Genomic DNA, 112728 nt, shown 5'->3' with positions numbered 1-112728 from the left:
CTTGGTGCCGCCGAAGGTCGTCTGCTTGACGAACTTCGAGGTGAGGTGGTCGCCCGAGGAGATGGGCGCGTACTTCGGCTGCTCGCCCGGCGCGAGGCAGCTCGGCAGGCACTCGACCATCGCGTCGTAGTTGGGCTGGTGGAAGAACACCAGCGACTGGCGGCGGTTGGTGCTCGCCACCTCGAAGGGCGGGTTGATCACGCGGTGCAGCGTGGACACCCACTGGTCGTTGGTCCACTGCATCATGAGGTCGGCGATGTTGACCACCAGGCCGCCCTCGACCTGCGGCACGTCCACCCACTGGCCGGCCTTGTTGAACACCTGCAGGCCCTTGTCGTCGGGCAGCACGATGGTGAGGCTGCCGTAGTCGCTGTGCGCACCCGCGCGCAGCTGGCCGGGCAGCGGCTGCTCGCGCTGGGGCGGGTAGCTCAGCACGCGGAACATGCTGATGTGCCTGTCGATCTTGTCGTCGAAGAAGGTCTCGGGCAGCGAGAGGCCGAGCGCGAAGACGCGCATCAGCGAGCGAGAGAGATCGCTCATAGCGTCGAAGTACTGCTCGTAGGCTTCCTTGAAGCCCTCGATGGGCGGCCAGCTGTTGGGTTCGAAGTGCGGGCCTGCGGCAGGGCCGCGGTGGTAGTCGTCGTCGGGCACGTTCGAGGGGCCGATGGAGAACGACTCCTTCAGATCGCCCGGTGCCGCTTCCTCGAGGCTATAGGAGAGCCCTTCCTCGCCCACCGCGCTGTAGCCGCGCACCGCGTCCTCGCGCGGACGATCGACCTTGCGCTTCTCGCCCAGTGGCATGTCGAAGAACTTGCGCGAGAGCGACGACACGCGCGCGATCAGCTCCGCAGAGATGCCGTGGTTGGTGATGACGAGGAAGCCGATGCTGCGGCAGGCCTCGTCGACTTTCTTCGCTACCTCCGCCTTGCCTTCGGCGCTTCCGGCGAAGTAGGGCGCGAGATCGATGATGGGGACGGAAAGCAGGGTCATGGCAGGTTCCTCGTGCTTGGCATGCCTTTCGCCATGCAACGTCTGTGCCAGTTGGACCAAATGGACAAAACCCATTCGTCGCGTCAGCATGGTGCGAATTGCCGCGCCGCGAAGGCGGTTGCGGCGCATGGGGATGCACCACGGCCTTACAGTGGTGCGCCGTAGCGCCTGCCGAGGCAGGACCGACCGATCGAGCGATTGAACGAACGAGGGAGGAACGAGGAAAGATGCCGAAGACCAAAGCACTGGCCGCGAGCGCCAGCAAGGAAAGCCCCGCGCGCAAGCGCGCGAAGCCGGCGGTGCGCAGCGCCTCCGCGGTGAACCGCCGGTTGCGCCAGATCGAGGACAAGCGCAGTGCGATCCTCGGTGCGGCGCTGGGGCTGTTCTCGCGCTTCGGCCTGCACGGCACCTCCATCGACCAGGTGGCCGCGCGCGCCGACGTGTCGAAGAGCAACCTGCTCTACTACTTCGCGAACAAGGAAGAGCTCTACGTCAACGTGCTGCGCGACCTGCTCGCGCTGTGGCTCGAACCGCTGCGCGGCTTCAGCGCCGAGCAGGACCCGGCCGAGGCCATCGGCGACTACATCCGCCGCAAGCTGGTGGTCTCGCGCGACCGGCCCGATGCGTCGCGGCTCTTCTGCCTGGAGATGATCCAGGGTGCACCGCTGCTGCGCGATGAACTCGATCGCGAACTGCGCACGCTGGTGGAGAAGAAATCGGAAGTGATCCGCGCATGGATCGATGCGGGCAAGCTGGCGCCGGTCGATCCGCACCACCTGATCTTCGCGCTGTGGGCAATGACGCAGCACTACGCGGACTTCGGCGTGCAGGTGCAGGCGCTGTCGGGGCATACGCTGGAGGACGAGGCCTTCTTCGAGCGTGCGGTGGAGAACGTTCAGCGCATCGTGCTGCAGGGCATCGTGCCGCGCTGAGGCCTTACTCCCTCTCCCCTCGGGGAGAGGGAGGGGGAAAAGAAGATCAGTGCTGCGGCGGCGCAGCGATCTCGTGATATCGCCGATCGAAGTAGATCAACCCCTGCGCCGCACCGCCGATGGCGATGGAGACTGCCTCGCAGAACAGAACATCGTGCGTGCCCGAACTCGTCGCATGCACCACGCGGCAGTCGAAGGACACGGCCGCATCGTCCAGCACCGGCGAGCCGGTGGTCTTGCTGCTCCAGCTTGCTGCGGCGAAGCGCTCGTCCATCGGCGTCTTGCCGCCGAAGAGGGCGGACAGCGACTGGTGCCCGGCCGCCAGCACGTTGACGCACAGCACGCCGTTGGCCTTGAACGCCGGGTACACCGAGGCCGAACGGTTCAGGCACACCAGCAGCGTCGGCGGCTCGTCGGTCACGCTGCACACGGCCGATGCGGTGAAGCCCGCGCGGCCTGCGGGGCCGTCGGTGGTGATGATGTTCACCGCCGCGCCCAGCCGCGCCATCGCGTTGCGGTAGTCGGCCTTCTGCAGGCCCTGCGGCAGCAGCGCGGGGTTGGGTGACGATGAAGCGGTGTTCGAGGCCATGGCGTTGTGCAGCATCTCGCGTGACTCCTTCAGGCCAGCAGGCAGGCCTCGTCGAAGGCCAGCCGCGGCAGGCGGCCGAACAGCTTCGACGTGTCGCCGTGGCCGAGGTTGATGAGGAAGTTGACGGTCCAGTCGGTGCCCTCGAAGAAGGCCGCGTCGACCTTCGCCTTGTCGAAGCCCGACATCGGGCCCGCGTCGAGCCCGACCGCGCGAGCCGCGAGCAGCAGGTAGCCCGCCTGCAGGCTGGCGTTGCGAAAGGCCGTCTCGTGCGCGGCCTCGGGGCTGCCGGTGAACCAGCTGCGCGCGTCGGCATGCGGGAACAGCGTGGGCAGCCTGTCGTAGAACTTGCGGTCCCACGCGGCGATGACGGTGACGGGTGCTGCCATGGTCTTGTCGAGGTTGCCCTTGGAGAGCGCGGGTGCGAGGCGCTGCTTGCCCTCGGGCGTGCGCACGAAGACGAAGCGCGCGGGCGAGCAGTTGGCCGAAGTGGGGCCGAGGCTCGCGAGCGCGTAGATCTGCTTCAGCTGCGCGTCGGTGACGGGCTCGTCGGTCCAGCCGTTGTGGGTGCGCGCGCCGGTGAAGAGCAGCGACAGCGCGGCGTCGTCGAGGGTGTTCTTGGAGGTCATGCTGGAATGGCGGGTGCACTGACCCGCGAGAGAAAGTCGAGCAGGCTGCGGTTGAAGGCTTGCGCATCGGTCACGCTGTGGGCATGGCCGCCGTGCGGCATGAAGTCGAGCGTGACGTCGCGCAGGCCATCGGCCAGGCGCTGGGAGCAGGTCCAGGGCACGAGCGTGTCGTCCCTGGCCGCGGCGATCAGGGCGGGCGCGAGGATGTCGGCGAGGCGGGCGTCGACGTCGAAGGCCCGCAGCGCGGCGATGCGCGCGCGCATGTTCGCTTCGCCCGGGAAGTGCGCGAAGGCGTGATCGACTTCGTCGGCCACGCGCTGTGCGTTTTCCGCGGCCCAGGCGGCGGGGTAGAGAAAGATCGGCTGCGCTTCGACATACGCGCGCGGGCCGCATGCGCCCAGCAGCGCGAGCCGCGCATCGAAGCAGCGCGCCGAATGCGGGTTGGGCTTCGACCACGCGTTCACGAGCGCGAGGCTCGCGATGCGCGAAGGCGCATCCAGCGCAAGCTGCAGGCCGACGAGGCCGCCGAGCGCATGGCCCGCGAAATGGCACCGCGCGGTGTTCGTCGCGTCGAGTATCTCGATCACGTCGCGGGCCATGTCCGCGATGGCATAGGCCTCGGGCAGCGCGGCGGGGCTGCGGCCGGTGCCGCGCTGGTCGTAGGCGATGACGCGGTAGCCGGCGGCCATCAGCGCGCCGAGCTGCGGCTGCCAGAAGCCGGCCGAACCGCCGAGGCCCGACGACAGCAGCACCGTGGCCGCCGCATCGGACGACCCGTGCACCTCGTAGTGCAGCGCGCTCATGAAGTTCAGGCCTTCTTGCCCACGTGCGCGATCGATGCGATCTCGACCAGCGCGTCGGGCTTCACCAGGCCGCACTGGATGCAGTAGCGCGCGGGCTTGGTGCCGGGGAAGAACTCGGCGTACACCGCGTTGATCTTCGCGTAGTCGGCCCAGTCCTTGAGCATGATCTGGTTGAAGGTCACGTCGTCCATGGTGCCGCCGGCGGCCTCGACCACGCCCTTGATGGTGGTGAGCACGTGCCTGGCCTGCGCGCTCGCGTCGCCCACGTGCACCACGTTGTTGTCCTTGTCGAAGGGCAGCGTGCCCGACACGTACAGCACGCCGTCGGCGAGCGTGCCGGGAACGAAGGGAGCGATGGGAACGCCGGTGCCGGGAGGAATGATGGCTTGCTTGGGCATGGTGGAGGGTCCTTGTCGAGGAGGGGGGAAAGGGAGGTCAGGCGACGGCCGCTTCGGCCTTGGCGGGCTGAGCGGCTTGCGTGGTGAGGGAGGGCGCGAAGGTGCTGCAGAAGTGCTCCGTCGTGGACACCCAGCCGAAGAAGGTCTCGACGTTGTAGACCGAGGCCTTCTGGATGGCGGGCCCGCCGAGCTCGTGCGTGGCGTCTTCCAGCATCACGGCGAAGTACTCGAGGTGGAAGGCGTCGCGCAGCGTCGATTCGACGCACACGTTGGTGGCGATGCCGGTGAACACCAGGTGGCGTATGCCGCGCGAGCGCAGCGTGCTGTCGAGGGTGCTGTTGAAGAAGCCGCTGTAGCGCGTCTTCGGCACGACGATGTCGCCGGGCTGCGGCTTCATCTCCTCGATGAGCTCGTAGTCCCAGCCGCCCTTGGCGAGGAACTTGCCCTGCAGCTCGGGCCTGGCGCGCATGGTCTTGAGCGCGTTCGACTTGTGCCAGTTGGGCGAGCCGGGGCCGCCGGCTTCCACGTAGTTCGCGTCCCAGCCGTTCTGCAGGAACACGACCAGCATGCCGGCCGCGCGCGCCGCCGCGATAGCGCGAACGATGCCGGCGATGGTGCCTTGCGCGCCGGAGATGTCGAAGCCGGCCGAGTCGACGTAGCCGCCGATGGAGGCATAGGCGTTCTGCATGTCGACGACGATCAGCGCCGAGTCGCTCGCGTGCAGCGCCAGCGGTTCGGGCCGCGCGGGCAGTATCAGCGGCGCGGGCGCACCGGGGGCGCGCGGCGCGCCGACGGGCGTGTTCGAGCTCAGGGTGGTGTTGCGTGCGGGAGTGGTCATGTGGCGCTCCTTCCGCTCAGGCCGCGAGGCGCTCGGGTTCGACCTGCGAGGGCACGGGGCTGTCCACGTGCGCGCGGCTCTTCATCAGCGGCTGGATGCGCTCGCCGAAGGCTTCCACGCCCTGCACGAAGTCGTCGAAGGTCAGAAGCACGCCTTCGGTGCCGGGCACCTCGGCCATTTCGTCGAGCATGCGCGCGACGTTCGCGTAGGAGCCGACCAGCGTGCCCATGTTGATGTTCACGGCCGAGGTCGGGTCGGCCATCTGGCGCACGTTGGTGTCGGCGCCCGACTTGGTGTCGGCCGCGCCCTGCTGGCCCAGCCACGCGATGGCCTCGTGATCGGCGCCGGCCTTGTAGTGCTCCCACTTGGCGCGCGCGGCCTCGTCGGTCTCGTCGGCGATCACCATCATCAGCACGTAGGTCGTGACCTTGCGGCCTGTCTTCGCGGCGGCCTCGATGAGCTTGTCGGCCGCGGGCGCGAAGGCCTTGGGCGTGTTCACCCCCTTGCCGAAGCAGAAGTTGTAGTCGGCATACTTGGCCGAGAACTCCATGCCCGCGTCGCTCTGGCCGGCGCAGATCACCTTCATGTCGGCCTGCGGGCGGGGGCTGAGGCGGCAGTCTTCCATCTTGAAATGGTCGCCCTTGAAGTCGGACGAGCCCTTGCCCCAGAGGTCGCGCAGCACCTGGATGTATTCGGACAGGTACTGGTAGCGCGTGCCGAAGAACTGGTCGCCGGGCCACATGCCCATCTGCGAGTACTCGGGCCGCTGCCAGCCGGTGACGAGGTTCAGGCCGAAGCGGCCGTTGGAGATCGAGTCGATGGTGGAGGCCATGCGCGCCACGATGGCCGGCGGCATCACCAGCGAGGCGGCGGTGGCGAAGAGCTTGATCCTGCTGGTGACCGCGGCGAGGCCGGCCATGAGCGTGAAGGACTCCAGGTTGTGGTCCCAGAACTCCGTCTTGCCGCCGAAGCCGCGCAGCTTGATCATGGACAGCGCGAAGTCGACGCCGTAGTGCTCGGCCTTCAGCGTGATCTGCTTGTTGAGTTCGAAGCTGGGCTTGTACTGCGGTGCGTTCTCGGAAAGCAGCCAGCCGTTGTTGCCGATGGGAATGAAGATGCCGACGTTCATTGGAAGGGCTCCTGTTGCGGGTTCGGAAGGCTCCTTGCATGTGCCGTGCCAGTTGTATAAATCCTTTCAAATCAACGGCTTATGAAAAATAGACGCCGTCGTTTTGACCATTTGGTCCAAAACGGAGCAGAAGCTTTGCCCCGGCTGCGGCACCGCGGTGCGGCCGGAGCCAAAGCGGTGCAGTGCCCGCGTCATGGAGCGCGCGGCAAAATCACGCCATGCCCAAGACCCCACTCCGTGCCGCTGCGGCCATCGGCGGCACCGCCGACGACGTCGAGGCGGCCTTCTATGAAGCACTGCAGCGCGGCGACATCGACGCGCTGATGGCCTGCTGGGCCGACGAGGACGAGGTGTTCTGCGTGCACCCCGGCGGCCCGCGGCTGGTGGGCGCCGTGGCGATCCGCGCGGCCTTCGAGCAGATGTTCGGCAACGGCGCGATCCATGCGATGCCCGCGCGGGTGCGCAAGATCGAGTCGCTCGCGAGCGCGGTGCACAACGTGCTTGAGCGCATCGAAGTGCTCACCGCCGAGGGCCCGCGCCATGCCTTCGTGCTGGCCACCAACGTCTATCACAAGACCGCGCAGGGCTGGCGCATGGTGGCGCACCACGCGAGCCCCGGCACCGCGCGCGAGCCGGACGACGCGAACGACCCGCCCCAGGTCCTGCATTGATGCTTTCTCCCGCCGCTTCCTTTTCTCCGGCTGCCGTTGCCGGAACTTCTCTTCAGTCGATGGACTACGCCGCGCCGCCCTGGCTGCCCGGCGGCAACCTGCAGACCATCTGGGCTGCGCTCTATGCCCGGCGCTTCGACGGGCCGGCCCCGGTCTACCGGCGCGAACGCTGGTCGACGCCGGACGGTGCCGACTTCATCGACGTCGATTTCGTCGATGCCCCGATGCCCGGCGCGAGGCCGCTGCTGGTGCTGTTCCACGGGCTCGAAGGCTCCTCGCGCAGCCACTACGCCGAAGCCTTCGCCACCTTCGCGGCCTCGCGCGGCATGGCTTTCGCGGTACCTCATTTCCGCGGCTGCAGCGGCGAGATGAACCTCGCGCCGCGCGCCTACCACTCGGGCGACTTCGAGGAGATCGGCTGGATCCTCGCGCGCATGCGCGAGCAGCATGCCCAGAAGGGCGGAGGTCCGGTGCTGGCCGCGGGCGTGTCGCTGGGCGGCAATGCGCTGATGCGATGGGCTTGCGAAGCGGGCGAAACCGCCTCGGGCGTGGTGAGTGCCGTTGCCTCGGTCTGCGCGCCGCTCGACCTCGCGGCGGGCGGCGAGGCCATCGGCAAAGGCTTCAACAAGCTGGTCTACACGCGCATGTTCCTCTCGACGATGAAGCCCAAGGCGCTGGCCAAGCTGGCGCAGTTTCCGGGCCTGTTCGACCGCGAGCGGCTGGTGTCGTCGCGCAATCTCTACGAGTTCGACAACGTCTTCACCGCGCCGCTGCACGGCTTTCGCGATGCCGACGACTACTGGGCGCGGGGCTCGGCGAAGCCGCACCTCGCCTCGATCCGCGTGCCGGCCCTCGTGGTGAACGCGCGCAACGATCCGTTCATTCCGGCATACAGCCTGCCGAAGCCCGCCGAGGTCGGTTCGCACGTCACGCTGTGGCAGCCCGAGCACGGCGGGCACGTCGGCTTTCCGATGGGGCTGCCGCCGGGGCATGTACGGGGCATGCCGGAACAGGTCGGCGGCTGGCTGCAACTGCACGGCGGCGCTTCCGCTGACGGTGGGGGCTTGTCGCCGGGAAGAGAATGACGCGATGGACGACATAGTCAAACAGGCGCTCGCCAAGTGGCCCAACGTGCCGCACTGCTACGGCTGGCTCGGCTTGGACGCGCGCGGCAACTGGTACATGCGCGACGATCGCACCCAGGCGCAGGGCCCGTTCCGTACGGCCAAGGGCTCGATGCTGCGGCACGACAAGCTGATCGAATTCATCCACCGCAACTACGAGCACGACGACGAGGGCCAGTGGTTCTTCCAGAACGGGCCGCAGCGTGTGTATGTGGAACTGGAGGCCTCGCCGCTGGTGTGGCGCGTTGCCGAAGATGCGAGCGGCGGCTTCACCGTCACCGCCCATACGGGAGCGGCAGCCACGGTGTCGGGTTGCCTGCTCGACGAGGACGGACGGCTCTATCTGGCCTCGCCGCTGGGGCTCGGGCTGGTGCACACGCAGGACGTGGGCATCGCCGCGGAAGCCGTGGAGCGGGGGCTGTGGACGCCCGAGAACGTGCAGGCCAGCACCTTGCCCGTGCGCTTCGGCCACGTGCTGAGCCCCGCCGAACGCCACGCCGAAGCCGTTTCGAGCGGCTGAATGCAAAAAAGCCGGCGCTGGGCCGGCTTTCTTTTTCTGCTGGTCAGGGAAAACGCTTACTTGGCCGGCGCGCTGGCCGCTGCTGCGGCAGGAGCCGCGCCGGAAGCGCCTTCGGCGGGCGCCGCGGCTGCTGCAGCGGGGCGATCCGGCACCGAGAACTTGGCGCCGCCGGCGTTGGCCATGTAGACCACTGCACGGCCCACTTCGAGGTCTTCGAAGTCGCCGCCGCCCTGTGGAGGCATGGCGCCCTTGCCCTTCAGGGCATGTTCGAGCAGCGTGGCATAGCCCTGGCCGATGCGCGGGCCCCAGGCTGCGGCGTCGTTCAGGTGAGGGGCGCCGGGGATGCCGGGCGCTCCGTGGCAGGCGACGCACTGGGCCTTGAACACGGCCTCGCCGGCTGCGAGCGGACGGTTGGCGTCGCGGATCTCGATGCTGCCGACCCTCTTGAGGCGCTCGGCCACGTCACGGTCGCGCGCTTCCTTGGTCACGCCGTACAGCGCCATGTTGTCGCCCTCGGCGGTGCCGGCGGGCTTGTTGCCCGAGACCACGTAGGAGACAAGACCCACGATGATCAGGATCGGGACAATGAAGGAAAAAAATACCGCGAGCAGCAGTTGCTTCGGGTTCTTGATCGGCCCGGTGTGGGCTTCTTCTGTGGCCTGGTAATGCGGGTCTGCGCTCATTCGCGTCCTCAATTATCGGGGGCTCGTCGGGGGGCTTTTCCTAACCAACCGGCGATTATAGAGAGAGCCCTTGCCGGCCGGGGCAAGGGACCTCCCTTATGGGACGCCTTGGTGTCTCAGCCCTTGCCGCCCGCAGCCTCGCCGCCGTCGCGCGTGGCCCAGCCGCCGCCCAGCGTCTTGTAGAGCGTGACCTGGTTCTGCAGCTGCAGCAGGCGCGTCGTCACCGCCGATTGCTGCGCCGTGAACAGCGAACGCTGCGCGTCGAGCAGGTCGAGCGCGCTGGCGATGCCGTTGCGGTAGCGCAGGTCGGAGAGCTTGAAGCGCACGGCTTCCGCATCGGCCTGCGCACGCTGCGCGCGCACCTGCTCGCCCAGCGTGGCGCGGCCCGCGAGCGCATCGGCCACTTCGCGGAACGCGGTCTGGATCGACTTCTCGTACTGCGCCACCGCGATCTCGCGCCCGGCCTTGGCCGAGTCGAGCGTGGCGATGTTGCGGCCGGCGTCGAAGATCGGCAGCGTCACCGTGGGCGCGAACGACCACGCCTTGGAGCCGCGGTCGAACAGGCCCGAGAACTCGCTGCTCGCGGTGCCGATGGAGCTCGTCAGCGACACGCGCGGGAAGAAGTTCGCGCGCGCCGCGCCGATGTTGGCGTTGGCCGCTATCAGCTGCTGCTCCGCCGATCGGATGTCGGGCCGCTCTGCCAGCAGGTCGGAGGGCAGGCCGGCCGGCACGTCGGGCATCGGCTTGATGCCCTCCAGGCCCTTGGCGCCACCGGCCGTTGCGTCGGCAGGCACGGGCGCGCCCAGCAGCAGGGCGAGGGCGTTCTCGTCCTGCGCGCGGGTGCGCTGCTGCTGCGCATAGGAGGCGCGCGCCGTTTCCAGCAGCGAGTTCGCGGCCTGGAAGTCGAGCTCCGACGACACGCCGTTGTCGAAGCGCATCTTGGTCAGGCGCACCGACTCCTCGCGCGTGACCATCGTCTGGCGCGTGATCTCCAGCAGCTCGTCGTCGGCCAGCAGCGTGAGCCAGCCGTTGGCCACCGACGCGATCAGGCTGATCTGCACCGCCTTGCGGGTCTCGTCCGTGGCGAGGTACTGCGCCAGCGCCTGGTCCTTCAGCGCGCGGATGCGGCCGAAGAAGTCCAGCTCCCAGGCCGTGAAGCCGAAGTTGACGCTGTACGAAGAGGCCACGCTGCCCTGGCTCGGGTCGATCGCCTGGTAGGCGTTGGGGCTCGAGCGCGAGCCCGTGCCTGTCAGGCCGAGCGCGGGGAACAGGTTCGAGCGCTCGATCTGGAACTGCGCGCGCGCCTGCTCGATGTTGAGCACCGACACGCGCAGGTCGCGGTTGTTCGCGAGCGCCGTGCGGATCAGGCCCGCCAGGCGCGGGTCGGTGAAGAAGTCCTGCCAGGGCAGGTTGGCGGCCGCCTGGCCCGGTGGCTGCGACGGATCGCCCGGGTAGGTGGTGGGCACCGGCGCGGCGGGGCGCTCGTAGGTCGGGATCAGCGAGCAGCCGGCCAGCAGCATCGCCGCGGCCAGTGCGGTGGGAATGAATTTCTTAATCATGTTTCGTTTCCTCGGCGGAGATGCCGGCGGCTTCGGCATGCCGCTTGTCGGCTTCATGCTGGCGCTTGCTGCCCTTGAACAGGCTGCGCACCACCACGAAGAACACCGGCACGAAGATCACGGCCAGCGCGGTGCCAGTCACCATGCCGCCGAGCACGCCGGTGCCGATGGCGCGCTGGCTTGCGGAGCCGGCGCCCGAGGCGATCACGAGCGGCACCACGCCCAGGCCGAAGGCCAGCGAGGTCATGACGATCGGGCGGAACCGCAGGTGGGCGGCTTCCAGCGCCGACTCGATGACGCCCTTGCCCTGCGCCTGCAGGTCCTTCGCGAACTCGATGATCAGAATGGCGTTCTTCGCCGAGAGGCCGATGATGGTGATCAGCCCCACCTGGAAGTACACGTCGTTCGAATACGCGCGCAGCATCGTCGCCACCAGCACGCCCAGCACGCCCAGCGGCACCACCAGGATCACCGACAGCGGGATCGACCAGCTCTCGTACAGCGCGGCCAGGCAGAGGAACACCGCCAGGATCGCGAAGCCGTACAGGATGATGGCCTGCGAACCGGCGAGCTTTTCCTCGCGCGACTGGCCGGTCCATTCGTAGCCGAAGCCGGCGGGCAGCTGCGATGCGAGCTTCTCCATCTCGGCCATCGCCGCGCCCGTGCTGTGGCCCGGAGCGGCGTCGCCGCTGATGCGGATCGCCGGATAGCCGTTGTAGCGCACCGTCTGCGTGGCGCCCGTCACCCACTTGGTGGACGCGAAGGACGCCAGCGGCACCGGCTGGCCCTGCGTGTTGCTGGCGTTCAGCTTGAGCAGGTCGTCGGGCTGCATCCGCGCCGGGGCGTCGGCCTGCACCACCACGCGCTGCAGTCGGCCGCGGTTCGGGAAGTCGTTGATGTAGCTCGAACCCAGCGCGGTCGACAGCGTCGCATTGATCGCGTCGAAGCTCACGCCCAGCGCGTTGGCCTTGTCGCGGTCGATGTCGATCTGCAGCTGCGGCGCGTCTTCCAGGCCGTCGGGGCGGACCTGCGCCAGCACCTTGCTCTGCGAAGCCATGCCCAGCAGCTGGTTGCGCGCGGCGATCAGCGCGTCGTGGCCCGCGCCCGAGCGGTCCTGCAGCCGGAAGCTGAAGCCGCTGGCGTTGCCCAGTTCGGGAATGGGCGGCGGGCTCAGCGGGTAGATGAAGGCGTCGCGGATGCCCGAGAGCGCGCCGAAGGCACGGCCGGCCAGCGCGCTGGCCGAGTGGGCCGGGTCCTTGCGCTCTTCCCAGTCCTTCAGCGTCACGAAGGCGAGGCCCGCGTTCTGGCCCTGGCCCGAGAAGCTGAAGCCCATCACGCCCACCATGCTCTGCACTTCGGGCTGCTTCAGGATGAAGCCCTCGACCTGCTGCATGACCGACAGCGCACGCTCCTGCGTGGCGCCCGGCGGCAGCTGCACGTTCACGATGATGTTGCCCTGGTCTTCCTGCGGCAGGAAGGAGCTCGGCAGGCGGGTGTAGGTGAACACCACCGCGCCGATGATCGCGACGTAGATCACGAGGTAGCGCGCGGCGCGGCGCAGGATGCGCGCGACCACGCCTTCATAGCCCTTGGCCGTGCGGGAGAAGCCGCGGTTGAACCAGCCGAAGAAGCCGGTCTTCTCGTGATGATGGCCCGCTTCCACCGGCTTGAGCAGCGTGGCGCACAGCGCCGGCGTGAGCGACAGCGCCATGAAGGCCGAGAAGGCGATCGAGGCCACCATCACCGCCGAGAACTGGCGGTAGATGTTGCCGGTGGAGCCCGCGAAGAAGGCCAGCGGCACGAACACCGAGATCAGCACCACCGTCACGCCGATGATGGCGCCGGAGATCTGCCTCATGGCCTTGCGCGTGGCTTCGAGCGGCGAGAGCCCCTCTTCGCTCATGATGCGCTCGACGTTCTCCACCACCACGATGGCGTCGTCCACCACGATACCGATCACCAGCACCATGCCGAACATGGTCAGCACGTTGATCGAGAAGCCCAGCGCCAGCAGCGAGGCGAAGGTGCCCAGCAGCGCGATCGGCACCACAATGGTGGGGATGATCGTGTAGCGCCAGTTCTGCAGGAACAGGAACATCACCACGAACACCAGTGCCACGGCTTCCAGCAGCGTCTTGACCACTTCGGTGATCGAGATCTGCACGAAGCGCGAGCTGTCGTACGGAATGGCCCACTTCACGCCCTGCGGGAAGTAGCGCTCGAGCTCGGCCATCTTGGCGCGGATCGCCTTGGCCGACTGCAGCGCGTTGCCGTTGGGCGTGGGCTGCACGCCGACGCCGACCGCGGGCACGCCGTTCAGGCGCGCCGAGGTGGCGTACGACTGGCCGCCGAGCTCCACGCGCGCCACGTCCTTCAGCCGCACGGTCGAGCCGTCGGTGTTGGCGCGCAGCACGATGTTCTTGAACTGCTCGACGTTGGCCAGCTGGCCGTTCACCGTCACCGTGGCCGCGATGGCCTGGCCGGGAATGTTGGGCAGGTCGCCCAGCGTGCCCGAGGACACCTGCGCGTTCTGCGCGCGGATGGCGTTGTTGACGTCGGTCACCGACAGGTTGAAGCCCTGCAGCTTGGCCGGGTCGACCCACACGCGCATCGCGTTCTCGGAGCCGAAGAGCTGCGCCTGGCCCACGCCGACCACGCGCTGCAACTCGGGCACGACGTTGCGCGCGGCGTAGTCGCCGAGCGCCACCGGGTCGAAGTTCGGGTTGTCCGAGGACAGCATCACGAACATCAGGAAGTTGTTGCGCGACTTGTCCACGCGCACGCCCTGCTGCGTCACGGCGGAGGGCAGGCGCGGCGTCGCGCGCGACAGCCGGTTCTGCACGTCCACCTGCGCGAGGTCGTCGTTGGTGCCGGGCTCGAAGCTGATCGTGATGGAGCCGGTGCCGTCGGCCTGGGCCACCGATTCCATGTAGATCAGGCCCGGCGAGCCGTTCATCTCGCGCTCGATGACGGACAGCACGCTGTCCTCGAGCGTCTGCGCCGAGGCGCCGGGGTAGGCGACGTTGATCACGATGGCGGGCGGCGCCACCGGCGGGTACTGCGAGATCGGCAGCTGGGTGATTGACACGCCGCCCACCACCAGGATGAACAGTGCGATCACCCAGGCGAAGATCGGTCGGTCGATAAAGAATTTGGCCATTTGCGGGCGCGCTCCTGATTACTTCTTCTCGGCCGGGGCCTTGTCGGCCGGAGCCTTCTCGGCGGAGGCGGCTGCCGCGGGCGCGGCTGCCTCGGCGGCGGGCTTGGGCGCGCCGCCGTTGGGGTTCGGCTTGGTCCACGGGACGGCCTTCACCGGCGTGCCGGGCGGCATCATCTGCAGCTTCTGGAAGCCGTCGACCATCACCTGTTCGCCGGCCTTCAGGCCGTCGAGCACCACCCACTGGTTGTCCTTGGCGGCGCTGATCTTGACGGTGCGCTTGCTGATCTTGCCGTCCTTGTCGACCACCGACACCGTGTCGCCCTGCTGCGTGCGCGTGACGGCCTGCTGCGGCACCGTGATCGCGTTGGTGGCCTGGGCCTGCTCGAGCTTCACGCGCACGTACAGGCCGGGCAGCAGCTCGCCCTTGGGGTTGGGCACCTCGGCGCGCAGCGTCACCTGGCCGGTGGTGGAGTCGACCGTGAGGTCGGAGAAGAGCAGCTTGCCTTCGAGCGGATAGTCGGTGCCGTCTTCGAGCACCACGCGGATGGTCGCGGCCTCCTCGCCGCTCGCGCGCTTGTACTGGCCGGCGGCCACGGCGCGGCGCAGCTTCATGGCGTCGGAGGCCGACTGCGTGAAGTTCACGTACAGCGGGTTGATCTGCTGCACCACGGCGAGCTCGGTGGCGTCGCCCTGGCCCACCAGCGCGCCTTCGGTCACGAGGGCGCGGCCGATGCGGCCCGCGATGGGCGAGGTCACGTCGGCATAGCTCTGGTTGATCTTGGCGGTCTGCAGCGCCGCACGGCCCGAGGCCACGTCGGCCTCGGCCTGCTTGGCGGAGGCCACGGCGGTCGCGTATTCCTGCTTGCTCACGGCATTGGCCTCGACCAGCGGCTTGTAGCGCTCGGCCAGGGCCTTGGCCTGCACGGCGTTGGCTTCGGCGCGCGCCAGCGTGGCCTGCGCGTTCTGGGTGGCGGCCACCAGCGGCGCCGGGTCGATGCGGAACAGCAGCTGGCCGGCCTTCACGTCGCTGCCTTCGCGGAATTCGCGCTTCAGCAGGATGCCCGATGCGCGGGCGCGGACCTGGGCGATGCGGGAGGCTTCGAGGCGGCCGGGCAGTTCGGTAACAAGTCCGACGTCCGTCGGCGTGGCCACGACCACGCCGACTTCGGGCGCGGGATGGCCGCCGCCACCGCCTCCGCCGCCCGGACCTCCGGGCGCATCGCTCTTGCCGCAGCCCGCGAGGACCAGCAGGACGATGGCGGCCACGGTCGCGAGGCGCGGCGAAAAGGACGATTGGCGCGAGACATGCAGGAGAGGCATGCGATTCCTTTGATGCGAAGACGGGAGATGGCGGGCTCGCGGCGCGAACCGGAAACCTGTACAGCCAGGTCGGCCATCGGGGAAGCCGGCTAGTTTACATACATTCATGGATGTATAGTGACAGCCAGGCAATGGCCCCACGATACATAGAGGGCGTTGCCTTTACAAATCAGGAGACTTGGTGGCACGTCGTACGAAGGAAGAAGCATTGGCCACGCGGCATCGGTTGCTCGATGCCGCGGAGCTGCTGTTTCAGGCGCAAGGCGTCTCGCAGACCACGCTGCAGCAGATCGCGCAGCAGGCCGGCGCGACGCGCGGCGCCATCTACTGGCACTTCAAGGACAAGGCCGATCTCTTCAACGCGATGATGGAGCGCGTCATCCTGCCGCTGGAGACCACGCCGAGGGCGGCCGCGACCGCTCCCAACGTCGAGGACCCGCTGGCCGAGATCGAGGAGGGCATGGTGCACGCGCTCACCCTCATGACCACCGACCCGCAGGTGCGCCGCGTGTTCGACATCGCCACCCACAAGGTCGAGTACACGCACGACATGGCCTCGGTGCAGCAGCGCCACCTGGACGCACGCAACGCCTGCGTGACCGATTTCGAGAAAGCCCTGCGCATGGCCGCGCGCCGCGGCCGCATCAAGCTGCCGGTGCCGGGCCATGTGGCCGCGCAGGGGCTGCACGCGCTGATCAGCGGGCTCATCCAGAACTGGCTGCTCGACCCCCAGGCCTTCGACCTGGTGCCCACCGGCAGGCGCACCTTCAGGGTCTACCTGGCGGGCCTGGGCTTCGTCCGGCCGTCGCCGGGCGCACCCGTCGAGGACGAAGCCGAAACCGTCGTCGCCTGATAGGCGATAATGCGTGGCTCCGGTGCATGCCGGACCCAGATTCCTCGCTGTATTTCAACGGATAGAATTCGGCCCTCCGAAGGCTGAGATCCAGGTTCGATTCCTGGCGGCGGGACCAATTGAGAAGCCGGACACTTGCAAAGGTGTCCGGCTTTTTGTTTTTTCCCCGCCCTCGGGTATCGACCGGCGTGGCGGCGCGAGCGCTTGGCTCGACCCTTCTGGAGGAAATCACCCCGCTTCCCGGGCGGGGATCGTGATGAGACGGGCGCGCCGTCAGAACTTCGCCTGCAGGCCCGCCACCACCTGCCGGCCCATGCCGGGCAGCACCGTGAGGTTGTTCCAAGAGGCGACGTAGAAGGTCTTGTCGAACAGGTTGTTCACGTCCAGGGTCAGCCGGACGCGCGGGTTGATCTGCCAGTAGGCGGTCAGTCGCACGGTCGTGTAGGCCGGCAGGCGGTAGGTGTCGGTGGCGTTGCCGGTGCGCTCGCCCACATGCACCAGGCCGCCGCCGATGCCGTAGCGGCCGTCGAGCAGCCTGTCCTCGCGGATGGCGAACAGGCCGCCGCTGACGCGCGGAATGTTGGCCAGCCTGCGCCCGAGCATGGCGGGGTTGTTGTCGCGGGTGACTTCGGTGTCGGTATAGGCCAGGTTGCCCGTCAGGCGCCAGTGGGCATCGAGCTGCCCCGCCACGTCGGCCTCGAAGCCGCGGCTTCGCGCCTGCCCGGCGGCGACGTTGAAGTTGGCGTTGGTCGGGCTGCGGGTGAGCACGTTGCTCTTGCGGATGTCGAACACCGCCATCGTGGCGCTCAGGCGCTCGTCGGCCGAAAGCCATTTGGCGCCCGCTTCCAGCGCGCGCCCGGACTGCGGCGCGAACGCGTTGCCGTTCTCGTCGCCGCCCGAATTGGGCCGGAACGATTTGCCCGCGCTCGCGTAGAAGGACAGCCGGTCGTCGACCAGGTAGGTGATGCCCACGCGCGGCGACGTGGCCGAATGGCTCTGGACGGTGGTCTTGCGCGCCAGCAGGTCCTCGTAGTCCTGGTGGAAGCGGTCGAAGCGCACGCCGGCCAGCAGCTTCCAGTGCGGCGACAGGTCGATCTGGTCCTGCACGAAGACGCCGGTGGCGCGCTGGCTGTCGCGCGTGTTGAACAGGGGCGAGAGCGGCGCGGTCCGGGCCCGGCCGTAGACCGGGTTGTAGATGTCGATCGCGTAGGGCGCCGTGGCCACGCTCGAGTAGTCGCCGTACTGGCCCATGAAGAGCCTCCAGGATTCCACGCCCGCCAGCAGCGTGTGGCCGATGCCGCCGGTGGCGAACTTGCCCTCGACCTCGGCCTGCACCGCCGTGTCGCGCGACGGCAGGCTGCGCCAGCTGTCCCGTCGATTGAGGGTGCGGTTGTCTGCCCGCAGCGTGCTGTTGAGGTCGACTGCGTCGCCGAAGTAGCGGGTCTCGCGGTAGGAGGTGCCGACCCGGGCGCGCCAGCCCTGGCCCAATTCGCGGTCCACGGTCAGCTGATGGGTGTCGCCCTCGATGTGCATGTTGCCCCGGTCGGGCTCGCCCAGGAAGCGGTCGCGCGGAAGCACGCCGACGTTACCGTTGATCTGGATCACGCCGCGATCGAGCGGCGCGCGGATGCGCACCAGCTCGGCCTCGTACTGCACCACCGTGCGGCTGTCGGGCGTCCAGGTGAATGCCGGCGCAAGCACCTGCTTGCGGCTGTCGATCAGGCTGCTGCGGCTCGCGCCGTCCTCGGCCACCGCGTTGAGCCGGTAGGCGAAGCTGGTGCCGATCGGGCCGGTGGTGTCCAGCGTCGTGCGCTTGAAGCCCAGCGTGCCGACCTCCACGCCGACGGTGTGCGCGGCGGTGAACTGGGGCTTCTTCGTGACCACGTTGATGGTGCCGCCGGGCTCGCTGCTGCCGTAGAGCGCGGCGGCCGGGCCTTTCAGGAACTCGACGCGCTCGACGCTCGCCACGTCGCGCTGCGGTCCGTAGCCGCGGCCCGATGGAAAGCCGTTGAGCAGCGAGCCGCCTTCCGTGTTGCTGAAGCCGCGGATCGCGAAGTTGTCCCAGGTGCCGCCGAAGTCGTTGAGACGCGCGATGCCGCTGACGTAGTCGATGGTGTCGCCCAGCCGCGTCGCGCCCAGGTCCTCGATCAGCTGGCGCGGCACCACCCGCACTGCCTGCGGTACTTCGATCAGCGGGGTCTCGGTGCGCGTGGCGGCGGTGCCGGCGCGAGGGCCCGCATAGCCCGAAGCCGAGCCTTCGGAGCGTTCCTGGATTTCGATCGTCCTGAGCGTGCCGGAGGTGTCGGCGTCGGCCGCCTCCTGCGCGAACAGGTCGGAGCCGGGCGTGAGCGCCAGCATGGCGGCGAGGGCGGATGCGGCGCGGGGAAAACGGGAGGGAGAGCTTGGAGAAGAAAGCACGGAGAGGATGTCGCGAGGAGGGGAGAGAAGAAGCTTCGCCAGGCGCTGGAAGCCTGGCGGGAGGCTCGAAGCCGGGGCGCGAATCCTAGCACCCAATGAAAACAACTCTCATTTACACGATGGTCACATTTGAGCCGGCTTTGACGAAGCTACGGCCGGGGCGCAGGCTCGACAGCCATCCAGACAATGCCGTTTCTCCCGCTGGCCTTGGCGCGGTAGAGCGCGACGTCCGCTGCCTTCGTCAGCGCCTCGAGCGACGTGTGATTCGACCGGCGAACCGTGGTGCACCCGATGCTCACGGTCACGGGCGGCAGGTCCTGGGTGCCGCTGCGAAGACGGGTGCCCTCGGCTTCGGCGCGTATGGCCTCGGCGACCTGCATGGCCCCCGATTCGTCCGTGTCGGGCAGGACCACCACGAACTCTTCCCCGCCATACCTCGCCGCGAGATCGCCGCGCCGGCGGACGTGACTTGCGATGCAGGCCGCGAGATGCTGCAGCGCGACGTCGCCCTGGGCATGGCCGTACTCGTCGTTGTATCGCTTGAAGTTGTCCGCATCCACGAAGAGCACCGAGAGACAACTGCCGCTGCGCTGCAGCCGGTCCCACTCGTTCTCCAGCGCCGCGTCGAGTGCGCGCCGGTTCTTCAGGCCCGTGAGCGAGTCGGTCTGGGTCAGCTCCCTCAGGTGCTCCTCGGCCATCACCCGGCCTCGCAGTGCGAATGCGAGGAGCCACACGCCCCCGCAGAAGGCGCTGCCCACCAGCAGCGAGGAGAGGCCCACCATCCACGAGAGCTTCTTCCACGGGGCCAGCGCGTCGTCCATGGCGGGTGCGACCACCGCGATGAACGGCGTCCCGGGTACGCGCTGGAAGGTGTACAGGCGAAGCGTTCCGTCGATGGCCGACGGCGCCGCGTAGAAGCCGGACTCCCGATCCAGCATGCGAGGAAAGGTCGGCGACTCCTTGAAGCTGTAGTCGACCATGGCCGGCGTCCGCGCGACCAGCGTTCCGTCCGTTCGCACTATCGATGCCACGCCGTGCGGGCCGATATCGAGCTTGTCGAGCAGTTGGCTGAAGTACTCGAGGTCGATGGCCACGAGCGCCGTCCCGGCGAAGGCGCCGTCCGCCCGATTGATCCTGCGGCTCAGCGCGATGGCCTCGACGCCCCCGCGCGAGCGTGCGCGATAGGCCTTCGAGACATAGAGGCCGACCTCGGGAGAGTCGCGATGCACGGTGAAGTAGTCCCGGTCGCCGAAATCCCACTGGTGCGTGCTGGAGCAGCAGCCGTCCATGAGCCGGCCCTTGTCGTCGGTGACGCCCATGCCGGTGACATAGCGGGCGGACAGCGTCGAGCCGAACAGCAGTTCGTGCCGGACCTCCGGGTCCAGGTTGCGGATGGCAGGCTTGTCCAGCGCGGCGATCAGCATGAGCAGCGATTGGTCCGCCGACTCGATGGTGCGCGAGATGTTGCCGGACAGGACGGCCGCGACGTTCCTCGACATGCCGTGCGCATGCTCGACGGCCGTTTCCCGGTCCTTCCAGAGCGTGAGGGCGCTGATGAACAGCACGATCAGGGTCAACACTGTCCCCAGTGCGCCGACGATCATTGGATGGTGGCCCGCCAGTGTGGCGAGCCTCTGGGCGCGAGGACGAGGGGGCATGGCGTATTGCTTGACCGATGGATGTCGCAGGCTGCTCGATGCGTGCTTGCAGGGCTCGAGGTCGCCCGGGAGCTGGGACGCGAATTCGGGACGTGCCCACCCCTCGTTCGCGCGCGAGCCACGTCCCCGCTTGCCGCTTTCGCGCGGAATTTCCCGCGGCCAGCAGGCCGAGTCACGCAGTCGTTCGTTTATATGCGTGACGGGGTTTGTTGAACTAATCCACTACCTGCCTGCCTGCGCGGCGGCAACGAGCCAGCGAGCCCCTGGCCCTCGGCGTCGCCGGCGGCGTTCAGCGAACCCAATCCTGGAAGCGGTAGTAGGCGCCCACGATGGGAAGAAACCACGGCTTGCCGAAATGGCCGGGGATCGCCGGCCAGTCGAAGTCGCGCCATGGATTGAGGTCGGCGCGGCCGTCCAGCACCTCCGCCATGATCGCGCCCATGTAGGTCGACATGTGGGTTCCGTGGCCGCTGTAGCCCATGGAATAGAAGAGCCCGTCGCGCTCTCCGGCGCGTGGCAGGCGGTCGCTCGTCATGTCAACCATGCCGCCCCAGCAGTAGTCGATGCGGGTGTCCCTGAGTTCGGGGAAGAGCTCCACGAGCGATCGCTGCAGGATGGCGCCGCTCTTTTCATCCGACGCGGGGTTGCTCGCCGCAAAGCGCGCGCGGCCGCCGAACAGGAGGCGGTTGTCGGGCGTGACGCGGAAGTAGTTGACGAAGTTCTTGGTGTCCGTCGTCATGCGCCGACGCGGCGTGAGGCGGTCGAGCACCTCGACCGGCAGCGGCTCGGTCACGATGATGAATGCCCCGACGGGAACGATGCGGCGGCGGATCCAGCCCAGCGGCCCCACGGCCGAGGTGCCGGTCGCCAGCAGCACCTGCCGGGCGTGGAGGCTGCCGCGGGGCGTGTCGACCCGATGCGCCGAGCCGCCCTGGCGTTCGAGGCCGGTGACGGGCGTGTTCTCATGGATGCGCACGCCGCGCCTGGCCGCCGCCACGGCCAGGCCGTGGCCATAGCGGCCCACGTGCATGCCTGCGCTCTTGCGCAAGACCAGGCCGCCGAAATATCGATCGGAGCCGATCTCGCTGCGCAGTTCCGCCCGCGTGAGCATGTGGGTGTCGGGGTCACATTCCTTCTCCATCAGCGCCTGCGAACGCGCCAGCTTGTCGTAGTGCTCCGGCTTGGCGGCCAGCTTGAGCTTGCCGACGCGCTTGAAGTCGCAGTCGATGCCTTCCTCGGCGATCAGCGACTCCACCTTGCACACGCCCGCATCGAAGGCGCGATAGAGCATGTTGGCGCGCTCTCGCCCCAGCCTGCCCGCCAGCGCGCAGTAGTCCTGCGCGAAGCCGTTGTTGCACATCCCGCCGTTGCGGCCGGAGGCGGCGCTGGCCACTGTCGCGGCCTCGAACACCGCGACGCTCGCCCCCTTCTTCGCCAGTGCGATGGCGGCCGACAGCCCGGTGAAGCCTGCGCCCACCACGGCGACATCGACGCTGCCGGCGGGTGCATCGGTCTGCCCTCCGGTGAACCTGGGGGCGGTATCGAGCCAATAGGGCATCAGTTTCATGAACGAACTTCCAGCGCCCGCGAAGACGCATGCAGGTGGAGATGAAGGTCAGCCGAACGACTGGTTGGAAAGGGCGAACAGGCGTGCGGTTGCGCCGGCATCGACCGGGTGCGCCCGGGCTTCGCGCACCATGGCCACCGCGCTGCCGACGCAGGGCAGGCCCGATTTCTCCAGCCATGGAGACAGGCCGGCGGCATCCGTCACGTCGATGCGAAGGAACCGGCCGCGGGCCTGGCGGGCCAGCGCGGCGATGAGGCCCGTTGCGTCCGCCGCGGCATCTGCGCCGGACGCGACCACCGGACCGATCACCAGGCCGCGCCCGAACTCCCGCATGCAGGCGTAGGCCGACGCGCCGGTCCCACGGTCGAGGACCATCGTCGTTCCCGCGCCGAACAGCGCATCCAGCAACGCGGTCCGGTCCATGCCCGTGGCGGCGAGATCCAGTTGCCGCACCTTGCCGGCGTCCGCCGCGTGCATCGGGCGCACGCCCGCCGGCACGGGTGCGGCGGCCAGGGCGACCGTGCCGTCCATCGCGGCCTGGTGCTGGAACACCCGGCCGCGGGCGACGAACCCGAACCGCGCATAGAGCGGGAGCCCTTCCTTCGTGGAGTTCAGCAGCACCGTGCGGTCGCGCGCCGCGTCGAGCAGGCTGCTCACCAGGGCGCGCCCCAGGCCCTGCCCCTGCATGCGCGCGTCGACGATGATCATGCCCACCGAGGCATGCGTCCGGCCGTAGGGCCACCACAGCGCCGTGGCGACCAGGCGGCCGTCGGCCTGCGCCGCAAAGCCCTGGCCGAGATCGAAAGCGAAGCGCCAGTCGGCCTCGCGATACGGCCAGTCCAATGCGGCGGACAGCCTGACCGCATCCGCCAGATGCGCCTCGCGCAGCGCGATCAATTGCGGCGGCGGCATCCTGCGCGCCGGTGCGTTCAGGCCGCGGGAGGGCTCGGACATCGTGGCGATTCCTAGAAGTCGGCCACCTTCCCGCGCGCCGAGGCGAGGAATCTGTCCGGGTGGTAGGGGCGGGGATCGACCAGAGGGGACGTGCCGCCGACGATGTCGGCAATCAGGTGCCCGGCGCCCGGGCCGATGCCGAAGCCGTGGCCGCTGAAGCCTGCCGCCAGCACGAGCCCAGGCAGGCCCGGCATCTCGCCGATGCCGGGGACGCCGTCGGGCGTGCTGTCCACATAGCCGGCCCAGGCGGCGGTCACCGAACTGCCCGCCAGCGCCGGCACCAGTTCGACCGCGCGCCTGTACGTCAGGTCGACAACCGGGGCGTCGGCCTTCGGGTCGAGGATGCGCATGCGCTCCATCGGCGTGATCTCGTCGAGCCGCCATCGGGCGCAGCCTTCATGGCCCGAGCGGATGCCTTCGAGTCCACCGGGCGCCAGATTGCGCCATCTCCGCTGGAACATCGGCAGGAACTGCGGCGCAAAACGCAGCAGCTGCGGCGTCGGGTCCACGCGCCCCCGGCCGCTGATGGCCAGCGTGTAGCCGCCGTCGGCGCGGCGCGTCATGGACACGCCGGTCGTGTGGAGCGCGGCGGGAATGTCCTTGCCCGCGGTGGTCACCGACAGCGCCGTCTGCCGGATCGCGGCCTGGGGAAAACGGATGCCGTATTGGCGGCAGAACGAGGACGCCCACGCGCCTCCGGCGAGCACCGCGACCCTGGTGCGGATCGTTCCGCTCTCGGTGACCACCGCGCAGACCTGGCCGCCTTCGGTTTCGAGGCCTCGCGCCGCGCAGCCCTGGTGCACGGTGCCGCCTAGCTTCATGATGGCGCGCGCCACCGCTGGAGCGGCACGGGAAGGGTCCGCGGTGCCGTCGGTCGGCGCGAAGACGCCGCCCTTCCACGGCTTGCCGGTCGCGCGGCCGCGTTCCGCCGCTTCGCCCGCGGTCAGCATGCGCGTCTGCACATTCACGGAGCGCGCGAATTCGCCCCAGCGCGCCCAGCCGTCGAGTTCCTTCTCGCTGTTGCTGAGGTAGAGCAGCCCGCATCGGCTGAACCCGGTGACCTCGCCGGTGTCCTCGGTGAATCGCTCCCACAGGTCCAGGCTCTTCGTGGCCATCGGCAGTTCGCGCGCGTCCCGGTTCTGCTGCCGGCACCAGCCCCAGTTGCGGCTCGATTGCTCGGCGCCCACGCGCCCCTTCTCGACCAGCGCGACCTTCATGCCGCGCCTGGCCATGTAGTACGCGGCAAAGACGCCGACGATGCCGCCGCCGATCACGACGACGTCGGCATGCGTCGGCAGTTCAGGGCTGGACTCGACGGCGGATAGAGGCGCAGGCATTCTCGGTATGTCCCTTGAGCGTCAGTGAAAACTTGAAGGCATGCGCGGCGGCGATGGCGGTCGATTCCCGCAGGCGGCGTCAGTAGCCGACGATCGCCTTGGTCTCGAGGTACTCCTCGAGCCCGTGCACGCCGTACTCGCGGCCGTTGCCGGAGCGCTTGTAGCCGCCGAACGGCGCGTGGCTGTTCCATGCCGAATAGTTGATGTGCACCTGGCCCGCGCGCAGCTGCGACGCCACGCGCCGCGCCCGCTCGCGATCGGCGGACTGCACGGCCGCGCCGAGTCCATAGACCGTGTCGTTGGCGATGGCGATGGCCTCTGCTTCATCGCGGTAGGGCATCAGCACCAGCACGGGGCCGAATATCTCTTCCCGCGCCACGCGCATGCCGGGCGTCACGTCCGAAAAGACCGTCGGGCGCGCAAAGTAGCCGTGGGCCAGGCCCTCGGGCCTGCCCGGGCCGCCGCAGACCAGCCTGGCGCCTTCGTCGATTCCGCAGGCGATCATCGACTGCACCCTTGCGTACTGCGCGGCGTTGGCGATGGGGCCCATCGATGTCTTCTCGTCGCGCGGGTCGCCGACCACGATGCCGGAGACCGCCTCCGCGGCCAGCGATTCCACCTCGGCCAGCCGCGACGCAGGCACCAGCATGCGCGTCGGCGCGCTGCACGACTGGCCCGCGTTGCGCATGCCCGCGAGCACGCCCTTCGCAACGCCCTGCCTGAAGTCGGCGTCGTCGAGGAACAGGTTCGGCGACTTGCCGCCCAGTTCCTGCACGACGCGCTTGACGCTCACGGCGCCCGCCTGGGCCACGAGAACGCCGGCGCGCGTCGAGCCGGTGATGGAGATCATGTCGACGTCGGGGTGCGCGGCCAATGCCGCACCGACCACCTCCCCCGTGCCGCCCACCAGGTTGAAGACGCCGGCGGGCGTGCCGGCGTCGTGCATCACCTGCGCGAAGAGCCGCGCGCTGAACGGCGACAGCTCGCTGGGCTTCAGGACGACCGTGCAGCCGGCGGCGATCGCCGGCGCGACCTTGGCGGTGATCTGGTACAGGGGCCAGTTCCAGGGCGTGATCAGCGCGCACACGCCGATCGGCTCCTTGGCGATCGCGAAGGAGTCCTTCTGGGAGAGGAACTCGTATCGCTCCAGCACTTCGATCTGTGCGCGCACGTGGGCGATCCCGAACGGCACATGGGCAGTTCGCGCGAAGCCGATGGGTGCTCCCATCTCCGTCGTGATGGCCTGTGCGAACTGTTCCGCCCGCTCTTCCAGCAGTGCGAGGATCCGGCCCAGCAGCGCCACGCGCTCGCCGACCGTGCTCCTGGAGAACGAACCGAAGGCGCGGCGCGCCGCGGCGACCGCCAGGTCCACGTCCGCCGCGGAGCCGGCCGCGACATGCCCCGCGACCGCTTCGGAAAACGGATCGACGACCGCGATGCTCGGGGTTTCGGCGCGGGCCTGCCAGCGTCCGTCGATATAGAAGGAGCGCGCGCCGTCGCCGTCGCCGTCGCTGCTGTTGTTGCTGTTGCCGTTGTCAGGTGCCGTCATCGGGCTTCACCCCACGTGTGGTTCGGCTGTGAAGGGGCAACGCGGCTCAAGCGGTCACCCATACCTTGCGCACGGTCTCGATGGTGCGCCATGTGCCGACGTAGCCCGGCTTCATGATGAAGCAGTCGCCGGCCCGGTAGGTGATGGGCGCGTGGCCCTGCTCGGTGATCTCCACCACGCCGGAGAGGATCAGGCAGAACTCCCACGTCTGCCCCTTGATGGAGTGATTGACGCCCACCGTCGACTCGAACACGCCGGCGCGCACCGTTCCGTCCTTCGCGCTGTCGACGTCCCAGTTGCGGCACACGATGTCGCCTTCGATGACGCGTTCCGCCGGCGGACGGTATTCACGGGGCTCGCCGAGTTTGTCGAGTTCGAAGGGGATGAGAAGCCTGGACATCGAAAGCCTTTCTTGCGGGTTCAATGCCGATCAATGCTAAGGAAAACGCTGCCGCATTGATGCTGAACGATGCAGGGAGAAAAGCGTGAAATGTGCGTTTGCGGGGGGCCCTCGGTGGATCGTGCCGCGGCGCCGGGTTCCATCGAAACCTGCACGCCCGGTGCCTCGGGCCGGCAGCGGGGTCACTTGCCGATGGCCGCCGATTCGCCTTCTTCCCACGGCGGATCTCGCAGGGCCTCCACCAGAAAGTCGACCATCACCCGCACCTTCGCACTGAGGTGGCGCCGGCTTGCGTAGATCGCCAGGATGTCGATGGGAGGCATGCGAAAGCCGGGCATGACCTCGACCAATCGACCGGCCCGCAAGTCCTCTCCGATCACGAAGCTCGGCTGCCAGATCACGCCGACGCCGGCGAGCGCCGCGGCACGGGCGGTTTCGCCGTTGTTCGCCCGCAGCGCCCAGCGCACGCGCACGGACTCCAGCGTCCCGTCGGGGCCGGCGAACTGCCACTCGTCGGATGTGGCGCCGTACGTGTAGCCCAGGCACTGGTGCCGCCAAAGGTCCGCCGGGACCTCGGGCATGCCATGAGTCGCCAGGTATTCGGGTGAGGCGCACACCAGGTTCTGCGAGCGGCCCAGGCGGCGCGCGATGTGGTTGCCCGACGTGGTCCGCGAGATGCGGATGGCCAGGTCGTAGCCTTCTTCGACGATGTCGACCACGCGGTCGATGAGCGCGATGTCCAGCTCGACGTCGGGATACTTCGCCATGAACCTCGGCCACAAAGGCGCCAGCACGATGCTGCCGAAACTCAGCGGCGCGTTGATGCGCAGGCGCCCGCGCGGCTGGAGCGAGGCGGTGGTGGCCAGCGCCTCCGTCTCCGCCACTTCCTCGAGGATCGACTTCGCCCGATCGAACAGCGCTTCACCGCCCTCGGTGAGCGACAGGCGCCGCGACGTGCGGTTGATCAGCCGCGTGCGCAGGTGGGCTTCCAGCTCGTTGACATAGCGCGTCACGTTGGCCGGAGAAGTGTCCAACGCGTCGGCCGCCTTGGTGAAGCTGCCCCGCGCGACCACCGTGACGAACACCTCGTAAGCACGCAGTCGGTCCATGGCAGTTGGCTCCAATCATTCAGGAAAGCTGAATGAGTAAACCATCTTTGGGCTCTTTCTGGAAGTGAAGCTGAATCATAAATTTGCGTCACCTCGAAACACAGAAAGGAAGTTCAGCATGACACCGACCCAGCCCACCTCCCTTCCCAGCCCTGCCCGCCGGACGCTGATCGCTGGCGCGGCCGCGGTCGGCGCCGCACTTGCCATGGGTGCCCCGGCGCATGCCGCACCGGCCATCGACGCGGTCCCGGGCTTCCGCGCAGGCAGCGCGCAGGTGAACGGCACCCGCATCGCCTACCGCATCGGCGGCTCCGGCCCGGCCGTCGTGCTGCTGCACGGCTACGCCGAGACGGGGCATATGTGGAATCCGCTGATGCCGCTGCTCGCGAAGACGCACACGGTGGTCGTGCCCGATCTTCGCGGGGCCGGCAATTCGTCGAAGCCGGAGACGGGCTACGGAAAGAAGAACATGGCCGTCGACATCCATGAGCTGGTCCGCTCGCTGGGCATTCGCAGCGCCAGCATCGTGGGCCATGACATCGGCTTGATGGTGGCCTACGCGTACGCTGCCCAGTTTCCTTCGGAGACGGACAAGGTGGTGCTCATGGACGCCTTCCTGCCCGGCATCGGCGCATGGCAGAACGTCTGGCTCCTTCGCGACCTCTGGCATTTCCACTTCCACGGCCCGACGCCGCTGGCGCTCGTGAGCGGGCGCGAGCGCATCTATTTCGAGCATTTCTGGAATGACTTCGCGGCGGACCCCAAGCATTCCGTGCCCGAGGCCGATCGCCGGTTCTATGCAAAGGCCTACGCGCAACCTGGCGGCATGCGTGCGGGATTTGAATATTTCAAGGCCTTCGAGCAGGATGCGGCAGAGTTCGCGGAATTGGGCAAGACGCCGCTGCCCATGCCGATGCTGGTTCTCTCCGGCGAAAAGGCGGGCGGGACGTTCCTGATCGAGCAGGGCAGGATGGTGGCGACCAACGTGCAGGGCGTGATCGTCAAGGGGTCCGGGCACTGGCTGATGGAAGAGGCGCCGGGCCAGGTCATCCCGGCGCTGATCGACTTCCTGGGCCAGGGCTGACGGGCCCGACTCGCCTCCCGACGGCACGGGTGGCAAATCTTCACGGACACGGACTTCGAACCGACAAGGAGAACGGACATGGACCTTCGACTCAATGGCAAGCTGGCGCTGGTCAGCGGCAGCACGGCCGGCATCGGCTACGCCATCGCGCACACCCTGGCCCAGGAGGGCGCGAGCGTCATCGTCAACGGCAGGTCGCAGGCGGCGGTCGACGAGGCGGTGGAGCGCATCCGCCAGGAGACGCATGGCACGGTGACCGGCCACGCCGCGGACCTGAGCCGGGCCGACGCCGCCGAGGAGGTCGTGCGCCGCAACCCCGGCATCGGCATCCTCGTGAACAACCTGGGCATCTTCGAAGCCAAGGCTTTCGAAGACATTCCCGATGAAGACTGGCAGCGCTTCTTCGACGTCAACGTGCTGAGCGGCGTGCGCCTCGCGCGCCTGGTGCTGCCCGAAATGAAGCGCACGAACTGGGGAAGGATCATCTTCATCTCGAGCGAAAGCGCGGTGCAGATTCCGACCGAGATGATCCACTACGGCATGACGAAGACCGCGCAGCTCGCGGTTTCGCGCGGCCTCGCGGAAGCGGTCGCCGGCACGAACATCACGGTGAACAGCGTGCTGCCAGGCCCGACGAAATCGCGCGGCGTCGGCGACTTCGTGGAAGGCATGGCGCGATCGAGCGACAAGAGCTTCGAACAGGTCGAGGCGGAGTTCTTCGACCACGTCCGCCCCACGTCGCTGATCAAGCGCTTCGCCTCGCCGCAGGAGGTGGCCTCGCTCGTGGCCTACGTGGCAAGTCCGCTCGCGTCGGCGACCACGGGAGCGGCACTGCGCGTCGACGGCGGTGTCGTCAAGAGCGCCTTCTGACGCGGAGCCCCGAGGCCGCCTGCCAGGAAGTGGGACCGCCATGACCAACAAGCCCAAGCCCGCTATCGCCCGCATTTGGCGAGGCCGAACCCGGCCCGAAGTTGCCGACGAGTACGAAGCCTACAACCGCGCCGAGGGCGTGCCGCCGTTGGAAAGGACCGCGCTCGGCGTCCAGCTCCTGCGAGAGGACCGCGAGGACGAAACCTGGTTCACGACCATCTCTTACTGGCCCGACATGGAATCGATGACCGCCTTCACGAAGGGCGATCCGCTGACCGTCCACCACCTTCCGCGGGACAAGGAGCTGCTGATCGAATTGCCCGAGAGGATCCAGATCCATCGCATCGTCGTGGACCGGTAGAGCCTTCTGCGCCCGCGCCGGTCGATTGCGGACCGGCGGAACGGGGAGCATCGGAAGCGGCATACAAACCCCGCCAGCTTTGTCCGACGTGCGGGCCGGCGCGAAAAACACACACTGCGTGCTTCTTCGGTTTTGGCGGTAGGAATTCGGAGGAACACATATGAGCAGTCGCAATCGACGAGGCCATCAGCATCCACAGCCGCCGGGAGGGGAGTTCTGGCTCCTGCTCGCCATGGCGGTGTTGATCGCGACCATCGCCCTGCTGCATCTCGCCGTCGAACGGGAGCGTGCGGCCGGGACCGTCCAGTTCGAATTTCAGAATGCCGTCCGCGACATCGAGCGTCCCGCGGGGACAGGCACAGGCCTGCGCTGACCGCTCCCTGCATTCCGAATGCTTCGCCGAGACAACTCTGGGGACAGTTCCGGAACAAGTGGGGCCTTATCCACAGCCGGAGCGACCTCCAGGATGTTGTTCCATTTCCGATTGCAGGCCGGAAGCAGGCACACGCACAGTGGTACGGGGACCGCAAGTCCTTGTCGCGCAAGGAAAAAACGCTGCTGTCCACAGCGCGGGTTTACCCTTATCTACTACTACTATCTTTAAATAACAGAGTAAGTAGATAAGAAGCGGAAGCTGGCCGACCGCGGCCACGCGCGCCATCCGGCTGCCGGAAATCGCGAACGACCGGCTCGTCGGGCATCGACCTGTGAACATTCGACACCCCGGCGGTCGAGGGCGGGTGTGTGGCTCGGCCGGTACGCGCAATCGTTCACGAATCCGCGTGCCATCTCGCCGCTGCCGGATGGAAGGCCGTGCGCGCCCGGATACTCCGACGAAACATGCCGCCGATCAGAGCGGCGATTTCAGGGAGGATCCATGTCCATCTTCGATGGCACGTGCCGGCATGTTCGCCCGGCGCCGTGCGCCGTTGCGTTTGCGTCCGCGGTGGTGCGATGACGCGCCGGGTTTCCATTCAGACCCCCTTGGGGGAGGCGCTGCAGTTCCACCGGCTGACCGGCCGCGAGGCGCTGAGCCAACTCCACGACTTCGACGTGGAACTGCTGGGCAGCAGCAACAACGTCGATCCGAAAGCGCTGCTCGGCAAGACCGCCACCGTGGCGATGCAGACCGAGAGCGGCGGCACGCGCTACCTCGGCGGTGTCGTCGCGTCCTTCGGCCTGGCCGGGGAGGACGCACGGCACAGCTTCTACCGCATGAGGCTGCGCCCGTGGCTGTGGCTCGCGACGCGGCGCAGCGACTTCCGAATCTTCCAGGGCAGGACCGTTGCGGACATCGTCGCCGACGTGCTCGAAGCCTACGGCTACCCCATGGAGAAGCGGCTGGCCCGCGAGTACCGCGTGTGGGAGTACTGCGTGCAGTACGGCGAGAGCGACTTCTCCTTTGTCTCGCGGCTGTGCGAGCTGGAAGGCATCTACTACTACTTCCGGCATGAGGCGCAGCGGCAGGTGCTGGTGTTTGCGGATGACGTGCCGGGCTCGCACGATCCGTTGCCTGGAGGGGAGACGGTGCGGTTTCATCCGCTGGAGAAGGCGGGAATGACCGGGGGTGGCGATGGTTTGAACGAACGCATCCATGAATGGCGCACGAGCGAAGAAGTCCGCTCCGGCCTGCACTTCACAACGACTACGACCCGCTCAAGCCAAAGGCGGATCTCTCCAGCCGACGGGAGCTGCGCACCGGCCACGCGCACGACGGCCTCGAACTCTACGAATGGCCCGGCGGCTACAGGCACTACGACGACGGCGAGGCCTGTGCACGCACCCGCATCGAAGAGCAACTCAGCGGCGGCAGCGTTGCCAGCGGTCGCTCCAACAGGCGAGAGCTCGCGCCGGGCTGCATCTTCGAGCTGGCGGGCCACCCGAGGGACGATCAGAACCGCAAGCACCTTCTGATTGCCGTCGACTACGAGTTGAGGGAGAACCTCCGAGCCACCGAAGGCGCCGATGCCGGCGAAGGCTCCGTCCAGCGCTTCGGCTTCGAGGCGCAGCCCGTGAGCCATGCGTGGCGGCCGCCGCGCATCACGCCCAAGCCCCGCACCCGCGGACCCCAGACCGCCATCGTTGTCGGACCGAAGAACGAAGAGATCTGGGTCGACCAGTACGGCCGCGTGAAGGTGCAGTTCCACTGGGACCGTATCGGGCAGCGCAACGACAACTCCAGCTGCTGGATCCGCGTGTCCATGGCCTGGGCCGGAGAGACTTTCGGGGCGGCTGCCCTGCCGCGCGTAGGCCAGGAGGTGGTCGTCGATTTCCTGGGCGGCGACCCGGACTGTCCCATCATCACCGGCCGTGTGTTCAACGCCGAGAACATGCCCGCGTGGCGGCTGCCCGACCAGCAGAACCTATCGGGCCTTCGCAGCCGCGAATTGAATACCGGTGCAGCAGGCGGATCGCGCGGCAACCACCTGGTGCTTGACGATCAGCCCGGAAAAATCCAGGCACAACTCAAGAGCGACCATCTCAGCAGCAGCCTGAGCCTCGGCCACATCGGGCGCATCGACGACACGGCAGGCCGCAAGGACGACCGGGGCGAGGGCGCCGAGCTGCGTACCGATGGGCATGCCGCGGTGCGCGCCGCAAGGGGCTTGCTGCTCAGCACCGAGCCGAGGCCCGGTGCCGAAGCGCACATCACCGATCTTGGAGAAACAGTCGCGCGCCTGACGGCCGCGCGCGACCTGCATGAACGCCAGAGCCAGACTGCCCAGGAAGCGAAGGCGCACGAAGCGGGCGACCAGGACGCGGTCACGCAGGCCCTCAAGGAACAGAACGACGCGATCAAGGGCCACCCTTCGCGGCAGGGAGATTTCCCTGAACTCTGCGAACCGCACCTCGTGCTCGCCAGCGCGGCCGGCATCCACAGTACGGCGGCAGGTGCCACCCACATCGCCAGCATCACGCACAACGCGCTGAGCAGCGGCGGGCACACCAGCATCAGCGCCGGCAGGAGCTTTCTGGTGAGCGTGAAAGAGGCTGTACGTCTTTTCGCACACAAAGCCATCCGCCTGACCGCAGCCACGGCCGGCATCGACATCGTCGCACTGCAGAACAGCATCAACCTGCTGGCCAGGCTCGACATCAAGCTGGAGTCCGACAGGATCAGCATCACCGCCAAGGAAGAAATCGTCGTCAACGGCGGGGGTAGTTTTTCCAGGTGGAGCGCCTCGGGCATCGTTCACGGCACCCAGGGCCTTTGGCGCGAGCACGCAGCCACCCACAGCTATGCAGGGCCGATGGACATGGCCAAGCGCCGGCGCATGGAAGGCGTGAGCCACGACGACAAGTACAGCGTGCGCTTCGCGCCCCTCGGCAGCGACGAGATCTTCAAGCACGTGGGCATGTCGGGGCTGCCTTACCGGATCCTCGGCGAGAAGCGCCAGACGCTGGCAGAAGGCGTCATTCCCGACAGCGGGCGATTGCCCCGCGTCGCGTTCGAAACGCCGGACGAGGCAGTGCTGGTGGTGGGAGAAGAAGCCTGGGACTGGACGCCCGTTCCAACGATTCGCACCGAGCCAGACAGCGCGGAAGACGATGCCCGGGCCGATGACGACGGCGAGACCGAGTCGCCGGGAGCGGAGGACTCCATGTATGCATCGGCTGTCGAAGTCCATCTGAACGGCTTGGTTTGAGCAATGGAAACACCAGCATGCCCAGACTGATATCCGCCACCTACCACCCCAACATCGAAGTCGCCGAATTCATCTGCGAAGACGGCCGTCACCTGCTGCGCTCGGGCGGAACGCTGCCATGGCGTATCAATAACCCCGGCGACCTGACTGCCAGGAAGGTCGACGGCGTGCCTGCACCCAGGAAAGCAAAGGGCTACATCGGAGTCGCCACCACCAGATCGGGCAGGACCTTCCTGATCTTTCCCGATGAAGGCGCCGGCCGGGAGGAACTGAAGGCAAACCTGAAGCGCCTGCATGGCGACAGGACGATCTCCGAAGCCATTCCCGTCTATGCCCCGAAGAAGGAAAACGACACGGAGAAATACATACGCGATCTGCTCAAGACCAGCGGTATTCCAGCCGGCAGAAAGATCGGCGAGTGCAGCGACGCCGAACTCGAAAAGATCGTGAACAGCATCGCGGAGATCGAGGGGTTTCACGCCAACGCCGGGACCAGGAAGGAAACCTGGATTGCCGTGAGCAGGATCAACGCGACCGACGGCAGCCAGCCATTGCCCGGCGCAGAGATCGTTCTGCAAAGAGGAGACAGGGAGGAAACGGTCAAGTCCGATGCCGCAGGGCGATTCCCTCCCGTGATTCACCCGGCCGACAACTCAGCCGTGCACGTCAAGGTGGCGGATCCGAAGAGCAGGAAGGCCGTGACGGTCGGAACCATCCAGGGCGACGTCGGAAAGGATTTCAACCTTCTTGCGAAATTCAAGAGGTGGAAGGGCGTCGCCGGCTCGGAAAAGATCAACAGCTCGACCCATGGGCAGAGAAAGCCCATGAGCTATGTCGTACAGCCGGGCGACAGTCTCTGGAAGATCGCGCAGCTGTATCGCACCAGCGTGGAAGCCATCAGGGAGGGCAACGGACGGGGGCACGACAGGATCTATCCGGGTGAGGTGCTGTTGATTGTGGGAAGCGGCAAGACCAAGCCGGACCCCAGGCCTTCGACTGCTCCTCCCGCCATGGCCACTGCCAAGCCACTGGCTGCGAGTGCACCGGCAAGCCCGGCAGTGCCATCGAGGCCAAAAGCAGTTTCTCCTCCACCGCCTCCCGTGCCGACCGGAATCAGGTCATCGGACTCGGAGCGGTCGAAGGAAGGCGAAGGGAAGGTGCTGGCGCTGATCAATCCTGTGCCGGGAAGGGCTCCGTGGATGTCTATCGCCATCGCTGAAGCGAAGATCAGACATGGCAAGACAGAAGAAGTGTTAGAGGCGGAAATCGACTATCACGTCGAGATAGGGGATGGATCGAAATTTCTTTCCCAAAGAGCGTGGTGCGCTGCCTTTGCCAATTGGTGCTTGTTGAAAGCTGGCTATCCGGTAGACAACATGGGATTTTGGGATCGGCGTGCCACGCTCGGCAGAGCTCATGGCTTTTATGAAATGGATGAGGGAAGGAAGATGCGGAATCCGATTTTCGTGGAGTTGGAGAAACCGATATACGGCGCGATCGCGCTTGCAACGCGCAGGAACGGGCACGGCTATCACGTTGGCTTTGCGTACGGGAAGGCGGGTGAAAAAAATCTGATCCTGCTCGGTGGAAATCAAGACGATCGAATCAAGTTTTCACCATTCAACATGGACGCCGAGAGAGTGGTTCAGGTAATCGAAAAAAGCGGAAAGAGAAGTCAGAAAATAGTCAAAAGCAAAAGCTATCTGAAGTACTTCGTTCCTGTTTCCTATTACGAGCAAGCCAAAAGGGATCTTGCGAGTCCTGGCTTGGAATCAATGGACGTGGATGCGTTGAATAAAACAATCGGTGTTCCTCCCGAGAAGAAAGGGAAAAAGCCGGAGCCGAGAACCAACTGAAAGGAAATGAGATGAAGATAGCTATTTTTTGGAGACGAATTGAAATTGTCGTTGCCTTGGCATTTTGTATTCTGTTCTCGATGGATTCTTTCGCCGGGGCGCGAAGTGATCATTTTGTTGCATGGAGTAGTATTGGATCTGATCCTGACAATCGAGCGTTAGCCGAAAAAATCAAGGAGTTTGCGAATGGCGATCGCATTGATTCGATTTGTGGAATTCAGTGGAAAAACAATGATTCAATCCTGTACTTCAATAATCGCGTATTGAAAATTCCAGATGATTTGCTTCGAAAGGTTTTTATCGAGCGCAACACGGAATCCTTCCCTGCGTTAAGCCGGGCATTGCGCTCCTTCAGGCATCCAGAGAGAAATGTGCGCGATGGATTGGATGGAATCGTTTTCTATGACGGAGAAAGATCCTTCCGCATGATGAGCTTCACGGTTGGGGCGAGAAGCGTCAAAACTTACCCTCAAGCTTTTAAGGCGTCTGCCAAAACGAAAGAAATCGAGCGTGCCTTCTGCTCGCTTCTTCCTCCAATCACTCGAGCTCCTTGAGCGTGGGGATCTGAACTTCTACCTTGATCACGGAACGCCCGGGGTGCTGATGGCTAGGTCTGTTCCCGCACTGCGAAGCCCGTGATTGCCCCCATTCCCCTCCCATGCCACCATCTCCCGCATGCCCTACCAACTCCATTACTGGCCCACCATCCAGGGCCGAGGTGAATTCGTCCGGCTCGCGCTCGAAGCTGCCGGCGCGGACTATGTCGACGTGGCGCGCTTGCCCGAGGGCGAGGGCGGTGGCGGATCCGCTCTCGGTGAGCGGCTGGACGACCCGGAAGCCGCGCGCCCTGCCTTTGCGCCGCCGTTCCTCGTCGATGGCGATATCGTGGTCGGCCAGACCGCCGCGATCCTGCTGTACCTGGGCCCCAGGCTGGGCCTGTCGGGCGTAGGCGAATCGGACGGCCTGTGGACGCACCAGCTGCAGCTCACCATCGCCGATGCGGTGGCAGAGGCGCACGATACGCACCATCCGATCTCGGTTGGCGCTTATTACGAAGACCAGCGCGACGCGGCCGTGCAGCGCGCGAAGGCTTTTCGCGAGGAGCGCATCCCGAAGTTCCTCGGCTGGTTCGAGCGTGTGCTGCAGCGCAATCCCGCGGGCAGCCAGCATCTGGTGGGCGACACGCTGACCTACGCCGACCTGTCGCTCTTCCAGCTGGTGGACGGTTTGCACTACGCGTTTCCGAAGGCTTCGGCGCGGGCGCTGGCCGCGACGCCCGCGGTCGTGAAGCTGCATGCCAACGTCAAGCGCCGCCAGCGCGTGCGCGACTACCTTCAGAGTCCGCGCCGGATTGCGTTCAACGAAGACGGCATCTTCAGGCGCTACGCCGAGCTGGACGGCTAGCTGGCTTTCCAGCTGGCCGGTCAGTCGACGAGGGCGGCCGCGTCCTTCCACGCGGGCAGCAACACCAATCCTCCGACCGTCACCGGCTTGCGCTGCGGGCCGAAGAGGTACCGGTGAGGCACGAGGCCTTCGAGGTGGTGCAGCACGTCGCTGCGGTCGTCGATGAAGTGGGTGATGCGCAGTTCGCGGCAGTGGTCAGCTTTTTGCGGCCGCTGGAGGCAGAAGCGCAGGTTCGCGGGCGGCACGCCCGTGCGCTCGAAGAAGCGGTGATGCTGCAGCCACGCACGGCTCTTGGCCTGCACGCTCTGCCCGCATTTCGACACCAGCCACACGCGGCCCTCGAACTTCTCGACCAGTGGGCCGACAGCCTCGAACATGCCTTCGTAGGGTGGTGTGTCCAGCGCGTCCTGCAGCGAGCCGCCGATGAAGGAGGTGTCCGCGCCGCCGGCGCCTTCGGCCGCGATCAGCACGCGACCGATGTCGATGCCGAGACGGGGGAGTAGGGATGCGGGTGCAGATGTGTGTTTCATTTCTTGTTCCTTTTGTCTTGAAGCAGGCGGATCGTAGAAATGAAGCTCATCACCAGGAACTACTGTTATTGAATGGACTATCCATAAAATGGATAGCCAGATGGACATCCCCCGCACCAACCTCGACGCGCTGCAGTCGTTCGCCGTGTTCGCCGACACGCTGAACTTCAGTGAATCGGCGCGCTTGCTGCACATCAGCCAGCCGGCGTTGCATGCCAAGGTGCGCAAGCTGTCGGAGCAGCTCGACGCGAAGCTGTACGTGCGCACGGGCGGTGCGCTCGAGCTCACTGCCACGGGCGAGCAGGTTGCACGGCATGCGCGGGAACTGCTCGCGTTCAACCAGCGCTTCGTGAAGGGGCTGGCCCAAGGGCAGGACGCCCCGGTTGTCACGCTGTCGGCCGGCGAGGGCGCGTACCTCTATTTGCTCGGCAAGGCGCTGTCTCTGTTCTCGGGTGCCGCGGCATCGCCGCACCTGCAGCTGCTGACGCGCGATCGCGACGAATCGATCCAGGCGGTGCGCTCGGGGCAGGCGCATCTGGGCATCGCGCCGCTGGGCACGGTGCCAGCCGACCTGCATGCCGCGCGGTTGACCGCCGTGGGGCAGGTGCTGGTCGTGCCGCGCTCGCATGCGTTGGCCTCGCGAAAGTCGGTGCGCCTGCGCGACCTGAAGGGCGCGCAGCTGATCGTGCCTTCGGCGGGGCGGCCGCATCGCGAGCTGCTCGGCCGCCTGCTGCAGGCCGAGTCGGTGCAGTGGCAGCCATCGCTCGAAGCCAACGGCTGGGAACTGATGCTGCGCTTCGCCCAGCTGGGCTTCGGCCTCGCGGTGGTGAATGCCTGCTGCCACATTCCCAGCGGCCTGGTGGCGATTCCCCTGCAGGGCTATCCGTCGCTCGATTACCACGTGTTCCATGCAGCCGACAGGCCGCCCACCGCACACGTGCAGCGGCTGATGGATGCACTGCTTGCACACGGCGACCACTGGAAGACCCGATGACGCCGGAAGACGCCAGCAAGTTCATCGCCTACGTCCTGCGGCACGCGCCGGAGTCCGTCGGCCTGCAGCTCGATGCGCAGGGTTGGGCCGACGTCGCGGCGCTGGTGGCCGGGGCGGCGGCCGCGGGACGCGATCTGATGACGGCGGATGTACTGCAGGCAGTCGATTCGGGTGCGAAGAAGCGTTTCGAATTGTCGGCCGACCGGCTGCGAATCCGTGCGCTGCAGGGCCACTCCACACCGCAGGTCAGTCGCAGCTTCGAGGCGATCGTTCCGCCGCCGCAGCTTTTTCACGGCACGGCCACGCGTTTCCTGACTTCCATTCGGGTCCAGGGCTTGCTGCCGGGGGCGCGGCAACATGTGCATCTGTCAGTCGACGAAGCCACGGCGGTGCTGGTGGGGCGGCGTCATGGCAAGGCGCATGTGCTCAGGGTCGATGCGGGCCGCATGCACGCGCTGGGCCATGTTTTCCATCGCGCGGAAAACGGGGTTTGGCTGACGGTGGCTGTACCGCCGGAGTTTCTTTTTCCGCCGGCCTAGCTAGTCCTGCTCCGCCTCGCCGCGGATGCGCAGCGCGGCGTCATACAGCGTATTGCGCGGGGCTCCGCTGATCTCCGCCGCGAGCTTCACGGCCGTCTTCACGGGCAGTTCGGCCAGCAGCAGGCGCAGCACGCGCTCGCCTTCCGCGCCGCCGTCGCCGCTCACGGCCACGGGGTGCAGCACCAGAGCGAATTCGCCGCGCGTGCGGTCGCGGTCGGCGCCGAACCAGTCGGGCAACGCGCTTGCGGCGACAGTGGCGATTTCCTCGAACTGCTTGGTGAGCTCGCGGCCCACGGTGACGCGGCGCTCGCCCAGCGTGGACAGCGCGCGCGCGAGGTTCTCGATGCGGTGCGGGGCCTCCAGCAGCACCACTGCGCGCGGCTCCTGCGACAGCGCCTGCACGGCCGTGTCGCGCTCGCCGGACTTGCTCGGCAGGAATCCCGCGAAGACGAAGGCGCTGCTGCTGGCATTGCCGTCACCGCCGCCTTCGGCCACCAGCCCCGCGGCGCCGATCAGCGTGGTCACGCTGCTGGCGCCCGGCAGCGGCAGCACGCGCTGCCCCGCGGCGCGCACGGCGACTGCAAGGCGCGCCCCCGGGTCGCTCACGCCGGGCGTGCCCGCGTCGCTGACGTAGGCGATGCGCTCGCCCTGCGCGAGCCGCGCGACAACCGCCTGCGCGGCCTCGGCCTCGTTGTGCTGGTGCACCGCCAGCAGCCGGGAGCCGGGGCGGTCGATGCCGTAGGCGCGCAGCAGGGCCTGCGTGTGGCGCGTGTCCTCGCAGGCGATGGCGTCCACCAGTTGCAGCACGTGCAGCGCGCGCAGCGTGATGTCGGCCAGGTTGCCGATGGGCGTGGCGACGACGTAGAGCGTGCCTTGCGGATAATGCTGCGCACCCGCGGCGTCGTGCGCGGCCGCGAGGGCGGCGCCGAAAGAAGCAGGGGCGAGTGAAGCCAAGGGGTTTCTCCGTCGGAACGAAAAAGAAGTCAGAAAAATAGAACGCAAGCAGGCCGCGGACAGGGAGGGCCATGAAGACCGACACCACTACGAAGCATCGGGGCGATGCGGCGGAAGACGCCGCGCTCGACCACCTGCGGGACGCCGGCCTCGTGCTGCTCGCCCGCAATTATCGGACGCCCGGGCGCGGCGGCGGCGAGATCGACCTGATCATGCGCGATCCGCGCCCGTCGCCCGCGGGCACGCTGGTGTTCGTGGAGGTGCGCCATCGCAGCACCGGCACGCACGGCGGCGCGGGCGGGAGCATCACCGCAGCGAAGCGGCGGCGCATCGTGTTCGCCGCGCAGAACTACCTGAGCCGGCTGCGCACGGTGCCGCCGTGCCGCTTCGACGTGGTGCTGGTCGAAGAGAAAATCACGTGGCTGCAGGCAGCCTTCGACGCCGGTTGACGACGAGCTCGAGGGAACTGAAGCCTCGATGAAGGCTCCACAACTCGAACGTCTTGTTTCACAGCCCCCAGTTATCATCCCGCCCCATGCTCGAGCAACGGATTCAGCAGCACTTCATCGACAGTGCCGACCTCAAGTACCAGACCGGGCCGGTCCTCAGCAAACCCATCTCTCAAGCGATGCAGGCCATCCTGGCGTGCGTGACCAGCGGCGGCAAGGTGCTCGCCTGCGGAGCCGGCGTGTCGGGCCTGCTGGCGGCCCAGTTCGCCGCGCAGTTCGTGGGCCGCTTCGAGCGCGAGAGGCCCGAGCTCGGCGCCATCGCGCTGCCCGGCGATGCCACCGACCCCGCCGCCGACGGCGCCGAAGCCGCGGATGCCGACCGCTTCGCCCGCCAGGTGCGCGCGCTCGGCCAGGCCGGCGACGTGCTGCTGGCCTTGAGCATCAGCGGCCAGTCGGCGTCGGTGCTGGCTGCCGTGACCGCGGCGCACGAGCGCGACATGACCGTCGTCGCGCTGCTCGGCAACGCCGCGCCGGGCGCAGGCGGCTCCATCGGCCGCGCACTGCGCGAGACCGACGTCCAGATCAGCGTGCCGCACGAGCGTGCGGCGCGCATCCACGAGATCCACCAGATCGCACTGCATTGCCTGTGCGACGGGGTGGACGCCCAGTTACTCGGAGAACAGGAAGTTTCCTCATGACCTTGACGACCATGACGACGACATCGACCCAACGTTTCGCCCTTGCCCTGACCCTGGGCGCCGCACTGGTCACGGGTCTTTCCGCCTGCGTGCCGCTCGTTGTCGGCGGCGCGGCCGTGGTGGGCGTGGGCATGGTGGCCACCGACCGCCGCAGCTCGGGCGCGCAACTCGACGACCAGGGCATCGAGCTGCGTGCCGCGGCCCGCGTGCGCGACATCGCCAACGACCAGATGTACGTGAGCGTCACCAGCTTCAACCGCCAGGTGCTGCTGACCGGCGCCGTGGGCAGCGATGCCGACCGCCGCCGCGTCGAAGATGAGGTAAGCCGCATCGTGAACGTGCGCTCGGTGGTCAACGAGCTGACTGTGGGCTCGTCCAGCACCTTCCAGGATCGCTCGAACGACCTCTACATCACCGGCAAGGTGAAGGCCTCGCTGCTCGACGCCAAGGACATCTTCGCCAACTCCTTCAAGGTGGTGACCGAGCGCGGCGTGGTCTACCTGATGGGCATCGCCACGCGCCGCGAGACCGATCGCGCCACCGAGATCACGCGCGGCGTGTCGGGCGTGGTGAAGGTTGTGCGCGTGGTCGAGGTCGTGAGCGAGGCCGATCTGGCAGCCAGCCAGGCGGCGAACCAGGCTGCGGCGCAGCGCGGCGGCACGGGGCCGGCGCCTGTGACTTCGGCAACGCCGTCCGCGCCCTCCTCGTCTTCCACCTCGCGCGTGCCGCTGCCGCCGATGGAGCCGCTGCCCGCTTCGGGCTCGTCCACGCCAGCGCCTTCCCCGAGCGGCGTGACGACCTCGCCGGTGCGCTGAAGAAGCTGCGTGCCAAGACAGGAAAGCCCGCTGATGCGGGCTTTCTTCATTGCGTCACTTGAGCCGCGTGATGAGGCTCGAGGTATCCCAGCGCCGGCCGCCGGCCTGCTGCACGTCGGCATAGAACTGGTCGACCAGCGCCGTCACCGGCACGCGCGCGCCGTTGCGCTTGGCTTCGTCGAGCACCAGGCCCAGGTCCTTGCGCATCCAGTCGACCGCGAAGCCGTAGTCGAACTTGCCTTCGATCATGGTCTTGCCGCGGTTCTCCATCTGCCAGCTCTGGGCCGCGCCCTTGCTGATGACGCCGAGCACGGCTTCCATGTCCAGGCCCGCGCGCTGGCCGAAGGCGATGGCTTCCGACAGGCCCTGCACCAGCCCCGCGATGGCGATCTGGTTCACCATCTTCGCGAGCTGGCCGGCACCGCTCTCGCCCAGCAGCGTGACCGCGCGCGAGAAGGCCATGGCCACCGGCTTGATGCGTTCGAACACCGCCGCGTCGCCGCCGCACATCACCGTGAGCGCGCCGTTCTGCGCGCCGGCCTGGCCGCCCGAGACGGGCGCGTCGATGAAATGCAGGCCCAGCGCCTGCGCGGCCTTGGAAAGCTCACGCGCCACGTCGGCAGAGGCGGTGGTGTGGTCGACCAGCACCGCGCCCTTCTTCATGCCGGCGAAGGCGCCGTCGTCGCCCAGGACCACCGAGCGCAGGTCGTCGTCGTTGCCGACGCAGCAGAACACGATGTCGGCGCCGGCCGCCGCTTCGCGCGGGGTGGTGGCATGGCGTCCGGGCGGGCCGAATTCGTCGGCCCAGGCCTGCGCCTTGGCGGCGGTGCGGTTGTAGACCGTGACGCTGTGGCCGGCCTTGGCGAGGTGGCCGGCCATCGGGCCGCCCATGACGCCGAGGCCCAGGAAGGCCACTGTCTGCGCGGGAATGGATTCGTAGGTGCGGGGGTTGATGCTGCTCATGGGGCCACAGCTTAAGGCCATTCCGCCGCAGGTGCCGTCCGGCGGACACCGGCCTCCCGCAGCCCCCGCGGCCTCAGACGATCGCGAAGTGCTCCGTGCCCGCAGCCAGGTCGGTGCTGCGTGCACGCTGGCTGTTGAGCTTGATCTGCAGGCGAAGGTCGTTGGCCGAGTCGGCGTTGCGGATGGCGTCCTCGAAGCTGATCGAGTGGCTCTCGAAGAGGTCGAACAGCGCCTGGTCGAATGTCTGCATGCCCAGGTTGCGGCTCTTCTTCATGATCTCCTTGATCTCGCCCACCTCGCCCTTGAAGATCAGGTCGGAAATCAGCGGCGTGTTCAGCAGCACTTCGACCGCGGCCACGCGGCCCAGGCCGTCTTCGGTCGGCACCAGCCGCTGGGAGACCAGCGAACGCAGGTTCAGCGACAGGTCCATCAGCAGCTGGGCGCGGCGCTCCTCGGGGAAGAAGTTGATGATCCGGTCGAGTGCCTGGTTGGCGCTGTTGGCGTGCAGCGTGGCCATGCACAGGTGGCCGGTCTCGGCGAAGGCCACGGCGTGCTCCATGGTCTCGCGGTCGCGGATTTCGCCCATCAGGATCACATCGGGCGCCTGGCGCAGCGTGTTCTTCAGCGCGGCTTCCCAGCTGTCGGTGTCGATGCCCACTTCGCGCTGCGTCACCACGCAGTTCTTGTGCGGATGCACGAATTCGACCGGGTCCTCCACCGTCACGATGTGGCCGAAGGAGTTCTCGTTGCGCCAGTCGATCATGGCCGCCAGCGTGGTCGACTTGCCCGAGCCCGTGGCGCCCACCAGGATGCACAGGCCGCGCTTGGTCATCGACACCTCCTTCAGCACCTGCGGCATGCCCAGGCCGTCGATGGTCGGCAGCTTGGCGGGAATGGTCCGCAGCACCATGCCGACCTTGCCCTGCTGCACGAACGCGTTCACGCGGAAGCGGCCGATGCCGGTGGGCGAGATCGCGAAGTTGCATTCCTTGGTGCGCTCGAACTCGGCCGTCTGGCGGTCGTTCATGATCGAGCGCGTCAGCGCCAGCGTGTGCGGCGCGCCCAGCGCCTGCTGCGAGACCTTGGTGACCTTGCCGTCGACCTTGATGGCCGGCGGAAAGTCGGCCGTGATGAACAGGTCGCTGCCGTTGCGGCTCACCATGAGCTTGAGCAGGTCGTTGATGAACTGGCTGGCTTGATCGCGTTCCATGATGTCGGTGCTCCGAAGGGCTGTGGATCAGCCGGGGAAGTTCTCGGGAATTTTGGCCTTGCCGCGGGCTTCTGCTGCCGAGATGGTATTGCGGCGCACCAGTTCCGTCAGGTTCTGGTCCAGCGTCTGCATGCCAGAGCCCTGGCCGGTCTGGATGGTGGAGTACATCTGCGCCACCTTGGCCTCGCGGATCAGGTTGCGGATGGCCGGCGTGCCCAGCATGATCTCGTGCGCCGCCACGCGGCCCTGGCCGTCCTTGGTCTTGCACAGAGTCTGCGAGATCACGGCCTGCAGCGACTCCGAGAGCATGGCGCGGATCATTTCCTTCTCTTCGCCCGGGAACACGTCGATGATCCGGTCGATGGTCTTGGCGGCCGACGAGGTGTGCAGCGTGCCGAACACCAGGTGGCCCGTCTCCGCCGCGGTCATCGCCAGGCGGATGGTCTCCAGGTCGCGCAGCTCGCCCACCAGGATGGCGTCGGGGTCTTCGCGCAGGGCGGAGCGCAGGGCGTTGGAGAACGACAGCGTCATCGGCCCCACCTCGCGCTGGTTGATCAGGCACTTCTTCGACTCGTGCACGAATTCGATCGGGTCTTCCACCGTGAGGATGTGGCCGTACTCGTTCTCGTTGAGGTAGTTGATCATCGCCGCCAGCGTGGTCGACTTGCCCGAACCCGTGGGGCCCGTCACCAGCACCAGCCCGCGTGGCTTGAGCGCCAGTTCGCCGAAAATCTTGGGCGCGTTGAGCTGCTCGAGCGTGAGGATCTTCGAGGGAATGGTCCGGAACACGGCGGCCGCGCCGCGCGCCTGGTTGAAGGCGTTCACGCGGAAGCGCGCGAGGCCGTCGATCTCGAAGGAGAAGTCGACCTCCAGGAACTCTTCGTAGTGCTTGCGGTGCGTGTCGCTCATGATGTCGTACACCATGGCGTGCACGCCCTTGTGGTCGAGCGCGTCCACGTTGATGCGGCGCACGTCGCCGTTGACGCGGATCATGGGCGGCAGGCCCGCGGAAAGGTGCAGGTCGGAGGCTTTGTTCTTGACGCTGAACGCCAGCAGTTGGGTGATGTCCACGGGGCTCCTCGGCTCGGGTTTCGTGACGTTTTGATACGATTTTGGACGATTATGACGATGATTGGCGACGACCTCCAGCAAGTAAACGACCGGATCGCGAAGGCATGTGTAACGGCCGGCCGCGACCCGGCCAGCGTGCGCTTGCTGGCGGTGTCCAAGACCTTCGGACCGGAGGCGGTGCGCGAGGCGCACGCGGCGGGCCAGTCGGCCTTCGGCGAGAACTACGTGCAGGAGGGGCTGGACAAGATCGAAGCGCTGGCCGACCGGCGTTCCTCCCTCGAATGGCACTGCATCGGGCCCCTTCAGAGCAACAAGACGCGGCCTGTGGCCGAGCACTTCGACTGGGTCCACAGCATCGACAGATTGAAGATCGCCGAGCGTCTTTCGGCCCAGCGGCCGGCGCATCTGCCGCCGCTGAATGTATGCCTTCAGGTTAATGTGGACGGCGGCGCCAACAAGTCGGGCGTGCCTCCGGAAGAGGCGCTCGCGCTGGCGCGTGCTGTGGCGGCTTTGCCACAACTTCGGCTGCGCGGGCTGATGGCGATTCCCGAGCCGGCCACCGGCTTCGAAGCGCAGCGCGAACTGTGCCTGCGCGCGCATGCGGTGTACCAGTCGATCCGCGACGCGGGCATCGCGCTCGATACCTTGTCGCTCGGCATGAGCGCGGACCTCGAAGCCGCCATCAGCGCAGGCAGCACGATGGTGCGCGTGGGAACGGCGATCTTCGGCGCGAGATAGGCACACCCCCAGTCTTCGCGCACTTCGTGTCGCTTCGCCAACCCCCTTGCAGGGGGCAATACCTGCGGCCCGGCAAAGCCGGTTCCGCGGTATTCCTGGCGTCAATGATCTTCACACCCCCAGCGGCAGGCGCGCACTGTTCTTCACTTCTTCCATCACCGCATAGGTCCGCGTCTCGCGCACGCCGGGCAGCTGCCACAGCACGGTGCCGGCGAACTCGCGGTAGGCGGCCATGTCGGCCATGCGGGTCTTGAGCAGGTAGTCGAAGCCGCCGGCGACCATGTGGCATTCCATGATCTCGTCGCGCACCTGCACGGCGGCCTTGAACTGGTCGAACACGTTGGGCGTGGTGCGGTCGAGCAGCACCTCGACGAAGACGGTGAAGCCGCGGCCCAGTTTGTGCGGATCGAGCCGCGCCTCGTAGCCCTGGATGAAGCCGTCGCGCGTGAGCCGCTGCACCCGCGCCAGCACCGCCGTCGGCGAAAGCGCCACCGCCTCGGCCAGCTTGAGGTTGGTGATGCGGCCGTCTTCCTGAAGGATCTTCAGAAGGCGCAGATCGATGCGGTCCAGGTCGAGCATCGGAGGATTATCCGGCTCGGGCATCGAATCGTGGCAAAAGATGCGGCCTATGACGTCCGGTCGTAGGAGATAGAACCAAGGAACTGCCGGCGGCCTACCCTCGGATGGCCAAGGGGGCCGCCGTGCGTCCCGTTTGCCGTCAGCGAAGCTGCGTCTGGTCGACCAGCGCGCCGTAGGCCGGGCTCGCGCGCAGCCTCGCGTACTCGGCGGCCGCTTCGCGGTAGCCGGGCTTCATCGAATCGGCGCCGGCTTCGCCGGCCTGCCGGGCGGCCAGGCCCGACTGGATCCACAGGCGCGTGTCGGCCTCCACGGCGGCACGGCTGTTGGCCGAGACCACGGCGGGCTCCTGCCGGTAGCCGCTGGTGTAGCCCTGCGTGGGGGCGGTCTTCAGCCACTGCACCGCGTCGGCGGTCACCGCGGCGCGCGTCGTCGAAGAGGCCAGCGGCGCGGGGCGCGGATCGCCCTCGGCGTAGTTGCCGGCGAAGCTCGGCGCGGCGACCGTGCCCAGCAGGGCAGCGAGGGCGGCGGTGCCGATCAGGCGGGTGGCGGATGCTTGCTTGCTCATTCGTTGCTACTCCTTGATGTGTGACGTTGGTTGCTAAGTTCGTCCTGGTTGGTGAGGCCAACTCTAAGAAGCGGATCCGCGGGGTCGATGACCCGTCGATGACGTTTCTGTCATCTGGCGATTCACGCCTCTATCGATCGCTCGATTGCATCGGCGCGATGCCGGCATCGCAGGCCTACCAACCTCTCTTGCATAACCGCCTCCGCGGCGCGCATAAGCCATGGCGCAACGCGCGGCGGAGGTCTATCGTTGCGGCCACCCTCACAAACCAACAAGGGAACGCATATGAGCGAAAAACTCTCCTTCGTCAGTCCTACAGCCAACAGCCCGTGGGGCACCTATCTCTCGCAGGTCGATCGCGTCGTGCCGTACCTCGGCCCGCTGGCCCGCTGGGTCGAAACCCTCAAGCGCCCCAAGCGCGCGCTCATCGTCGACGTGCCCATCGAAATGGACGACGGCAGCATCGCCCACTTCGAGGGCTACCGCGTGCAGCACAACATGAGCCGCGGCCCGGGCAAGGGCGGCATCCGCTTCCACCCCGACGTCACGCTCGAAGAAGTGATGGCCCTGTCGGCCTGGATGACCATCAAGACGGCCGCCGTGAACCTGCCGTACGGCGGCGCCAAGGGCGGCATCCGTGTCGACCCGAAGAAGCTCTCGCCGCAGGAGCTCGAGAAGGTCACCCGTCGCTACACCAGCGAGATCGGCATCATCATCGGCCCGCACACCGACATCCCCGCGCCCGACGTCAACACCAACGCGCAGATCATGGCGTGGATGATGGACACCTACTCGATGAACGTCGGCGGCACCGCCACCGGCGTCGTCACCGGCAAGCCCCTGCACCTGGGCGGCTCGCTGGGCCGCGTGAAGGCCACCGGCCGCGGCGTGTTCGTCACCGGCCGCGAGGCGGCTCGCCGACTGGGCATGGACCTGCGCGGTGCGCGCATCGCGGTGCAGGGCTTCGGCAACGTGGGCTCCGTCGCGGCAGAACTCTTCGCCGAAGCCGGCGCCAAGATCGTCGCCGTGCAGGACCACACCGGCACCATCGTCAACAGCAACGGCCTCGACCTCGCCAAGCTCGTGCCCATCTCGCGCACCGACGGCGTGGTCGGCTTCAAGGCCGGCGGCGACATCGTGCCGAACGAGGACTTCTGGAACACGCCCTGCGACATCCTCATTCCGGCCGCCCTCGAAGGCCAGCTCACCGCCGAGCGCGCGCAGAAGACCACCGCCAAGCTGGTGCTCGAAGGCGCCAACGGCCCCACCGTGCCGCAGGCCGACGACATCCTCGCCGAGCGCGGCGTGCTGGTGGTGCCCGACGTGATCTGCAACGCCGGCGGCGTGACCGTGAGCTACTTCGAATGGGTGCAGGACTTCTCGTCCTTCTTCTGGGACGAGGACGAGATCAACGTGCGCCTCGACCGCATCATGATGAACGCGCTCAACCAGATCTGGGACACGGCCGACAAGCACAAGATCACCCTGCGCACGGCGACGTACGCGGTGGCATGCGAGCGCATCCTGATGGCTCGCCAGGAACGCGGTCTGTATCCCTGATCTTTTTTTGACGGCCGGGGAGGCTACGCTCGGGGGATGACCACCACCCCCGCGCAGACCTCTCCTCCGCTTCCTCCACTCCCCCCCGAAAGCGCCGCGCGCCTGCAGGCCCTGATGGCCAGCGGGCAGCGCCGGCTGCTGGGGCTCGTCGGTGCGCCCGGCGCGGGCAAGTCGACGCTCGCGGCGGCGCTGCTGCAGGCGGTGGGGGCGGAGCGTGCCCAGGTGGTTCCGATGGACGGCTTCCACCTTGCCAACGTCGAGCTGCAACGGCTCGGCCGCGCCGGACGCAAGGGCGCTCCCGACACCTTCGACAGCGCCGGCTACGTCGCGCTGCTGCAGCGGCTGCGCGAGCAGCGGCCCGACGGCGGCATCGTCTACGCGCCCGAGTTCCGCCGCGAGATCGAGGAGCCGATCGCCGGCGCGATCGCGGTGCTGCCGACGACGCAGCTCGTCATCACCGAGGGCAACTACCTGCTGCACGACGCCGGCCCGTGGGCCGGCGCGGCGGCGATGCTCGACGAGGTCTGGTACGTGGACATCGACGACGCGGTGCGCGAGGAGCGGCTGGTGCGCCGCCACCAGCAGTTCGGCCGCAGCGCCGAGGAGGCGCGCGCGTGGGTGGAGAGCACCGACGCGCCGAACGCGCGGCTGATCGCGGCGACACGGGTGCGCGCGCACCACGTGCTGCCCTGGTCCTGAAAATTTCGGCATCGCGGCGGGAACGCCGCTGCACGGGCGCGCTCGAAGGCTTGCCGGCAAGGCCGCCGGTTAGCATTCGCCGCTTCATGCCGTCCATGCACTCCAATTCCCTGTTTGCCATCCCTGTTCCGGGCCGTACGCCGGTCCGTACATCGGTTCTCGCCGCGGGCCTGTTGTCCGCCGCTGTCCTGCTCGCCGGCTGCGGCAGCGCCTCCCGCCAGGCCAGCTACGAGCCCGAGGCCTTCAGTTCCACCAACACCCACACCCGCGACTACGAGGCCACCGAGGCCGAGACCTGCGAGGCCGCGCGCCGTGCGCTGCTGAGCCAGGGCTACATGATCACGGCCGCCAACTCCGACCTCGTGACGGGGCGCAAGAGCTTCCAGCCGGCCGCCGAGGTGCATGTGGAGGTGGAGTTCCGCGTGGTCTGCGCGCGCGAAAGCACCCGCAGCGGCAAGGCGGGCAGGAGCACCGTGGCCTTCGCCACCGCGCTGCAGGACCGCTACGGGCTCAAGAAGGTGAACAACTCGGCGAGCCTGGGCGTGGGCGCGATCGGCTCGCTCTCGCTGCCGTTCACCAGCAGCGACGACGCGATGGTGAAGGTGGCCAGCGAGACGCTCACCGACGAGCGCTTCTACGACCGCTTCTTCGCGCTGCTCGATCGCTTCCTCGAAGGCCCGGGCCCTGAAGCGCAGGACGAGGCCGCGGCGAAGCCCGAGCAGACGCCGGTCGCCTCGCCGGCCTCGGCGACCGGGCCGTCGCCCGCGCCGTTGCCCGCACCGGCGCCTGCCCCCGATCCGGCACCGGCCGTCACCTATCCCGTGACTTCGTCTCCCAACCGGGGCTGAAGCTCCCAGATACCAAGACATGTCTTACAATCCGGGCATGGCTTCCACCATCCCGGATCCGGCGCAATGCGCCTCTCGCCTTCGCAGCTCGGTGTCGCTGCTCGCCCGCCAGTTGCGAAACGGCAGTGCCGCGGCGGACAGCCCCAGCGTGGCCAAGCTCAGCGTGCTGGGCCAGCTCCATCAGCATGGGCCTTGCACGCCCACGACGCTGGCGGGGCTGGAGCGCGTCAAGCTCCAGTCGCTGACGCGGCTGCTCGCCGAACTGGAAGCCGAGGGCTGGATCGGCCGCGCGCCGCATCCGGGCGACGGGCGCCAGTGGCTGCTCTCGCTCACCGCGGAGGGCACGCGCCGGCTGAAGGCGATCATGCGCACGCGCGAGGCGGCGCTGGCCGAGGCGATCGGTGCCACGCTCGATGCCGACCAGCGCGCCCTGCTGCAGCAGGCCTGCGCCTTGATCGACGGCATCTCGGCCGCGCTCGGCGGCAACGCGAAGACTACGGGGTCATGATGGGCACGAGCGCACTGCAGCGCCTCGCCGCTCCCTGGCGGCATGGCCGCTGGCGCTCCGGCGCGCAGCTTGTGGCCGCCGTCGCCATCGCTTGGGGCGTGGCGACGGCATTGCATCTGCCCGAGAGCTTCTGGGCCGTGATGAGCGTGCTGATCGTCATGCGCCCGAGCGCCGGTTCCACGCTCGACGCAGGGTGGGACCGCGTGCGCGGCACCGCCGCCGGCGCGCTCGTCGGGCTTGCCGGCGTCTATCTGCATCACCATGGCGCGCCGGTGCTCGCGACCACGCTCGGCCTGGTCATGCTGCTGTCCTTCGCCAGCGTGTCCGTGCCGGGCATGCGCAGCGCGCCGGTGGCGGCGCTGATCATCCTGTCGGCGGGCGGCATTCCGGGCCATTCGGCGCTGCAGGTGGCGCTGCTTCGCCTGGCGCAGATCGGCATCGGCGTGGGCGTGGCGCTGGTGGTTTCGACGGTGATGTCGGAGTACCACGCGGGCATGCGCTTCGACGAGGGCTGCGCGGCGCTGCTGCGCGGCATCGGCAGACGGATGTCGGCGTCGCGGCGGACGAGCGATGCGGCGGAGATCGAGCGCATCCAGGCAGGCACGCGCGCGTCGCTGGGCCGCCTGGCCGCGCTGGCCGCGCTGGCCGGCAGCGCCGACCTGGAGGCCCGGTGGTGGCGCCGCGGCGGCACCGGCGGCAGCTATCGCGACAAGGCCAGGCTGGCGGCGCGCATCTTCCAGGACGCCACGGTGCTCGACCGCGTGTTGCGGCTGGCACCTGGGGCGCAGGCCGAGGTGTCGCAAGCGGCAGGCGCGGCGGGTGCGGCCATCGCCGGCATGGCCGACGCGCTCGCGGGCCAGTCCGCCCCTCACGACCTGGGCGAACTGGCCCGCTGCGCCGCGCAGGCTTCGTCGCGACACGAGGCATCGAACGCGCTGCTGGCCGCGCCGCTGAACCTGCTGCTCGACGACCTGCGGCGCTTGCAGGCGGTCATCGCCGCCCGTCCGCCGGCGTAGTCCTCCGGCCGCCGCCGACATCGAACGTCCTAGAATCTTCCGAAAATTCATTCGTTTCGGAGAGGGACGGGCATGGAAGACAAGTCGCAGGACGCGCGCTACGCGCCTCCGCAATCCCATGTGGAAGACGTGGTGCCGCCTGGCGGCGCGCAGCCGGGTGAGCTCGCATCGCGCGGCACGCGCTTCCTCTCTGCGATGCTCGACGCGGGCATTTCCATCGCGGCGATCTGGCTCCTTGCGACATTCACGCCCATCAATCTCTGGGAAGACGACGGCCTCGGCATGTGGGAGCCGCGCATCTCCAGCGCGGCTTCCGGCGTCGTCCTCTACCTCGTGCTGCACGGCTACCTGCTGGCCACCCGCGGCCAGACCATCGGCAAGGCGCTGTTCAAGATCCGCATCGCGCGGCCCGACGGTTCGCGCGCGCAGATCGGCCGCATCCTCGCGCTGCGCGACGGCCCGTTGTTCTTCACCAGCATCTGGCCGCTGCTCGGGCCCATCTACGTGCTGATCGACTGCCTCTTCATCTTCCGCGCGTCGCGCCGCTGCCTGCACGACCAGATCGCCGACACCGTCGTGCTGCAAGCCTGAGCCGGGCGCGACCGCAGTGCGCCTCGACACGCTCTACACCGCCGAGACCCCCGAAGGCATCGCGCTCTCGCTGCGCCCGGCCGGGCTGGTCGCGCGCGGGCTGGCCTACCTGATCGACTTCGCGATCCGGCTCGGCATCTTCGTCGCGATCTCCATCACCGTCGGCATGCTCGGCAAGATGGGCTTCGGCATTCTGCTGATCGCCTACTTCTGCCTGGAGTGGTTCTACCCGGTGATCTTCGAGCTCACGCGAGCGGCGGCCACGCCCGGCAAGCGGGTGATGGGCCTGCGCGTGGTGATGGACTCGGGCCTGCCGGTCACGCCCGCCGCCGCGCTCACGCGCAACCTGCTGCGCGCGGCCGACTTCGTGCCTTCCTTCTATGGGGCGGGCATCGTGTCGATGCTGTGGCGCCACGACAGCAAGCGCCTGGGCGACCTGGCCGCCGGCACGCTGGTGGTGTTCAGCGACCAGGTGAGCCTGCACGGCAGCCTGCCGCCGGCCGAACCTCAGGCGCCCGCGCGGCCGCTGTCGGCGCGCGAGCAGATGGCCATCGTCTCGTGGGCCGGGCGCGCCACGCGCCTCACGCCGGAGCGCTTCGACGAACTCGCCCGCGTCGCCGAGCCGGTGCTGGGCCCCGACACCACCGGCGCCTCCGCGTCGCAGCGCCTGCTCGGCGTGGCGCAGTGGGTGCTGGGCCGGCGCGCCGGTGCAGGTGCCGGCGCCAATGCCGATGCGCAGGGAAGGGCGGCGCGATGACACCGCTCGATTTCGAGGCTGCCTACGCGCCCCTGTGGGCCGAGCTCGAAGCCGTCATCCGCACGGCCGAGACCAAGCGCAAGTTCGACGGCGCCCGGCTCGCCACGCTGTACCGCCGCGTGTGCGAGCACCTCGCGCTGGCGCAGGCGCGCGCCTATCCGATCCACCTCACGCAGCGGCTCGAGGGCCTCACGCAGAGCGCGCACCGGCTGATCTACCGCCGGCATGACTACGGCCTCGCGCGCTTCGCGCGGCTGGCGCTGGTCGATTTTCCCGAGGCGGTGCGGGCGCATCGCGCCTACCTGCTGGTCTCCGCGCTGATGTTCGTGCTGCCGCTGCTGATGGCGGGCTGGGCGGCCTGGCGCGACCCGGGCTTCATCCTGCACCTGCTGGACGCCAACTCGGTGCAGGAGTTCGACTCGATGTACAGCGACAGCGCCGAGTCGTTGGGCCGCACGCGCAGCGCGGGCGACGACTGGCAGATGTTCGGCTTCTACATCATGCACAACATCGGCATCGGCTTCCGCTGCTTCGCGGCGGGCATCTTCGCCGGCGTGGGCAGCGCGGCGGTGGTGGTGTTCAACGGGGTGCAGATCGGTGCCGTGGGCGGCTACCTGATCGGGGCGGGGCATGCCCGGAACTTCCTCTCCTTCGTGGTCACGCACTCGGCCTTCGAGCTCACCGCCATCGTGCTGGCCGGCGCGGCGGGCCTGCGGCTCGGCTATTCGTGGGTGGCGCCGGGGCGGCACACGCGGCTCGAGGCGCTGCGGCTGGCGGCGCGCCATGCGGTGGTGATCGTCTACGGCGTCATCGGGCTGCTGCTGGCCGCCGCGGCGGTCGAGGCCTTCTGGTCCTCGGCGCGCTGGATCGCGCCGGCGGTGAAGTACGGCGTGGGCGGCGCCTGCTGGGTGCTGGTGCTGGCCTACCTGGGCTGGCAGGGCCGGCCGCGCGCCAGTGCGAAGCGGGGAGACGACGATGCAGGTTGACGGCCTCGCCATCGCGCTGCGGCCGCGGCCCATGGCCGAGGCTGCCGACCTGGGCGCGCAGCTGGTGCGCAGCCATGCGCGCTCGGTGTGGCGCACCTTCCTGCCGGTGCATGTCGTGATGCTGCTGCTGGCCCTCAGCACGGTGGAGATCGCCGGCTGGCTGCCCAGCCTGCTGATCTTCTGGCTCAAGCCCTGGCTCGACCGCAGCCTGCTCTTCGTGCATTCGCGCGCCGTGTTCGGACAGGAGACGCGCTGGTCCGACCTGTGGGCCAACCGCCGCACCGTGTGGGGCGGGCAGCTGCTGCGCACGCTGCTGTGGCGGCGCTTCTCGCCCTGGCGTTCGTTCACCCAGGCCATCGAGCAGCTCGAAGGACAACGCGGCAGCGCCCGGCGCAAGCGGCGCGCGCAGCTGCTGCGCGGACGCCGCGGCGCGGCCACGGGGATGCAGCTGGTCTTCGCGAATGCCGAGATGGCGCTCGACATCTGCCTGCTGTCGCTGCTGTTCTGGTTCGCGCCCGAGGGCGGCACGCGCGACCTGTTCGGCTGGCTCACGCAGTCGGACACGCTGCTGCAGAGCCTCCTGACTGCCGGCGCATATGCGCTCGTCGTCGGCGTGCTGGAGCCGTTCTACGTGGCGGCGGGTTTCGCGATGTACCTCAACCGCCGGGTGGAACTCGAGGCCTGGGACATCGAGCAGGAGTTCCGTCGTGGGTTCAGGTAGCACCCCCAGGCTTCGCGCACTTCGTGTCGCTTCGCCAACCCCCTTGCAGGGGGCGATACCGGCGGCCCGGCAAAGCCGGTTCCGCGGTATCCCTGGAAGGGGCGTGATCGTTGCTCTGCTCGTGTTGTTGTGCGTGGGGGGGATGGCGCCTTCGGCGGCCATGGCTGCGGATGGTGCTGCATCGACGCGCGAGCAGGTGCAGGCTGCGATCGACAAGGTGCGTGCCGACCCGAACATGCCCGGCACCAAGACCGAGAAGCAGCTGCGCTTCAAGGACCGCGACGAAGAGGAAGAGGAGCCCGAGAAGAAGACGGGCGGCCTCGACTGGCTGCGCGATTTCGTGCGGGCGGTGGCCGAGGGGGCGCGGTGGCTGATCTGGGGGCTGGCGGCGCTGGCGGTGGCATGGCTGGTGGTCCGGCTGCATCGCTGGGTGCGGGTGCGCGCCGGCGGTGCGCGGCCGGGCAAGGCGCTGCTGCCCAGCCATGTCGGCAGCCTCGACATCCGGCCCGAGAGCCTGCCGGACGACGTCGGCAATGCCGCGGCCGGGCTCTGGCAGCGCGGGCAGCAGCGCCCGGCGCTGTCGCTGCTGTATCGCGGGGCGTTGTCGCGCCTGGCACATGCGCACGGTGTGCCGGTGCGTGCCGCGAGCACGGAGGGCGAGTGCGTGGCGCTCGCCGCGACGCGGCTCGCGCCCGAGGCGCAGGCCTTCTTCGTGCGGCTGGTTGATGCCTGGCAACTGGCCGCGTACGGCGGCCGGCTGCCCGGCACGGCGCAGGTGCTGGCGATCTGCGGCGAGTTCGACCTGCACCTGCCCGACACGGCTGCCGCTGCCAGCGCGCCTGCCGACGGACTGAAGGGCGCGGCCGCATGAGCAGCACCAGCAGCAGCAACAACAACAGCGCCTGGGTGGTCCGCATCCTCGCGGTGCTGGTGGTGGCGCTGGTCGGCTTCTGGCTGGTCTCCGCCACCGAATGGGCGGACACCGAGGTGCCCACGCCCGCGAGCGGCGAAGCCAGGAAGAACCGGTTCTACGGCGCGCAGGCCATGCTGCGCGAACTCGGCATGAAGGTGGTCAGGCGCGAGAGCCTCGACGCCATGCCGCCCGCGCAGGCGCGGCTGGTGCTCGCCTCCAGCTACTGGGACATGTTCCCCGAGCGCGGCCGGCGCCTGCGCGAATGGGTGGAGCAGGGCGGGCACCTGGTGATCCCCAACTACCTGGTCAGCGGCGAGCAGCTGGAAGACTGGCTTCCGCTGGTCCGCGAGAAGCAGCCGGCGTCGGACGAGAAGAAGGTCGCTCCCGATCCGAAGAAGAAAAAACCCGCCTCGCGCCGCTTCGAGCCGCCGCCCAAGGACTCGGACTGCCACGCCGTCACGGAGCCCGGCACCGTGCCCGCGAGCTATGCCGGCGGACGCAGCTTCCGCATCTGCGCATGGTGGACGTCGTCGCACTACCGCGCTGCAGACAGGCAGCCGCCGCCGCTGTGGGCCGTGCTCGGCGCGCGCGGCACCACGGAGGCGATCCGCGTGCGGGTCGGCCGGGGCACCGTCACCGTGATGCCCTGGGGCCTGTGGCACAACGAGAACCTGCTGCGCGCCGACAACGCGTTGTTCGCCGCCGCGGCCGTGCAGGCGCGCAGCGGGGCGGAGGTGTGGTTCGTCGTCGAGGAGACACGCGAGCCCTTCATGCTCTGGATCTGGAACCGGGGCTGGGTGGCGCTGGTCGTCGGCATGCTGGCGCTGGCATTCGCGCTGTGGCGCGCGGCCGTGCGCTTCGGGCCACTGGCGCCTTCCGCCGGCACGCACCGGCGCTCCATGGCAGAGCAGGTGCGCGGCACCGCCGGCTTCCTGCACATGCACGGCGCACAGGCACTGCACGCGGCGCAGCTGCGCGCGCTCGACGAATCCGCCCGCCGCCAGCTGCGCGGCCATGCCCATCGCGATGCCGCGGCGCGCGCGGCCGCCATCGCCCAGGCGACTGGCCTGGACGCGGCCATGCTCGCGCGCGCGATGGACGGCGCGCGAGCCCGGCATGCCGGCGGCATGGCGGTGGACCTGGAGGTGCTCGAAACCGCGCGCAGGCGGCTCGACGCCAACGGGCCGTTCACGCCCCGGCCTTCCTCCTCTTCATCACCTTCTTCTTCCTCTTCATCCTGAACCGAGAGACGCCCATGCAAGCCATCCAACCCGAAGAACTGACGCGCGCGGCCCAGTGGCTGCAGACGCTGCGCGCCGAGGTCGGCCAGGCCGTGGTCGGCCAGCTCGAGGCGGTCGACCAGACGCTGGTGGCGCTGGTGGCCTCGGGCCACGTTCTGATCGAAGGCGTGCCGGGGCTCGGCAAGACCCTGCTCGCACGCGCGCTGGCGCAGGCCATGACGCTGCGCTACTCGCGCGTGCAGTTCACGCCCGACCTGATGCCCTCGGACGTCACCGGCCATGCGGTGCTCGACATCGCCTCGCGCGGCGACGGCAGCCTCGGCACCCTGCGCGTGCACCAGGGCCCGGTGTTCACCAACCTGCTGCTGGCCGACGAGATCAACCGCGCGCCGGCCAAGACCCAGAGCGCGCTGCTCGAAGTCATGCAGGAGTACCAGGTCACGCTCGAAGGCAAGGCCATGGCGCTGCCGCGGCCCTTCATGGTGATGGCCACGCAGAACCCGATCGACACCGAGGGCACCTATCCGCTGCCCGAGGCGCAGCTCGACCGCTTCCTGCTGAAGATCGACATCGGCTTTCCGAGCCATAGCGAAGAGAACGCCATCGTTCAGCTCACCACGCGGCAGCGTGCGGGCAACCAGTTCCCGCTGGAGGCGGTGCGCCCCTGCCTCGACGAGGCGCAGGTGCTCGAATTGCAGCGCCTGGCCTGCCTGGTGCAGGCCGACGAGCGCGTGATCGACTACGCGGTGCGCATCGCGCGCGCCACGCGCGACTGGCCGGGGCTGTCGTCGGGCGCAGGGCCGCGCGGCACCATGGCGCTGGTGCGTGCCGCCCGCGCCGCCGCGCTGATGGCCGGGCGCGACTTCATCACGCCCGACGACGTGGCGCGCCAGGCGCTGCCCGCGCTGCGGCATCGCGTGATGATCTCGCCCGATGCGCAGCTCGAAGGCATGGGCGTCGACACCCTGCTGCGCGCCGCGCGCGACAGCGTGGAAGCCCCGCGGCTCTAGGCACCGCGCGGATGCGAGCTGCCATTCCGATTCCCGCGCGCGCGCCCGTGCTGGCGCTGGCCGGCCTGAGCGCGGCCGCCGCGGTGGCGCTGCTGCTGGGCGCGCCGCTGGACTACGTCGCCGTCGCGGCGGGCGTGCTGCTGGCGCTGGGTTTCGTGCTCGCCGGCTTCGACCTGTGGAGCAGCCTGCGCGCATGGCGCGCGGCGCCGCTGCGCATCGAACGCAACCTGCCGGGCGCGTTCTCGCTCGGCGTGCCCACCGTGCTGACGCTCACGCTGGTCAATGAAGGCCCCCAGGCCTGGCGGGTGTCGGTGTTCGACGAGCTCGACATGCACTTCGCCTTCGAGGGCCTGCCGCAGGAGCACACGGTGCCGGCGCTCTCGCGCGTCGCGCTGCGCTACACGGCCACCGCCACGCAGCGCGGCGTCGCGCAGTTCGGCGCCACGCAGCTGCGCTGGCGCACCCGTCTCGGCTGCTTCGAGATGCGGCAGACGCTCGGCGAGCCGCGCCGGCTGCGCGTGTATCCCAACTTCGCGGCGCTCGCGCGCTATGCATGGCTCTCGGGGGACCGGCGGCTCGCGCAGATCGGCATCAAGACCTATGCGCAGCGCGGGCTGGGCACCGACTTCCGGCAGCTGGCCGACTACAAGACCGGCGACTCGCTGCGCCACATCGACTGGAAGGCCACGCAGCGCCAGCGCAGGCCCATCGTGCGCGAGTTCCAGGACGACCGCGACCAGTGCGTGCTGTTCCTGCTCGACTGCGGCCGCCGCATGCGCGCCGACGAAGGCGCGCTGGCGCTGAAGGCCAGCAGCCACTTCGACGAGGCGCTCAACGCGCTGATGCTGCTGAGCTACGTCGCGCTGAAGGAGGGCGACGAAGTCGGCGCCATGACCTTCGGCTGTCCGCCCGAAGAGCGCCGCGACTTCGCCCCGCGCAAGGGCAGCGCCACGCTCAATGCGCTGATGAACCGGCTGCACGACATCCAGCCCGGCGCCACCCATTCCGACTACCTGCTGGCCGCGCAGGAACTGCTGCGGGTGCAGAAGCGGCGCGCGCTGGTCATCGTGCTGACCAACTTCCGCGACGAGGACGCCGCCGAGCTGCGCCCCGCCATCAAGCTGCTGCGCCGCAAGCACCTGGTGCTGGTGGCGAGCCTGCGCGAGCGCGTGCTGGGCCACATCGCCAGCCAGCCGCTGGTGCATGCGCGCGACGCGGTCGACGTGGCGGGGGCGCACCTCTTCGAGCAGTCGCGCCGCGACGCCTTCGCGCGCGTGGTCGGCAACGACCCGCTGTCGGTCGACGTGGAGCCTGCCGACCTCGCCGTGGCGCTGGTGAATCGCTACCACGCAGTCAAAAGGGCTGGCCTTTTGTAAAGGTCTTTGCCCACAATGGGTGCTTCACAAATCAAAGCAGAGGAGAGAGAAAACATGACGACCGATTTCACCAATCCCAATCCGTACGCGGCGCCCCGCTCCACGGTGGCCGACGTCTACGAAGGCGGAACCGACGCCGTGCAGCCGGTGAAGCTGTGGTCCGCCAAGGGACGCATCGGACGCGCCCGCTTCCTGGCATACACGCTTTTTTCTTACCTCATCTTCATCGTCGCGGCCGTCTTGCTGGGCGTGATCCTCGGCGTCACCGGACTCGCTCGGTCGGAAGGCGCGATCGGAGGGCTGACCTTCCTGCTCGCCATTCCCTACCTGGTCTTCTACGTGCTGACCGGCATCCAGCGTTCGCACGACATGGACTGGTCTGGCTGGATGCTGTTCCTGGCGCTGATTCCGTTCGTTGCGCTGATCTGGATCTTCAAGCCGGGCACCAAGGGCCGCAACCGCTTCGGCGCGCCGCCGCCGCCCAACGGCATCGGCGTGCTGATCGGCGCGTGGCTGATGCCCGTGATCTTCGGGCTGGGCATCCTGGCGGCCGTTGCCATCCCGGCCTACCAGGGCTACCTGACGCGCGCCAAGGCCGCGCAGGTCGAGCGGCCCTGAGCTTTTCTACCTCACCAGCGTCGACTTGCCGAACAGGCTCTCGATGAGCTCGACGGCCACCTCGGCCGTCTGGTTGCGCACGTCGAGGGCCGGGTTCAGCTCCACCACGTCGAGCGAACCGAGCCGGCCGGTGTCGGCGATCATTTCCATGCACAGCTGCATCTCGCGGTAGGTGGGCCCGCCGCGCACGCCGGTGCCCACGCCGGGCGCATCGGCGGGGTCGAGGCAGTCGAGGTCGAAGCTCACGTGCAGGTGCGTGTCTTCATCGACGTCCTGCAGCGCCTCGGTCATGGTGGTGCGCATGCCGTGCTCGTCGATGTGGCGCATGTCGAACACGTTCAGGCCCAGCGTGCGGATGGCTTCCTTCTCGTCGCCGTCCACGCTGCGGATGCCGATGAAGCGGATCGCGTCGTGCTGCAGCGCCGCGCGCTCGCCGCTCCAGCCCGTGAGCACCGCCGGCCCGTGGCCCAGCAGGCACGACACCGGCATGCCGTGCAGGTTGCCGCTGGGGCTGGTGGTCTCGGTGTTGACGTCGGAGTGCGCATCCAGCCACAGCACGCGCAGCTTCTTGCCCCGCTTGCGCGCATGCCACGCCACCGCGCTGATCGAGCCGATGGCCAGGCAGTGGTCGCCGCCCATCATCAGCGGCACGTGGCCGGCGCCCAGCGTGGCGTCGATGGCCGCGTAGACGGCGCGGTTCCACGCGATCACCTCGTCCAGATGCCGCAGCCCGTTGGCCGGCGGAGCCCACGGCGTGGCCGGCCCCGCGAGGTTGCCCCGGTCGACGACCGCATAGCCCTGCCGCGCGAGCGCCTCCGGCAGGCCCGCCACGCGCAGCGCGTCGGGCCCCATGCCGGCGCCGCGCACGCTGGCGCCGACGTCGGTGGGCGCGCCGATCAGTTCGAGGGTGACGTTCGCGTTGCTCATCTCAACTCCTCAGGTGTTGCCACAGGTACGCGTAGCCCAGCGCGTCCATGAAGGCGGACTCCTTGTTGTCCGTGGCCGCGCTGTGGCCGCCTTCCAGGTTCTCGTAGAAGCTGCTGTCGTAGCCCAGCGCCTTCATCCTCGCGTGCATCTTGCGCGCATGCACCGGGCCCACGCGGTCGTCGCGGGTGGAGGTGGTGAAGAGCACAGGCGGACAGGCCAGCCCCGGCTTCGCGTTCTCGTAGGGCGAGAAGGTGCGGATGAACTCCCACTCCTCGGGCTGGTCGGGGTCGCCGTACTCCGCGATCCACGAGGCGCCGGCCGACAGGTGCGTATAGCGGAGCATGTCCAGCAGCGCCACCTCGCTCACGATGGCGCCGTACAGGTGCGGGTACAGCGTGAGCATGTTGCCCATCAGCAGGCCGCCGTTGCTGCCGCCCATGGCGCCCAGGTGCGCGGGCGAGGTGACCTTGCGCGCGATCAGGTCTTCGGAGACGGCCGCGAAGTCCTCGCAGGTGCGAAGCCGGTTCTCCTGCAACGCGGCCTGGTGCCAGCGCGGGCCGTACTCGCCGCCGCCGCGGATGTTGGCGACGACGTACACGCCGCCCTGGTCCAGCCAGGCGCGGCCGATGCTGCCGCTGTAGGCGGGCTGCAAGGGCACCTCGAAGCCGCCGTAGGCGTACTGCAGCGTGGGGTTGGTGCCGTCGGCCTTCAGGTCCTTCGGCGCGATCTCGAAGTAGGGCACGCGCGTGCCGTCCTTCGAGGTGGCGAAGTGCTGGCTCACGCGGTGGCGCGAGGCGTCGAAGAAGGCGGGACTGTGCTTGAGCGCCTGGGGCTCACCCTGCCCGATGGTGCCGATGTAGAGCGTGGTGGGCTGCAGGAAGCCGCTCACGGTGAGGAAGTAGTCGTCGTTCTCGTCCTCGTCGATGCCGCCCGCCGCGATGGTCGAGAGTTCGGGCGCGCCGCCCAGGCCCTCGCGCTTCCACGGGCCCTTGCCGTCGGCCGGGGGCGTGAGCACCTCCAGGCGGTTCACCACGTCGTGCATCACGTTGACGATCAGGTGGTTGCGCGTCCACGAGTAGTCGTCGAGCGCCGTGGTGTCGTCGGGCTCGAACAGCACCGTGAGCGCGCGGCTGCCGGCCATGTAGTCGTCGAACTTCGCGGCCAGCAGCGAGCCCGCCCTGTACGTAGTGCCGCCCACGGTCCAGTCCTCGCGCGGTTCGACGAGCAGCCATTCGCGCGTGATGTCGGTGTCGCAATCGTCGGGCACGTCGATCTTCACGAGCTTGCCGTCGGCGCCGCGCTGCCAAGTCTCGCTCTCGTAGAAGTCCATCTGGCGCGAGACGAAGTCGCGCTCGAAGCCGGGCGTGTTGTCGCGCCAGGCGCTCACGGACATGTCCTCGTGCAGGCCCTCGTAGACCGTCACCGCGCTCTCCAGCGGCGTGCCGCGCCGCCACTCTTTCACGATGCGCGGGTAGCTGGAGCTGGTCATGGAGCCGGGGCCGAAGTCGGTGGCTACGTAGAGGTGGTCGATGTCCTTCCAGCCCACGTGGTTCTTCGCCTCGGGCAGCGAGAAGCCGCCGGGCACGAACTGCTTCGTCTCCAGGTCGAACTCGCGCACCACGTCTGCGTCGGCGCCGCCGCGCGACAGCGAGATCAGGCAGCGCCTGTATTCGGGCTCCAGGCAGTCGGCGCCGTGCCAGACCCAGTTCTCGCCCTCGGCCGCGGCCAGCGCGTCGAGGTCGAGCACCATCTCCCATTCGGGCCGGGGCTTGCGGTACTCGTCGAGCGTGGTGCGGCGCCAGACACCCTTCGGATGCGACTTGTCGCGCCAGAAGTTGTAGAAGAAGCGCGGGCCGATCTTGTAGACCATCGGAATGCGCTCGTCGGAGTCGAGCACCTCGAGGATGCCCTGCTGGAGCGCCTCGAACGCGGGCGACTGCGCGTACGCCTGCACGGTGACGGCGTTCTCGGCGCGCGCCCAGGCCAGTTGTTTCTCTCCGTCGATGTCCTCTAGCCAGAGGTAGTCGTCGTCCTGTTGCGGGGGGAGGCTGGATGTCATGGCCCCAGTGTACGGAGGCCTTGCGGAGGCCCCATGAAAGACATGGCGCCATGCGAGCGGTTGTCCAGAGGCCTTTGCGGATGCCGCACTTTCGGATTACTGGGGCAAACCCCTGTCGCGCCGGTGCCTGCCCTCGGTGGAAACACTGAAGAAGCGAAGACCCTGGAACGCAATGCCCACGGTATCCTGCCAGACGGCTCATGCCCCACCAAGGAGACACCACACATGAAACACCTGAGCGGTCTTGATGCCACCTTCCTGCACCTGGAAACGCCGGAAATGCCCATGCACGTGGGCTCGCTGAACGTGCTGGACCTGCCCAAGGGCTACAAGGGCGAGTTCTACGAGGACGCCAAGAAGTTCATGGCCAGCCGCATCCACCTGGCCGACGTGTTCACGCGCAAGCTCGCGCTGATGCCCTTCGACATGACCAACCCGGTCTGGGTGGAAGACAACGACATCGACCTCGACTACCACGTGCGCCACATCACGCTGCCCAAGCCCGGAACCAACCGGCAGTTGCAGCAGTACGTGGCGAGGCTGCATTCGTCTCTCATCGACCGCAGCCGCCCGATGTGGGAGTTCTACATCATCGACGGCCTCAAGAGCGGCCAGGTGGCGCTCTACACCAAGGTGCACCATGCGGGCATCGACGGGCAGGCCGGCGTGGAAGTGGGCAAGGCCATCTTCGACCTCGAGCCCACCGGCCGCGTGGTGAAGCCGCCGCGCAGCCGCCCGCGCGCCAGCAACTACCAGCTGGGCATGGCCGAACTCGCGACCGCCGCGCTGCGCAACACCGCGCAGCAGTACGTGAAGCTCTTCAAGATGGCGCCGGCCATCGCGCGCGCCATCAGCGGCCTCGCCAAGCCCGACGAGAAGGCGGCCGAGAAGGACACCGCCGCCGCGCCGAAGAAGTTCAACCTCTTCGCGCCGCGCACCTCGCTCAACGTGTCGATCACCAACCAGCGCACCTTCGCGGGCCGCACCATCTCGCTGGCCGAGACCAAGTACATCGCCAAGCACTTCGGCGTGTCGCTCAACGACGTGGTGCTGGCCACCGTGTCGGGCGCGCTGCGCCACTACCTGGCCGACAACAACGAGCTGCCTGCCAAGCCGCTGGTGGCCGGCGTGCCGGTGAGCCTGCGCGAGGCGGGCGACGACACGGCGAACAACCAGGCCAGCATGATCCTCGTGAGCCTGGCCAGCGACATCACCGACCCGATACAGCGGCTGAAGGCCATCAACGCCTCCTCGACCAGCTCCAAGTCGACCATGAACCGCTTCAAGGCAGTGGTCCTCGACGACTTCCCGACCTTCGCCGCGCCCTGGCTGGTGTCGGGCATCGCGTCGATGGTGGGTCGCTCGGGCATCGTCAACCTGCTGCCGCCGGCGGCCAACGTGGCCATCTCCAACGTGGCGGGCGCGCCGTTCCCGATGTACTTCGCGGGTGCGCTGGTCACCTGCTACTACCCGGTGTCGATCGCCAGCCACGGCACGGCCCTCAACGTGACGGTGCAGAGCTACAACGGCCGCATGGACTACGGCCTTATCGCCTGCCGCCGCGCCGTGCCCGACATCACCGAGATCGGCGACTACATGCTGGCCGAGCACAAGCTGCTGATGGAGCTGACGCAGAAGCACCCGGCCGCGGCCGGCGCCGCGCCCGCTCCGGTGCCGCCGAAGACGGTGGCGGAGCCCTCGGACGACGAGACCGAAGCCAGGCCCGTTGCCGCCGCAAAGAAGAAGCCGGCAGCGCGCAAGAAGGCCCCGGTCAAGGTCGCGGCGAAGAAGGCACTCGTGAAAGCGGCTGCGAAGGTGGCCGCCAAGGCACCGGTCAAGGCCCCCGCCAAGAAGGCCGCGCCCAAGGCGCCGGCCCGCAAGGCCGCACCGGCCAAGCGCTCCTCGGGCGCCGCGCCCAGGGCCGCGGCGGCCTGACCGGCACAAGGGGCAGGCCCGGAAAGAAAATTGGGGCAGTTGGACTAGTTTTCCGACCGTTCTAGTTTTCCAGGCCTAGGCCCCGCGGAAGAAGATAGGCCCATCGCGACTGATTCATCTCTCGTTTCCTTCGCGAAGCCCATCAACTTCAAGGAAATCTTCATCATGTCCACGCAAACCTCCATCGCTTCCGCAGCCGTTCACGTCGTCGGCCAATACAACGACGCGGGCAAGACCCTGGTCGGCGCCTACCGCGCCGGCGTGCACCGCCTGCTGGGCGGCGCCGCTTCGCGCTACAGCGACTTCCTCGGCAGCCGCCAGCTTCCGCTGGTGAGCGAGCAGGTCAAGGCCAACCTGATCGGCGCGCAGGAGAAGATCAACGGCTTCCTGGCCAACCGCGTGGATATCGACACCGGCCGCATCGTCTCGGTGATGGACCGCGTCGCCGCAGGCACCACCAGCGGCATCGAAGCCGTCGCCGGCCGCGTGGCCCGCGTCGAATCGCCGGTCGCCACCTCGGTGATCAACGCCCTCGGCGCGCTGAACCAGCCGCTGGCCACCGTCTCGGTGCAGATCGCCGACCGCATCGCCGCCGGCACCAAGCAGATCGAAGCCCGCGTGAACGGCACCGAAGAAGCCGCCAAGCCGGTTCGCACGGTGAAGGCCAAGGCCGCCGCCGCGAAGAAGCCGGTTCGCCGCGCCGCCGCTCGCAAGGCGGCCTGACCCCCGGGGCGCCTTCTGGCGCCCTTTTCCCTTTTTCCGGCATCTGGAGCACTGCATGGCGACCCGTCCTGACGAAACTGCAAAGTTGAAGAAGAGGGCAGCGCCTGCGAAGAAGGCTCCGGCAGCCGCCAGGAAGACGGCACCCCGTAAGGCGGCGCCCGCGGCGAGCAAGAAGCCCGCCGAGCCCGGCAAGGCCGAAGTCCTGCTGCGCGCCGGCCTCAAGGCGCTGGACAACGTGCGCAACGACGTCGCCAAGCGCCAGGCCAACGTGATCGAAGGCCTGCTCGGCATCGGCCAGGGCAAGGTGCCGAGCCTGGGCCTCGACAGCTTCGGCATCCGCAAGTTCGAGGACGTGTTCGACCAGCGCGTCGCCACCGCCATGCAGCGCCTGGGCATGCCCGACGCCGCCGAGGTGCAGGCCCTGCGCGACGAAATGGCGCAGCTGCGCGAACGCGTGGCGCAGCTCGAAGCCGGCACCGGTGCCGGCGCAGGCGCAGGCACAACCCGCGGGCGCGGCAAGCGCTGAACGGCAGGCAAAGCAGCAAGCCGCTTGTGGCCAGCTCCAACACCACGCGCGACCGCATCCTGCAGGCCAGCCTCGCGCTGTTCAACGCGCAAGGCCTCGCGGCCGTGTCGACCCACAAGATCGCCGCGGAGCTGGGCATCAGCCCGGGCAACCTGCACTACCACTTCAAGGCCAAGCAGCTCATCGTCGAATGGCTGTTCAGGCGCTTCGAGCAGCGGCTGGAGGCTTTGAACGGCTCGTCGGCCTCCATCGCGGCCATCGACGACCTCTGGCTGGCGCTGCACCTGCGCTTCGAGGCCATCGACGAATACCGCTTCATCTACCGCGACATGGCCTTCCTGGCCAGCGAATACCCGGCGCTGGGCCAGCGCGCGCAGGCCCTCACCGCGCAGAACCTGCTGGCCGCGCAGACGCTGTGCGAAGGCCTCGTGGCCTCGGGCGTGATCGAGACCAGCGCGGAGCAGGCCCGCATCCTGGCGCTGCAGATGGTCTTCACCACCACCTGCTGGCTCTCGTTCGAGCGGCTGGTGCCGGGGCGCGAGGCGCTGGCGCAGGCCGACCCGGGCCTTGCGGCTTTCTACACGCTCACGCTGGTTTCCCCGTATGTTTCCGGCGAATCGAGGGCTTACCTCGATTACCTGAGGGCCAAATACCTCGGATAAATGCCGCTGTCGTCCCACAGGGCATTGGGTCCGCGGGCCTCATGTTCGTCCTGAAGCAGATAAAAACCACAAAGGAGCCAACCATCATGACCACCACCACCTACGCCAAGGAACACATCACGCCGCCCTCGCGCCTGCTGCTGCTGGCCGAAGCCCGCGCGCTCTGGGAAACCGGCGCCGGCATCGCCATGTGGCCCCTGCTGCAGCTCACGCCGCGCGGCGACGGGCACCCGGTGCTGGTGCTGCCGGGCCTGGTGGCGGGCGACGGCTCCACGCTGCTGCTGCGCCGATACCTCTGCAGCCGCGGCTACGACGCCCACGGCTGGGGCCAGGGCCGCAACTTCGGCCCGCGCGAGGGCGTGGAGCAGGGCATGGTCGAACTGCTGAAGATGCTGCACGACGACAGCGGCCAGAAGGTCAGCGTCATCGGCTGGAGCCTGGGCGGCGTGTACGCGCGGATGTTGGCTTCTTCGTACTCGCACATGATCCGCAACGTCATCACACTGGGCAGCCCCTTCTCGGGCAGCCCGCGCGCCACCAACGCATGGCGCGTGTACGAAGGCGTGAGCGGCCAGAGTTCGCACGACCCGCGCCGCATGAAGTTCGTGCAGCCCACGCCGCCCGTGCCCACCACCTCGATCTTCAGCCGCACCGACGGCGTCGTCGCGTGGCGCTGCAGCATCGAAAAGACCGGCCCGCAGTCGGAGAACATCGAGGTCGTCGCCAGCCACCTGGGCCTGGGCGCGCACCCGGCGGTGCTCTATGCGGTGGCGGACCGGCTGGCGCAGCCGGAGGGCGAGTGGAAGCCGTTCAATCGCGGGGTGCTGGGGCCGCTGGTCTATCCGGATCCGGACAGGGGAGCCTGAGCTGCGAGGGCTCGAATCGAAAAAGCCGGCGGTTGCCGGCTTTTCGCTTTCTGGCGCACCGGGCGGTGATTTCCGGGCCTTCGGCTGGCCGGATATATGCCTTCAGGCATGACTTCCGTCACTTGCGGCGCCTCCGTCCCGCCCCGAACAATGGCGACACCATGCACAGCCTCCCGCCCGTCTACCCTCGCATCAGGCATGCCGGCCTGCTCGAGGAAGCGATGCGGCCAATGCTTGGCCTGATCGAGGCGCTCGGCGGCAGCCGCGAGGCGCATGAGGCCGTGGCATTTCCGCTCGCCGCCGACTCCGACCTGGTGGTGAGCTTCGTGGTCGACACGTCGGTGCAGTTCGTCACGCTCACGCGCGAGGGCCTGCAGGAGACGGGGCTCGATACCCAGTCGATGTACGAACTGGCCATCGACAACATGCTGCGGCTGGTGGCGCCCAACGTCCGCACGCGGGATCTCGGCTGCTACAGGGCGCTCGTCGCGGGCGACGGCTTCGAGGCCTGCATGCTGCTGCTGCCTGATCTGTGGGCGCAGCTCGCGCAGGACTTCGAGGGCGAGCTGGTCGCGGTGGTGCCGAGCCGCGACGTCGTCTACTTCGCCGACAGCCGGGGCAGCGCCGAGGGGCTCGGCCGCATGTGCGCCGCCGCCGAAAAGGTCAGGGCAGCTGCCGGGTTCGAGCGACTCTCCGACAGCGTGATGGCGCTGACCGCCGACGGCTGGTGCGTGCGCGGCACGCTCGACGCCTTTGCACCGGCGCTGGAAGCCTGACCCCTCAGTTCCCGGCCCACACGTCCAGCACGTAGCGCTGGTCGGCGATCATCCTGTCCATCCACGCGGTGCTGTCGTGCCCATGCTCGCGCGCGAGGTCGCTCAACGTGCGCCGCACGTCGGGCTCCATGCGCGAGCCGTCGCCGCAGACGTAGACCACCGCGCCGGCTTCCAGCAGCTTCCACACCTGGGCGGCCTGTTCGCGGATCAGGTCCTGCACGTAGACCTTGCGCTCGCCTGCGCGCGAGAAGGCGGTGTGCAGCTTCATCAGGCCGCGATGCGCCCAGGCCTTGAGTTCGTCGGCGTAGATGAAGTCCTGCTCGGGATGGCGGCAGCCGAAGAAGAGCAGCGCCTCGCCGAGCGCGGTGCCTGCCTCGGCCTGCGCCGCGCGCTCCTGCAGGAAGCCGCGGAACGGCGCGAGCCCTGTGCCGGGGCCGACCATGATGAGTGGCCGGTTCGCATCTTCCGGCAGCCTGAAGCCTTCGGCCGTGGTCTCGCGCACCACGCCGTGCACCGTGTCGCCGGCCTCGGCGCGCGCCAGGAAGTTGGAGCACACGCCCTCGAAGGTGCCGATGCCCGACTTGGCCGGCCCGCTCACCACGCCCACCGTCACGCTGCAGCGGCCCGGCGTCATCGTCGGCGACGACGAGATCGAGTAGTAGCGTGGCGAGAGCGGCGACAGCATCTCCAGGAACACCGCGAAGGGCACCTGGCAGGCGCGGTGCTCTTCCAGCAGGTCGAGCAGCGACTTGCGCTTGTGCAGCACCTCGGCCTTGTACGCGGCCTGCGAGGCCTCGTCGCTGCCCGAGAGGGCCTCCAGCTTCGGTTTCGTGAACGGGCACTCGGTGTACGCCGCGAGCGTGGCGATCTGCTTGCGCGTGGCCACGTCCTGCAGCTCGACGTAGTCACCCAGCAGGCGGTCGACCGCGATCACCTGCTCCACCGGCAGCGCCGCCTTGCGGCCCGCGACGGCATGCAGGCGCACGTGGGCCGTGCGGTCGAAGCCGAAGCGCGCCATCGCGCGTTCGACCTGCGCGGGGCTGTTGCGCGGCACCACGCTCAGGTGGTCGCCGGCGCGGTAGACGAGGCCCTCGGGCAGCATCAGTTCGACGTGCCGCGTGGATCGGCCGGCTTCTCCGTTGCCGCCGCTTTGCAGCTCGCGGTTCTCGATGACGCGCAGCGCCACCGCGCCCAGCGCATCGACGATCGCGTTCTTCTGCGGCGGCGGCAGTTCTTCCAGCGTGTAGAGCGGCTCGCTCTGCGCGGGCGTGTCGGCGCCTGTCTTGATGCCGAAGGCCTTCGCCAGTTCGGGCCACAGGGCGTCGCTCCAGTCCTGGAAGGCGCCGTCCATGTCCTCGCGCGCATCGCCTTCGCCGCGCGGGTGGACGCGCGTGGCGCCCAGCGCTTCGAGCCGCTCGTCGATGCGGCGCGGCACGGCCTGGTAGGTGGAGGCCCAGTCTGTGTTGCCGCAGCCGAAGACGCTGAAGCGCACGCCGTTGAGCGAGTCGTCGGCCTTGTCGAGCCAGCGGTGGAACTCGGCCGCGTTGTCGGGCGCCGCGCCGTTGTACGAGGCGCAGACGATGGCGACCGCGCCGCTGGCCGGCAGCCGCTCGGCGTAGTCGTCGAGCGAGGCCAGCTGCGTGGAGAAGCCGCGCATCTCGCCGGCCTCCGCGAGCTGTCGCGCGAGGTCTTCGGCGGTGCCGAGGTTCGAGCCCTGCAGCACCAGCAGCGAGGTGCCGTGGCGCGCCGCCTGCGGCTTGCGTTCGGCGGCCTTGGCGGGCTGCACCGGCGCGGCGGCCGCATCGCTCATGTTGCCGCGCGGGCGCGTGGCCGGGTCGCGCAGCAGCGCCTTGATCCTGAAGTTCTCCGGCTTGATCGTCAGCGCTTCCTTGATCTTCAGCTTGTAGCCCGTGTGGTCCACCAGGTTGAAGCGCTGCAGGATCATGCCCAGCGTGAGCACGGCCTCCTGCAGGGCGAACTGTCGCCCGATGCAGGCGCGCTGGCCGTTGCCGAAGGGCTTGAAGGCGTTCACCGGACGCTCGCGCTCGGCCTCGCGGCTGAAGTGGTCGGGGTTGAACCGGTCGGCGTCCTCGCCCCAGATGCCCTTGTCGCGATGCAGCGCCAGCGCATGCATGATGACCATGTTGTTCTTCTTGATCGTGTACTGGCCGCCGATCTTCGTGTCTTCCTTGGCACGCATCGAGATGGCGGGCGCCGTCGGGTACAGCCGCAGCGACTCCTTCAGCACCTGCATCACGTACTGCAGGCGGTTGACCTGCGCGTAGGTGGGCTTCTGCGTGGTGTCGGGGCCGAACACGTTGTCGACCTCGGCCTGCGCCTTGGCCATGGCCTCGGGGTTGTTCAGCAGGAAGTAGATGGCGAATGACAGCAGCCCGCTGGTGGTCTCATGCCCCGCGATGAGGAATTCGATGCACTCGTCGCGGATCATCTTGTCGGTGAGCTTCTCGCCGCTCTTCTTGTCCACGCCCGCGATCATGTAGCTCAGCAGGTCGGGCTTGGTGGCGATGTCGGCCCCGCTCGTGCGCCGCTCCTCGATGATGTCTTCCACCATCTTGTGCATGTAGCGGATGTCCTTGCGCTGCTGGGCGAGCTCCTTCTTCAGCATCAGCTCTTCGAGCGGCAGGCCGCGGCGGTTCTGCACCGTCTCCAGCGTGCGCACCATCGCATCGACGAACGGGTGGAAGCCCTCGCGGTAGAAGGAGTTGAAGCGGTAGCCGAAGCCGCACAGGCCGATGGTGTCGAGCGTGAGCGCGGTCATGTCGCGCACCACGTCCACCTCCTCGTCGAAGTTCAGCCGCTCCCACTTGGTGACCAGCTGGCCTGCGATGTCCAGCATCATCGGGTGGTAGGCCTGCATCGCACGCTGGCTGAAGTTGGCCAGGAGGATGTTGTGCGGCTTCGACCAGGTCTCCTCGTGCGTGTCGGAAGTGAAGAGGCCGTGCGACGCGGCGCGCAGCCGGCGCAGCGCGCCGCGCGTGCTCTTGTCGAAGCGCTCTTCCTCGCAGAGCTCGTCCACCAGCGCGGGCGACGACACCACGATCACCGGCATGCCCGGCATGTCCAGCCAGTAGATGCCGCCGAGGTCCTGCGCGATCTTCCACATGTCGAGCACGGGCGAGTCGGAGCCGATCGACAGCAGGTTGCCGACGAAGGGCTTCTTCGCCGGATGCGGGATCGGGTGGAGCGAGTTTTTGCCTGCCATGGTCTTGTTGTGCCTTTGGAATGGACCCGCCTCTGATATCCGGGCTTCGCAAGCCGGAGTATCCCGACGGCACAGGCGACAGGCAGGACGGGGTTTCCCTTACAAGACCCCGCCCTCTTCAGCAGTCGTGAAGAAATAGCTCAGGGCCGGACCATCTTGCACTCCGTGCCCTGTGCCAGTTCGTTCCCGGTATAGACCGCGTCGGTGCGAAAACCATAGTTCGTGCCTTCCCAGCCGGTCTTCACCGTCTTGCCGTCCACCGGCACGATGGTGTTGACCACCTGCGGCAGCAGCAGCTGGTGGTCTTCGGCGCGCATGCGCACCGGGCCCACCACGGAGTCGAAGCTCAGGTCTTCGAGCGCATGCGCGACCTTCACCGTGTCGGTGGAGCCGGCCTTGTTGATGGCCGCGGCCAGCAGGCGCGGCGTCATGTCGATGCGCGGCGCGAGGAAGTCCTTGCCGGTCTTGGCCTTGTAGGCCTTGGCGAGCGCGTCCACCTTGGGCGTGTCGGCCTCGCCCGGGTGCCATTCGGCCACCCAGGTCAGCTGGCCCAGCTTGGCCTGCGACACGGCCGTGACCGTGCCCGGCACCGAGCCCGCGCTGTGGTTGAAGTAGCGCAGGTTGTAGCCCGCGTCTCCCGCGGCCTTCAGCAGCAGCGTCATGTCCTGGCCCCAGTTGCCGGTGATGACCGAGTCGGCGCCGCTTTGCTTCACGTTGGCGATGTAGGGCGCGAAGTCTTTCACGCGGCCGATGGGGTGCAGCGTCTCGCCCACGAACTGGATGTCGGGCCGTGCCAGGCCCACCAGCTGCCTGCCGTAGCTCGCCCACTGCTTGCCGTGCGCGTAGTCCTGGTTCAGCAAGTACACCTTCTTCACGTCGGGCGTCTTCTTGATGTAGTTGGCCAGCGCCTTCATCTTCATCGCGGTGTTGGCCTCGGTCTGGAAGTGCCAGAAGCTGCAGCCTTTGCCCGTCATCTCGGGGTCGATGGAGGAGTGGTTCAGCACGATCAGCTCCTTGCCCGGGTTGCGCTGGTTCCAGCGCGCCACCGACTGCACCAGCGCCGTGACCACCGAGGAGCCCGAGCCGCCGGTCACGATGGCCTTCGCGCCCTGGTCGATGGCCGCCTGCAGCGCGCTCTGGCTCTCCTGGGCCGAGAGCTTGCTGTCGAACTGCAGCAGCTGCAGCTTCGTACCGCCGAGCACGCCGCCCTTCGCGTTGATGTCCTCGATGGCGTACTGCGTGTGCATCAGCATCAGCTCGCCCACGTTGGCGAAGGGGCCCGAGAGCGGGTCGATGTAGGCGATCTTGTAGGTCGCCTGCTGGGCGTGTGCCGCGCCGGCGGCGGCAATCAGGCAGGCAAGGGCGATCCGCGCCAGTGGCGCTTTCCTGAACTTCATGGTGCTTTGTCTCCGGAGGTGTTGTCTTCAGTTCTTCGTTCGCAGCCCGATCACGCGGCTTGCCAGCCTGGTGAGCTCGGCCACGACCTCGTCGGGCGAGAGGCGCCCTCCCGGGCGATACCAGCTGTAGAGGAAGCCCGGCAGGCTGCAGGCCGCGAGCGCGGTGATCTTGGTTTCGGTGAAGTCGAGGTCGCCGTCGGCGCGCGCTTCCTCGAGCAGCGGGCACAGCAGCTCGTAGAAGTGATGCGCGAGCTTCTTCTGCGCTGCGATGTATTCGGGGCGGTACACCTGCGGCTCGCGGTACGGGAAGAAGGCCACCGGGTGGTGCGAGATGGTCGCGCGGATCAGCCGCTCCAGGCCTTCGAGCACCTTCTCGCTCGCGCGGCGCGGATCGGTGGCGGCGAAGTCGAGTGCGGTGAAGCAGTCGACCGCGGGACGCCACGACAGCGTCTCGAAGATCTCCTGCTTGTCGCGGAAGTAGTAGTACACGAAGGGCTTGGTCACGCCCAGTTCGCGCACGATCTGCGCCATGGTGGTGTTGGCGTAGCCCTGCGCCGCGAAGAGCTGCGCGGCCGCCTGCAGGATGCGCTCGCGCTGCAGGTCGGTGCCCTGCGTGGCCGCGCGCTGGCGGCCAGTGCCTTGCGGCAGGTGAGGCTGTGCCGTGGTGTCGCTCTGGTCTCCAGAGGGTTTTTGCCGTGTCGCGGAAGTTATACCCATGGGTAGGATTGTTCGTGCACCATGCACCATTGGCAAGCGCCAGCCCCTTGCGGGCTGCTATCGATAACCCTGAGAAAGTGACGCCATGGAGACATTGCCCGAACGCCCGCAGCAGCCCCTGCACGAGTACCTGCGCGCCCACGCGCGAGAACGCGGCGCCAGCCCCGCCTGCATCTGGTACGGCCACGCGATGAGCTGGGACGAGCTCGACCGTGCGAGCGACGCCTTCGCCGCGCGCCTGCAGGCGCTGGGCGTGAAGAAGGGCGAGCCGGTGGTGCTCTTCCTCAACAACTGTCCGCAGTACCTTGTCGCGCACTTCGGCATCCAGAAGATCGGCGCCGTCGTCTGCCCGAGCGGGCCGCTCAACAAGGAGCACGAGCTGGCCTACCAGGTCAACGACCTGAAGGCGCGCGTGATCGTCGCGGCTGCGCCGCTGTTGCCGGTGGTGCGCAAGGTGCAGCCGCAGAGCGCGCTCGAACACGTGTTCGTGGTGCACTACGCCGACCTGCTGCCGCCCGAGCCCGAGCTCGACCTGCCGCCGGAGCTGGCGGCAGAGCGCAGGGCTGGCCGCGCCACGGCCGAAGGCTGCGAAGACTTCCTCGCCGTGATGCGCGCCGACGCCAGGCCGCAGCCGGTGGCCATCGACATGGACGACGTCGCGCTCATGACCTACACCTCGGGCACCACCGGCCTGCCCAAGGGGGCGATGCTGAGCTACGGCAACGCGCTCTTCAAGACGCGCGCGGCGGCCGACTGCAACGGCGTGGGGCCCGACGACGTGCTGCTGTCCATCGCGCCGCTCTATCACATCGCCGGCATGCTGATGGGCGTCAACGTGCCGGTGCTCACCGGTGCCGCCTCGGTGTTGCTGCATCGCTTCGATCCGCGCGCGGCGCTGCAGGCCATTGCCGCCTACAAGGTGAGCTGGTGGTACAGCATCGCGCCGATGAACGTGGCCTGCATGCAGGTGCCGGACATCGCGTCCTTCGACCTGCGCAGCCTGAAGATGAACCCGGTGACCAGCTTCGGCATCGCCTTCACCGAACCGCTGGCGCTGCAGTGGCGCTCGCATGCGCCCAACTGCACTTCCTTCGAGGCCGCCTACGGCCTGAGCGAGACCCACACCTGCGACACCTACACGCCGCACCATGCGCCGCGCTGGGGCACGCAGGGCGTGGCGGTGCCGGGCGTGAAGATCCGCATCGTCGATGCCGACACGCAGGCCGACCTGCCCGCGGGCGAGGTCGGCGAGATCGTGCTCACCAGCCCCGGTACCTTCAAGGGCTACTGGAACAAGCCCGAGGCCACGGCCGCCACGCTGCGCAACGGCTGGGTGCACACGGGCGACATGGGCAAGATCGACGCCGACGGCTACCTCACCTTCATCGGCCGCTTCAAGGAAATGATCAAGGTCTCGGGCTACAGCGTGTTCCCCGAGGAGGTCGAGACCATCCTCATCAAGCATCCGGCGGTGGCGCAGGCGGCCGTCATCGCGCAGCCCGACGCGGAAAAAGGCGAGGTGGTGAAGGCCTTCATCGTGCGCAAGTCCGGCGCCGAGCTCGATGCCGATGCGCTCATCGCCTGGGCGCGCGACAACATGGCGAGCTACAAGGCGCCGCGCGCGGTGAGCTTCATCGACGCGCTGCCCACCACCGGTGCGGGCAAGGTGCTGCGCCGCCTGCTCAAAGACAAAAGCTGAGAGGTTCCGTTTGCTGTTCTCCAAAGTTCTGATTGCCAACCGCGGCGAGATCGCGGTGCGCCTGGTGCGCGCGCTGCGCGACCTGGGCATTGCCAGCGTGGCCGTGCATGCGCGCGACGATGGCGCCGCACTACATGCGCAGCTGGCCGACACGGCGGTGGCGCTCGATGCCACCGGCCCCTCCGCATATCTCGATGCCGCCGCGCTGATCGCGGTAGCGAAGGCGCAGGGCTGCGACGCTGTGCATCCCGGCTACGGCTTCCTCAGCGAGCGCGCCGATTTCGCGCAGGCCTGTGCGGATGCGGGCCTGGTCTTCATCGGCCCTACGCCCGAACAGCTCGACCTGTTCGGCGACAAGGCACGTGCACGCGAACTCGCAACGCAGTGCGACGTGCCGGTGATGCCCGGCAGCGCCGGCGCCGTGACGCTCGCGCAGGCGCAGGCCTTCTTCGCCGAGCACCAGGCGCAGGGCGCTGGCGTGATGGTCAAGGCCATCGGCGGCGGCGGCGGGCGTGGCATGCGCGCGGTGCTGGATGCGCAGGAGTTGCCCGAGGCGCATGCGCGCTGCATGTCGGAGGCCAGGGCGGCGTTCGGCATCGAGGGCGTGTACGTCGAGCGGCTGATGCTGAACGCACGGCACATCGAGGTGCAGGTGATCGGCGACGGCAAGGCCGTGGCCAGCCTCGGCGAGCGCGAATGCACGCTGCAGCGGCGCTTCCAGAAGCTGGTGGAGATCGCGCCCAGCCCCTCGCTGCCCGAGGCCTTGCGCGCGCAGGTCACGCAGGCCGCGCTGCGCATGGCCAAGGCGGTGGGCTACCGCGGGCTCGGCACCTTCGAGTTCCTGGTCGATGCGGCATCGGCGACGCTGCCCTTTGTGTTCATCGAGGCCAATCCGCGCCTGCAAGTGGAGCACACCGTGACCGAGGCGGTGACGGGGCTGGATCTGGTGCAGCTGCAGATCGCCGTCGCGGCCGGCCAGCCGCTGGCCGAGCTCGGCGTGGAGGCCGACCGCACCGCGCCGCAGCGCGGCTTCGCGGTGCAGTGGCGCATCAACGCCGAAACGCTCGATGCCCACGGCAACGCGCGGCCATCGGGCGGCACGCTCGCGCGCTTCGACCTGCCGGCCGGCCCCGGCGTGCGGGTGGACACGCATGGCTACGCGGGCCTCGCGCCTTCGCCGCACTACGACACGCTGCTGGCCAAGCTCATCGTGCATTCGCCGTCGCCGCGCTTCGAGGATGCGCTGCGCCGCTCGCTGCGCGCGCTCGACGAATGCCACATCGAGGGCATCGCCACCAACCTGGCGCTGCTGCGCGCCATCGCGGCACGGCCCGAGTTCGCGACGCAGGCGGTGCACACGCGCTTCGTGGAGGCGCACCTGGGAGATCTGCTCGCCGCTGCGTCAGCCTTCGAGAAGCAGGCGCGGAAGACGGTGACGGCGTCCGCCGAGCCGCCGCCCGTTGTCGCCGACGACGGATCGGACGAACTCACCGTCAAGGCCCCGATGCCCGCGCGTCTCGTGCAGTTCGAGGTCGAGGTGGGCGACGTGCTGCCGGTCGGTGCGCAGCTCGGCGTGCTCGAGGCCATGAAGATGGAGCACCTGCTGCATGCGCCTGTGGCCGGCCGCGTGGTGGCGCTGCTGGCGGCGCCGGGCGACTATCTCGTCGAAGGGCAGTCGCTGGTGCAGCTCGAAGCAGTCGATGCGCAGACCGTGCAGGCGGAAGCCCGTGCGGAGCATGACCTCGATGCGATCCGCCCCGACCTGCGGAAGGTGATCGACCGCCATGCCTACACGCTCGACGCCAACCGCAAGGCGGCCGTCGACAAGCGTCACGCGCAAGGCGGGCGCACCGCGCGCGAGAACATCGCGGACCTGTGCGACACCGCGTCCGACTCCGGCAACTTCATCGAGTACGGCGCGCTGGCCATCGCCGCGCAGACGCGGCGGCGCACGCTGGAAGACCTCGTCGCCAACACGCCCGCCGACGGCATGGTCACGGGGCTGGGCAGCGTCAACGCGAAGCAGTTCGGCCCCGAGGCCTCGCGCTGCGCGGTGCTGGCCTACGACTACACCGTGCTGGCCGGCACGCAGGGCATGCGCAACCACCACAAGACCGACCGGCTGCTCGCGGTGGCGCACCAGCTGAAGCTGCCGGTGGTGCTGTTCGCGGAAGGCGGCGGCGGGCGGCCGGGCGACACCGACATGCCCATCGTGGCCGGCCTCAACAACCACACCTTCAGCCAGTTCGCGGCGCTGTCGGGCAAGGTGCCGGTGGTGGGCATCGTGCATGGCCGCTGCTTCGCGGGCAATGCGGCGCTGCTGGGATGCGCCGACGTGATCATCGCCACCAGGGGCAGCAACATCGGCATGAGCGGCCCCGCGATGATCGAGGGCGGCGGGCTCGGCACCTTCGCGCCGGAGCAGATCGGGCCGAGCGGCGTGCAGTCGCGCAACGGCGTGATCGACATCCTGGTGGAAGACGAGGCCGCGGCGGTGGCCGCCGCGAAGCAGTACCTCTCGTACTTCCAGGGCGCGACCTCCGACTGGCAGTGCGCCGACCCGCGCACGCTGCGCCACGTGGTGCCCGAGAACCGCCTGCGCGTGTACGACGTGCGCGCCGCGATGCGCGGCGTGGCCGACACCGGATCGCTGCTCGAGCTGCGCGCGGGCTTCGGCGCGGGCATCGTCACCGCGCTCGCGCGCATCGAGGGCAGGCCGGTCGGGCTGATGGCCAACAACCCGCATCACCTGGGCGGCGCGATCGACGTGGAGGCGGCCGACAAGTCCGCGCGCTTCATGCAGCTGTGCAATGCGCACGGCCTGCCAATTGTTTCGTTGTGCGACACGCCAGGCTTCATGGTCGGGCCCGAGATCGAGGCGCAGGCGCAGGTGCGTCACGTGTGCCGCATGTTCATGGTGGCCTCGCATCTGCGCGTGCCCTTCTTTGCCGTGGTGCTGCGCAAGGGCTATGGCCTGGGCGCGCAGGCAATGACGGCGGGCGGCTTCGATGCGCCGGTGTTCACCGTGGCCTGGCCCACGGGCGAATTCGGCGCGATGGGGCTCGAAGGTGCGGTGCGGCTGGGTTTCCGCAAGGAGTTGGCCGCCGCGCCCGAGGGCGCCGAACGCGATGCGCTCTTCAAGAAGCTGGTGGCGCAGCAGTACGAGAACGGCGAGGCCATTCACATGGCGCAGACGCTGGAGATCGACGCGGTGATCGACCCCGCGGAAACGCGCACCTGGCTGGTGCGCGGCCTTTCATCGGCCACGAAGGCGCAGGGACCGGCGGTTGCATATGTAGACACCTGGTAACCGGGCTTTAGACCTCGTCACGCGCGGGGGAACAGTGGCTCCGTACACTGGGCCGCTTTGCGCGCATGAACCTGGTCTCCCGATGGGCAGCCCGCCTCCGCGACGTTGCCGTCGCACACTGGGTGGCTGCCTTCCTCCTTGCCCTGCTGGCCGTCGGCGTTCAGGCCGTCACGCCCGACGGGCGTCCGCGGCAGCCTGCGGAGGCGCACTGGGTTGCGAGCTGGGCGGTGGCTCCGCTCGACTTCGCCGAGCTGGCCGCGAGCCCTGGAGGTGCCAGCTTCTCGTCGCCTGCGGGCAATGACCTGCGCGGGCAGACGCTGCGCCAGAAGGTGGAGCTGTCGCTCGACGGAGAACGCATCCGCATCCGCTTTTCCAATCGTTTCGGCAAGACGCCGCTGCGCATCGCCGCCGCGAGCGTCGCGCGTGGCACCGGCGCCGAGGCGTTCTCGCCGGCCACGCTGCACGTGCTGCGTTTCGGCGGCCGCAGCAGCCTCACCATCGCCCCGGGCGCGGATGCGTGGAGCGATGGCGTCGACCTTCCGGTGCAGGCGGGGCAGACCGTTGTCGTGAGCGCCTTCTTCGATCGCACGACGCCGTTCGCCACGGCATCGATGCTGGAATCGGGCTCGACCTGGGTGACGCCCGGCAACGCGGTGATGACGCCGAAGCTCCGGAACCCGTCGACGCTGGTGCTGAACCAGATCGTGACCGGGCTCGACGTGCTCACCACCAGGTCCATTCGTACTGTCGTGGCATTCGGCGATTCGATCACCGCCGGCAGCACGGAGGCCACCAGCGGCGCCTACCCCGACATGCTGGCCACCCGCCTGCGCGACACGCAGCCCGGCGGGCAGGACGTCGCGGTGCTCAACGTCGGCATCGGCGGCAACCGGCTGCTGGCCGACGGCATCGGGCCCAGCGGGCTCTCGCGCTTCGAGCTCGACGTGCTCAAGCAGAGCGGCGTGACACACGCGATCATCCTGCTGGGCACCAACGACATCGGCCGCGCGATGTTCGCCAAGGTGCCCGGCGCCGAGCTCAAGCCGCGCGACATGCCCACGGCCGAGCGCATCACCGAGGGGCTGCGGCAGCTGGTGAAGCAGGCGCGCGCCAAGGGCGTGAAGGTGCTGATCGGCACCGTGCCGCCGTTCAGGAACACGCCCTACTGGAGCGAAGGGAACGAAGCCATGCGCGAGGCCGTGAACCGCTGGATCCGCGGCAAGCAGGACGTCGACGGCGTGATCGATTTCGACGCCGCGCTGCGCGATCCGGCAGACCCGCAGGCGCTCAACCCGCTCTTCGACTCGGGCGACCACCTGCATCCCAACAAGGCCGGGCATGCGGCGATGGCCACGGCCATAGACCTGCACGAACTGCAGGAGTGAAGGCCGCAAAACAGCTGTGAAACGGCTGTGAGTGAGCGCTAGCACGAGCCAAAAAGACCCCAAAACGCGCGTCACAGCTTTACACAAGACTTCGCGCGCGGCTTACAGGAGGTTCACAACGGCTGGGCAGCATGAAGGCTCCTCCAACAACTCATGAGGAGTTCTTCATGAAAAAACTCGCATTGGCTCTTTCCGTCGGCGCTGCATCGCTTCTGTCGGTGGGCGCACTGACTGTTCCGACGGCCGTGCAGGCGCAGCCTGTGATCACCATCCAGACGCCGCCGCCTCCGCCGCGCTATGAGCGCGTTCCCCCGCCGCGCCGCGGTTACGTGTGGGCGCCGGGACATTACGAGTGGCGCGGCGGCCGCCACGTGTGGATCGGCGGCGGCTGGGTCCGCGCCCGCCCGGGCTATGCCTACCGCGCACCGGAGTGGCGCCAGGACGGCGACCGCTGGGTCTACGACAGGGGCCGCTGGGACCGTGACGGCGACGGCGTGCCGAATCGCTACGACCGCCGGCCGAACAATCCGTACCGCAACTGACGGCGGTGCCTGAAGCGAACATGCCCCCTGAAGAGGGGGCATGTTTATTTGGGGGCCTGCTGCTGGATGCTCAGCGGAACACCACCGTGCGGTGCCCGTTCAGCAGCACGCGGTGCTCGCTGTGCCACTTCACCGCGCGCGCCAGCACCTGGCTTTCGGTGTCGCGGCCGCGGGCCGTGAGGTCATCGACCGTATCGGTGTGGTCGGCGCGGGCCACGTCCTGCTCGATGATCGGGCCTTCGTCGAGGTCGGCCGTCACGTAGTGCGCGGTGGCGCCGATCAGCTTCACGCCGCGGTCGTGGGCCTGGTAGTAGGGCTTGGCGCCCTTGAAGCTGGGCAGGAACGAGTGGTGGATGTTGATCGCGCGGCCCGATAGGCTGCGGCACAGGTTGTCGCTCAGGATCTGCATGTAGCGCGCGAGCACCACGAGTTCGGCGCCCTCGGCCTCGATGATCTCCAGCTGCTTCGCCTCGGCCTGCGCCTTGGTCGCGGCCGTCACCGGGATGTGGTGGAAGGGCACGTTGTAGCTGGCGGCCAGCTGGTAGAAGTCGCGGTGGTTCGAGATGATGGCGCGCACGTCGATGGCCAGCAGCCCGCTCTTCCAGCGGAACAGCAGGTCGTTGAGGCAGTGGCCTTCCTTGCTGACCATGATCACCGTCTTCATCGGCTGGGCCGCCGCGTGCAGCTGCAGGGTCATGCCGAAGCCGGTGGCGAAGGCCTTGAGCTCCTCGCGCAGCACGGCTTCGCTGTGGGCGCCGCAGGCGAAGCGCACGCGCATGAAGAAAAGACCCGTGTCGTGGTCGTTGTACTGGGCCGCCTCCTCGATGTTGGCGCCGCGCTCGAGCAGGAAGCCCGAGACGGCATGCACGATGCCCGTGCGGTCGGGGCAGTAGAGGTTCAGGATGTAGGCGGGCGTATTCGTTGTCATATCAGTTCAGTTGCTCGATCACTCGGCAGGCGGCCACGCTGCCTGCATCGGTCTTCTTTCCAGGGATACAGCGGAACCGGCTTTGCCGGGCCGCGCTCCCGGTGAGGGGACTGGCGGCCGCATGCGGAGGGCAAGCCTGGGGTTATCCGGACCCAGGGGGAGGATTGTCGCAGGGGTGCCAGAATCGCGATTTTCCCCTCCCAGATAACCCAACCGCAGGAGCGAGACATGGCCTACCAGGACTTCAACATGGACAACCAGTGGTTGCCCTTCACCCCCAACCGTCATTTCCGCAAGGACCCGCGCGTGTTCGTCGCGGCCGACGGCATGGAGTTCACCACTCACGACGGCCGCAAGGTGATCGACGGCATCTCCTCGCTGTGGTGCGTGGGCGCGGGCCACAACCGCAAGCCGATCAACGAGGCGATCAAGAAGCAGCTCGACACGCTCGACTACGCCACCGCCTTCCAGGTGAGCAACGACAAGGCCTTCAAGGCGGCCGAGATGATTGCCTCGCTCGCTCCCGGCGACCTCAACAAGGTGCTCTTCTGCAACTCGGGCTCCGAAGCCGCCGACACCTCGATGAAGGTGGCGCTGGCGTACCACCGCGCGCGCGGCGAGGGCCACCGCAACGTGTTCATCGGCCGCGAGAAGGGCTACCACGGCGTGGGCTTCGGCGGCATGTCGGTGGGCGGCATCCCGGGCAACCGCAAGGTGTTCGGCTCGGCCTTCCTGCCGCGAGTGGACCACATGCGCTTCATCCACGATCCGGTGAACCACGCCTACATCCACAACGAGGAGCCGGTGTGGGCCGAAGACCCGCTGGTCGAGCTCGAGACGCGCATCCTGCCGTTGCACGACCCGAGCAACGTGGCCGCGATCATCGTGGAGCCGGTGGCCGGATCGGCCGGCTGGTACCTGCCGCCCAAGGGCTACCTCAAGCGCCTGCGCGAGATCTGCGACAAGCACGGCATCCTGCTGATCTTCGACGAGGTCATCACCGGCTTCGGCCGCATGGGCACCAACTTCGCGTCCGACTACTTCGGCGTGGTGCCCGACATGCTGAACTTCGCCAAGTGCGTGACCAACGGCGTCATCCCGCTGGGCGGCGTGATCTGCCGAGACAAGCTCTACGACGCGATGATGAAGACCGACGCACCCGAGCACGTGGTCGAGTTCTTCCACGGCTACACCTACTCGGGCCACCCCGTGGCCTGCGCCGCGGCCATCGCCACGCTCGATCTGTTCAAGCAGGAGAACCTCTTCGCGCGCGCCGGCGAAATGGGCAAGGTGCTGGGCGATGCCTTCCACAGCACGCTCAAGGGCCTGCCCAACGTCATCAGCATCCGCAGCCTCGGCCTTGCCGCGGCGGTGGAGCTCGCGCCCATTGCGGGCACGCCGGGCAAGCGCGCCTACGAGATCTTCCTCGAATGCTTCCACAAGGGCGCGCTGGTGCGGCCCGCGGGCGACGTGCTGGTGATCGCGCCGCCGTACATCGTCGAGAAGTCGCACATCGACACGCTGGTGAACACGCTGGCCGACTCGATCAAGGCGCACGCCTGAGCAGGAGCGCAGTGCCGGCGGCTGGCCGGAGATCGATGTCCGGATACGGCCGGTGAAGGCGGCGGGGAACGCGCAGCATGTGAATGTTCGCGGCCCCGCCGCCTTTGCCTTTGAAGGACACGATCATGCTGAAGCTGCAACTCAGCCGTCTGGCCTCGCCGCTGGGCGAGCTTCTTCTCGTCACCGACGACACCGGCGCGATCCATGCGCTGGACTTCGCGGACCATCGCGCCCGCCTGCATCGCCTCCTGCGGCAGCTGCACGACGACCGGATCGAACTCGCCGAAGGCATCGCCGCGCCGCTTGCCGTAGCCGATGCCCTGCGCCGCTATTTCGAAGGCGAGTTCGCCGCCATCGATGCGCTTCCAGTCGCGACGCTCGGCGATGCGCTGCAGCGCAAGGTGTGGGCCGCGCTGCGCCGCATTCCGGCGGGGCGCACCACCAGCTATGGCGAACTCGCGAGGCAGCTGGGCTTCGACGATCCGCGCGCGGCCATGGACGTCGGCGCGGCCAACGGATCGAACCCCGTCAGCATCATCGTGCCGTGCCATCGCGTGATCGGCAGGAACGGCGAGCTCAAGGGTTACGCGGGCGGCGTCTTCCGCAAGCGGCGCCTGCTGGAGCATGAATGCGCGCTGCCGGCGGCCGATGTGCGCGTCGACGAAAAGACTGCACAGGCAGAGACGATGCAGCTGTCTTTCTGAATCCTTAGATTGCCTGATCGGGCGCGCAAGACGGCAAGAGCATTTCTACTGCTTTGACAGAAGCGCGCAGTTGCATCACGCTGCGTCCCCATTCCAAGACCGGGGGACGAGGATGTCGAAAAACATCGAACGCTGGATGGACAGGCCGTTGCCCACGACCGGCCAGATCGTGCTCATGACGGTGGTTCTCGGTTCGGTCAGCGTCTGGCTGCTGTTCTGGTTCGGCGACTAGCCTGAGCCGCGCGCGCTGCCTGCGTGCCTCGCGCAGATCGCGCGGGCTTTCCCTTCTTCGTTATTTCTACCGGTTCGCGGGATGCCGCCTACCGGTTCCAGGGATACCGGCCATGGCAGCTGGTCCCTAGCATCCCTCCGCGAAACGCAGCACTCGTAAATCCATCGGGTGTGTTTTCGAAAGAGGGACCGTCATGCAACGCGTATTTCTTTGGGCACTGCTGTGCATGCCTCTGGCTGCGCACGCCAACAACGTCGGCGAGAACGCCGCATGGCAGTTCCAGACCAGCACCGACAAGGTCAACCAGGCCGCGATCCAGGACATGATCCGCAAGCAGAAGAGCGGCTACTACGCCGCGCCGGTCTACAACACCAACAACTACGTCGGCCGCCAGTACAACTGCAACGTCTCGGCCACCTCCACCGGCAACGACGGCAACAACAGCACGGTCGCGAACTCGCCGAGCACGGCGGGCGCCACCTCGAACGCATCGGGCAACGACAGCCGCACCGCGGTGGGCACGCTGGGTGGCGCGACGGTGGGCACCTCGCAGGCCAACTCGGGCGCGGTCGCATCGGGCATCGTCGGCGGCACCAGTTCGCAGGTGCAGGGCGCGGCCAACCAGGCGCTGAATTCGGCGCAGGGCAACACCGGTGCGCAGACCGCGAGCGTGGGCGGCAGCTCGGCCTGCGCCTTCGGCGTGCTCAACTGAGCGGGAGCGAGTCATGCAGCATCGCATCCGCCGCACATTCGTTCTCGCAGCAGCCGTCGCCACGCTGGCGCTCGCAGGCTGCGTCTCCGCGCCGCAGCAGCGCTTCGCACCGAACGAGGCACCCGTGGTGCTCGGCCCCGCGGTGCGCGACAACGTCACGCCGATGGAGGCGGTGCTCGCCTGCTACGCCGACCACATCGCGGCCACGCGGCGCCCGCCGGTGATCATCGGCGTGGGCGACGTGAAGGACTACACCGGCAAGTACAGCATCAACGAAGGCAACGCCATCACGCAAGGCGGCGCGCTGATGGTGTATTCGGCACTCGGCAAGCTCGGCGGCGCTGTGAGCATCGCCGAGCGCTTCGACCCGGTGATCGCCGAGCGCGAGCTCGCGTATGCCGACCGGCGCCAGCTCGGCGACGGACGCACGCACCAGCTCGGCGGCCCCAACGGCGGGCAGAACGTGCCGTGGCTGCCGTACTTCGGCGGCACCATCAACAAGTCCGACTACTTCATCGTGGGTGGCATCACCGAGCTCAACTACAACATCAACTCCGGCGGCGCGGAGTTCGGCGTGAACCAGGTGGGCGTGAAGGCGCGCACCTTCAGCCAGTCGGTGAGCATCGACCTGCGCATCGTCGACACCAAGTCGCTGATGGTGGTGCGCACGGTGAGCCTCACCAAGCAGTTCAACGGCTACGAAGTGGGCCTGAACGTGTTCCGCTTCTTCGGCAGCAAGCTGTACGACGTGGACATCGGCGCCAAGGGCCAGGAGCCTGTGCAGATGGGCGTGCGCGCCGCGCTGGAAGAGGGCGTGGTGCGCCTCATGGCCGCCGTCACGCAGGTCGACCACCGGCCCTGCATGACGATGCGCCCCGGCGGCGGCGAGCCCATTCCGCTCACGCCCGCGGCCGAGCTGCGCAAGGTCGACAACCCCGGCGAAGCGGCGGTGGGCGGCGCGGCTGTCACCTCGCCAGTCGCGCAGGGCAGCGTGGCGGTCAACGCCGGTGGCGCGGGTGGTGCGCGCCTCACGGGCACGGCGACGCAGGTGCCCTTCGACTTCGGCGCGACTACCTTGGGCGGCGCCTCGCTCGCGCTCATCGACCAGATCGCGGGTGCGGCCAAGAAGGGCACGACCGACATCGTGCTGGTGGCGCGCGACACCGAGAACTGGGACGCCCGCAAGCGCGACGAGCTCACCGACCAGCGCATCGCGGCCGTCACCTCGGCGCTGGCCAACCGCGGCGTGGCGCCGGGCGCGATCAGCATCACCTGGCGGCCCGACGCGGCCGACACCTCGATCCACCGCGACGGCCCGGGGCTGCAGGAGATCGCCAAGCTGCGCGTCGGCAGCCCGGTGGTCGGCGGCGCCGCGCCTTCGTCTTCTTCCGACAGCGCCGTCAAGGGCGACTGACCGGCGCTCCGCGCGCTCCACGCACCGCGCATCCATCCGTTTTCCAAGCCAGACCGCATCCAACATCCGAGGAGTCACGACATGAAAGCACGCAAGATCCAGAGCCGGGCCGCACGCGCGCCCATGTTCAGCCGCAGCAGCATCGGCACCGCAGTCGCGCTGGCGCTGATCGCCGCGGCCTCCGGCGCGCAGGCCGCGGAGACTTCGGTCGATGCCGCCTACAACGGCACGGCCACCGGCACGCCCTCGGTGAATGCGGGCACCACCAACTCGGCCAACGTCAACGCCACCATCACCGGCGCTACCGTGGGCACCACGTCCACCGGCACGCCGTCGAACCCGAACCCGGTGGCGGTGAACACCAGCGGCAACCTGATCGGCGCGACCGCCACCGGCAACAGCTTCGGCAACGGCATCCAGCCGGCGCCCGGTTCTCCGGTGAACAACGCGGCAACGCTGGGCGTGGCTACCAACACTGGCGTCATCGACAGCAGCGTGACCGGCAGCAAGCTCGCGTCGGAGTCGAGCACGCTGCAGACCGGCAGCGTGGTCAACGCCGACAACACCATCTCGGCCGCCACCACGCTCAACAGCGGCAGCTCGGTGATTTCGGGCGCAGCCGCGGCGGCTGCGCCGGCGCAGGCCGGCACCTCGGTGCTGACCTATCCGGTGGGTGCACCGCTCTTCGACGCGAAGGGCAACATCGTCGTCACCTCGCTGCAGTCGGCAACGGGGGTGGGCTCCAGCGCGCAAGTGCTGGGCAACATGGTCGACCTGATGCTGACCGCGAACGCGGGCAACACGATGACCACGGCCGCGTCGCTGGAACGCAATTCGATCTCGGCCGTGCTCAAGGCCAACAGCGCCAGCAGCACGGCCGAGATCCAGTCGGGCGGCGCGCCCACCTTCGCCGGCTCGGCGGTGGTCGCGAACCTGCAGGCGAACGGCAACGGCATCCTCGCGGTGCGCAGCGCGCTCAACGCCGGCTCGGTGATCGTGGGCATCGTCAGCGGCGCGCCCGCAGGCGGCTCCAACGTGCTGCAGGGGTCGCTATCGGTGCAGGGCAACGCGATCTCCAGCGAGGCCACGGGCAACGAGGCGCTGGGCGCCACGGCCGGCGTTGCGGGCAACCGCATCGTGGTCGACGACGTGAGCGTCGCGGGCAGCGGCACGGCGGCCACCGCGGCCAACAACAGCATCCACAACGGCGCGGGCGTGACCAGCAACGTCAACAGCGACCTGGCCATCGTCAACAGCCAGGGCAACCTCGGCGTGATCACCGTCGCGCAGACCGTGGGCGCGCAGATCCTGGCCGGCGTGCAGTCGAGCAAGAACAGCGCGGTCACGCTGGCGGACAACAGCGTCACGGCCACTGTCACGGGCAACACCGCCTCCAGCGCCATTGCCACCGGCAAGAACGCGGCCTCGTTCACCGGCACCACCGCGGTGTCGAACCAGCAGGCCAACCTGAATGCACCGGTCAGCGCGCTGCTGCTGCCTTCGGTCATCGCGGCGCAGACCGGCGAGTCGCCCGGCACGGGCCAGACCACGGGCAGCTCGGTCAGCGTTTCAGACAACACCTCGGCGGCCAGCGCGCAGGGCAACCAGATCACGCAGAGCCTCGCGCTGCAGGCCGGCACGGTGGCGCTGGGCACGGGCAACGCCGCGCTCACGGGCGGCACCAACTCCGACGGGCGCGTGTCCGCCGGCGGCTCGGCCACGCTCACCAACCTGCAGGGCAACTACGGCGGCGGCGTCGCGGCCGTGAACATCGGCTCGCAGATCTGGCTGACCGCCAACGGCGGCGGCGCGGCGGTGGGCAACAGCACGCTGTCGCTGGACGGCAACCGGCAGGAAGCCGTGGCGCTGGGCAGCGGCGCCACCAACACGCTCACGCTCTCGGGCAACTCGGTGGGCACGGGCGCGGGCATCGCGAGCGTGCAGATGAACGACGCGAACTCCGCCGTCGGTGCGGGGCTGTCGAACCCCGAGGCGCGGATCCTGGTGAACGGCAACCTCGCCGGCGGCTCGGCCTCGCTCACCGACAACCTGCAGCGCGCCATCGCCTACGGCAACTCGGCCGCCAACACGCTCGGCGTGAGCGCGGGCAACGTGGCGGCGGCGCCCGGCCTGGGCATCACGCCGGCATCCAGCGTTACCGTCGACGCGCTCAGTGGGCTGCCCTTCAGCAACGCGGCCGGCGCGTTGCCGACGGTGAGCGCCGCCTATGGCGTGCTCAACGACCAGTCGGTGCAGGCGAACGTCAATTCGGCAGCCACCGGACCCAACACCTTCGCGGTCACGGTCGCCGGCAACGTCTCCGCCGCGAGCGTCGCGAACAGCGGCAACGCCTTCGTCGCCGCCGCCTACGGCAACGACGCGGCCAGCGGCGTGACGCTGAACCTCAACAACGTCAGCGGCGCGAATGCCTCTGTGGCCAACGTCACCAACACGCAGGCGGTGGCGGGCACGGGCACCGTCGTCGACGCCACCGCGGCCGGGGGCATCGTGGCGCGCACCACGGTCACGGGCACGCTGACCGGCGGCTCGGCCACCAACTCGGGCAACACGGCCGAGGCGCTGGCCTACGGCAGCCGCGCCACCGGCAACACAGTGAAGGTGACGGGCAACAACATCAACACCTCCGGCTTCTCGCTGTCGGGCGCGACGCTCACGGGCAACACGCTCGCCACCAACGCGGCCTTCAGCGTGCAGAACGCGCAGTCGGGCCAGGGCTCGGTGTCGGCGCAGCGCAGCGGCGGGCCCGAAGTCAACATCTCCGTCGGCGGCGCGGTCAGCAACTCGAAGATCGCTGCCACCGGCAACGCCACGCTGGCCGGCGCGACCAGCAACAGCGCGAGCAACGGCGTGGCCATCGATGCGGTCGGCGTCTCGACCACCACCGCGGTGCAGAACCTGCAGCTCACCAGCGCGGCCGTGAGTTCGCTGACCGGCCAGGAAGGCCCGCTGCTGACCAACAAGGACGGCGTGCAGGTGGTGCTGGGCGGCGCGAGCATCCAGGGCGCGCAGGTGGCGGTGGACGGCAACTCCGCAAGCGGCTTGGCCACGGGCAACGCCGCGGCCAACCGCATCGACGTGAAGGGCAACACCATCGCGGTGGGCAACGGGCTGCCGCTCGGCGGCGCAGCCGACATCGGTGGCATTGCAGGCGCGGTGGCCGACCATGCGCTCTCCAGCATCCAGCTGGTGACCAGCCCGACCATCTCTTCCAAGGTGGCGGCCGCCTTCGGCGTGGACACGGCCCCGGGCGCGGTCATCTCGGGCTCCATGCTGAGCGCCTCGAACAACACGCAGGGCGCGAAGGCCGTCGCCAACACCGGCAGCAACGCCATCGTGCTCGCGGCCACCGGCGTATCAGCGCGCGCCGCGCTGCTGTCCTCGCAGGGCAGCACGGCGGCGGTGGAGGCACGCTCCTTCACGCAGGCCTTTGCACCGGCCTCGGTGTCGGGCTCGTCGGTGAAGCTGTCGAACAACGCCAACACGGCGCTGGGCGTGATCAACGACGTGGACAACAAGCTCAGCGTGACAGGCGGCACCTCCAGCGCGCTCCCGGTGCCGGCGCTCATCGCCCAGGGCCCGCTGCCGGGCAACACCTTGGCGACGGGCGACCAGGTGCTGGTGAACCGCCAGTCGGCCGGAACCTCGGTCGGCAGCACCGCCGACACGGCCGTCTACAACGAAGACCGGCTGGTGGCCGGCAACTCGGGACAGCTCAACAGCAGCTTCGCGGCCTCGGGCAACACGACGTACTCCGAAGCCTCGGCCAACCGCGCGACCAACGCGGCTTCGCTGGCCGGCGGCGCCTCGCAGTCAGCCAGGACGGCGGTGCTGAACGCACAAGACAGCAGCGCGGCCGTGACCGCCAATGCCAACAACGCGACAAAGCTCATGCTTACCGGCCCCACCGCGGTGGTTGGCAGCAGCGCCACGCTGGACGGCAACGGCACCACAGCCGCCGCTACCGGCAGCGCCGCGACCAACAGCATCGACGTGAAGGGCGGCGCCATCGCCGGAGGACTGCCGGCATCGGCGACCGCCACCGGCGGGCCGGCCTCGACCGTCGCGGTGTCGGCCGACCATGCGCTGGCCAACGTGCAGGTCGGCACCGGCACCGTGTCAGCCACCGCGACGGGCAGCATCGGTATCGACTCGGCGCCGCTGTCTGCGGTCAGCGCCTCCACGTTGAGCGTGAGCGGCAACAGCCAGAGCGCCAAGGCCGTGGCCAACACCGCGCTCAACAGCGTGACGCTGGCGGGCTCGAACGTGGGCGCACGCAGCGCGCTGCAGTCTAGCCAGTCGGGCACCGCGGCGGTGACTGCGTCGTCCACGCTCGAAGTGTTCGCGCCGGCCGGCTCCACCAGCTCGACCGTGCGGCTCTCGGGCAACAGCAACGCCGCGCTGGGCGTGATGAACGACGCGGCCAACGCGCTGAGCGTGAGCGCGGTCAACACCCAGCCGGCGGGCGCGACGGGCTCCGCCACGCTCAGCGAGACCGGCAGCCCCGACAACATCGCGGCCACCGCCGACCACGTGCTGTCGAACCGCCAGACGGCCGCATCGACCGTGAGCAGCACAGCCGCCACCACGATCCGCAACGACGACAACGCCGCGCCCACGACGACGCTGGCTAACGGCGCGTTCACGGTCTCGGGCAACAGCACCTTGGCTGAAGCCACGGCGAACCGCGCCGCCAACACCGCCACGGTGGCGAGTAGCGCGACGCAGGGCGCGAGCGCCGGCATTCTCAACGTGCAGGGCAGCACGGCGGGCGTGACGGCGACGTCGAGCACCGTGGCCAACGCCACGCTCGCGAGCGCGGTGCCGCTCAACGGCAGCAGCGTCTCGCTCGACGGCAACACCACGGCGGCGCTGGCGCGCGGCAATGCGGCGACCAACGTGCTGGAGTCGAGCGCAGGCAGCAGCTACGGCGGCGCTGCCGCGGCGGGCTCGTCCAACCTCGTCGGCGCGCCGCTGGCCCTGAACGTCGGCGCGAGCGCGGCGATCCTCAACAGCCAGAACAACGCGGGCGCGGTCACGGCCACGAGCACGGGCACCAGCTACCAAGTGGCGCTCAACGGCACCGGCGCGGGCGTGTCGAACGGCACCGCCGGCGTCACCGGCAACACGCTGGCTGCGCAGGCCTTCGGCAACAGCGCGACCAACCGCGTGACACAGACGGCGCTGAACACCGGTGCGCCAAGCGCGGCGGTGGGCAACTACCAGGTCAACACCGGCGCGGTGACGGCCACGGTGACCAGCGTGAACTTCGGGGTCGGCATCTCGGGTCCGGTGGGCAACAGCACGCTGCGCACCGCGGGCAACCAGATCACCGCATCGGCGACGGGCAACTCGGCGGTGTCGACGATCACCTCGCGCTGATCGGCGCCGTTCCCGGGGCGACAAAAAACGCCGCGGGCCTTCGGGCCGGCGGCGTTTTTTCTTTTCGGGTCAGGCCTTCGGTTGCGGGCGGGCCTGGCGCTTGAACTCGGCGCAGTAGTCCTTCTCGGGCAGCGGCGGCGTGCGCCAGATGCGGTCGTAGTCGCCTGTTTCGGGGCCGCTCGCAGAGGAGGGCGCCGCCAGCAGCCGCACGGTGGCGATCTTCACGTCGTCGGGCAGGTGCTGCGGCACGCCGAGCGTGCGAACCACGTGGCCGGCACCCGCGATCAGCAGCACCGTCTGGCCCGGCTTCCGCGCCTTGACGATGGCCTGCGCCATCGCGCGGTCGCGGCCCACCTGGATGCGCGTCATGGGAACGATCTGGGATTCGGGAAGCATCCGGCAATGCCCGTCGCGCACGGCGTCCTGCTGGGCGGTGAAGGCCTCGCCGTTGAGCTGCACGTCGAGAGAGACGTCTGCCATCGCGTTCTTCATGCGCGAGCGCGGCAGGTTGGCGCCGATCACCGGCACGCCGGCGCGCACGGCAGCCATCACGGCGGGGCCGTAGCTGGCCCAGGGCCAGGCCTTGTCGCTCCAGTCGAGCGCGGCCTGCACCTGCGCCTCGGTGGCGTTGGGCGCGAGCTGCGCGGTGCTGCGGCCTTCCTCGGCCATCTCCAGCGCCAGGGCGGCGAGATGGCCGCGCGCGGCCAGCGCCTCGACCGCCTCGCGCTCGATGACATGGTGCTCCGGCGCATCGTGCTGCTCGCCGATCAGCAGGGCGTCGACCGGCTGAAGTGCCGCCACACGGCGCGCGATGGGAGCGCCGGGCGCGTCGGCGCCGGAGAAAGAGGACAGCGCCGAACAGCCCGTGAATGCGGTCGCGGCGAACAGGGGCAGCAGCAGGAAGCGTGAAACCCGGGCGGGCCAGTATGGAAGGGGCATCGCGCCATACTATGCCCCCGGCGTGCGCACGCGGTGCCGTCCGCCGCCGCTTTTCCCTGTCGTCCCTTCTTCCGGTCCGTGCCTTCCCGATATCCCGTTCGCGTGCTGGCCACGCTGCTGCTCGCGCTCGCTGCCGCGGGCGTCTGCCTCGCGCTGCGCACCCCGCTGCCCTGGATGATCGGCCCGCTGCTCGCGGTGTCGCTGGCCTCGATCGCAGGCGCGCCCACCGCCAGCTTCACGCCGCTGCGCAACGTGGGGCAATGGACCATCGGCACCGCGCTGGGGCTCTACTTCACGCCGCACGTGGTCGGGCTGGTGGCCAGCGTGTGGTGGGCGATCGTGCTGGCGATCGCGTGGGCGCTGCTGCTGGGTGTGGGCTTCGGACGCTGGCTGCACGCGATGCATGCGGGGCGCATGCCGCATGTACCGGATCGATCCATGAGAGCCACGACTTACTTCTCGGGCGCCATCGGTGGTGCATCGGAGATGACGCTGATGGCCGAATCGGCCGGGGCGCGCACCGATCTCGTGGCCGCGGCGCACAGCCTGCGGCTGGTGGTGGTGACGGTGACCATCCCTTTCGCGATGCAATGGAGCGGGCTGCACGGGCTGGAGATCAACCCGCCCGGCGTGCGGGAAGTGAACCCGGGCGGCCTCGCGCTGCTGGCGGCGGCCACGGGCCTCGGCGCCCTGGCGATGCGCGCGCTGAAGCGCACCAACCCGTGGTTCATCGGGCCGCTGCTGGTGGCGATGGGCTTCACCATCGCGGGCCAGTCGCTGTCGGCCGTGCCTGCGTGGATGTCGAACACGGCGCAGCTGGTCATCGCCGTGAGCCTGGGCGTGCGCTTCAGCCGCGAGTTCCTGCACACGGCGCCGCGCTGGCTGGGCTCGGTGGTGCTGGGCACCTTCGGCATGCTGCTGCTCTGCGCCGCGGTGGCGTGGCTGCTGGCGTGGGCGACAGGGCTGCATCCGGCCACGATGATCCTGGGCACCTCGCCCGGCGGCATCGCCGAGATGTCGATCACCGCCAAGGTGCTGCAACTGGGCGTGCCGGTGGTCACGGCCTTCCAGGTCTGCCGGCTGGTGGCGGTGCTGCTGATCGTGGGGCCGATGTTCCGATGGATCTACCGCTGAGGGCGCCGGGGGACGGCAAGGCATGAAAAAAGCGCCCCTCGGGGCGCTTCTTGGTGATCTTTCGGGAAGCTGGCCGGATCGGGCTCAGTGCACCAGAACCGGGGTGTGCGCCAGTTCGGCGTAGCCCTCGAGCGTGTCCTCGACTTCTTCCTGCGTGGGGGTATTAAGCTGCCAGGCGGCGATCTGCTGCTGGAACAGTTCGGCCCAGGAGCCGTCGAGGTAGACCTCCTTGCCCGATCGCTTGTCCACGATCTCGAAGCCATGGCGCTCCAGGACCGGCATGTTCGGCTGCGCGGGCGCGTCGCCCTCGTTGGGCTGCACGTGCACGACGACGAAAGACTCCGAGTCATAAAGCATGTTCATGGCGGGCCCTGTGAGAATGTCGATGGCGTTCATGGGGGTTAGATAGCAATCAACGCGCCAGTTTCAAGATAGGTTGTCTATCTGTAAAACCAACTGGCTAATTGGCATATCCCTGGCTCCTTTCGCTTCGTTAGTGTGACTTTCTCCTCAATTGGGTGGCCCTGAAGGCAGGGGTTTGCGCAACTGGGCGTCAGCGAAGTCCCCGTTGGTCTCGGTTTGCTTGATCCGAACGGGTAGATACCCGTATTCCGGCGCCAGCCAGAGCTCCAGTTTCCGGTCGAAGGCCTTGCGCGGGTCGCGCGTGAGCTTGCGGGCGGTGAATTCGCCGGCCGGCAGGCTGAGCTTTTCCTCCTCTCCGACCACGAAGACCCAGACATCGGCGTCCCGAGGACCCACGGTCTGCACCGAGATCCTGGTGCCGGCGGGATAGCGCTGCGGGCTGGCCGCCAGCAGGCCGCCGAGCTGCATCATCACGCTCATGCGGTCCTGCGCGCCCGGCAGCAGCGGCACCGGGGGCGCGTTGTTGCTGAAGACGATCTGGTTCTGGTCGCGCACGAAATGCGAGGCGACCTCGGACTTGCGGCTTTCGGAATACTTCTCCGGTTCCAGGCCCGAAGGGCCGATGCGGCCCGTGCTGTGCCAGTTGAGCAGGGTGAAGAACACGGCCTTGAGCGTCAGCCGGCCGTCGTAGCGGGTGCCGTCCTGCAGCCAGACCAGCTCGCCGAACACGCCGCGCTGGGGGGATGAGCCGCTCTGCCCGGTCGCCTCGAAGTCCAGCGTGACCGAGCCCGGGATCTTCATCGCCTGCGTGCCGGCGATGGTGCCCGAGGCCTCCCCGCCGGCTGCCGCCTGGGTGCCGGTTCCGCTGCCGCCGGAAGGCGATGTCGCCCCAGCCGGCGCGCTGGCCGCCGCTTCGGGCGGTGTTGCTCCTGAATCGGTAGCGGCCTGGGCCGTCAGGTCGGGCGTTTGCGGCGTGGGTGTTGCGGCTGCCTCAGGTTCGGGCGACGGTTCGGCGGCCGCCGGCTTCGGTGCGGGCTTCGGTTTGGGCACCGAGGCTTCGCGCGGCCGTTTGGGCTTCGGTGGCGGCGCGGGCTTCGCTTCGGCGGGCGCGGCTGCCGGTGCGGGCGCCTCGGCGGCCGGCGGCGCGATCACGATGGTGCGCGTGCTGAACTTGTTCGCCAGCGGCGAGGGCTCCGGGCCGATGGCCATCGGCGCCAGCCCGAGCAGCAGCACGTGGACCAGCCCCACCAGCAGCGTCAGCCCGATCAGCACCCGCCACGACGGACGCCCCGGCAGGCCGGGAGGCAGCAACGGCGAGGAAGAAGGGGCGACGAGCGTCGGCATCGGTATGTGGAGTGGGGCGCCGGCCCGGAGGTTCACCAAAGACCACCTCGGTAAACTGCCGCCCGTCCAACCAGTTTAAGTGGGGGCGGCGACCGGCCCGTGCCGGCGGTCCGCTCCAGTCCTCACGCACGCACGCACCGCATCATGAAACTCGCCACCCTGAAGGACGGCTCGCGCGACGGCCAGCTCGTCGTCGTCTCGCGCGACCTCACGCTCGCCCACTACGCCACCGGCATCGCCAACCGGCTGCAGCAGGTGCTGGACGACTGGGGCTTCATGAGCCCGCAGCTGCAGGACCTGTACGCGAATCTCAACGCCGGCCGCGCGCGCCACGCCTTTCCCTTCGACCCCTCGATGTGCATGGCCCCGCTGCCGCGCGCCTACCAGTGGGCCGACGGCTCGGCCTACATCAACCATGTGGAGCTGGTGCGCAAGGCGCGCAACGCCGAGGTGCCCGAGAGCTTCTACACCGACCCGCTGATGTACCAGGGCGGCAGCGACGACTTCCTCGGCCCGACCGACGACGTGGTCGTGCCCAGCGAGGCCATGGGCATCGACTTCGAGGCCGAGATCGCCGTCGTCACCGGCGACGTGCGCATGGGCGCCACGCCCGACCAGGCGCTCGACGGCATCCGTCTCGTGATGCTGGCCAACGACGTGAGCCTGCGCAACCTCATCCCGGCCGAGCTCGCCAAGGGCTTCGGCTTCTTCCAGAGCAAGCCCGCCACCGCTTTCAGCCCCGTGGCCGTCACGCTCGACGAGTTCGGCGAAGCCTGGCAGCACGGCCGCGTGCACCTCGCGCTGCAAAGCAGCTGGAACGGCCGCAAGGTCGGCATGTGCGACGCCGGCCCGGAAATGACCTTCCACTTCGGCCAGCTCATCGCCCACATCGCCAAGACGCGCAACGTGCGCGCCGGCAGCATCGTCGGCAGCGGCACCGTGAGCAACAAGGGCGTGGAGAAAAAGGACGGCCAGATGGAGTGGCCCAAGGGCTACTCGTGCATCGCCGAGAAGCGCTGCATCGAGACCATCCAGACCGGCCAGCCCTACACCGACTTCATGAAGTTCGGCGACACCATCCGCATCGAGATGAAGGGGCTGGACGGGCGCTCGATCTTCGGCGCGATCGACCAGGAGATCGTGTCCACCGCGGGGCGTCCGAAGGAGGCGCCGGTGTCGCTGGTGAAGCCGCAGGGTGATGCGCCCGGAGAGGAAGCGCAGGGGCTTCCCGAAGGCTGACGCGGCGTCCCCGAACACCAGCCCGAAGCTGGAGTTCTTGACTGCAGTAGGAGTTTGGTGGTTTGCCGAGGCTTGCGAGATTTTCCGAATGGAAATCGCGTAATTTGGACGAAATATGGTGCTTTATTTGACTGAAAAACATGGTATTTTTCGGTCAAATAGAAGCTTTCCATGCCGCGCGCACCATCCCCTGACAGCATCGACACTCAACTGGCCCGCCGGGTACAGCGGGCCACGCGCGGCACAGTCTTTACCCCAGCCAGCTTTGCGAGCCTTGGCAGCCGCGCCGGGATCGACAAGGCGCTGCAGCGCCTTGTTGCGTCTGGCAACCTGCGCCGTCTGTCGCGCGGCCTTTATGACAAGCCGCGGCAAGACGAACTGCTCGGCGCGCTCTGGCCGAGTGTCGACGCCGTCGTGCGCGCCCTGGCAGGCAAGGACCGCATCCGCACGCAACCGACCGGCGCCTATGCCGCCAACCTGCTGGGCCTGTCGGAGCAGGTGCCCGCCAAAGTGGTGCTCCTGACCGATGGCACCGCACGCTCGGTACAGGCGGGCCCGCTACAGATCACGCTCAAACGCACCACGCCGCGCGACATGGCCGCGGCGGGTCGTCTCAGCGGACTGGTGATTCAGGCGTTCAAGAGCCTGGGGCCCAAGAACATCACCCCGGAGCGGGTTCGCCGGTTGCGGCAGACGCTTCCCGCAGCCGAGCGGGCCAAGCTCATTCAAGACATTGCGCTCGCCCCGGTCTGGATGCAGCCGTTCCTGCGCGAACTGGCCTGCGACGGCGATGAGCGCGCTTCCTCCCCGCAGCCGGCTTCGTCATCATGAGCGAAACACCTCCGCTGGCCGGTCGGTTCCTGTCGCTGCCGGCCGAACGGCGCGCTCTCGTGTTCGAGCAGGCGGCCGCCGGACGCGCGGGCCAGCAGGTCATGCTGGAGAAGGATTTCTGGGTCAGCTGGCTCCTGGGGCAGCTGTTTTCGCTGCCCGATGTCGCGCCGCACCTTGTGTTCAAGGGCGGTACGTCGTTGTCGAAGGTCTATGGCGTCATCGATCGTTTTTCGGAGGACATCGACTTGTGCCTCGTACCCGCGTTCGTCGGCGCCGATGCCGAGGGCTTCGATGCGCTGGTGAGTCGAACGCGGCGCGATGCGGCGGTGCTGGAAATGCAGCGCCTGTGTGGCATCAAGGTCGCGCAAGTGATGCAGCCATTGCTGGAGTCCGTCATTCGCGGGGCGCTGGGTGCGCCACGCGCCGCCGATAGCTGGCTGCGTTACGAGGACGACGAGGTAGCGTGCTCTCCCATCCTGTATTTCCGATATCCGACGCAGCATGGCACGGGCTTCTCTTATATCCAGCGCGAGGTCAAGCTCGAGCTTGGTACGCTGACCGATCAGCAACCCACGCAGCGCCACCGGATCCGGCCGCTCGTGAGTGACGTGTTCCCCTCCATCTTCGAGGACTGGCATTGCGAGGTCACCGCACTGGCGCTGGAACGGACGTTCTGGGAGAAGGCGACGATCCTGCACGCGGAGTTCCACCGGCCGGACGGGCAGGGCTTGCCCGATCGCTATGCGCGGCACTATTCGGACATGGCGCGCCTGCTGGAGCACGAAGACGCCGATCGCTTCCTGGCCGATGCCTCCCTGTGCGCACACGTGGTCGCCTGGAAGAGCCGGGTGTTTTCGCGCGGATGGGCAAGGTACGACCTGGCACGCGCCGGTACTTTTCGCCTGGTGCCATCGACTGCGCGGCGGACGGCGCTCGCTCAGGACTATGCCGCGATGCAGCAGATGTTCGCCAGCGCTCCGCTCGCCTTCGATGAGGTGCTGGCGCGCCTGGCGAAAGCGGAGGCTCAGCTCAATGAAGGCAATGAAGCGTGATGGTGACTGTTTCCAGTTTCGGCGAACTACGCCACGGCCATGGCCAAGGCCCACGCTGACTAACTCGGTCGGGCCCACGCGGCCTTTTCTTGGCAACCTCGCAAAGCAAGCCGGGGCGTGCTTGCCTTAGGCACAGCGCAACGTTGTCGCGCTTGGATGACTGAAGCTGCAAGCCGGGTCAGGTCCGGAGGCTAGGCTGCCGGCGTTCCGCGCAGCAGCTCCTTCTGCGACCGTATCCCCAGCCGCCGGAACGCCCGGTACTGGTGGGTGCGCACGGTCGTCAGCTCCACGCCGATCTGGCGCGCGGCCTCCTTGGCGGTGCGGCCCGCCATCAGGTGGCCGATGACCTCGCGCTCGCGCAGGCTCAGGCGCAGCAGCCTTTCGGCGAGGGCGGGCTCCACCGCCTTGCGGGCGCCGACTGCGCTGCGGCCGTGCGCCGCGGTGGCGTCAGCCAGCAGCGTGGCGTGGGCCTCGATGAGCGCGAAGTCCGCCGCGCCGAACTCCGGCTGCGCGAGGCTGCGATAGAAGCTCACCGCCACGCGCTGCCCCGTGGGCTGCAGCAACAGCACCGATGCGCGCTCGCGGATGCCCACGTCGCCGTAGCAGGCGGCGCGGTACACCGGGTCGGCCACCTCGTCGGCGCGCTGGTGGCCCATCCACAGCTGCACGCGCCTGGGCAGCTTGCGCGCGGCGAGCCAGGCCATGTTCGGGTCGAGCAGGTCGAAGCGCTGCGCCACGTAGCGCTCGGAGGTGCGCTCGGCCGTGCTGCCGTAGCTGCTGGCGGCGGACACCAGCTCGATGCGGCCGGCGGCATCGACCACGAACACGGTGCAGAAGGTCACCGGCATCACGCGCTGCATGGCTTTGAGGTAGCTGGTCGCGAGCAGCGGCGTGCCCACGCCGGAGAGCACGTCGCCGACCACGGCCGCGGCCAGCGCGGCGTCCTCGCAAGGGTGGATGCGCCAGCGTCTCATGCGTGAGGAAAGGAGGAGAAGTGGGGACGGATACGGGTAAACACCTCGTACGAAGTTATGACATTGCCGCTCGCCGCGCATCGGGACAATCCCGCCGGATGACGAACTCCCCCGCTGCCACCCTGGGCGATGCCGCCAGCGGCCCCGTGCCGCCGAAGCCCGGCGCCGATGCCGGATTGCCGCCTTCGGTCGGCGCCTTCCACTACACGCGCTACGAACCCCGCACGCCAGAACTCGGCCCCGACGGCGTCGAAGCCGCCGGCCACCCCGTGGTGATCGCGGGCGGCGGCCCGGTCGGCATGGCGCTCGCGCTGGGGCTCGCGAACCACGGCGTGCGCAGCGTGATCCTCGAAGCCGACGACACCGTGTGCGTCGGCAGCCGTGCGGCCTGCATCTCGCGCCGCAGCCTGGAGATCATGGAGCGGCTCGGCGTGCTGGGCGCCTTCATGGAAAAGGGCCTGCCCTGGACCGGCGGGCGCAGCTTCTACAAGACCGCCGAGGTGTTCCGCTTCGAGATGCCGCACGACGAGCGGCAGAAGCTGCCGCCGATGATCAACCTGGAGCAGTACTACGCCGAGCACTACCTGCTGGAGGAGATCCTGCGCCGCAACGAGCGCACGCCGGGGCTCGTCGACATCCGCTGGGGCACCGAGCTCACCGGCCTCGCACAAGACGGCGAAGGCGTGACGCTCGATGTGCGCAGCGCCCAGGGCGCCTACCGGCTGCGCGGCCAGTGGCTCGCGGCCTGCGACGGCGGCCAGAGCTTCGTGCGCAGGCAGATGGGCCTCGCGCTCGAAGGCAAGGGCTACGAAGGCCGCTACGTGATCATCGACATCGAACTGAAGAGCGGCCATCCCACCGAGCGCCGCGCCTGGTTCGACCCGCCGTGGAACCCCGGCTCGACCGTGCTGATGCATCGCCAGCCCGACGACATCTGGCGCATCGACTACCAGCTGCGCCCCGGCCAGAGCACCGAGGAGGCGCTGCAGCCGGCGGCGGTGGCCGAGTTCGTGCAGCGCCACCTCGACGCCATCGGCGAAGGCCACCTGCCCTGGAAGACGGTATGGACCTCGGTCTACCGCGCCGGCGCGATGACGCTCGAAAGCTACCGCCACGGCCGCGTCGTCTTCGCGGGCAACGCAGCGCACGCAATGCCGATCTTCGGCGTGCGCGGGCTCAATTCCGGTTTCGACGACGCGGACAACCTCGCGTGGAAGCTCTCCTTCGTCGCGAAGGGGCTGTCCGACGCTGAGCTGCTCGATTCGTACTCGCAGGAGCGCATCGAGGCCTTCCACGTCAACGCCGAGAACGCGATGCGCAGCACCGAGTTCATGTCGCCGCCCTCGCGCGGATTCGACCTGCTGCGCGAGGCGGCGCTGTCGCTGTCGGAGGCGCACCGCGGTATCGCGCAGCTCATCAACCCGCGCCAGACGCAGGCGGTGCGCTATGCGGCGTCGCCGCTGTCGAGCGAGGGCGATGCGCTGCCCGCCGGCCCGCTGCCGGGCGAGGCGATGCCCGAGCAGCAGCTCGAACGCGGCCATCTCACCGACTGGATCGCGCCCACCTTCACGCTGCTGGTGCTGCGGCCCGACCTCGTCGCGCTGCCTGCCGCCGACGTCGAGCGGGCACGCAAGGGCGCGCTGCCCTTCGTCGTGCGCAGCATCGCGAGCCCGGGCATCGACGGTGCCGATGCGCATGCATCGCCCGCCGTGTTCGAGGCGCTCGGCGCACGAGACGGCGCCGTCTACCTGCTGCGCCCCGACGGCCACGTGGCCGCGCGCTGGCATCGCCTGCCGGCCGGCGCCCTGCAACCCGCACTGGCCCGCGCGGCCCGGGAGATTTCCGCATGACGACGACCACCGCACCGCAGCTCCAACCCGACGCCCGCGACCGCCTCTATGCCGAGTGCGCGCGCGCCATCACCGAGGCGGGCGCTGAGCGCGAATCGCTGTTCCTCGCGCGGCTCGCGCTGCTGCTGTTCGAGCAGGTCGGCGACGAGGCGCGCTGCCGCGCCGCACTGGCCGACGCACTGCGCGCTCTGCCCGTACCATCCCTGTCCGCTTCCTGATTTCCGGAACGACATACATACATACAACCAGCAGATTGGAGACTGATTCCATGGATCGCCGCACCCTTCTCGCCACACTCGCCTCCGGCGCAGCGATGGCCGCATCGCCCTTCGCCCGCGCGCAGGAGTACCCCGCACAGCTCATCAAGTGGGTCGTGCCCTATCCGGCGGGCGGCGGCACCGACGTGATCGCGCGCGTGCTGGCCGAGGCCATGCGCCAGACGCTGGGCCAGCAGATCGTGGTGGACAACCGCCCCGGCGCCTCGACCAACATCGGCGCCGACATCGTCGCCAAGAGCAAGCCCGACGGCTACACCATCCTCTCGGCCGACAACGCGGTGCTGGCCTTCAACGAGCACCTGTTCAGCAAGCTGCCCTTCAGCCCCGAGAAAGACTTCACGTATATCGGCGCGATCGGCAAGTTCCCGCTGGCCCTGGTGGTGCACCCGGACTTCCCGGCGAAGAACTTCAAGGAGTTCCTGGCCTACGTGAAGGCCAACCCCGGCAAGGTCAACTACGCCTCGCCCGGCAACGGCTCGCCGCACCACCTGGCCATGGAGATGTTCAAGGTTCGCACCGGCACCTTCATCACCCACATTCCGTACCGCGGCGCCGCGCCGGCCATGGCCGACGTGATGGGCGGCCAGGTGCCCTGCATGTTCCTCGACCTGGCCTCGGGCCTGCCGGTCATGCAGAGCAACAAGGTGCGCGTGCTGGCCATCGGCTCGGGCGCGCGCAGCAAGCCGCTGCCCAACGTGCCGACGCTGGCCGAGGTGGGCGTGCCCAACACGGAGGTGTTCGCGTTCCAGGGCATCCTGGGCCCGGCCAACCTGCCGGCGGCGGTGGTCAACAAGCTCAACGGCGACCTGAACAAGGCCTTCGGCACGCCGGCCGTGCAGAAACGCTTCGACGACTTCGGCATGGAAGCGATGCCGGGCACGCCGGCGCAGTTCGCGGCGCTGTCGCGCGCCGAGTCGAAGCGCTGGGGCCCGATCATCAAGCAGGCAGGAATCAAGCTGGACTGAGCTCCCAAGAGAAGTTCTTTTCGCGAAACACCGCGGAACCGGCTTCGCCGGGCCGCAGGTGTTGCCCCCGGTAGGGGGTGGAGGAGCGACACGAAGTGCGCGGAGCCTGGGGGCGTTACCTTGTGTATGCCTTGCGCGAGCCGTCCTCGAAGACTTCGTCGTCGCGCTGCAGTTCGCCGTTCTCGTCCCAGGCGCGCTCGCGCGTGACGCGGCCCTTGGCGTCGAAGCTCGACTCGGCCAGCAGCGTGCCCTTCTCGCTGAAGCGCTGGTGGGTGCCGACCGGGATCTGCCGATTGCGGCCCTGGATCTCGTAGCGGCCCTGCGCGGCGCGCTGGCCGCTGTCGTAGAACTCGGTGATCTCGACGCTGCGCGCGTCGCCGCTGCCGCTGTAGGCCGACTTGCTGCGCGGCTGGCCGTTGATGTAGTAGCTGTCGTCGACGATCGGCTCGCCCGCGCTGTTCCAGCGCTGGTCGCGCACCAGCGTGCCCTTTTCGGAGAAGGCCTGCTCGCGCACGCGGACGCTCGTGCGCTCCACCAGCAGGAAGGCGGTCTCGCGGCGCTTGACGCCTTCGGACGAGAAGCTCTGCTCGGTGCGCTGGTTGCCCACGGTCTCGTCGAGCGACGAAGTCTTGCCGTTGTCGTAGAAGCTCTGCGCGCGCACCCGCTTGCCCGACACGTATGCGAGCCGTGAGCGCAGGATGCCGCGCGCGTCGAACAGGTCGACCTGCGACGGACCGGTGCCCGAGAAGCCGCAGAGCCTGGCGTCGTCCACCACCGGCGCCAGCGTGGGCGCGTCGGCGCAGCGCAGGGCCGAGAGCTGGCCGTGCTCGGTGAACTCGACCGATGCGCGCTCGTTGCCGCCGCCGGTGTCGGAGTTGGGATAGAAGATCGCGCGGCGCAGCTTGCCGTCGGGGTAGAAGCTGCGCACCAGTCCGCGCTCCTGGCCGTCGTCGTAGGTGGCGTCGCGCAGCACGCGGCCGGTGGGCGAGAACTCGCGCGCGCGGCCGTGCAGGTTGCCCTTGGCGTTGACGCTGTGCTCCTTGGCGAGCTTGCCCTTCTCGTAGATGCGCACGAGTCCCATCGACACGCCGTTCTGTATCTGGGACTCGCGCTGCAGCTCGCCGGTCGAGCGGTCCTTGCAGCGCAGCAGGCCGGTCTTGCCCGCGGTGCTGCTGCCGTCGTCGGGGTTCACGCTGCGGCCGTTGAGCTCGCAGTCGAGCTGGGCGTGCGCGAGCGTGGCGCACAGCAGCGCGAGGGGAGCGATGACGGCGGCTGCGCGCGGGAGCATCTGGTGCTTCTTCTTATTACTTGTCGTAGAGGGTGTCCAGCGAACGGAAGCCCTTGACCTCGATCGGATTGCCGAACGGGTCGAGGAAGAACATCGTCCATTGCTCGCCCGGCTGCCCCTCGAAGCGCACCTGCGGCTTCAGCACGAACTCGGTACCGGCCGCCTCCAGCCGCTTCGCCATCGCCTGCCAGTCGGGCAGCGCGAGCGCGAGGCCGAAGTGCGGCATCGGCACCATCACGTCGCCGACGCGGCCGGTGGGGGCGGTGGCGAAGGGCTCGCCCAGGTGAAGGGAAATCTGGTGGCCGAAGAAGTCGAAGTCGACCCATGTATCGGTGCTGCGGCCTTCGGCGCAACCGAGCACGCCGCCGTAGAAGCGGCGGGCGCCGTCGAGGTCGCGGACATTGAATGCAAGGTGGAAGATGCTCTGCATGGTTTCGGATTATGGGCAGCGGTGCTGTGAGAATGCCGGACTTTCTTTCATCGTGGAGCAAGCCTTGCGGATACTCCGGATCCTCGCCGCGCCCCTGTGCGGCATCGCTTTCCTCTTCACCTTCGGGGCGGCCCGGGCGGCCTGCCCGCCCTCTGCCATCGCGAGCCTCGAGAAGCCCGGCGTGGTCGTGCGCAACGGCATCGATCGCGGCGTGCTCTGGCGCATCGAGCGCGACGGGCGCACCTCGTGGCTCTACGGCACCATCCACATCGGCCGCGGCGACTGGGTGCGGCCCGGCCCGACCATCCAGAAGGCGCTGGCGCAGAGCGACACCGTCGCGCTCGAGCTCGACATGCGCGACGAGGCCACCGCCCGCGCCATGGCCCGGCCTGCCGACCCCGAGCTGCTGGCGCGCATGCTCAGCGGCGAGCGCGCCCGCCGGCTGGAGCGCCAGAACAGCGAAGCCTGCGTGCCGCCGGGCTCGTTGTCGAAGTTGCAGCCGATCCTGCAGGTCACGGCGCTGGCCGGGCTGGTGGGGCGCGCTGACGGCCTCTATCCGGAATTCGGCGTGGACGAGACGCTGGCGGTCGCCGCGCGCAACGGCAACAAGCCGATCGTCGCTCTCGAGAATGCGGCCGACCAGCTCAAGGTGCTGACCGGCGGCTCCGAGTCCGAGGAGGCCGAACAGGTCGACGCGGCGCTCGACGAGCTCGAGTCGGGCAAGCTGCGCGGCCAGATCAAGGAGCTGGCCGAGGTCTGGGCCCGCAGCGACGCGGCCCGGCTGGCCCGTTACCCCGAGTGGTGCGACTGCCTCAACACACCCGCCGAGCAGCGGCTGCTCAAGCGCCTGCTCGACGACCGCAACCCGAACCTCGCCGACGGCATCGAGCGCCTGCATGCCGGCGGCAAGGGCGTGTTCGCCGCGGTCGGTGCGCTGCACATGATCGGCCCGCAGGGGCTGCCCACGCTCATGGCCGCGCGCGGCTTCACCGTGACGCCGGTGCTCACCAGCGCGCAGGAGCAGACCGCGCAGCCCATGCCAGCGCTCGCGGCGCCTTCGCCGGCGCCCAGGGCCGTGCGCGGCGGCAAGGCGGTCAAGGCGGTCAAGGGCCAGCGCGGAAAGGCGGCGCCCGCGGCTGCAGCAAGGGGCGGAAAGTCGGCCAAAGCGGCGCCCGCCGCGTCCAGGGGCGGGGCCCGCGCGCCGGCCAAGACGGCCGGCAAGGCCGCACCCTCCAAGGCCGCGGCCCCTGCCGCCAAGGGCAAAGTGCGCCGATAATCGCGGCCGCCATGCACGCGCTGCACCGATCCACCCGCTCCATCGCCCTCGCCGGGCGTTGGCTGCTGCTGTGGTTCGTGATGTCGCTGGGCGTGGCGGTGGCGTCGCCGCTGGTGAACCCGCAGGCCATGGAGCTGGTGTGCTCCGCCGCGGGATCGATCAAGGTGGTGGTCCACACCGAGGACGGCGTCAAGGAAATGGGCGCCTCGCACATGGACTGCCCGCTGTGCGTGCTGACCGGCGCTCCGCCGCCGGCCATGGCGGCGCCGGCCTTCGATCTTCCCCTGCCGCTGGGCCGCGTGGTCCAGCCCATCCCCGCCGCGCGACTGGCCGCGGCCACCGCGGCGCCGCTGCCGGCGCGCGGGCCGCCAAACCTCTCCTGACGCTTTCGAAACCGTAGCCGTGCACGCGCGCCCGAAGCGCGTACGCGGCTTGTCCGGCCCGTCCGGTTTGAAGCTCCGTGGAGAAGGTTCCTCTTGAACAAGCATTCCCGCGCCCTGGCGATCGCCATGGCATTCCCCCTTGGCGCGTCCGCGCTGGCGCAACAGGCGCAGCCGGCCGACGTCCCTGAAGGCGGCCCAGGCGGCCGCACGCTGAACACCATCACCGTGACCGGCGGGCGGCCGACCTCGCTGCCGGCGCAGATCCCCACCACCATCGAAGGCGTGACGCACGAGCAGATCGTCGAGACCGTCAACGCCACCGACAGCGAGGACGCGCTGAAGTACCTGCCGAGCCTGGTCGTGCGCAAGCGCTACATCGGCGACTTCAACCACGCGGTGCTGGCCACGCGCGCCTCGGGCACCGGCAACAGCGCGCGCTCGATGGTGTATGCCGACGGCATCATGCTGTCGAACCCGCTGGGCAACGGCGCCACCTATGCGCCGCGCTGGGGCATGGTGTCGCCCGAGGAGATCGAGCGCGTCGACGTGCTGTACGGACCGTTCTCGGCTGCGTACCCGGGCAACTCGGTGGGCGCGGTGGTCGACTACGTCACGCGCATGCCGACGAAGTTCGAGGCGCACGTCAAGCTCAGCGGCTTCGTCTCGAACTTCGACCTGTACAACAGCCACTCCTCGCCGGCCGGGCAGCAGCTCGACCTGTCGCTGGGCAGCCGCAGCGGCGACTGGTCGTGGTGGCTCAGCGCCTCGCGCACGCACAGCAAGGGGCAGGCGCTGGTGTTCGGCAACCGGCTGGTGAGCGCCGGCACCGTGGGCAGCGCGGGCACGCCGGTGACCGGCGCGGTGGGCGGGCTGAACCCGTCGAACCAGCCCTGGTGGCTGGTGGGCGGCTCCACCATCTACGACACCACGCAGGAGCAGGCCAAGCTCAAGCTGGCCTACGACTTCTCGCCCACGGTGCGCGCCACCTACACGCTGGGCGCATGGAACAACACCACGCACGGCGGCGTCGACACCTGGCTGCGCGACGCCCTTGGCCGGCCGGTGTACGGCGGGCGGGTGAACATCGGCGGGCGCGCCTACAACCTCGACTCGCCCAGCGCCGCGCTCGCGCCTACCGAAACCGCGCTCACGCACTACATGCACGGCCTCTCGGTGAAGAGCCACACCGGCGGCGTGTTCGACTGGGAAGTGGCGGCCAGCCTCTACGACTACTCGCGCGACACCTCCCGCACGCCCACCACGCCGCTGCCGGGCGCCTTCAGCGGCGGCCCGGGCCGCACCACCGACATGGGCGGCACCGGCTGGAGCACCTTCAAGGCGGCCGGCACCTGGCGGCCCACCGGCTCGGCCGAGGGCGTGGGCGCGCACGTGGTCGACTTCGGCTTCCAGCAGGACACGGCGCGGCTGCGCACCAGCGTCGGCAACACGCTCGACTGGATCGGCGGCTCGCCCGTCTCGCCGTTCTCGGCCTTCAACGGCAACACCCGGCTGCAGTCGCTCTACGTGCAGGACACCTGGCGCTTCGCGAAGGACTGGAAGACCACGCTCGGCCTGCGCCACGAGCGCTGGGAGGCCTACGGCGGCCAGCTCGGCAATGCGAGCACGCTGCTGAACTTCTCGCCGCGCAAGAACAGCTACGACTCGCCCAAGGCGGCGGTCGCCTGGCAGGCCACCTCCGACTGGCTGCTCAAGGCTTCCACCGGCCGCGCGGTGCGCATGCCGACGGTGAGCGAGCTCTACCAGGGCTCGATCAGCGGCAACCAGATCGTCAACACCAACCCCAACCTGCGCCCCGAGCGCTCGTGGACCACCGAGCTCACCGCCGAGCGCGACCTCAAGGGCTGGGGGCTCGACGGCGTGCTGCGCACCACGCTCTTCTTCGAGAACACGAAGGACGCGCTCTACACCCAGGCGCTCAACAACCTGGTGAGCACCGTGCAGAACGTCGACGCCATCCGCACGCGCGGGCTGGAGGTGGCGCTGAACGCGTCCGACGTGGGTGTGCGCGGGCTGGACCTGAGCGGCAGCCTCACGCTCACCCGCTCGAAGATCACCGCCAACAGCGGCTTCCCCGCCAGCGTCGGCCACGACCAGCCGCGCGTGCCCAGGGTGCGCGCCACCCTGCTGGCCACCTACCGGCCCGACGAGCGCTGGAGCTACACCGTCGGTGCGCGCTACAGCGGCAGGCAGTACGGCACGCTCGACCACAGCGACCCCAACGGCTTCGCGTACATGGGCTTCTCGAAGTTCTTCGTGGTCGATGCGCGCATACGCTACCGGATCGACCGGCAGTGGAGCGCCTCCTTCGGCATCGACAACCTGAACAACAACAAGTACTGGGCCTTCCACCCGTACCCGCAGCGCACCTACGTGGCCGAGCTCAAGTTCGACCTTTGATTGATGACTCCCCGTTCCAACCGCAAGGACCAAACGACATGAACAAAACGACTTCGATGGCCATCCTCAGGACCACCGCCGCATGCGCCATGCTGGCCGGCATGGGCGCCGCGGTGGCGCACGTCACGCTGCGCCCGGGGGGCGTGACCGTCGGCAGCGACTACGACGCCGCCTTCCGCGTCGGCCACGCCTGCGAAGGCGCCAAGGCCACCACCGGCCTGGCCGTGCGCCTGCCCAAGGGCTTCATCCTGAGCGACGCGCAGGCGCGCAAGGGCTGGAAGCTCGATGTGCAGAAGGGCGCGAAGGACGGCGAAGGCGAGGTCCGCTGGACCGCCGAGACGCCCGCGAACGCGCTGCCCGGCAGCGAGCGCGCCGAGTTCGTGCTGCGCGGCAAGGTGCCCGCCACGCCGGGCACGCTGTGGTTCAAGGTGCTTCAGACCTGCGACTTGGGCGCGGCCGACTGGGCCGAGGTGCCGGCCTCCGGCAGCTCCACCGCCGGCCTGAAGAGCCCGGCCGCGAAGCTGAACGTGGTGGCGCAGGGCGTGGCCACGGTCGACGTGCGCGACGGCTGGGTGCGCCAGTCGGTGCCGGGCCAGAGCGGTACCGGCGCCTTCATGAAGCTGACCTCGCCCACCGGCGCGAAGCTGGTGGGCATCTCCACGCCGGCCGCGGGCGTTGCCGAAGTGCACGAGATGAAGATGGAGGGCGACACCATGAAGATGCGCGAGCTCTCGACCGGCCTCGACCTGCCCGCGGGCCAGACCGTCGAGCTCAAGCCCGGCGGCTACCACGTGATGATGATGGACCTGAAGGGCGCGCTGGCGAAGGGCGCGACCGTGCCGATGACGCTGAGCTTTCAGGACGCCAAGGGCGCCAAGACCACGCTCGACGTGACGCTGCCGGTGGGTGCGCCCGAAGGTGCCGATGCGGCCGGATCGGCGCACCAGCACAAGCACTGAGCGGCAGCCTCAAGGCTTCATTCAAAGCAGCTGGTCCGGCGCCAGTGGCCCGAAGAGCTTGAGCATCAGCCGCAGCATGGCGCCGGCGTCGGGCTCGGTGGTGGCGTCCTTCAGGCCGCTGCCCTGGGGCGCGCGCCACACCAGCGAGCCGTCGACCAGCTCGACGTGCCACGAGCGCTCGCGCATGCCGCGCTCGATCTGCTCGGTGGCGGCGCGCGAAAGCTCGTTGCTGCGGATCAGCAGCGCGATCTCGGTGTTCTGCAGCTGGGAGCGCAGGTCGAGGTTCATCGAGCCCACCACCAGCAGCCGGCCGTCCATCACCAGCACCTTGGAGTGCAGCATCGCGCGCGATTCGCCGGGGGCGCTGCTGCCGCCCGAGGAACCGAAGACATTGCCGAAGCTCGCCTGCTCGCTGCGCAGCTCGTAGAGCTCGATGCCCATCTTCAGCAGCGCCTCGCGGTGGCGCGCGTAGCCCACGTGCGCCACCGGCGCGTCGTTGGAGGCCAGCGAGTTGGTCAGCACGCGGATGCGCACGTTGCGGGCGCGGGCCGTGGAGAAGGCCTGCAGCATGTCCTTTCCGGGCACGAAGTAGGGCGAGATGATGGTCAGGTCGGTTCGTGCCTGCCCGATGAGCTGCAGCAGCCCCTCGACCACGGTGTCGCCGCTGGCGGCGAGGTCGGAGGCGGCTTCCAGCGAAGCTGCGCCGCGGGAAGTGCCGGCCTTGTCGTCGGGCCGGCTCACCACGAGGCCGGGCGCTTTCTTGTTGCCCGGGTCCGAGTCGGCCGGAATCTTGCCGGGCTTGTCGGCCAGCATCACGGCCGGCGCCCAGACGAAGGTGGCGGTGCGCAGGTCGAGCGGCTTCTCGTCCCAGGCGCGGGCGCGCTGCTCGGCGGTTGGGGCGCCGGCGCCTTCCTTCTGGCGGGTCGATTCCTCGGCCAGTTCCTGGTCGACCCTTTTCGCGCGGTCGCGCATGGCCTGCAGCTCCTCGCGGGTCACCAGCGACTGCACCGGATAGGCGCGCTCGTTGTTCCAGTAGCTGTCGAAGCTGCGCGAGAGGTCCTGCACGATCGGGCCGGCGGCCAGCACGTCGACATCGACGAAGTTGCCGTTGGTCGCGTTGCCGAAGTAGGCGTCGCCCAGGTTGCGCCCGCCCGTCACGCCCAGCACGTTGTCGGCCAGGAACAGCTTGTTGTGCATGCGCTGCTGGATGCGCGAGGCGTCGTCGATCGAGTTGAGCAGGCGGCTGAAGGTGGAATCGCGCGAGCCCGCGAGCGGGTTGAACAGCCGCATCTGGATGTTGGGAATGAAGGCCAGGCCCAGCACCAGCGCGTCGCGGCCTGTGGTGTGGAAGTCGTCGAGCAGCACGCGTACCCGCACGCCGCGCTCGGCGGCCGCGCGCAGGCCGCGCACCAGGCGGCCGGTGCTGGCGTCGGCGTGGATGGTGTAGTACTGCAGGTCCAGCGTCTTCTGGGCGCCCTCGATCAGCGCCAGGCGACTGCCGTAGGCCGCCTGCGGACCGCCCAGCAGCAGGAAGCCGGATTCGTAGCGGGCCTTGTCGGCCTGCCGGCGCTGCTGTACCAGGTCGGCCAGCGCGGTGCCGGTGGCCGGCGCGGCGATGGCGGTCGAGACGGGGCGGTCGACGTTCTGCGGCAGCTGCGCGCAGGCCCCGAGGGTCAGCAGCGCCAGCAGTGCCGTCGACCGGCGGAAGAACGTCTGGAAGGATGAAGGCATGCGGCTTTCCCGGGGCTTGAAGGGAGGTGCCGCATATATAGCCTAGTCGGCGGCCGCCGCGCGTCGGACGGCAGGCGCGCCCGGGTGTCAGCGCCCGGCGGAGAGTTCTTCCTGGCGCTCCATGGCGGCCAGCAGTTCGTCGTCGATCTTGGCGTGGCGCTCCGCCAGCTCGGCCGCGCGAGAGGAGTCGGTGGCGTAGATGGCGCCGCCGTCGAGCTCGAGCATTTCGGTGATGCGCTTCTGTTCGGTTTCGAGGGCCTCGATTTGAGCGGGAAGGGAGTCGAGCTCGCGCTGCTCTTTATATGAGAGCTTCTTGCGGGCGCCCGGCGCCGTCTTGAGGGCGGGGGCTTCGGCGGCGGGAGCGGGCGTGGGAGCCGGGGCTGGTGCGGATGCGGCAAGGCGCTGCTCGGCGATCTCGCGGGCACGCTTCGACTGGGTCAGCCAGTCCTGCACGCTGCCCTCGTACTCGCGCCAGCGGCCGTCGCCTTCGTACGCGATGGTGCTGGTGACCACGTTGTCCAGGAAGGTGCGGTCGTGGCTCACGAGGAACACGGTGCCGTCGTAGTCCTGCAGCAGGTTCTCGAGCAGTTCGAGGGTGTCGATGTCCAAGTCGTTGGTCGGCTCGTCGAGCACCAGCACGTTGGCCGGGCGCGCGAACAGGCGGGCCAGCAGCAGGCGGTTGCGTTCGCCGCCGCTGAGCGAACGCACGGGGGAGTTGGCGCGCGCGGGGGAGAAGAGGAAGTCGGAGAGGTAGCTCTTGACGTGCTTCTTTTGCGTGCCGATCTCGATCCACTCGCTGCCGGGGCTGATGAAGTCTTCCAGCGTGGCGTCGAGGTCGAGCTTGTCGCGCATCTGGTCGAAGTACGCCACCTGCAGGTTGGTGCCGCGGCGGATCTTGCCGCTGTCGGGCTCGAGCTCGCCGAGGATCAGCTTCAGCAGGGTGGTCTTGCCCGCGCCGTTGGGGCCGAGCAGGCCGACCTTGTCGCCGCGCAGGATGGTGCCGCTGAAATTGCGGATCACGGTCTTGTCGCCGAAGGACTTGGTGGCGTCGGTGAGCTCGGCCACGATCTTGCCGCTGGCCTGGCCCGAAGCCACGTCCATGTTGACGCTGCCTTGCACGTTCCGGCGGGCGGCGTGGCTGGCACGCAGCTCCTGCAGGCGGGTGATGCGGCTCTGGCTGCGGGTGCGGCGGGCTTCCACACCCTTGCGGATCCAGATTTCCTCCTGGGCCAGCAACTTGTCGGCCTTGGCGTTGATGACCGCCTCCTGGGCGAGCTGCTCTTCCTTCTGGGCGAGATACTGCTCGAAGTTGCCGGGGTAGGAGCCCAGCTTGCCCCGGTCGAGCTCGACGATGCGGGTGGCGACGCGGTTCAGGAAGCTGCGGTCATGGGTGACGGTGACGACGCTGCCCTTGAAGTCGATCAGAAGCTGTTCGAGCCATTCGATGGAGTCGAGGTCCAGGTGGTTGGTAGGCTCGTCTAGCAGAAGGACGTCTGGAGCCGCCACGAGAGCCTGGGCAAGGGCCACGCGCTTGCGGGTGCCGCCGGAGAGCGAGCCGACGCGCGCGTCGCGGTCGAGGTGCAGGCGGTGCAGCGTCTCTTCCACGCGCTGCTCCCAGTTCCATGCGTCGAAGGCTTCGATTTGCGACTGAAGGGCGTCGAGGTCCAGGCCTTCGGCGCCAGAGAGATAGAGATCGCGCAGCGCGATGACGGGGGCCAGGCCCTGGCTGGCGGCGGTGAAGACGTCGGCATCCATGTCGAGCGCGGGCTCCTGGGCGACGTAGGCGACGCGGAGGTTCTGCTGCAGCTGCAGGGTGCCGTCGTCGGTCTTTTCCAGGCCGCCCAGTATCTTGAGCAGGGAGGACTTGCCAGCGCCGTTGCGGCCGATCAGGCCGATGCGCTCCGATTCGAGAAGAGAGAAGTCCGCATGATCCAGCAGCGGGACGTGACCGAACGCGAGCTGTGCGTCGAGGAGTGTGATGAGTGCCATGTGGCGCGGATTATCGGAGGAGGGGATGTCGGGTCGTCCTGGGGAGTGTTTCTTCCTCTATATATATGGAGCAGAGAAGAGCCCGTTGTGACGCCGATCCAAGATTCTTTCACGAGCGTCTTGCGCAAGCCCAAATCTGTCATATACTCGTGGGCTTCGCTGCTGAATGCCTCTGGTGTTCGGGTCTGACGGGGTTCTTCGGGGCTGGTTGGATGGGGTGAAGAAAA

98 protein-coding genes, 1 tRNA gene and 1 pseudogene (1 of these 100 only partly in view) are annotated in these 112728 nt (G+C 68.5%); 60 read left to right on the top strand and 40 right to left on the bottom strand.

What is annotated here, in order from left to right; translation table 11 throughout:
- Positions 1 to 990: the 5' portion of an isopenicillin N synthase family oxygenase gene (locus FHT32_RS31275; RefSeq protein ID WP_176668439.1), read on the bottom strand. 12 nt of this gene lie to the left of the window's left edge; only the first 990 of its 1002 coding nucleotides appear in the window; it begins with the start codon at positions 988 to 990; the stop codon falls past the left edge of the window.
- Positions 991 to 1217: 227 nt separating this feature from the next.
- Between FHT32_RS31275 and rutR the strand changes: the two genes are divergently transcribed.
- Positions 1218 to 1922 (top strand): HTH-type transcriptional regulator RutR, encoded by a 705-nt coding sequence (rutR, locus tag FHT32_RS31270; protein WP_176668438.1) that lies wholly within the window; start codon positions 1218 to 1220, stop codon positions 1920 to 1922.
- Positions 1923 to 1968: 46 nt separating this feature from the next.
- Here rutR and rutF read toward each other — a convergent pair whose 3' ends face one another.
- Genes rutF through rutA form a run of 6 tightly spaced genes read right to left on the bottom strand, consistent with a single transcriptional unit; the run spans position 1969 to position 6305 of the window.
- A complete protein-coding gene (gene rutF, locus FHT32_RS31265) occupies positions 1969 to 2526 on the bottom strand; it encodes an NADH-dependent FMN reductase RutF (RefSeq protein ID WP_176668437.1) in 558 nt (185 codons plus the stop codon).
- Positions 2527 to 2540: 14 nt separating this feature from the next.
- Positions 2541 to 3137 carry a malonic semialdehyde reductase gene (locus FHT32_RS31260; protein ID WP_176668436.1) on the bottom strand — a complete coding sequence of 199 codons (597 nt, stop codon included), beginning with the start codon at positions 3135 to 3137 and terminating at the stop codon, positions 2541 to 2543.
- Positions 3134 to 3940 carry a pyrimidine utilization protein D gene (gene rutD, locus FHT32_RS31255; protein ID WP_176668435.1) on the bottom strand — a complete coding sequence of 269 codons (807 nt, stop codon included), beginning with the start codon at positions 3938 to 3940 and terminating at the stop codon, positions 3134 to 3136. The genes FHT32_RS31260 and rutD overlap by 4 nt, the downstream gene beginning before the upstream one ends.
- A 5-nt stretch (positions 3941 to 3945) precedes the next feature.
- Positions 3946 to 4338: a pyrimidine utilization protein C gene (rutC, locus tag FHT32_RS31250; protein ID WP_019657601.1), complete on the bottom strand. Its 393-nt coding sequence runs from the start codon at positions 4336 to 4338 to the stop codon at positions 3946 to 3948.
- A 37-nt stretch (positions 4339 to 4375) separates the two neighbouring features.
- Positions 4376 to 5176: a pyrimidine utilization protein B gene (gene rutB, locus FHT32_RS31245; RefSeq protein ID WP_256099229.1), complete on the bottom strand. Its 801-nt coding sequence runs from the start codon at positions 5174 to 5176 to the stop codon at positions 4376 to 4378.
- Positions 5177 to 5192: 16 nt separating this feature from the next.
- Entirely contained in the window at positions 5193 to 6305 is a 1113-nt protein-coding gene (gene rutA, locus FHT32_RS31240; protein WP_176668434.1) for a pyrimidine utilization protein A, read from the bottom strand.
- Positions 6306 to 6523: 218 nt separating this feature from the next.
- Here rutA and FHT32_RS31235 point away from each other — a divergent pair, with 218 nt between their 5' ends.
- Genes FHT32_RS31235 through FHT32_RS31225 form a run of 3 tightly spaced genes read left to right on the top strand, consistent with a single transcriptional unit; the run spans position 6524 to position 8620 of the window.
- Positions 6524 to 6976: a nuclear transport factor 2 family protein gene (locus tag FHT32_RS31235; RefSeq protein WP_126185920.1), complete on the top strand. Its 453-nt coding sequence runs from the start codon at positions 6524 to 6526 to the stop codon at positions 6974 to 6976.
- 59 nt (positions 6977 to 7035) lie between these two features.
- Complete coding sequence (locus tag FHT32_RS31230; RefSeq protein WP_176668433.1) at positions 7036 to 8061, top strand: YheT family hydrolase; 1026 nt, start codon at positions 7036 to 7038, stop codon at positions 8059 to 8061.
- A gap of 4 nt (positions 8062 to 8065) precedes the next feature.
- The gene (locus tag FHT32_RS31225) at positions 8066 to 8620 is read left to right on the top strand and encodes a DUF2946 family protein (RefSeq protein WP_176668432.1); all 555 of its coding nucleotides are present in this window, start codon (positions 8066 to 8068) and stop codon (positions 8618 to 8620) included.
- Positions 8621 to 8676: 56 nt separating this feature from the next.
- Here FHT32_RS31225 and FHT32_RS31220 read toward each other — a convergent pair whose 3' ends face one another.
- The 4 genes from FHT32_RS31220 to FHT32_RS31205 all read right to left on the bottom strand — a co-directional run bounded on the left by FHT32_RS31220 (position 8677) and on the right by FHT32_RS31205 (position 15342).
- Positions 8677 to 9303 carry a cytochrome c5 family protein gene (locus tag FHT32_RS31220; protein WP_176668431.1) on the bottom strand — a complete coding sequence of 209 codons (627 nt, stop codon included), beginning with the start codon at positions 9301 to 9303 and terminating at the stop codon, positions 8677 to 8679.
- A gap of 116 nt (positions 9304 to 9419) precedes the next feature.
- Positions 9420 to 10862, bottom strand: coding sequence for an efflux transporter outer membrane subunit (locus FHT32_RS31215; protein WP_176668430.1), 1443 nt, complete (start codon positions 10860 to 10862; stop codon positions 9420 to 9422).
- Positions 10855 to 14022: an efflux RND transporter permease subunit gene (locus tag FHT32_RS31210; RefSeq protein ID WP_176668429.1), complete on the bottom strand. Its 3168-nt coding sequence runs from the start codon at positions 14020 to 14022 to the stop codon at positions 10855 to 10857. The genes FHT32_RS31215 and FHT32_RS31210 overlap by 8 nt, the downstream gene beginning before the upstream one ends.
- A gap of 18 nt (positions 14023 to 14040) precedes the next feature.
- Positions 14041 to 15342 carry an efflux RND transporter periplasmic adaptor subunit gene (locus FHT32_RS31205; RefSeq protein ID WP_176668428.1) on the bottom strand — a complete coding sequence of 434 codons (1302 nt, stop codon included), beginning with the start codon at positions 15340 to 15342 and terminating at the stop codon, positions 14041 to 14043.
- Positions 15343 to 15520: 178 nt separating this feature from the next.
- Between FHT32_RS31205 and FHT32_RS31200 the strand changes: the two genes are divergently transcribed.
- Positions 15521 to 16195 carry a TetR family transcriptional regulator gene (locus FHT32_RS31200; RefSeq protein ID WP_176668427.1) on the top strand — a complete coding sequence of 225 codons (675 nt, stop codon included), beginning with the start codon at positions 15521 to 15523 and terminating at the stop codon, positions 16193 to 16195.
- Between the two features lie 43 nt (positions 16196 to 16238).
- Positions 16239 to 16313: transfer RNA gene (locus FHT32_RS31195), tRNA-Arg, on the top strand.
- A 155-nt stretch (positions 16314 to 16468) separates the two neighbouring features.
- On the opposite strand, the gene FHT32_RS31190 is transcribed toward FHT32_RS31195, so the two are convergent.
- The 8 genes from FHT32_RS31190 to FHT32_RS31155 form a co-directional block, all read right to left on the bottom strand.
- Positions 16469 to 18553 (bottom strand): TonB-dependent siderophore receptor, encoded by a 2085-nt coding sequence (locus tag FHT32_RS31190; RefSeq protein WP_176668426.1) that lies wholly within the window; start codon positions 18551 to 18553, stop codon positions 16469 to 16471.
- Positions 18554 to 18762: 209 nt separating this feature from the next.
- Positions 18763 to 20271 carry a GGDEF domain-containing protein gene (locus tag FHT32_RS31185; protein ID WP_176668425.1) on the bottom strand — a complete coding sequence of 503 codons (1509 nt, stop codon included), beginning with the start codon at positions 20269 to 20271 and terminating at the stop codon, positions 18763 to 18765.
- Positions 20272 to 20560: 289 nt separating this feature from the next.
- Positions 20561 to 21838: an FAD-binding oxidoreductase gene (locus FHT32_RS31180; protein ID WP_176668424.1), complete on the bottom strand. Its 1278-nt coding sequence runs from the start codon at positions 21836 to 21838 to the stop codon at positions 20561 to 20563.
- Between the two features lie 48 nt (positions 21839 to 21886).
- A complete protein-coding gene (locus FHT32_RS31175; protein ID WP_176668423.1) occupies positions 21887 to 22792 on the bottom strand; it encodes a GNAT family N-acetyltransferase in 906 nt (301 codons plus the stop codon).
- An 11-nt stretch (positions 22793 to 22803) separates the two neighbouring features.
- On the bottom strand, positions 22804 to 24129 hold the full coding sequence (locus FHT32_RS31170; protein WP_176668422.1) for an FAD-binding oxidoreductase: 1326 nt from the start codon (positions 24127 to 24129) through the stop codon (positions 22804 to 22806).
- Between the two features lie 79 nt (positions 24130 to 24208).
- Positions 24209 to 25678: an aldehyde dehydrogenase family protein gene (locus FHT32_RS31165; RefSeq protein ID WP_176668421.1), complete on the bottom strand. Its 1470-nt coding sequence runs from the start codon at positions 25676 to 25678 to the stop codon at positions 24209 to 24211.
- A 46-nt stretch (positions 25679 to 25724) separates the two neighbouring features.
- Positions 25725 to 26078: a cupin domain-containing protein gene (locus FHT32_RS31160; protein WP_176668420.1), complete on the bottom strand. Its 354-nt coding sequence runs from the start codon at positions 26076 to 26078 to the stop codon at positions 25725 to 25727.
- Positions 26079 to 26260: 182 nt separating this feature from the next.
- Complete coding sequence (locus tag FHT32_RS31155) at positions 26261 to 27187, bottom strand: LysR family transcriptional regulator (protein ID WP_176668419.1); 927 nt, start codon at positions 27185 to 27187, stop codon at positions 26261 to 26263.
- A gap of 118 nt (positions 27188 to 27305) precedes the next feature.
- Between FHT32_RS31155 and FHT32_RS31150 the strand changes: the two genes are divergently transcribed.
- The 8 genes and pseudogenes from FHT32_RS31150 to FHT32_RS31115 all read left to right on the top strand — a co-directional run bounded on the left by FHT32_RS31150 (position 27306) and on the right by FHT32_RS31115 (position 36409).
- Positions 27306 to 28271 (top strand): alpha/beta fold hydrolase, encoded by a 966-nt coding sequence (locus FHT32_RS31150; RefSeq protein ID WP_176668418.1) that lies wholly within the window; start codon positions 27306 to 27308, stop codon positions 28269 to 28271.
- A 78-nt stretch (positions 28272 to 28349) separates the two neighbouring features.
- Positions 28350 to 29141, top strand: a complete 792-nt coding sequence (locus FHT32_RS31145) for an SDR family NAD(P)-dependent oxidoreductase (RefSeq protein WP_176668417.1) — start codon at positions 28350 to 28352, stop codon at positions 29139 to 29141.
- Positions 29142 to 29181: 40 nt separating this feature from the next.
- Positions 29182 to 29502 carry an antibiotic biosynthesis monooxygenase gene (locus FHT32_RS31140; RefSeq protein ID WP_176668416.1) on the top strand — a complete coding sequence of 107 codons (321 nt, stop codon included), beginning with the start codon at positions 29182 to 29184 and terminating at the stop codon, positions 29500 to 29502.
- A gap of 160 nt (positions 29503 to 29662) precedes the next feature.
- Positions 29663 to 29875, top strand: coding sequence for a hypothetical protein (locus tag FHT32_RS31135; RefSeq protein WP_176668415.1), 213 nt, complete (start codon positions 29663 to 29665; stop codon positions 29873 to 29875).
- Between the two features lie 581 nt (positions 29876 to 30456).
- Positions 30457 to 33149, top strand: a pseudogene (locus FHT32_RS35315) (type VI secretion system Vgr family protein).
- A gap of 17 nt (positions 33150 to 33166) precedes the next feature.
- A complete protein-coding gene (locus tag FHT32_RS31125) occupies positions 33167 to 35005 on the top strand; it encodes a LysM peptidoglycan-binding domain-containing protein (protein ID WP_176668414.1) in 1839 nt (612 codons plus the stop codon).
- 11 nt (positions 35006 to 35016) lie between these two features.
- On the top strand, positions 35017 to 35559 hold the full coding sequence (locus FHT32_RS31120) for a hypothetical protein (protein WP_176668413.1): 543 nt from the start codon (positions 35017 to 35019) through the stop codon (positions 35557 to 35559).
- Positions 35560 to 35680: 121 nt separating this feature from the next.
- Positions 35681 to 36409: a glutathione S-transferase gene (locus FHT32_RS31115; protein WP_176668412.1), complete on the top strand. Its 729-nt coding sequence runs from the start codon at positions 35681 to 35683 to the stop codon at positions 36407 to 36409.
- A gap of 20 nt (positions 36410 to 36429) precedes the next feature.
- On the opposite strand, the gene FHT32_RS31110 is transcribed toward FHT32_RS31115, so the two are convergent.
- Positions 36430 to 36939, bottom strand: a complete 510-nt coding sequence (locus FHT32_RS31110) for a hypothetical protein (RefSeq protein WP_176668411.1) — start codon at positions 36937 to 36939, stop codon at positions 36430 to 36432.
- 100 nt (positions 36940 to 37039) lie between these two features.
- Here FHT32_RS31110 and FHT32_RS31105 point away from each other — a divergent pair, with 100 nt between their 5' ends.
- On the top strand, positions 37040 to 37933 hold the full coding sequence (locus FHT32_RS31105; RefSeq protein ID WP_176668410.1) for a LysR family transcriptional regulator: 894 nt from the start codon (positions 37040 to 37042) through the stop codon (positions 37931 to 37933).
- The gene (locus FHT32_RS31100; protein WP_176668409.1) at positions 37930 to 38472 is read left to right on the top strand and encodes an RNA 2'-phosphotransferase; all 543 of its coding nucleotides are present in this window, start codon (positions 37930 to 37932) and stop codon (positions 38470 to 38472) included. The genes FHT32_RS31105 and FHT32_RS31100 overlap by 4 nt, the downstream gene beginning before the upstream one ends.
- Here FHT32_RS31100 and rsmI read toward each other — a convergent pair whose 3' ends face one another.
- Positions 38473 to 39426, bottom strand: coding sequence for a 16S rRNA (cytidine(1402)-2'-O)-methyltransferase (gene rsmI / locus FHT32_RS31095; RefSeq protein ID WP_176668408.1), 954 nt, complete (start codon positions 39424 to 39426; stop codon positions 38473 to 38475).
- Between the two features lie 71 nt (positions 39427 to 39497).
- On the opposite strand from rsmI, the gene FHT32_RS31090 reads away from it, so the two are divergent.
- The 3 genes from FHT32_RS31090 to FHT32_RS31080 all read left to right on the top strand — a co-directional run bounded on the left by FHT32_RS31090 (position 39498) and on the right by FHT32_RS31080 (position 41388).
- Positions 39498 to 39875, top strand: coding sequence for a YraN family protein (locus FHT32_RS31090; protein ID WP_176668407.1), 378 nt, complete (start codon positions 39498 to 39500; stop codon positions 39873 to 39875).
- Between the two features lie 86 nt (positions 39876 to 39961).
- Positions 39962 to 40573, top strand: a complete 612-nt coding sequence (locus FHT32_RS31085) for an SIS domain-containing protein (protein WP_176668406.1) — start codon at positions 39962 to 39964, stop codon at positions 40571 to 40573.
- Positions 40570 to 41388: a BON domain-containing protein gene (locus tag FHT32_RS31080; RefSeq protein WP_176668405.1), complete on the top strand. Its 819-nt coding sequence runs from the start codon at positions 40570 to 40572 to the stop codon at positions 41386 to 41388. The genes FHT32_RS31085 and FHT32_RS31080 overlap by 4 nt, the downstream gene beginning before the upstream one ends.
- A gap of 54 nt (positions 41389 to 41442) precedes the next feature.
- Here FHT32_RS31080 and FHT32_RS31075 read toward each other — a convergent pair whose 3' ends face one another.
- From FHT32_RS31075 to FHT32_RS31065, 3 genes are all read right to left on the bottom strand, one after another.
- Complete coding sequence (locus FHT32_RS31075) at positions 41443 to 42351, bottom strand: NAD(P)-dependent oxidoreductase (RefSeq protein ID WP_176668404.1); 909 nt, start codon at positions 42349 to 42351, stop codon at positions 41443 to 41445.
- A gap of 73 nt (positions 42352 to 42424) precedes the next feature.
- On the bottom strand, positions 42425 to 43561 hold the full coding sequence (locus FHT32_RS31070; RefSeq protein WP_176668403.1) for a PilT/PilU family type 4a pilus ATPase: 1137 nt from the start codon (positions 43559 to 43561) through the stop codon (positions 42425 to 42427).
- Between the two features lie 27 nt (positions 43562 to 43588).
- Entirely contained in the window at positions 43589 to 44632 is a 1044-nt protein-coding gene (locus tag FHT32_RS31065) for a type IV pilus twitching motility protein PilT (protein WP_093206426.1), read from the bottom strand.
- A gap of 51 nt (positions 44633 to 44683) precedes the next feature.
- Between FHT32_RS31065 and FHT32_RS31060 the strand changes: the two genes are divergently transcribed.
- Complete coding sequence (locus FHT32_RS31060; RefSeq protein WP_176668479.1) at positions 44684 to 45370, top strand: YggS family pyridoxal phosphate-dependent enzyme; 687 nt, start codon at positions 44684 to 44686, stop codon at positions 45368 to 45370.
- 111 nt (positions 45371 to 45481) lie between these two features.
- Here the strand turns inward: FHT32_RS31060 and FHT32_RS31055 are convergent, their stop codons facing one another.
- Both FHT32_RS31055 and FHT32_RS31050 read right to left on the bottom strand, forming a co-directional pair.
- Positions 45482 to 45949 carry an Lrp/AsnC ligand binding domain-containing protein gene (locus FHT32_RS31055; RefSeq protein ID WP_019657564.1) on the bottom strand — a complete coding sequence of 156 codons (468 nt, stop codon included), beginning with the start codon at positions 45947 to 45949 and terminating at the stop codon, positions 45482 to 45484.
- A gap of 139 nt (positions 45950 to 46088) precedes the next feature.
- Positions 46089 to 46514: a hypothetical protein gene (locus FHT32_RS31050; protein ID WP_176668402.1), complete on the bottom strand. Its 426-nt coding sequence runs from the start codon at positions 46512 to 46514 to the stop codon at positions 46089 to 46091.
- Between the two features lie 285 nt (positions 46515 to 46799).
- Here FHT32_RS31050 and FHT32_RS31045 point away from each other — a divergent pair, with 285 nt between their 5' ends.
- From FHT32_RS31045 to FHT32_RS30980, 14 genes are all read left to right on the top strand, one after another.
- Positions 46800 to 48074: a Glu/Leu/Phe/Val dehydrogenase gene (locus tag FHT32_RS31045; protein ID WP_176668401.1), complete on the top strand. Its 1275-nt coding sequence runs from the start codon at positions 46800 to 46802 to the stop codon at positions 48072 to 48074.
- A 36-nt stretch (positions 48075 to 48110) separates the two neighbouring features.
- The gene (locus tag FHT32_RS31040; RefSeq protein WP_176668400.1) at positions 48111 to 48773 is read left to right on the top strand and encodes a nucleoside/nucleotide kinase family protein; all 663 of its coding nucleotides are present in this window, start codon (positions 48111 to 48113) and stop codon (positions 48771 to 48773) included.
- A gap of 173 nt (positions 48774 to 48946) precedes the next feature.
- On the top strand, positions 48947 to 49621 hold the full coding sequence (locus FHT32_RS31035) for a DUF2242 domain-containing protein (protein WP_371132297.1): 675 nt from the start codon (positions 48947 to 48949) through the stop codon (positions 49619 to 49621).
- A 37-nt stretch (positions 49622 to 49658) separates the two neighbouring features.
- Complete coding sequence (locus FHT32_RS31030) at positions 49659 to 50129, top strand: MarR family winged helix-turn-helix transcriptional regulator (protein ID WP_176668398.1); 471 nt, start codon at positions 49659 to 49661, stop codon at positions 50127 to 50129.
- Positions 50126 to 51145: an aromatic acid exporter family protein gene (locus tag FHT32_RS31025; protein WP_176668397.1), complete on the top strand. Its 1020-nt coding sequence runs from the start codon at positions 50126 to 50128 to the stop codon at positions 51143 to 51145. Before FHT32_RS31030 ends, FHT32_RS31025 begins: the two co-directional genes overlap by 4 nt.
- 72 nt (positions 51146 to 51217) lie before the next feature.
- The gene (locus FHT32_RS31020) at positions 51218 to 51736 is read left to right on the top strand and encodes an RDD family protein (protein ID WP_176668396.1); all 519 of its coding nucleotides are present in this window, start codon (positions 51218 to 51220) and stop codon (positions 51734 to 51736) included.
- A gap of 16 nt (positions 51737 to 51752) precedes the next feature.
- Positions 51753 to 52493, top strand: coding sequence for an RDD family protein (locus FHT32_RS31015; protein WP_176668395.1), 741 nt, complete (start codon positions 51753 to 51755; stop codon positions 52491 to 52493).
- Entirely contained in the window at positions 52490 to 53479 is a 990-nt protein-coding gene (locus FHT32_RS31010; RefSeq protein ID WP_176668394.1) for a stage II sporulation protein M, read from the top strand. Before FHT32_RS31015 ends, FHT32_RS31010 begins: the two co-directional genes overlap by 4 nt.
- On the top strand, positions 53469 to 54200 hold the full coding sequence (locus FHT32_RS31005) for a hypothetical protein (protein ID WP_176668393.1): 732 nt from the start codon (positions 53469 to 53471) through the stop codon (positions 54198 to 54200). Before FHT32_RS31010 ends, FHT32_RS31005 begins: the two co-directional genes overlap by 11 nt.
- Before the next feature lie 103 nt (positions 54201 to 54303).
- Positions 54304 to 55071, top strand: a complete 768-nt coding sequence (locus FHT32_RS31000) for a DUF4129 domain-containing protein (RefSeq protein ID WP_371132296.1) — start codon at positions 54304 to 54306, stop codon at positions 55069 to 55071.
- Positions 55068 to 56354 carry a DUF4350 domain-containing protein gene (locus FHT32_RS30995; protein WP_176668392.1) on the top strand — a complete coding sequence of 429 codons (1287 nt, stop codon included), beginning with the start codon at positions 55068 to 55070 and terminating at the stop codon, positions 56352 to 56354. The genes FHT32_RS31000 and FHT32_RS30995 overlap by 4 nt, the downstream gene beginning before the upstream one ends.
- Before the next feature lie 14 nt (positions 56355 to 56368).
- Positions 56369 to 57364 (top strand): MoxR family ATPase, encoded by a 996-nt coding sequence (locus FHT32_RS30990; protein ID WP_176668391.1) that lies wholly within the window; start codon positions 56369 to 56371, stop codon positions 57362 to 57364.
- A gap of 11 nt (positions 57365 to 57375) precedes the next feature.
- Positions 57376 to 58740, top strand: a complete 1365-nt coding sequence (locus FHT32_RS30985; protein WP_176668390.1) for a DUF58 domain-containing protein — start codon at positions 57376 to 57378, stop codon at positions 58738 to 58740.
- Positions 58741 to 58794: 54 nt separating this feature from the next.
- A complete protein-coding gene (locus FHT32_RS30980) occupies positions 58795 to 59358 on the top strand; it encodes a DUF805 domain-containing protein (RefSeq protein ID WP_176668389.1) in 564 nt (187 codons plus the stop codon).
- Between the two features lie 6 nt (positions 59359 to 59364).
- On the opposite strand, the gene rocF is transcribed toward FHT32_RS30980, so the two are convergent.
- Together rocF and FHT32_RS30970 are read right to left on the bottom strand one after the other, a co-directional pair.
- The gene (rocF, locus tag FHT32_RS30975) at positions 59365 to 60285 is read right to left on the bottom strand and encodes an arginase (protein ID WP_176668388.1); all 921 of its coding nucleotides are present in this window, start codon (positions 60283 to 60285) and stop codon (positions 59365 to 59367) included.
- A gap of 1 nt (position 60286) precedes the next feature.
- Positions 60287 to 62344: a prolyl oligopeptidase family protein gene (locus FHT32_RS30970; RefSeq protein ID WP_176668387.1), complete on the bottom strand. Its 2058-nt coding sequence runs from the start codon at positions 62342 to 62344 to the stop codon at positions 60287 to 60289.
- 225 nt (positions 62345 to 62569) lie between these two features.
- Between FHT32_RS30970 and FHT32_RS30965 the strand changes: the two genes are divergently transcribed.
- The 6 genes from FHT32_RS30965 to FHT32_RS30940 all read left to right on the top strand — a co-directional run bounded on the left by FHT32_RS30965 (position 62570) and on the right by FHT32_RS30940 (position 67832).
- Positions 62570 to 64279 (top strand): wax ester/triacylglycerol synthase family O-acyltransferase, encoded by a 1710-nt coding sequence (locus FHT32_RS30965; protein WP_176668386.1) that lies wholly within the window; start codon positions 62570 to 62572, stop codon positions 64277 to 64279.
- A gap of 165 nt (positions 64280 to 64444) precedes the next feature.
- On the top strand, positions 64445 to 65002 hold the full coding sequence (locus FHT32_RS30960) for a hypothetical protein (protein ID WP_176668385.1): 558 nt from the start codon (positions 64445 to 64447) through the stop codon (positions 65000 to 65002).
- An 85-nt stretch (positions 65003 to 65087) separates the two neighbouring features.
- Positions 65088 to 65528 (top strand): phasin family protein, encoded by a 441-nt coding sequence (locus FHT32_RS30955; protein ID WP_256099228.1) that lies wholly within the window; start codon positions 65088 to 65090, stop codon positions 65526 to 65528.
- 26 nt (positions 65529 to 65554) lie between these two features.
- Entirely contained in the window at positions 65555 to 66190 is a 636-nt protein-coding gene (locus FHT32_RS30950; RefSeq protein WP_176668383.1) for a TetR/AcrR family transcriptional regulator, read from the top strand.
- 86 nt (positions 66191 to 66276) lie between these two features.
- Positions 66277 to 67056: a triacylglycerol lipase gene (locus tag FHT32_RS30945; protein WP_176668382.1), complete on the top strand. Its 780-nt coding sequence runs from the start codon at positions 66277 to 66279 to the stop codon at positions 67054 to 67056.
- A gap of 161 nt (positions 67057 to 67217) precedes the next feature.
- Entirely contained in the window at positions 67218 to 67832 is a 615-nt protein-coding gene (locus FHT32_RS30940; RefSeq protein ID WP_176668381.1) for a DUF1444 family protein, read from the top strand.
- 4 nt (positions 67833 to 67836) lie between these two features.
- Here the strand turns inward: FHT32_RS30940 and FHT32_RS30935 are convergent, their stop codons facing one another.
- The 3 genes from FHT32_RS30935 to FHT32_RS30925 form a co-directional block, all read right to left on the bottom strand.
- Positions 67837 to 71055, bottom strand: a complete 3219-nt coding sequence (locus FHT32_RS30935; protein ID WP_176668380.1) for a bifunctional cytochrome P450/NADPH--P450 reductase — start codon at positions 71053 to 71055, stop codon at positions 67837 to 67839.
- A gap of 140 nt (positions 71056 to 71195) precedes the next feature.
- Positions 71196 to 72452 (bottom strand): branched-chain amino acid ABC transporter substrate-binding protein, encoded by a 1257-nt coding sequence (locus FHT32_RS30930; protein ID WP_176668379.1) that lies wholly within the window; start codon positions 72450 to 72452, stop codon positions 71196 to 71198.
- Between the two features lie 27 nt (positions 72453 to 72479).
- Positions 72480 to 73169: a TetR/AcrR family transcriptional regulator gene (locus FHT32_RS30925; protein WP_176668378.1), complete on the bottom strand. Its 690-nt coding sequence runs from the start codon at positions 73167 to 73169 to the stop codon at positions 72480 to 72482.
- 85 nt (positions 73170 to 73254) lie between these two features.
- Between FHT32_RS30925 and FHT32_RS30920 the strand changes: the two genes are divergently transcribed.
- The 4 genes from FHT32_RS30920 (at position 73255) to FHT32_RS30905 (ending at position 80105) form a co-directional block, all read left to right on the top strand.
- Complete coding sequence (locus FHT32_RS30920) at positions 73255 to 74868, top strand: AMP-binding protein (protein WP_176668377.1); 1614 nt, start codon at positions 73255 to 73257, stop codon at positions 74866 to 74868.
- Between the two features lie 13 nt (positions 74869 to 74881).
- Positions 74882 to 78178 carry a carboxyl transferase domain-containing protein gene (locus tag FHT32_RS30915; protein WP_176668477.1) on the top strand — a complete coding sequence of 1099 codons (3297 nt, stop codon included), beginning with the start codon at positions 74882 to 74884 and terminating at the stop codon, positions 78176 to 78178.
- Positions 78179 to 78243: 65 nt separating this feature from the next.
- Positions 78244 to 79563: an SGNH/GDSL hydrolase family protein gene (locus tag FHT32_RS30910; RefSeq protein ID WP_176668376.1), complete on the top strand. Its 1320-nt coding sequence runs from the start codon at positions 78244 to 78246 to the stop codon at positions 79561 to 79563.
- A 167-nt stretch (positions 79564 to 79730) separates the two neighbouring features.
- The gene (locus FHT32_RS30905; protein ID WP_176668375.1) at positions 79731 to 80105 is read left to right on the top strand and encodes a YXWGXW repeat-containing protein; all 375 of its coding nucleotides are present in this window, start codon (positions 79731 to 79733) and stop codon (positions 80103 to 80105) included.
- Between the two features lie 70 nt (positions 80106 to 80175).
- Here FHT32_RS30905 and purU read toward each other — a convergent pair whose 3' ends face one another.
- Entirely contained in the window at positions 80176 to 81033 is an 858-nt protein-coding gene (gene purU / locus FHT32_RS30900) for a formyltetrahydrofolate deformylase (protein WP_176668374.1), read from the bottom strand.
- A gap of 228 nt (positions 81034 to 81261) precedes the next feature.
- Between purU and FHT32_RS30895 the strand changes: the two genes are divergently transcribed.
- The 5 genes from FHT32_RS30895 to FHT32_RS30875 all read left to right on the top strand — a co-directional run bounded on the left by FHT32_RS30895 (position 81262) and on the right by FHT32_RS30875 (position 91058).
- Positions 81262 to 82596 (top strand): aminotransferase class III-fold pyridoxal phosphate-dependent enzyme, encoded by a 1335-nt coding sequence (locus FHT32_RS30895; RefSeq protein WP_176668373.1) that lies wholly within the window; start codon positions 81262 to 81264, stop codon positions 82594 to 82596.
- A gap of 125 nt (positions 82597 to 82721) precedes the next feature.
- Positions 82722 to 83300 carry a methylated-DNA--[protein]-cysteine S-methyltransferase gene (locus FHT32_RS30890; RefSeq protein WP_176668372.1) on the top strand — a complete coding sequence of 193 codons (579 nt, stop codon included), beginning with the start codon at positions 82722 to 82724 and terminating at the stop codon, positions 83298 to 83300.
- A gap of 425 nt (positions 83301 to 83725) precedes the next feature.
- Positions 83726 to 84244 carry a hypothetical protein gene (locus FHT32_RS30885; RefSeq protein WP_256099227.1) on the top strand — a complete coding sequence of 173 codons (519 nt, stop codon included), beginning with the start codon at positions 83726 to 83728 and terminating at the stop codon, positions 84242 to 84244.
- A gap of 13 nt (positions 84245 to 84257) precedes the next feature.
- On the top strand, positions 84258 to 85658 hold the full coding sequence (locus FHT32_RS30880; RefSeq protein ID WP_176668371.1) for a CsgG/HfaB family protein: 1401 nt from the start codon (positions 84258 to 84260) through the stop codon (positions 85656 to 85658).
- 81 nt (positions 85659 to 85739) lie between these two features.
- A complete protein-coding gene (locus FHT32_RS30875; protein WP_176668370.1) occupies positions 85740 to 91058 on the top strand; it encodes a hypothetical protein in 5319 nt (1772 codons plus the stop codon).
- A 69-nt stretch (positions 91059 to 91127) separates the two neighbouring features.
- On the opposite strand, the gene FHT32_RS30870 is transcribed toward FHT32_RS30875, so the two are convergent.
- A complete protein-coding gene (locus FHT32_RS30870; RefSeq protein ID WP_176668369.1) occupies positions 91128 to 91997 on the bottom strand; it encodes a ChaN family lipoprotein in 870 nt (289 codons plus the stop codon).
- A 78-nt stretch (positions 91998 to 92075) separates the two neighbouring features.
- Between FHT32_RS30870 and FHT32_RS30865 the strand changes: the two genes are divergently transcribed.
- A complete protein-coding gene (locus FHT32_RS30865; RefSeq protein ID WP_176668368.1) occupies positions 92076 to 93131 on the top strand; it encodes an AbrB family transcriptional regulator in 1056 nt (351 codons plus the stop codon).
- Positions 93132 to 93215: 84 nt separating this feature from the next.
- Here FHT32_RS30865 and FHT32_RS30860 read toward each other — a convergent pair whose 3' ends face one another.
- Entirely contained in the window at positions 93216 to 93494 is a 279-nt protein-coding gene (locus tag FHT32_RS30860) for a DUF3567 domain-containing protein (protein WP_170217241.1), read from the bottom strand.
- A gap of 147 nt (positions 93495 to 93641) precedes the next feature.
- Positions 93642 to 94838 carry a DUF3108 domain-containing protein gene (locus FHT32_RS30855; RefSeq protein WP_176668367.1) on the bottom strand — a complete coding sequence of 399 codons (1197 nt, stop codon included), beginning with the start codon at positions 94836 to 94838 and terminating at the stop codon, positions 93642 to 93644.
- A gap of 144 nt (positions 94839 to 94982) precedes the next feature.
- On the opposite strand from FHT32_RS30855, the gene FHT32_RS30850 reads away from it, so the two are divergent.
- The 3 genes from FHT32_RS30850 to FHT32_RS30840 all read left to right on the top strand — a co-directional run bounded on the left by FHT32_RS30850 (position 94983) and on the right by FHT32_RS30840 (position 97960).
- Complete coding sequence (locus FHT32_RS30850) at positions 94983 to 96077, top strand: fumarylacetoacetate hydrolase family protein (RefSeq protein WP_176668366.1); 1095 nt, start codon at positions 94983 to 94985, stop codon at positions 96075 to 96077.
- Between the two features lie 171 nt (positions 96078 to 96248).
- On the top strand, positions 96249 to 96908 hold the full coding sequence (locus FHT32_RS30845) for a DUF6088 family protein (RefSeq protein WP_176668365.1): 660 nt from the start codon (positions 96249 to 96251) through the stop codon (positions 96906 to 96908).
- Positions 96905 to 97960, top strand: coding sequence for a nucleotidyl transferase AbiEii/AbiGii toxin family protein (locus tag FHT32_RS30840; RefSeq protein WP_176668364.1), 1056 nt, complete (start codon positions 96905 to 96907; stop codon positions 97958 to 97960). The genes FHT32_RS30845 and FHT32_RS30840 overlap by 4 nt, the downstream gene beginning before the upstream one ends.
- A 191-nt stretch (positions 97961 to 98151) precedes the next feature.
- Here FHT32_RS30840 and FHT32_RS30835 read toward each other — a convergent pair whose 3' ends face one another.
- Positions 98152 to 98934 carry a LuxR C-terminal-related transcriptional regulator gene (locus FHT32_RS30835; protein WP_176668363.1) on the bottom strand — a complete coding sequence of 261 codons (783 nt, stop codon included), beginning with the start codon at positions 98932 to 98934 and terminating at the stop codon, positions 98152 to 98154.
- 98 nt (positions 98935 to 99032) lie between these two features.
- Here FHT32_RS30835 and FHT32_RS30830 point away from each other — a divergent pair, with 98 nt between their 5' ends.
- The 3 genes from FHT32_RS30830 to FHT32_RS30820 are packed head-to-tail and all read left to right on the top strand — an operon-like array spanning position 99033 to position 102027.
- Entirely contained in the window at positions 99033 to 100784 is a 1752-nt protein-coding gene (locus FHT32_RS30830) for an FAD-dependent monooxygenase (RefSeq protein WP_176668362.1), read from the top strand.
- Entirely contained in the window at positions 100781 to 101002 is a 222-nt protein-coding gene (locus tag FHT32_RS30825) for a hypothetical protein (RefSeq protein WP_176668361.1), read from the top strand. Before FHT32_RS30830 ends, FHT32_RS30825 begins: the two co-directional genes overlap by 4 nt.
- Before the next feature lie 50 nt (positions 101003 to 101052).
- A complete protein-coding gene (locus FHT32_RS30820; protein WP_176668360.1) occupies positions 101053 to 102027 on the top strand; it encodes a tripartite tricarboxylate transporter substrate binding protein in 975 nt (324 codons plus the stop codon).
- A gap of 115 nt (positions 102028 to 102142) precedes the next feature.
- Here the strand turns inward: FHT32_RS30820 and FHT32_RS30815 are convergent, their stop codons facing one another.
- Together FHT32_RS30815 and FHT32_RS30810 are read right to left on the bottom strand one after the other, a co-directional pair.
- On the bottom strand, positions 102143 to 103315 hold the full coding sequence (locus FHT32_RS30815; RefSeq protein WP_176668359.1) for a toxin-antitoxin system YwqK family antitoxin: 1173 nt from the start codon (positions 103313 to 103315) through the stop codon (positions 102143 to 102145).
- Positions 103316 to 103331: 16 nt separating this feature from the next.
- Positions 103332 to 103745 carry a VOC family protein gene (locus FHT32_RS30810; protein ID WP_093206477.1) on the bottom strand — a complete coding sequence of 138 codons (414 nt, stop codon included), beginning with the start codon at positions 103743 to 103745 and terminating at the stop codon, positions 103332 to 103334.
- Positions 103746 to 103809: 64 nt separating this feature from the next.
- Here FHT32_RS30810 and FHT32_RS30805 point away from each other — a divergent pair, with 64 nt between their 5' ends.
- From FHT32_RS30805 to FHT32_RS35500, 4 genes are all read left to right on the top strand, one after another.
- Entirely contained in the window at positions 103810 to 105021 is a 1212-nt protein-coding gene (locus tag FHT32_RS30805) for a TraB/GumN family protein (protein ID WP_176668358.1), read from the top strand.
- An 11-nt stretch (positions 105022 to 105032) separates the two neighbouring features.
- On the top strand, positions 105033 to 105404 hold the full coding sequence (locus FHT32_RS30800) for a DUF2946 family protein (protein WP_176668357.1): 372 nt from the start codon (positions 105033 to 105035) through the stop codon (positions 105402 to 105404).
- A 126-nt stretch (positions 105405 to 105530) separates the two neighbouring features.
- The gene (locus tag FHT32_RS30795) at positions 105531 to 107822 is read left to right on the top strand and encodes a TonB-dependent receptor (protein WP_176668356.1); all 2292 of its coding nucleotides are present in this window, start codon (positions 105531 to 105533) and stop codon (positions 107820 to 107822) included.
- Between the two features lie 38 nt (positions 107823 to 107860).
- A complete protein-coding gene (locus FHT32_RS35500; protein WP_176668355.1) occupies positions 107861 to 108781 on the top strand; it encodes a copper chaperone PCu(A)C in 921 nt (306 codons plus the stop codon).
- 21 nt (positions 108782 to 108802) lie between these two features.
- On the opposite strand, the gene FHT32_RS30785 is transcribed toward FHT32_RS35500, so the two are convergent.
- Both FHT32_RS30785 and FHT32_RS30780 read right to left on the bottom strand, forming a co-directional pair.
- Positions 108803 to 110512, bottom strand: a complete 1710-nt coding sequence (locus tag FHT32_RS30785) for a phospholipase D family protein (RefSeq protein ID WP_176668354.1) — start codon at positions 110510 to 110512, stop codon at positions 108803 to 108805.
- Positions 110513 to 110599: 87 nt separating this feature from the next.
- The gene (locus FHT32_RS30780; protein ID WP_176668353.1) at positions 110600 to 112501 is read right to left on the bottom strand and encodes an ATP-binding cassette domain-containing protein; all 1902 of its coding nucleotides are present in this window, start codon (positions 112499 to 112501) and stop codon (positions 110600 to 110602) included.
- Positions 112502 to 112728 lie beyond the last annotated feature (227 nt).

The organism is Variovorax sp. SG517 (assembly GCF_013376045.1).
In the GTDB taxonomy this organism is placed as follows: domain Bacteria; phylum Pseudomonadota; class Gammaproteobacteria; order Burkholderiales; family Burkholderiaceae_C; genus Variovorax.
Note: the sequence above shows the minus strand (reverse complement) of the source record. Positions and strands in the feature narration are given on the sequence as shown.

What these genes read in the sequence shown, in the direction of transcription:
- FHT32_RS30785 (WP_176668354.1), bottom strand. Translation starts at nt 110,512, where the DNA reads ATGCCTTCATCCTTCCAGACGTTCTTCCGCCGGTCGACGGCACTGCTG.
- FHT32_RS30985 (WP_176668390.1), top strand. Translation starts at nt 57,376, where the DNA reads ATGCGAGCTGCCATTCCGATTCCCGCGCGCGCGCCCGTGCTGGCGCTG.
- FHT32_RS31185 (WP_176668425.1), bottom strand. Translation starts at nt 20,271, where the DNA reads ATGCCCCCTCGTCCTCGCGCCCAGAGGCTCGCCACACTGGCGGGCCAC.
- FHT32_RS31205 (WP_176668428.1), bottom strand. Translation starts at nt 15,342, where the DNA reads ATGCCTCTCCTGCATGTCTCGCGCCAATCGTCCTTTTCGCCGCGCCTC.
- FHT32_RS31160 (WP_176668420.1), bottom strand. Translation starts at nt 26,078, where the DNA reads ATGTCCAGGCTTCTCATCCCCTTCGAACTCGACAAACTCGGCGAGCCC.
- FHT32_RS31140 (WP_176668416.1), top strand. Translation starts at nt 29,182, where the DNA reads ATGACCAACAAGCCCAAGCCCGCTATCGCCCGCATTTGGCGAGGCCGA.
- FHT32_RS30860 (WP_170217241.1), bottom strand. Translation starts at nt 93,494, where the DNA reads ATGAACATGCTTTATGACTCGGAGTCTTTCGTCGTCGTGCACGTGCAG.
- FHT32_RS31260 (WP_176668436.1), bottom strand. Translation starts at nt 3,137, where the DNA reads ATGACCTCCAAGAACACCCTCGACGACGCCGCGCTGTCGCTGCTCTTC.
- FHT32_RS30845 (WP_176668365.1), top strand. Translation starts at nt 96,249, where the DNA reads ATGCCGCGCGCACCATCCCCTGACAGCATCGACACTCAACTGGCCCGC.
- FHT32_RS31110 (WP_176668411.1), bottom strand. Translation starts at nt 36,939, where the DNA reads ATGAAACACACATCTGCACCCGCATCCCTACTCCCCCGTCTCGGCATC.
- FHT32_RS31080 (WP_176668405.1), top strand. Translation starts at nt 40,570, where the DNA reads ATGACCTTGACGACCATGACGACGACATCGACCCAACGTTTCGCCCTT.
- FHT32_RS30855 (WP_176668367.1), bottom strand. Translation starts at nt 94,838, where the DNA reads ATGCCGACGCTCGTCGCCCCTTCTTCCTCGCCGTTGCTGCCTCCCGGC.
- FHT32_RS31125 (WP_176668414.1), top strand. Translation starts at nt 33,167, where the DNA reads ATGCCCAGACTGATATCCGCCACCTACCACCCCAACATCGAAGTCGCC.
- rutF (WP_176668437.1), bottom strand. Translation starts at nt 2,526, where the DNA reads ATGCTGCACAACGCCATGGCCTCGAACACCGCTTCATCGTCACCCAAC.
- FHT32_RS31030 (WP_176668398.1), top strand. Translation starts at nt 49,659, where the DNA reads ATGGCTTCCACCATCCCGGATCCGGCGCAATGCGCCTCTCGCCTTCGC.
- FHT32_RS30925 (WP_176668378.1), bottom strand. Translation starts at nt 73,169, where the DNA reads ATGGGTATAACTTCCGCGACACGGCAAAAACCCTCTGGAGACCAGAGC.
- rutR (WP_176668438.1), top strand. Translation starts at nt 1,218, where the DNA reads ATGCCGAAGACCAAAGCACTGGCCGCGAGCGCCAGCAAGGAAAGCCCC.
- FHT32_RS30885 (WP_256099227.1), top strand. Translation starts at nt 83,726, where the DNA reads ATGCAACGCGTATTTCTTTGGGCACTGCTGTGCATGCCTCTGGCTGCG.
- FHT32_RS30970 (WP_176668387.1), bottom strand. Translation starts at nt 62,344, where the DNA reads ATGACATCCAGCCTCCCCCCGCAACAGGACGACGACTACCTCTGGCTA.
- FHT32_RS31085 (WP_176668406.1), top strand. Translation starts at nt 39,962, where the DNA reads ATGCTCGAGCAACGGATTCAGCAGCACTTCATCGACAGTGCCGACCTC.
- FHT32_RS30940 (WP_176668381.1), top strand. Translation starts at nt 67,218, where the DNA reads ATGCACAGCCTCCCGCCCGTCTACCCTCGCATCAGGCATGCCGGCCTG.
- FHT32_RS31100 (WP_176668409.1), top strand. Translation starts at nt 37,930, where the DNA reads ATGACGCCGGAAGACGCCAGCAAGTTCATCGCCTACGTCCTGCGGCAC.
- FHT32_RS30870 (WP_176668369.1), bottom strand. Translation starts at nt 91,997, where the DNA reads ATGCCCCTTCCATACTGGCCCGCCCGGGTTTCACGCTTCCTGCTGCTG.
- FHT32_RS31235 (WP_126185920.1), top strand. Translation starts at nt 6,524, where the DNA reads ATGCCCAAGACCCCACTCCGTGCCGCTGCGGCCATCGGCGGCACCGCC.
- FHT32_RS31070 (WP_176668403.1), bottom strand. Translation starts at nt 43,561, where the DNA reads ATGGAACGCGATCAAGCCAGCCAGTTCATCAACGACCTGCTCAAGCTC.
- FHT32_RS30930 (WP_176668379.1), bottom strand. Translation starts at nt 72,452, where the DNA reads ATGAAGTTCAGGAAAGCGCCACTGGCGCGGATCGCCCTTGCCTGCCTG.
- FHT32_RS31220 (WP_176668431.1), bottom strand. Translation starts at nt 9,303, where the DNA reads ATGAGCGCAGACCCGCATTACCAGGCCACAGAAGAAGCCCACACCGGG.
- FHT32_RS30895 (WP_176668373.1), top strand. Translation starts at nt 81,262, where the DNA reads ATGGCCTACCAGGACTTCAACATGGACAACCAGTGGTTGCCCTTCACC.
- FHT32_RS30875 (WP_176668370.1), top strand. Translation starts at nt 85,740, where the DNA reads ATGAAAGCACGCAAGATCCAGAGCCGGGCCGCACGCGCGCCCATGTTC.
- FHT32_RS30965 (WP_176668386.1), top strand. Translation starts at nt 62,570, where the DNA reads ATGAAACACCTGAGCGGTCTTGATGCCACCTTCCTGCACCTGGAAACG.
- FHT32_RS31150 (WP_176668418.1), top strand. Translation starts at nt 27,306, where the DNA reads ATGACACCGACCCAGCCCACCTCCCTTCCCAGCCCTGCCCGCCGGACG.
- FHT32_RS31060 (WP_176668479.1), top strand. Translation starts at nt 44,684, where the DNA reads ATGACGATGATTGGCGACGACCTCCAGCAAGTAAACGACCGGATCGCG.
- FHT32_RS31165 (WP_176668421.1), bottom strand. Translation starts at nt 25,678, where the DNA reads ATGACGGCACCTGACAACGGCAACAGCAACAACAGCAGCGACGGCGAC.
- FHT32_RS31040 (WP_176668400.1), top strand. Translation starts at nt 48,111, where the DNA reads ATGACCACCACCCCCGCGCAGACCTCTCCTCCGCTTCCTCCACTCCCC.
- FHT32_RS31230 (WP_176668433.1), top strand. Translation starts at nt 7,036, where the DNA reads ATGGACTACGCCGCGCCGCCCTGGCTGCCCGGCGGCAACCTGCAGACC.
- FHT32_RS30835 (WP_176668363.1), bottom strand. Translation starts at nt 98,934, where the DNA reads ATGAGACGCTGGCGCATCCACCCTTGCGAGGACGCCGCGCTGGCCGCG.
- FHT32_RS30990 (WP_176668391.1), top strand. Translation starts at nt 56,369, where the DNA reads ATGCAAGCCATCCAACCCGAAGAACTGACGCGCGCGGCCCAGTGGCTG.
- FHT32_RS31055 (WP_019657564.1), bottom strand. Translation starts at nt 45,949, where the DNA reads ATGCTCGACCTGGACCGCATCGATCTGCGCCTTCTGAAGATCCTTCAG.
- FHT32_RS31115 (WP_176668412.1), top strand. Translation starts at nt 35,681, where the DNA reads ATGCCCTACCAACTCCATTACTGGCCCACCATCCAGGGCCGAGGTGAA.
- FHT32_RS35500 (WP_176668355.1), top strand. Translation starts at nt 107,861, where the DNA reads ATGAACAAAACGACTTCGATGGCCATCCTCAGGACCACCGCCGCATGC.
- FHT32_RS31225 (WP_176668432.1), top strand. Translation starts at nt 8,066, where the DNA reads ATGGACGACATAGTCAAACAGGCGCTCGCCAAGTGGCCCAACGTGCCG.
- FHT32_RS30995 (WP_176668392.1), top strand. Translation starts at nt 55,068, where the DNA reads ATGAGCAGCACCAGCAGCAGCAACAACAACAGCGCCTGGGTGGTCCGC.
- rutD (WP_176668435.1), bottom strand. Translation starts at nt 3,940, where the DNA reads ATGAGCGCGCTGCACTACGAGGTGCACGGGTCGTCCGATGCGGCGGCC.
- FHT32_RS30880 (WP_176668371.1), top strand. Translation starts at nt 84,258, where the DNA reads ATGCAGCATCGCATCCGCCGCACATTCGTTCTCGCAGCAGCCGTCGCC.
- FHT32_RS30830 (WP_176668362.1), top strand. Translation starts at nt 99,033, where the DNA reads ATGACGAACTCCCCCGCTGCCACCCTGGGCGATGCCGCCAGCGGCCCC.
- FHT32_RS31050 (WP_176668402.1), bottom strand. Translation starts at nt 46,514, where the DNA reads ATGAGCAAGCAAGCATCCGCCACCCGCCTGATCGGCACCGCCGCCCTC.
- FHT32_RS30980 (WP_176668389.1), top strand. Translation starts at nt 58,795, where the DNA reads ATGACGACCGATTTCACCAATCCCAATCCGTACGCGGCGCCCCGCTCC.
- FHT32_RS30910 (WP_176668376.1), top strand. Translation starts at nt 78,244, where the DNA reads ATGAACCTGGTCTCCCGATGGGCAGCCCGCCTCCGCGACGTTGCCGTC.
- rocF (WP_176668388.1), bottom strand. Translation starts at nt 60,285, where the DNA reads ATGAGCAACGCGAACGTCACCCTCGAACTGATCGGCGCGCCCACCGAC.
- FHT32_RS30890 (WP_176668372.1), top strand. Translation starts at nt 82,722, where the DNA reads ATGCTGAAGCTGCAACTCAGCCGTCTGGCCTCGCCGCTGGGCGAGCTT.
- FHT32_RS30850 (WP_176668366.1), top strand. Translation starts at nt 94,983, where the DNA reads ATGAAACTCGCCACCCTGAAGGACGGCTCGCGCGACGGCCAGCTCGTC.
- FHT32_RS30905 (WP_176668375.1), top strand. Translation starts at nt 79,731, where the DNA reads ATGAAAAAACTCGCATTGGCTCTTTCCGTCGGCGCTGCATCGCTTCTG.
- FHT32_RS31090 (WP_176668407.1), top strand. Translation starts at nt 39,498, where the DNA reads ATGAAGACCGACACCACTACGAAGCATCGGGGCGATGCGGCGGAAGAC.
- FHT32_RS31135 (WP_176668415.1), top strand. Translation starts at nt 29,663, where the DNA reads ATGAGCAGTCGCAATCGACGAGGCCATCAGCATCCACAGCCGCCGGGA.
- FHT32_RS30960 (WP_176668385.1), top strand. Translation starts at nt 64,445, where the DNA reads ATGTCCACGCAAACCTCCATCGCTTCCGCAGCCGTTCACGTCGTCGGC.
- FHT32_RS31010 (WP_176668394.1), top strand. Translation starts at nt 52,490, where the DNA reads ATGACACCGCTCGATTTCGAGGCTGCCTACGCGCCCCTGTGGGCCGAG.
- rutC (WP_019657601.1), bottom strand. Translation starts at nt 4,338, where the DNA reads ATGCCCAAGCAAGCCATCATTCCTCCCGGCACCGGCGTTCCCATCGCT.
- FHT32_RS30935 (WP_176668380.1), bottom strand. Translation starts at nt 71,055, where the DNA reads ATGGCAGGCAAAAACTCGCTCCACCCGATCCCGCATCCGGCGAAGAAG.
- FHT32_RS31025 (WP_176668397.1), top strand. Translation starts at nt 50,126, where the DNA reads ATGATGGGCACGAGCGCACTGCAGCGCCTCGCCGCTCCCTGGCGGCAT.
- rutA (WP_176668434.1), bottom strand. Translation starts at nt 6,305, where the DNA reads ATGAACGTCGGCATCTTCATTCCCATCGGCAACAACGGCTGGCTGCTT.
- FHT32_RS31155 (WP_176668419.1), bottom strand. Translation starts at nt 27,187, where the DNA reads ATGGACCGACTGCGTGCTTACGAGGTGTTCGTCACGGTGGTCGCGCGG.
- rutB (WP_256099229.1), bottom strand. Translation starts at nt 5,176, where the DNA reads ATGACCACTCCCGCACGCAACACCACCCTGAGCTCGAACACGCCCGTC.
- FHT32_RS30840 (WP_176668364.1), top strand. Translation starts at nt 96,905, where the DNA reads ATGAGCGAAACACCTCCGCTGGCCGGTCGGTTCCTGTCGCTGCCGGCC.
- FHT32_RS31180 (WP_176668424.1), bottom strand. Translation starts at nt 21,838, where the DNA reads ATGAAACTGATGCCCTATTGGCTCGATACCGCCCCCAGGTTCACCGGA.
- FHT32_RS30795 (WP_176668356.1), top strand. Translation starts at nt 105,531, where the DNA reads ATGGCATTCCCCCTTGGCGCGTCCGCGCTGGCGCAACAGGCGCAGCCG.
- FHT32_RS31105 (WP_176668410.1), top strand. Translation starts at nt 37,040, where the DNA reads ATGGACATCCCCCGCACCAACCTCGACGCGCTGCAGTCGTTCGCCGTG.
- FHT32_RS31170 (WP_176668422.1), bottom strand. Translation starts at nt 24,129, where the DNA reads ATGCCTGCGCCTCTATCCGCCGTCGAGTCCAGCCCTGAACTGCCGACG.
- FHT32_RS31120 (WP_176668413.1), top strand. Translation starts at nt 35,017, where the DNA reads ATGAAGATAGCTATTTTTTGGAGACGAATTGAAATTGTCGTTGCCTTG.
- FHT32_RS31005 (WP_176668393.1), top strand. Translation starts at nt 53,469, where the DNA reads ATGCAGGTTGACGGCCTCGCCATCGCGCTGCGGCCGCGGCCCATGGCC.
- purU (WP_176668374.1), bottom strand. Translation starts at nt 81,033, where the DNA reads ATGACAACGAATACGCCCGCCTACATCCTGAACCTCTACTGCCCCGAC.
- FHT32_RS30920 (WP_176668377.1), top strand. Translation starts at nt 73,255, where the DNA reads ATGGAGACATTGCCCGAACGCCCGCAGCAGCCCCTGCACGAGTACCTG.
- FHT32_RS30825 (WP_176668361.1), top strand. Translation starts at nt 100,781, where the DNA reads ATGACGACGACCACCGCACCGCAGCTCCAACCCGACGCCCGCGACCGC.
- FHT32_RS30780 (WP_176668353.1), bottom strand. Translation starts at nt 112,501, where the DNA reads ATGGCACTCATCACACTCCTCGACGCACAGCTCGCGTTCGGTCACGTC.
- FHT32_RS31215 (WP_176668430.1), bottom strand. Translation starts at nt 10,862, where the DNA reads ATGATTAAGAAATTCATTCCCACCGCACTGGCCGCGGCGATGCTGCTG.
- FHT32_RS30800 (WP_176668357.1), top strand. Translation starts at nt 105,033, where the DNA reads ATGCACGCGCTGCACCGATCCACCCGCTCCATCGCCCTCGCCGGGCGT.
- FHT32_RS31210 (WP_176668429.1), bottom strand. Translation starts at nt 14,022, where the DNA reads ATGGCCAAATTCTTTATCGACCGACCGATCTTCGCCTGGGTGATCGCA.
- FHT32_RS30820 (WP_176668360.1), top strand. Translation starts at nt 101,053, where the DNA reads ATGGATCGCCGCACCCTTCTCGCCACACTCGCCTCCGGCGCAGCGATG.
- FHT32_RS31190 (WP_176668426.1), bottom strand. Translation starts at nt 18,553, where the DNA reads ATGCTGGCGCTCACGCCCGGCTCCGACCTGTTCGCGCAGGAGGCGGCC.
- FHT32_RS31075 (WP_176668404.1), bottom strand. Translation starts at nt 42,351, where the DNA reads ATGAGCAGCATCAACCCCCGCACCTACGAATCCATTCCCGCGCAGACA.
- FHT32_RS30815 (WP_176668359.1), bottom strand. Translation starts at nt 103,315, where the DNA reads ATGCTCCCGCGCGCAGCCGCCGTCATCGCTCCCCTCGCGCTGCTGTGC.
- FHT32_RS31175 (WP_176668423.1), bottom strand. Translation starts at nt 22,792, where the DNA reads ATGTCCGAGCCCTCCCGCGGCCTGAACGCACCGGCGCGCAGGATGCCG.
- FHT32_RS30810 (WP_093206477.1), bottom strand. Translation starts at nt 103,745, where the DNA reads ATGCAGAGCATCTTCCACCTTGCATTCAATGTCCGCGACCTCGACGGC.
- FHT32_RS31145 (WP_176668417.1), top strand. Translation starts at nt 28,350, where the DNA reads ATGGACCTTCGACTCAATGGCAAGCTGGCGCTGGTCAGCGGCAGCACG.
- FHT32_RS31045 (WP_176668401.1), top strand. Translation starts at nt 46,800, where the DNA reads ATGAGCGAAAAACTCTCCTTCGTCAGTCCTACAGCCAACAGCCCGTGG.
- FHT32_RS30945 (WP_176668382.1), top strand. Translation starts at nt 66,277, where the DNA reads ATGACCACCACCACCTACGCCAAGGAACACATCACGCCGCCCTCGCGC.
- FHT32_RS31020 (WP_176668396.1), top strand. Translation starts at nt 51,218, where the DNA reads ATGGAAGACAAGTCGCAGGACGCGCGCTACGCGCCTCCGCAATCCCAT.